Below are 115,343 nucleotides of genomic sequence, written 5' to 3'. Positions count from 1 at the left end.
CAGTCCCAACAACCAGAGGGGAGAGCTTGCGCCACCACCGCCACCACTGCTGGGCGCAGGCGTGGGCGTGGGCGTGGGCGTGGGCGTGGGCGTAGGCGTAGGCGTAGGCGTAGGCGTAGGCGTAGGCGTAGGTGTAGGCGTAGGCGTCGGCGTCGGCGGCTTGGTGCCCTGAATCACGCCGCAGCTGTCCAATGCAGCGCTGCTGAGTTGGACAGCTGCCCGGACAGGGGCCTGATAGGTCGCAGGGGCCGTCGCGTAACGCACAGCCTCCTCAGCGTCCAGCAAGCCCGTGCCACAGGTCTCGGTGGTGCAGCTGCAACGGCTGAAATTGCTGCTGCTGCATTCTCCCAATGCGGCCGCGATGACATGGGGTCGGGCGCTGATCTTCAAGCCAGCCTCCACTTGAGCCAGTGTCAGTGCTGGATTGCTCGCCCACATCAGGGAGGCCGTGCCTGCCACCTGCGGCGCGGCAAAACTGGTGCCGCTGGTGGCTGCGTAGCCCCAGGCCGAGCTCGTCTCGTCCGGCCGCAGCTTGCCCTTGTTGCTGGTTGAGGTCATGCCGCTGTCGGCCAGCAAGTTGTCGCATGTACGCCCGTAGTCGCCATCACCACCAGGGGCAGACAGCGCGATCTCTCGACCGTAGTTGGAGTAAATCGATTTGAAACCCTGACGATTCACAGCCGCCACACCGAACACGCCGGCGCAATTGGCAGGACGACCAACCGCCGTGCGCAGATTGCCGGCAGCCGCCACGATCATGACATTGCGCGCGCGCAATTCAGCGATGGTGTCGTTGTACAAGCGCGCTGCCGCGGCCACCTCGGGATTGCTGTCCTTGATGTCACAAGACTTCACGCCTGCAAAGCCGATCACCAGCACCTTGGCTGGATTGGCATTGAGCGGAACACCGTTGACCGCCAAGCCGGCGGCCCAACGCATGCCATCGATCATGTCGGCGACGGCTGCACCGCATTTACCTGACACGCGCACCGGCAAGATGCGGGCATTCCAGTTGATGCCGGCCACACCGGCCGCGTTGTTGGTCACCGCGCCCAGCTGACCCGCCACCAAAGTGCCGTGCCAACTGCTGGTTTCGTTGACCGTACAGCCATCCCACAAAGGCAGGTTGGCATCATGTTCCGTCTTGGACAGGGCATCGCCCGTGTCATCGGCAGTGTTGCTGCGGCCCACGCCGTTGTTGTTGGCGTACTCGGGTTTGCTGACGAAGTTGTAGCCGGGCAGGATGTTGGCCTGCAAATCGGGGTGAGCCGTGATGCCGGAATCCAAGACGGCAATCACGGGCGACGTACTTCCCTTTTGGAGATCCCAAGCCTTGGGAAAGTTGGCCACGCCGGCACTGCTGCTGTCATTCCTGTCGCCCAACCACCATTGTTGGCTGGCGTACAGGCTGTCGTTGGGGACGGCCGCACGCTGCTCGCGGCTGTTCAGCAGCACGGACGCAACCGTGCTGTCCTGACGCAGCTGCGCGGCCAGACGCTGCGCCTGATCCACGCCCAAAAGCTTGGGCGCCTCAAGCAGTTGCCAGCCCGAGCCCAGAGGACGGCTGACACGCAAGGCCAGCTGGTGACGCTGCAACAGGCTCTGAAGTGCCTGCGCCTCGCTCTTGCCCGCCTGCGGGTGGAGCTGAATGATCAGGCCTTGGACATTGCCGCCGGACCTTTCTGGCTCATCAAGGCGTGTCTGGCGCGCGAGAGAAGGAGAAGCCCAGGCAGCGGCCAGCAGCAAGGCAAGCGCCGCTGCAATGAAGGACGGCTTGGCGGATGGGTGAGCGGAGTGGGTGTCGGTGTGCATGGCGACACCCTATTGCGCCTCCGTGAAGCGGCCGTGACAAGCGCCGCCGGCACGTTCGCACACCAGCGCGCTCGCTCCGGCCGCCGACACCAGCCGCCTGCCGCCATGAGCCATTCAACCCATGATGGACACAAAGCTGTCATTCACACCGTGGTCATGCGAGCCACCTAGCATGGGTCGGTATTGAGAACCAGCGTGCCCAACACGCACCGCCCATGAGTGCTTCCCTGCTGAGGGCCCTGGTGGCCGGGCTGTTCTTTTGGGGCGGCTTGGTCCTCGGCGCACAAGCCTTGCCGGCTGGCATGGCCGCCCCTGAACCTGCCACGCTTCCCGCACTCGACTTTCGCGATGCCAGCTTGCTGGCGGTCTTTGAGTCGCTGAGCCAGAGCAGCGGCATCAATTTCGTGTTCGACAAAGACATGCCGCGTGCTGCGCGGGTGTCCTTGCGCCTGCGTGGAAGCACCCTGGACGAAGCGCTGGCGGTGATCATGCGCATTCATCAGCTGGACTACAAGCCGCTCGGTGAGCGCACGCTCTTGATCTACCCGAGTTCGACCGCCAAACAGCGTGAGCATCAGGACCTGGAGGTGCGCACCTTCTACCTGAACCATGTCGATGCCAAGACCGCTTTTGCGCTGGTGCGCACGATGGTCAAGACGCGCGATCTGTTCGTCGACGAACGCCTCAATCTGCTGCTTGTGCGCGACACGGCCGAGGCCGTGGCAATCGCCGAACGCCTGCTGGCCCAGCTGGATCAGCCCGAGACCGAGTTGGTGCTGAATATTGAGTTGCTGGAAATCAACCGTGATCAAAGTTCCGAGCTGGGTCTGAACTGGCCGCGGCAGCTGAACCGTGGCCCGGCCGGGGCTGCGCTGCAAGCACCGCTGAACCCGACGGGGAATTGGTTCACCAGCGCGCTGAATCCGCTGCTGCTGGCGCAACTGCGCGGCTCTGTCGGCAAGAGTCAGCTGCTGGCCCAGCAAGTGCTGCGGGCACGCAACCATGAAAAAGCGCGACTCAAAGTGGGCGAGCGCCTGCCCGTCTTCAACAGCACCGCCACCAATGGGAGCACGCTGTCCACCACGGTGGCGTATCTGGATGTCGGGCTCAATCTGGAGATTCAGCCCGATCTCAAGATCGACGGCGACATCGGCCTGCAACTCAATTTGGAGATCAACAGCGTCGTGGCCCGTGAAGAGTCGGGGGGGCCTGTTCCAGCCATCGCCTATCGAACCGACACACGCCACATCAGCAGCACATTGAACCTCAGCCATGGGCAGACCCAGCTGATTGCCGGCTTGTTCAACAAGGAGGACCGCCGGGCACTTGCCGGTCTGCCCGGTCTGTCGGCGCTGCCGCTGCTGGGGCGTCTGTTCGGCATTCAGGCTGATACGCAGACGCACAGCGAAGTCGTGTTGCTGCTGACCCCACACATCCTGCGGCAGCCCTCCTGGTCCGAGGCGGGGCGTCGCGCTCTGCCCTCCGGTCTTGCTGCGCAAGCAGATGCTCGCAGCGTGCGCCTGCGCCCATCGGCCGCTGTGTCGGTCTCGCTGAACGGAGCGCCGGTCATGGAGATGGACGATGAGGCGGGCGAGCCGAGCCAAGAGACTGACGCGACGGGCGATGGCCGCGCCCTGCTGCGCCTGTCCAGCGCAGGCGTGGTGACGGCAGGCGAAACCCTGTCCATCACCTTGCAGAATGCGTCGGCTGCCGCAGTGCAGGGGCAACTTGGTTACGACACCCATCTGTTCCAAGCGACTCAAGCCAGCCAGGGCGGCTCAGACCACGCGGGCCTGCTGCGTTTCGAGCTGCCGCCGCGGGGCCAAGCGGTCTTCGTCTTGCGCGCCTTGCCCGACAGCGCGGGCGCGGCCGAGCTGCGTCTGCAAAGTCTGTCGGCCCGCGCGCGCGACGGCAGCAGCATCGACGTACGCGTCGAAGGCAACGTCCAGGTCGAGATTGCCGAGCCCTGATCCCCTGCGAACGCGAAGGATCCACGGAGCTCAGAGCGCGCCTCCAATGCCCGCCTTCGGCGAGGAAGGGCACCAACAACAGTCACGGCAAAGCCCAAGGGATTCGGCTTGCGAAACTTTTCCAGGCTCAAAAAGGCGCTTTCGCTGCAGCCGAAGGCAAGCACAGGGTGTCTACGTAGTCCGTTTGGGCGAAAAAGCGTGATGTGCAGCACGACTCCATGTCATCACCGGCTGCCAAAGTCCAGCCTGTCGCAAGACGACATCGTTCTTTGTCCTTGCGGTCGCGCATCCCACGGTACCCAGAGCACCGCCCATAGCGGCAATGCAAGCCACGCGTTCAGCGAGGCCAACTCAGGTACCGGCCGGCCCCGCCGGAACGAAATGAATTGCAAGACCCATCTCGTCCTTCTCGTCCCTCTCGTTTATCCATCGGAGTGAACCACATGAAACTCAAGCACATCGCCGCAGCAGCCCTGGCCGTCGCCTCTGTTGTCCCCGCCGTCGCCAGCATCGACACACGCAACATCAACACCGCTGAAATGTTCCTCGTCGTCGGTGATGAGAACGGCTCCTTCCTGTTCGACACCGGCCTGAAGATCTCGGACTTCCTGTCCGGTGTGACCACCCCTGGCTACGCACGCCAGTGGAATGTCAGCGGCGCCGCCTGGACTTCGTACAAGGCAGCCGACACCAACCTGCTGGACGGCACGGCCACCAAGGGCACACGCTGGGCCTTCATGGCCTCGGCTGGCAGCAGCCTGCCCTCGCCTGAGCACTTCTTGTTCTCGACGGTCAATCCGACCCAAGACATTACCCAGTTCATCAGCAACGGTGACTTTGACAGCAGCGAATACATCGGCATCTCCAATGTGGTCGGCAATGCGGGCCAGACCCAAAGCCACCTCGGCAGCTACGCCGTCAATGGCCAGAGCCACAACAAGAAGGGCGAAGGCATCACCCACTTCCTGGGCGGTTTCACGCTCGAGACCAGCAATTTCCTGCTGGGCAACAAGGTCGGCGACGTCGCCAGCATGATCAGCATCGCCGGCTCCTCGGAAGAGCCTTTCGAAGCCACGCTGAACACCAACCTGACCGCCCTCTACGGCATGCAGGTCAGCTTTGACGGCACCACCCTGTCGGTGACCACGCCGGTGCCGGAACCCGAAACCTACGCCCTGATGCTGGCCGGCCTGGTTGGCGTCTGCATGATGACGCGCCGCCGCCGCGCCGACTGAAACCCTCGGCCGAGGGTTCCCGGCATTCGCTCCAAGCCCCGGCCGATTTGATCCCGTTTTGCCTGCACCACACTGGCCTCAAGGCCGGTGGGTCAGGTCTCGTCTCCTCTTTTTCCTTTCGAGGTCATTCCATCATGAAGAAATTCCAATTCATCGCCACCCTCGCCGCCGCTCTGCTGGCCAACGGCGCCGCCAACGCGGCCGTCATCGGCCCCGACGATCTGGCCGGCGCCAAGGTCGTCTACATCTCCGGTGCCTCGGCCCTGCGCCTGTCGCTCGCCGCTGCGGTCCAGGAAGTGTGCAACAACGACTTCACCGTCTACTTCAGCAAGAACACCGGCGGCACGACCAAGGACGGCGACAACCACCGCGCCTATGCCTGCACCCTGGCCGCCAATGTCGGCAACTACACGGCCGGCACCAAGTTGCTGGTCTTCAAGCGCGATGCTGGCGGTTCTGCTCAAGGCGTGAACCCGGTCGCCCTGGGCACCGCCATCAAGCACATGAAGATCGACGCCGCCACCTGCGTGGCCGGCTCCGTGGTTTCGGGCGGCTCCACCAGCGTGGCCAACTTCGTCTGCTCGACCGAAGAAGACAAGGTCTCCGACGCTGGCATCTCGGACGTTGAGCCCGTGATGCTGAACCAACCCGTCAACCTCGCCGCCGGCCAGGTGCCCGTGGATCTGTCGACCCTGAGTGTCGGCCCCCTGGTGCAAAACATCTTCGGCGTTGCCGTCAACAAGAAGGCCTACCGCGCCCTGCAAGAAGCCCAAGGTCTGATCAGCGCCGGTGGCGCACTGGACGAGAGCGACGCCAAGATCCCCTCGCTGCCCAGCACTTTCGTCAAGGGCGCCCTGACCGGCGGCCTGAACGGTTCGGCCAGCTCGCAGCGCGGCTGGAACCTGCTGATCCCCAAGTCGGTGGACGCCAGTGTTGACGGCAAGACGGTCAATGTCTGCCGCCGCGCGGCTGGTTCGGGCACCCAAGCGGCCTCCAACATCCACTTTGCCAACAACCCTTGCAGCGCAGGCGGCTCTAGCATCTCCGGCGCCTCCGGCACCGTGGGCGTGCGCGGCAGCGCCGTGGCCGTGGTCGAGAACTCGAGCGCCGGCAACGTCGAAACCTGCCTGGGCACCACGGTTGAGAACGCCACCTCGGCCGATGCCAACCCGAACGCCTACGGCCTGGCCGTGCTGGGCATGGAAGTGAACCCGCTGCGCGACGCTGGCGACCGCGGCTACCGCTTCGTCAAGCTCGACGGCAAGCTGCCCAAGCGCACGGCAGCCCTGACCGGTGACTACGACTTCGTGTTTGAGTCCACCATGCAGTGGAACACCAATGTGGTGCCGGCCGGTTCCGACAAGGCCGCCTTCCTGACCGCCCTGCGCACCAACACGGGCAAGCCGGCTTCCCTGCTGGCCACCGATGTCAACACGCAAAACGGCGTGATGTCGCCCCCGCTGAGCTATGGCACCCGCGCCAGCCTGCCGGCTGACCAACTGGCCTTCGCCTCGCGCGTCTCGCGCTCGGCCGGCAACAGCTGCACCGCCTTGAAGCTGTTCAAGTAAGCCAACCAGCCAGCAAAAAGCAAGTCAAGCCGAGCCCTGCTGCAGTCGTCGCAGCAGGGCTCGGCGATCCAAGCGGCCAGGCCCCATGTTTTGCGGGGCTCTGGCCGGCTTCGTTCTTCATTGATTCACTCACTCACTCACTCGTTCATTCTTTCTTTCGGCCGCCAGACCAGCTGAGTTTGCAGGCGCCCGCAAGAGCCCCTAGTCCGTTCGATCCATACGGCCCGCATCGCGGTCACGATGCTGTTAAGTGCCCGACCGACACTCCAATCTTTAGCCCGAGCCATCACCATGAACCGCCCCATCCATAACTTCGTTTTCGCGCTCACCAGCCTTGCCCTGGCAATGCCGGCTGCGGCTGAAGTCAAGACCGATGCCGACGGCGAGCTGGTTTTCATCCTCTTTGATCACACCAGCAATGTGTCGTATGCCAAGGACCTGGGGCTGGTGGCCCGGAACTTCTGGGTGAGCGCTCAGCAAGACGCCGGCTATTCCTTGTTCATTGAAATCGACAAGAGCGCCGACCCCTATTTCAGCAAGTTCCTGGCCAGTTCCACCGATGTCAGCAAGCAGCGCTGGGGCATCGTCGGTGTGTCCAAGGTCTTGACCGGCGATGAAGTCAGCTTTGAGGCCTACACCACCCTGACCAGCGGTACGGCCAATGGCGTGATCAACCCCAATTGGTCGAAGTTCACGACACTCTCCAACCCTTCTGTCAGTGATGCTGCATCAGCATTTGGAGCATCTGGTCTGGGCAAGAAGCTTCAGCTGCAAAGCGTGGACAGCTCCCACATTGGCCCCTCGGCCATCGCCAACGGATCCAGCTTTTCATCGAAAGAGCGCGGCGATTTGGCCTATATCGGAATCGATAACGGCTTCACAGCGGACGGCAATGCCTTGGCCGACGGCGGCTGCTGGAGTCTGGGCAATATCTGCGTCGGCAACGCGGTGGGCAAGTCCTCCTGGTTCTACAAGAGCGCCGCTTCCAGCTTGGAACCTTTTGAAACCATCGCTTACGACGAATTCGACAACCTCGGTGGCGATGGCTACTGGGGCCTGGCCGTCAAGCCCTCGAACGGCAACTACATCCTCAGCTACACGCTGGTGGCACACACACCGCAGGCCAAGGTCAGCACGGACGCAGGCCAGACACGCCTGAACTTCACCGACTACAGCGCCAATTACGGCAGCACCCGTCTGGTGGCCGGTCTGGACGGCGAGTTCGCCGGCTGGCAAGCCGCATCGGTCACCGCAGTGCCGGAGCCGCAGAGCTGGCTGCTGATGGGCCTGGGCCTGGCAGGCGTGGCTGCATGGGCTCGCCGCCGTCGCGCGGCTCTGGCCGCTTCCTGATGATGAAACAGGGGCTGACCATGATGAAGAAAGCAAGCAAGACGCTGCTCCCCGCCCTGGCACTGCTCGCAGCAGGCAGCAGCGCACAGGCGTCCATCGCCACCGACAACCAGCCCGAGCTGCTCTTGGTGCTGTGGGACCCGGTGGCCAAGCTGTCCTACACCAAGGACCTGGGAATGGACGCCAGCAGTTTCTGGGTGCTGGCCCAGCAAGATGCCGGCTACCAAAAGCTGATCAATCTCGACCCCACCGACAAGGCACTCCTTGAGTTCAAGAAGGGCTCGACCGTGGTGGCCAATCAGCGTTGGGCCGTGTTTGCGGTCGATGCTGGACCCAGCCTCAAGCCGGGTGACACGCGGCTCTACACGACCGTGCAGCAAGGCCCGGCTGAGGGCGTGGTCAACCCGCACTGGCAAGACCTGAACGCGATGGCCGCCGGCGATCTGCTGTTCACGGCGCGTGAGATGCCTAACCAGTTCATCGGCTCGCTGAACTTCTCCAAGCCGTCCGACCGCGCCTTCAACACGCATGGCGCCAGCGAAGGCTTCGACCGCAACGTCAATGGCAGCAGCTTCGACACGGCCAGCAGCGGCGGCTACTTTGCCGGCCGCAGCGGCTTTTCTGCGCGGGCCAATTTGCTGGCCGACGGCGACAGCTTCGGCGGCGCCTTTTCGGTCAGCAATGCGGTGGGCAAATCGTCCTGGTTCTATTACGTGACCAACAGCGCCAACGGCAGCTTGGCCGTCGACGAGTTCGACAACCTCAGCTACAACGGCTATTGGGGATTGGCGCAAAACAGCTCGGGCAATTACGTACTGAGTTTCACCCAGCAAGCGGCCAATTCACCCGCAGCCAATGCAGTGACCGGGGCGGGCCTGCAGCGCGTCAACCAGACGGACTACGCGGCGGGATTCGAATCGCGCTGGATCGATTCGCCGACCGGTGAATTCGCTGATTTCCAGGCGAACACGGTGTCTGCGGTACCGGAGCCGCAGTCCTGGGTTCTGCTGGGCCTGGGTCTGGCCTCTTTGTGGGCCGGGCGACGCCAAGGCGGGCGGGCTCAGAAGCGCTGAAGCGCAGCGGTTGTCACGTCTCCAAACGCCGCCCTTGCGCGGCGTTTGATCCATATGGACTACAGCGATTCATCACCAGATCACCGGTGGTGGCCACACTCTTCGTCATGAACATTCATTTGGCCCGCCTTCGCCAAAAGGCCTGGCCTTGCGCGCTCACTGCTCTCGCCATTTCGACCCTGTCGCTGCTGCCCGATGGCGCCGCGAGGGCGCAGGTCGCTGCGCCTGTCGCAGCCGCGGTCGAAGCCCCCAGCTTCGACATCCTCGAGTTCGAAGTGGAGGGCAATACCGTGCTTGCGCCCGAAGTTATCGAGTTGGCCGTGATGCCGTTTCTGGGTCCACAGCGCAAGCTGGGCGATGCAGAGGCGGCCCGCGCTGCCCTCGAAAAGGCCTACCAAAGCGCCGGCTTCCTGACGGTGTTCGTGGATCTGCCCGAGCAACGCATCGACGGCGGCGTGCTGCGCCTCAAGGTGCTGGAGGGCCGCGTCGAGCGACTCAGCGTGACCGGCGCGCGCTATTACGACCAAGGTCATATACGCACTGTGGTCCGTGACCTGGCCGTCGGCCAGGTGCCCAATTTCAATGCGGTTCAAACGCAGCTCGGCGCACTCAACCAACGCGAGGAGCGCCGCATACAGCCGGTGCTGCGCCCAGGGCGCCTGCCTGGCACGGTGGAGGCCGAGTTGCAGGTCAATGACCGGTTGCCGTTGAGCGGCACGGTGGAACTGAACAATGCGGCAGCAGCCGGCACCGAAGACCTGCGCATGAGTGCCAATCTGCGCTATGACAACCTGCTGCAACGCGAACACAGCATTTCGCTGACCGCGATCACCACGCCGCGGCGCCCCGAACAAACCCAGGTTCTGGTGCTCAGTTATGGCGTCCCCCTGGCCGAGGGCGACAACCTGAACCTCTACGCGGTGTCCTCCAACAGCGATGTCGACAGCTTGGGTGGCACCAAGGTGCTGGGCAAGGGCAACACCTGGGGTCTGCGCTACACCCTGAACCTCGCCGCCGGCGAGGGCAATTCGCACAATGTCAGCCTCGGCCTCGACTACAAAGACCTGCAAGAACGCCTGCAGCAGGGCGAGGCGGCGATTGCCAAGCCCTTGCGCTATGCGCCCATGCAAGTGGCCTACAGCGGCAATTGGTTGCAAGAACGTGCGCAGACTCAGTTCAATGCCAGCCTGGTGTTTGCGCTGCGGCCGGTCCTGCAGCGCCTGGTGGACGGCTGCCAGCGCGAGGATGGCAGCATCGGCTTGCAAGATCAGTTCCGCTGCAAGCGCAAAGGCGCCGATGGCGGATTCGCCATCTGGCGCGCCGAGCTTCGCCACAGCCAGGCTCTGGGCCGCTGGTGGGCCGAACACTTGGGCCTGGACCAACTCAGTGGGCGCCTCAGTGGGCAATTTGCCAGCCAGCAACTCAGCAGCGGCGAGCAGTTCTCCCTGGGGGGCGCTGAGACGGTACGTGGCTACCACGAAGGCGCAGCCTCCGGCGACCACGGCCTGCTCGGTTCACTGGAACTGCGCAGCGTCAATCTGGCCCCGCGCCTGCAGCGCGCCTTCAAGAGCGCCGCTCTGGGCGAACTGATCGAACTCGGCCTGCTGGCCTACATCGATGTCGGCAGTACCTTTGTGATCGAGCCGGACGCAGGCCAGAACCTCCGCCAGCCCCTCTTGGGCAGCGGCCTGGGCCTGCGCCTGAGCTTGCGCAATGGCTTGAGCCTGTCGCTGGACAGCGCACGCGCCCACAAGCGCCTGAGCACAGGCGTCACCCCATCAAGCAGCCGCCTGCACCTGCGTGCCGCCCTGCGCTTCTAAGACCTCTGGAACCCGACACATCATGGCTTCGCACGCAACGTCCGCCCCCCGCCCGCATCGCCACAGCTTGCGCGGCGCCCGGCCCTGGACCTTGCGGCCACTGGTCGCCGCCCTGGCTTTGGCCATGCCTTTGCAAGCGCTGTCCCAGAACAGCAAGGTGCCGGTACCCGCCCCCTCGGGCTGGCGTGTCTATGGCAACGGCCCCAGCACCCTGCCTACGCTAACCGCGAACCCAAACGGCATCGACATGCGCGTCGAGCAGAGCGATCCGCGGGCCATCTATCACTGGCAGAGCTTCAATATCGCGGAAGGAAGCAGCGTCACTTTTGCCATGCCGGCGGGCGGCGGCAGCGCCCTGAACCGCGTCGTCGGCAGCCAGCAGCCGAGCTTGATTCTGGGCCGTCTGTCCGCCACCAATGGCGGCGAGGTGCTGCTCTACAACCCCAGCGGCATCTTGTTTGGCAGCAGCGCCCGCGTGGTTGTGGGCAGCCTGCTGGCGACCACCTTGAACCCGCGCGATGCCGATTTCAAGGCGGCCTTCACCACCAACATCACCGGCGGTGCTGCGGCCTTCAGCTATGACGGCGCGGCCGCCGACTTTGTCGACGGCAAGAACTACGTTCGTGTCGACGCGGGCGCCGAGATTCGCAGCGCCGAGGGCGGCCGGGTGGCCCTGTTCGCCCGCCGGGTCGTGAACGCCGGCAACATCCAGACGCCCGGCGGCCAGACCGTGCTGGCCGGTGGCGCCGAGGTCTATTACAAGCTGCCGACGGCCGAGAAGATTTACGCCGCCGAGCTCAATGCCGATGTGCCCGCATTGCGCGGTTTGCTCGTCGAAGTGGGCAGCGCCGGCTTGGGCGCACAGGGCGCAGGCTCCGTCGAGAACAGCGCGAATGCGGTGATCAGCACGCCACGCGGCAACACCACCTTGGTCGGCATGGCGGTGAACCAGTCAGGGCGCATCTCGGCGACCACCAGCGTGTCACAGAATGGCTCCATCTTGCTGCTGGCCCAGGGCCAGGCGCCTGACGCCTTGCGTGACAGCATCACCACGAGTGACCCACGCTACAAGCGCGCCGGGCAGAGTGGGCAGTTGGTGCTGGATGCCAACAGCATCACCGAGATCAAACCCGACAATTTCGGTGCCGACGGCAAGGCCCTGGCATCGGACGACAACGCCGGCTTCACCACCTCGCGCATCGATCTGGCCGGCGCCGACATCAGCCTGCGCGAGCGTGCCCGCATCACAGCCCCAGGTGCACAGGTCAGCCTGCGTGCCAGCGACAAGCCCGACTACCGCGTCGGCGTGGGTCAGCAAGAGTCGGAGTTCAATGCCAAGACCGGGCGCATCGAGTTGCGGGCAGGCGCCAGCATCGATGTGGCGGGCAGCAGCGACGCCAGCCTGAGCGTGGCGCGCAACTTCATCACCACCGAATTGCTGGGCAGCAATGATCTGAAGGACGCACCACTGCAGAAGGACGGCCTGCTGTTTCGCAACAAGGTCACCCTGGATCTGCGCAGCGAGTCGCCGATATTGGGCGACCTGAGCAGCTACCGCAAAGGCCTGCTGCGCAACGCGAGCGAGCGCTTGGCCGATGGCGGATCGGTCAGCCTGATGGCCGGCGGCTCGGTGCTGACCGACCCCAGCTCGCGCATCGACGTGTCTGCCGGCCAGCTCAACTACAGCGAAGCGCAGGTGCGCCCAACTCAGCTGGTGGCGCAAAGTGGTCAGCGCTACACGCTCAACACGGCGCCCAAGGACATCGTCTACACCGGCATCAGCGACGCCAGCAGCAACAGCAATGCCTGGGTGCGACAAGGTGCTGTGGTCGGCTTCGGCAGCAGCAGTGAGTCGCGCCTGGAGGCGGGCTACATCGAAGGTCGCCAAGCGGGCAGTCTGCGCATCTTGGCCCCCCTGGTGCGCCTGGATGCCGACCTGGCGTCCCGGACCACCCTCGGCCGGCGCCAGCTGGCCGGGCTGGATGCCCGCCCTCAGCTGGGGCAGCTGACGCTCGGCACCCGCGTGCATCTGGGCGATTTCGGCAGCGACAGCTATCGCGGCGCGGTGCTGCGCGACTTCGTGCTCACGGCCCAACGCGGGGCAGGCTCGGAGACTGCATCGCGACTGTCCGCCGAGCAGTTGCAGGCCAGTGGCTTCGGCCGCATCGAAATCAGCTCGGTGCAGGACCTGACTTTGGAGGCCGGCGCCGGCCTGCAGCTGCCGCAACTGGGCAGCTTGCAGCTGTCGAGCGAACGCGGCCAGCTGCTGCTGCAGTCAGACCTGCGCCTGGCCGGCGGCAGCCTGCAGGCGCGCGCGCTGGACGGCGATGTCAAGGTTGCGGCCGGGGTCAAACTGGACCTCTCCGGCGCCTGGACCAATGCCTTGCTCGACGGCGTGGGCACCAGTTTCGCGACCGCGGGCGGCAACTTGCTGCTGAACTCCCGCAGAGCAGTCACAACAGGTACGGGCTCAGTGCTGGATGTGTCGGGCGGCGCCTGGGTCGGTAGCAATGGCAACATCAATGGCGGTGCCGGTGGCAGCCTCAGCTTGAGCAGCGGCACCTCTGCCTTCAGTGCCGATGCGGCGAGCCGGCGCCTGGTGCTGGCGGGCGAATTGCGCGGCTACTCGATGACGCGCGGCGCCTCATTGAGCCTGACGACGCAATCGCTGCGCATCGGTCAAGCGCCGAGCGGCGCGCCAGCAGCGGATCTGAACCTGGGCACCGAGTTCTTCAGCCAAGGTGGTTTCGCAAGTTTCAGCCTCGATGGCCGCCAGTTCCTGAACGTCGAAGCGGGCGCCCAGATCCAGCCTCAGGCGCAGCGCTGGTTGGCCAAAAGCACGGCCAGCCAGGCGCCCACGGGCAAGCTGGCGCGCGACTTCATGGACATCGGCCAGAACCCGAACGCCCTGCCCCCGACGATGCAGCTGGACTTGAAGTCCAGCGGTCTCGGTGCCAACCGCTCCGAGGGCCATCTTGTGATGGCCAGAGGCAGCAGCATCGAACTGACCCCGCTGGGGCGAGTCAACCTCAGCGGCGGTACGGACTTGATGGTGGATGGCCGCATCGCCTCGGCCGGCGGCCAGGTGAGTCTGCGCATCGGCCGGGCGGCCGGCGCGGAAGATCTGAACACGGCTCAGTACCTCTGGTTGGGCTCGAACAGCGTGATCGATGTGTCGGGAGAGGCACTGATCAACCCCAGCAGCAATGGCTTGCAGCAGGGCCGCGTCTTGGCCGGCGGCAGCGTCGAGCTGAACAGCTCGGCCAGCGGTTTCGCCAGCAGCTTGATCTGGCAACGCGGCAGCAAGATCGACATCAGCGGTGCCGCCGCATCGCTCGACGTCAGCCTGCTCAGCAGCGGTGGCGTACAGACCCAGCGCCAGACCGTCAGCAGCAATGGCGGCAGCCTCAATATCAGCGGCAACCAAGACCTGCTGTTGGAAGGCGGCCTGAGCGCGGCCAGCGGTGGCAGCAGCAGTGCAGGCGGTCGCCTGACACTGGGCTTGCAGAGCGGCAAGATCGACGCCAGTGACAACCTCCCTCCGGCGCGCCTGCTGCTGCTGGAGCAAAGCCAGGGCAAGCTTGGCGACAGCTTGCGTCCGACCGATCTGGCGGCGCCCAAGGCCTTGACGGGCCGCGCGGCCATTTCGGCCGAGCTGATTGCAGGATCCGGCGTGTCGGATCTCATGCTGAGCGCCCAAGATGGCCTGCGCATTGCCGATGGCGTGAAGCTGAATCTGCAGCGCGAACTCAATCTCGATGTGCCGCTGCTCCAGATGAGCAACGGCAGTGCCCAGCTGCAAGCCGCCCAGCTGCGGCTGGGCAATACCCAGCTGCTCGCGCAGACCAACACCCAGACACGCGCGCCGGCCCAGGCCAGCGCCGGCCAAGCCCAGCTGCAGTTGCAGGGCAGCCAGATCGTGATCGACGGCCGGCTCGCCACCCAGGGCCTGGGCCAGCTCAGCCTCCTCAGCAGCGGCGATATGCGCCTGCAAAGCCGCAGCATGCAGAACGGCCTGCTGCAGGGCAGCCTGCTCACACAGGCCGATCTGAACCTGTCGGCACGGCAAATCTTTCCGGCCACCGACACCTTGTTCACCGTCGATGCCAGCGGCCATCGCGTGCGCATCAACGGCGGCGACACGGGTGCCGGCGCGCCGCTGAGCGCGGGCGGCTCCCTGGTGATCGCGGCGCGCGAGATCGAGCAAGGCGGTGTGCTGCGCGCACCCGCCGGCCGCATCGAACTCAAGAGCAGTGAAGCGCTGCACTTGCTGGCCGGCAGCGAGACCTCGGTCAGCTCCGTGGGTCAGCAGCTCTTGTTGGGCCAATGGTCCGGCAACAGCTGGACCGCACCGAGTGGTGACCTCAATACACCGATGGGCGAGCCCCTGGCCAAGACCGTGCTGCTGCAATCGCAGGGCAGCGTCGACCTGCGCGATGGCGCGACCCTGGACCTGCGTGGCGGCGGCGACTTGTTGGCCTGGCAGTTCGTGCCGGGCCCGGGAGGATCGAAAGACATCTTCACCGGCAGTGACGGCGCCTTCGCACTGCTGCCGACGGCCGCCGGCCTCAGCGGCACCTGGGACCCGGCCATGGTGGCCGCTCATGCCGGCCAAGGCCGGCAGTTGACGATCGGTGACGGTGGCCCGGTGCCTGCGGGCAGCTACACCTTGCTGCCCGCGCGCTACGCCTTGTTGAACGGTGCCTACCTGGTCAAGCCGGTGACCAGCTCAGGAGCCCCGCTGGCATTGGGCTCTCAGCTGCTCAACAGCGACGGCAGCCGCGTGGTCGGGGCCTGGCTCAGCGATGCCAACAGCGGCTTGCACGAAGCCCTGCCCAGCAACTGGTTGATCATGACCTCGGCGCAGGCACGCAAGTACTCTGAGATCCGCCTCGCCTCGGCCGACAGCTTCTTCACCGCTCAGGCCGAGAAAGCCGGCCGTTACGTGCCCCGCCTCGCAGCCGATGCCGGCGCGCTGGTTCTGGCCGCGCAGTCGGCCCAGCTGCAATCTCAGCTGCGCTTTGACGTCCCCACAAGCAGCGGCAAGGATGGCGGACTTCAATCATTGGGTCGCGGCGGGCAGGTCTTCATCGCGGCCGAGCAGATGCAGGTCGGCAACGCCACGCCGGCGGACGCAGGCGCACTCGTCTTGGATGTGCAGCAGCTGAACAAGCTGGGCGCCCAGAGCCTGGTGCTGGGCGCCGTGCCCAAGGCCGCGGGCCTCAGCGCCAGCGAGCCACTGCGCACAACGCAGAATCTGGATGTACGGGCGCAATCGCTGACCCTGGCCACGGGCGCACAAGGCTTGCAGCTCAATGACGTCGTGCTCGCTGCGCAGCAGCGGCTGCAGGTGCAGGCGGGGAGCAGCGTGCAAGCGCAGGGCCGCAGCGACCGGCCGACTGAAGCGGCCGTGGCCGACTTCGGCGTGGCCGGTGATGGCGCCGCGCTGCGTGTGAGCGCCGACCCCAAAGCCAGCCTGATCCGCAGCGAGGCCCGGCGCGATGCGGGCGATCTGCTGCTGGGCAGCGGCGTGCGACTGCAAGCCGGAACCGCTGCGGGTTCGACAGCGGGCGGCGCTGTGACCCTGGATGCCAGCCGCAACACCGGCATCGCCGCCGACCTGCGACTTGAGGCGGCCGAGGTGCTCCTGGGCGCCGGACGGATTGCCGTCGGCGAAAAAACAGACGACGCACAAACCCTGCTGATTTCGAAGCCGCTCAGCGAGCAGCTGGCCAGCAGCCAGGGCCTGAGCTTGCGCAGCTACTCATCGATTGCCTTCGATGCCAACGCCGGCCTGGGTTCGCTGAGCCAACAGCGGCTGACCTTGGACACCCCGGAGCTGCGCGTCGCTCAAGGCCAGGCCGCAGCGACGGCCGCCACCATCACCTTGTCGAACAGCACAGGACTGGCGGCCAAGGCCGACAGCTCGCCGGGTTCGGGCGCTTTCGCACTGAATGCGGGCTTGCTGCAGCTGGAAGGCGGCGCTCTGCACGTCAGTGCTGCCACGAGCAATTGGCAGGCCGCCCAAGGGGTTCTGTTGGCCTCGGCTCAGCAGCTCAGCGTGAGCGGCGATCTGGAACTGAAGACCGCGGGCATCGGCAATGCCGGCTTGAGCGACAGCAGCATCGATGTGCGTGGCCGCTTCAGCAATCAGGCGATGGGCAGCACGGCGGTCAAGAGCTTGCCCGGCGGCCGACTGAGCGTCAGCGCTGCGGAGATCCGTCAGGCGGGCTTGATGGACTTCCAAGGTGGCCAGCTGGAGCTGCTGGCACGCAGCGGCGACATCGAGTTCACCGAGGGTTCGCTGACCCGCGTCCAGGGGCTCATCCAGGTTCTGGACGGCACGCGCTTCGATCTCTCGGCAGGCAGTCTGCGTGCCAGCAGTGCGCTCGGTAATATCCGGCTGAACACCGGATCCAGGCTCGATGTATCGGGAGCAGGCAAGGGCGACGGAGGCCAGCTCAGCCTCCAGGCACCCACCGGCCGATTGCAGCTTCAGGGCGAGCTGCTTGGCACGAGCGACAAGGCTGCCAGCCACGGCGCCTCGCTGGTGCTCGACAGCATGAGCCCGCTGGACCTCGGGGATCTGGCTGCTCGTCTCAACAACAAAGCCGCGGACAGCCAGGCCTTCGGTGCCAGCATCAGCGTGCGCAACCGCAGCGGTGACCAGACACTGGCAGCGGGCGTGAAGCTCGCCGCAGCGGAAATCCGTCTGATCAGCGATGCCGGAGCACTCAATATCGCCGGCAGGCTGGACGCTTCGGGTGCGCATGCAGGCGAGATCACCCTGGCTGCCGGCCAGGACTTGAAGCTCTTGCCCGGCTCCGAACTGCTGGCGCGCGCCAGTCAGTCCGGTGCGCCAGGCGGTTATGCCGCCTTGCACAGCGAGCGCGGCGATATCAAGCTGCAAGAAGGCGCTCGAATCGAACTCAATGGGGGACTCGGTCAGAACGACAGCGGCCAATTGCAGCTGCGCGCCGCACGGACCGGCCTGGGCGCCAACAACCAAGGGTCCGGCTTGGACGTGCGCATCGCGCAGATCGATGCGACCCTGCGAGGCATCGCGCGCATCGACATCGAGGCCGTGAAGGTCCACGAAGGGATCGATGAGATCGTCATGGGCGTGGTGCCATCGCCTGCGCCTACGCCTACGCCGACACCTCCGACACCGACACCGACACCGACTCCGACTCCGCCCGCGCCTACCCCGCCGACGCCCACGCCGACCCCGCCGACGCCGACACCCACGCCGACACCCACGCCTACACCGCCGACGCCGACACCACCCACACCACCGGCGCCCACCCCGAGCAACCCGTCGGCCGGCAATGGCAATGACACCAGCAAGGACCGGCTGCCGCCTGCGCCGCCGCTGGTCCCGCCGACGCCCATCCCGAACATTCCTTCGGCCGGCAATGGCAATGACACGAGCAAAGACAGGCTGCCGCCTGCGCCGCCGCTGTCGCCAACGCCAACGCCAACGCCAACGCCGACGCCGACGCCGACGCCGACGCCGACGCCGACGCCTCCGACGCCTCCGACACCTCCGACGCCGACGCCAACGCCAACGCCGACCCCAGCGCCAACTCCACCGACCGTCCCTTCGACCGGCAATGGCGCTGACACCGGAACCCAGCTGCCACCGGTGCCGCCTTTGACACCCACGCCGGCGCCGACGCCGACACCTCCTGCGCCCACACCGCAGCCCACGCCCACGCCGCCGCCGCTCCCTTCGGCAGGCAACGGCACCGACACCGGCGACAAGTTGCCGCCCTCACCCGGTGGCGAGACGCCCACACCTGGCCCGACACCGACACCAACGCCCGGCAACCCGTCAGCGGGCAACGGCAACAACACCACGAAGGATCGGCTGCCCCCGGTGCCGCCGCTGCTTCCTCCTGCGCCCAGCCAACCATCGGCAGGCAATGGCAACAGCAGCACCAAGGACAAACTGCCCCCGCAAAGCCCACTCAGCGCGGCTCAGCCCTTGAACGGAGCTTCGTCGGCACCGAGCCGGACGCTGTTGGTCGGCACCGTCGCCCAGGAACAGCCCTCGGTCGGCAATGGCAATGACACGACCAAGGACCGCTTGCCCCCAAGCGCGGGAGGCACGCCGACGCCTACGCCCACGCCTACGCCTACGCCGACACCGACCCCAGGCCCAAAGCCGGGGCAACTGTTCATTGCCGCTGTTCAGGCCGAGAACCAGGATTTTGTTGAAGGCAAGCAGGGCGGCGGAGCCGAATGGATCGCATCTCGCCTGGGCGCTACGCAGCCTGACATCCAAGCGCGGATCCGCGTCCATGCTGGCACCGAAGTTCGGTCCAGCGGTGATCTGAAGTTGGCCGCCGATTGGAACCTGCCGGTGCTGAATCTTGCGCAACGCGAGCGCAGTCCGCATGCAGGCGAAAGCAGTCTGAGCCTGCGTGCCACCGGCAAGCTCTTGCTGGAGCATGGGGTGAGCAGCGGCTTCCGCAGCCCTGGCAGCGAGTCCGACGCAGATTCCTCTCGCTGGGTGGCCACCAGTGATCGAGCAGGCGACCTCAGATTGGTGGCCGGGGCTGACCTCAGCTCCGCCGACCTGCTGGCAACCCGCACGAGCGACAGTGCGGCCGGCTCCAAAGGCGATCTGGTCCTGGGCCGCACGCCGTCAGCACCCGGATCTGCGGTGCCTTGGGTGGGCGTGCGCAGCACGACAGGCCGCTTGCAAATGGCGGCCGCCCAAGACATCGTATTCGTCAATTCAGGCGCCCAGGTCTACACCACGGGTGCCCCCGTGTTGGCCCTTGATCTGACACCAACACCAACTCCGACTCCGACTCCGACACCGACACCGACACCGACACCGACTCCCACGCCCACGCCCACGCCCACGCCGACCCCAACGCTGCCCTCCGCCGGCAATGGCAGCGACACCGGCAGCAAGCTCCCGCCTGCGCCACCCGGTTCGCCGACGCCGACGCCGACGCCCACGCCCACGCCCACGCCCACGCCCACGCCAACGCCAACGCCAACGCCGACACCGACACCGACACCGACACCGACACCGACCACGCCTTCGGCTGGCAATGGCAATGACACGAGCAAAGACAAGCTCCCCCCTGCACCGCCGCTGACACCGCCGACTCCGACTCCGACTCCGACTCCGACGCCCACGCCCACGCCCACGCCCACGCCTACGCCTACGCCTACGCCTACGCCAACTCCAACTCCAACTCCAACTCCAACTCCAACTCCAACTCCGACGCCGACGCCGACGCCGACGCCGACTCAACCATCCGCAGGCAATGGCGCCGACACCGGCAACACGCTGCCGCCGGTTCCACCACTGACTCCGACGCCGACGCAACCTCCTGCGCCGACGCCAACGCCAACGCCTACCCCGGTGCCACCAGGCCCGACCGTCCCTTCGACAGGCAACGGGACCGACACCGGCGACCAATTGCCTCCAGCGCCTGGCGGCGGCACACCCGCACCCAGCCCGACTCCCACGCCAGGCACACCTTCTGCGGGCAACGGAAACGACACAAGCAAGGATCGCGTGCCGCCCGCACCACCCTTGGCGCCTACGCCTACGCCTACGCCTACGCCTACGCCTACGCCTACGCCCACGCCCACGCCCACGCCCACGCCCACTCCTACCCCGACTCCTACTCCTACTCCTACTCCTACTCCTACTCCTACTCCGACTCCGACTCCGACTCCGACTCCGACTCCGACCCCCACTCCCACTCCCACTCCCACTCCTACACCCACACCGACACCGACGCCGACGCCGACGCCGACGCCAACACCGCCCGCTCCAGCACCCTTGCCGTCCGCGGGCAACGGCAACGACACCAGCAAAGATCGCCTGCCTCTGTAGCCGCCATTGGCGCCCGTGCCTACGCCAGCCCCGGCGCCTACGCCTACGCCAACGCCAACGCCGCCCTCTCCAGCACCCTCACCCTCCGCGGGCACCGGCAACGACACCAGCAAAGATCGCCTGCCTCCCGAGCCGCCATTGGCGCCCGTGCCTACGCCAGCCCCGGNGCCGACGCCGACGCCAACACCGCCCGCTCCAGCACCCTTGCCGTCCGCGGGCAACGGCAACGACACCAGCAAAGATCGCCTGCCTCCCGAGCCGCCATTGGCGCCCGTGCCTACGCCAGCCCCGGCGCCTACGCCTACGCCTACGCCTACGCCTACACCAACACCAACACCAACACCAACACCAACACCAACACCACCAGCTCCAGCACCCTTGCCCTCCATGGGCAACGGCAATGACACCAGCAGAGATCGCCTGCCTCCCGAGCCGCCATTGGCACCCGTGCCTACGCCAACGCCAGCGCCAACGCCAACGCCAACGCCAACGCCGGTACCGACGCCAACAGCGCCCTCTCTGGGCAATGGCAACGAGACCACCAAGGATCAATTGCCGCCAGCGCTGACCACCGCCGGTTCGTCTACAGGGACTCAAGCGGCTGCACCGGGCCAGGCGCTGACGGACCAACCCTCAGCCGGCAATGGCAATGACTCCACCAAAGACAAGTTGCCACCGCCCGACCAGGTCAAGCCGGGTGAGCCCGTGCCGACACCGCCCCCTGCGCCCTCACCGGCGCCGACGCCGGTGCCCGCTCCCACCCCGGCACCGGCACCGGCACCGACACCAGCGCCAACGCCAGATGCACTGCCTGAAGCGCGGCTGGGATTCGACCTGGCCCTGCTGGACTCGAATCTGGCCGTGCGTGGCTTGAGCCCCTTCCTGAGCGGAGGCGGTACCGTCAAGCTCAAAGCCGGTCGGGACATCCGGGCGGCAGCGCCGAACCGCGAACAGCGCTACATCACCGACTGGTGGTGGCGCAGCGGCGGCGAAGAGCTGCCCGATGCGACCTGGTCTCGCTATGACCTGTTCAACCAATCCGTCGGCAGCTTTGGTGGCGGCGACGTCAAGGTACAAGCGGGTCGCGATGCACTGCAGCTTCGCGCCTCCGCGGCTGGCAGCGGCTGGCAACAAGCCGCCGATCCGACCAGCGGCCGTGCGGCGACCCAGGCTCGTTTCGACGGTGGTAGCCTCAGCGTGGCGGCGGGACGCGATGTCGTCAGCGGCATGTTGTTCGCTGCCGGGCAACATCTGGACGTCATGGCGGGCCGCAAAGTTCGGGCCGATGAGCAACTGCCCGTCACGCTGGACCCTGGCCTGCAACTGATCCATCAGGGCACCGAGCTGCGCGTGCAGGCAGCCGGAAGTTTGGATGTGGCCAGCGTGCGCAGCGCCGGATACGCGCATGCAGACTCGGCCAACAGCCTGGGCGAGGGCAAAGCCATAACAGGCCTCGACCGCGGTGCCAGCCTGCTTCTGCAGAGTTCGGCAGCTTCCATCACGTACGCGGGAGCGCAGCAAAAGCTGGCGGTCGGTACGCCCGATGCGCTCGGCTCGGTGCTGCCAGAACAGCTGCGCGTGTTCGCTCCGCAAGGATCGATCACGCTGACGGGCAGCAATGTTCAACAAGCCAGCGAACAGGCCAAGACCCAGCTGCTGGCCGGCAAAGACCTGAGCATCGACCGACTGGAAGTGTTGGCCGCCGGCCCGGCAGAAGTGCTGGCCACACGCGACCGAGCCAATTTGATCGACCAGCTCAGCTTGGGCCGGCGCGCCAATCGTGAGTCGCAGCTGGACACCAGCAACCGCGACCCGGTTCAGCTGCTGGCGCAAAGCGGAGATTTGCAGATCAACAACCTGCTGGCCTCGGCACGGCCCCTGCGTGCACAAGCCGGGCGGGACCTCGTCTTCGGCAACAACGGTGTGATCGAGGTGCAGCATCAGCACGCGCTGTTCCAGCCCGGCACCAACTTGCAACTGGCCCAGCTGCACGAGTTCAGTTTGCTGAAGGCCGGCCGTGACATTGCGCTGCCAAGCGGCTCCGCCGGTGCCCATATCGAAATTGCCGGCCCCGGCGATCTCGTCCTGCTCGCAGGAAGAGACATTGACCTCGGCGGTGGTGCCGGCGTGGTCTCGAGCGGCGCCATCAACAACAGCGTGCTGCTGCCAGCAGGCGGCGCCAACATCACCGTGGTGGCAGGCCTGCGGGCCGACGAACGCGACTACCGCACAGCGGTGGCGCAAGGCTTCCATGTGCTGGGCGTGACCGGCCTGCAAAACCAAGCTGCTGCCCTGTACCGATTGCTGGGCGGCGCGCCAGGATCGTCCTTCGAGAAGCTGGGGCCCGCCGAGCAATTGGCAGCGGTTCGAGCCTTGCTCGGCCAGTCCGCCGCCGATGTCTCACTGGCGAGCTATGTGCAAAGCCTGCCCTCACGTGCGGATGCGGGTGAGCAAGCCCTTCGCGTTGCCGCATTGCTGGGCAAGCCGGTGGACGATGCGGCCGTGCGAAGCTATATCGCCAGCACGCCCCAGCTCACACGACCGAGCTGGAGTGAACTGTCGATGCCCCAGGCACTTGAAGCCTTGCAAAGCTTGAGCAGCACCCAGCAGCGCGGCGCCGCCTTGCAGGCACTGGCCGGCTCTCTGGCGGCCTTGCCCCAAGCTCAGCGCCTCTCGGCATTGGCAAGCTTGAGCACGCCACAGCAACTCAAGGCCATGGCGGACTATGTGCGCACCGTCAGCGGCGAGGCCATCAGCGACGCCCAGGCCTTGACTCGCTTTGAAAGCCTGCCACTGGAGCGCCAGCTGCCCTGGTTGAACAAGATCTTGATGAGCGAGCTGCGCAGCGCGGGCCGCGCAGCCGCAATCACGGAAGACGCAGCACGCTGGGCTGCCTACGCGCCGGCCTATCAAGCCATCAACACCCTGTTCCCCTTGGAGCGACCGGCCGGCGAGCTGCGCATGCCGACCAGCCAGGTGAAAACCTTGCAGGCCGGGGACATCACGCTGGTCGTGCCGGGCGGGGGCGCGAACGCCGGAGAGATCGCCTCCAGTGGCACGGCCAAGCGTGCCACCGAGTTGGGCATCGTCACCGTCAACGGTGGCGACATCTCCGCCTTGGTGAGGGATAACTTCGAAGTCAACCAGTCTCGTGTCTTCACCCTCGCCCAGGGCAATGTGCTGCTGTGGGCCTCGCAGGGCAATATCGATGCAGGCCGAGGCGCCAAAACCGTCACGGGTGCCCCAGCCCCGGTCCTGCGCTTGGACGCTCAGGGCAGGCTGGTGTTCGACACCTCGGGCTCCTTCAGCGGCAGCGGCATCGCCGTGCTCAACGCCGCCAGCGATCTGGATCTGTACGCACCCTCCGGCGAGATCAATGCCGGCGAGGCAGGCATCCGCTCGCGTGGCAATGCCTTCCTCGCAGCAGACCGACTGGTCAACGCGGTGGAGATCCAGGTTGGTGGCGTGAGCCGCGGCGGCGGCAAGGTCGAGGCGGCAGCACCGCAAATCACAGCGCCCATTTCAAACGCACTGAGCACCACCTCCGCTGGCCCCGTCTCCAGCGACAAGGAAGACGAGGACCGCCGCAAACGCCGCGCGCGCCGCAATCTGCTGCTGGAGTTCCTCGGCTTTGGCGAGAACTGAAACTTTTCTTGAACACGGACCCTAGACTATGCGCAAACTACTGATCGCCCTGGCCCTCGCCGGCCTCTTGCCTGCAGCCGCCCAAGCCTGGTGGAACTCGGACTGGCAGCAAAGAACCCGCATCACCCTGAACACGTCCTCACTGGGCAGCGAGACCAAGGAGGCCGCCAGCAATGTCGCCGTGGCCGTGCGCCTGCATTCCGGCAACTTCGACTTCGTTTCGGCCAAGGAAGACGGCTCTGACCTGCGCGTGATTGCGGCCGATGACAAGACGCCGCTGAAGTTCAGCGTCGAGCGCTTCGACGGGGTCAACGAACTGGCCGTGCTCTGGGTTCAAGTGCCCAGCGTGCTGCCGGGCAGCGACAAGAACCAGTTCTTCGTCTATGCCGGCAACGCCAAGGCGGCGGCCGAACCGAGTGACCCGGCCACCGCAGGTTTCGACGGCGCCATGCTGGCGGCCTTTCATTTCAGCGACAAGATCGCACCGGGCTCCGACCATCAAGCGCGTGTCAAGCCGGAGGCCCCCCTCACGATTGAAGCCAACGGCCTTTTGGCCGCGAGTGCCAGACTGACGGGCGCCGCCATCAGCTATCCGCTGAGCGACAAGATGATTGTGGAAGGCGGCCAACAGCTGACGGTCAGCCTCTGGGTCAAGTTGGATGACGTGGCACGCGCCGGCCTCCTGAACTGGGGCGGGCTGAGTCTCGCCGTCAAGGGCGGCCGCTTGGTCGCTACGGCCGGCAAGACGGAGCTGGCCGGCGGAGAAATCGCCGCGGCGAAATGGACGCATCTGGCCCTGCGGCTGGGGTCCGGCAAAGCCACCTTGTTTGTCGCCGGCGCCCAGGTGGCGCAGGCCGACGCGGCCACGCCCGCGCTGGGACAAGGCCTGAAGGTCGGTGAAGGCGCGATCGGCTTGCTCGATGAATTGCAGATCTCGAGCACGCTGCGCAGTGCGGACTGGTTGACCGTGAGCGCAGGCGCTCAGGGCGCCGAAAGCAAGCTCGTCGCGTCCCAACGCGAAAGCGCTGACGACGCCGGCGGCGAAGAGCATGCCGGCCATATGGCCATCTTGGTCAAGAACCTGACCACCGATGCCTGGGTGGTGATCATCATCCTGGCCATCATGTTTGTGATCTCGGCCTGGGTGACCATCAGCAAGGGCATCTTGGTCAGCCGAGCCGCGAAGGACAACCTCAGCTTCCTGCGGCGCTTCCGCGACGCAGACAAAAATCTGCTGAAACTCGGCGAAGGGGCTGTGCACAAGCATTCGCCCTTGTTCCGCCTCTACCTGTCCGGTGTCAGAGAGCTGGACAAACGCCAGATCGGCAGCTCCGGCGGCCCCGTTCTGAGCGGCCCGGCCATGAATGCGGTCAAGGCCTCGGTCGACGCCGACTTCGTGCGCGAGAACGCACAACTGAACAGCCAGATGGTGCTGCTGACGATCGCCATCGCCGGCGGCCCCTTCCTGGGCCTGCTGGGCACGGTGGTGGGCGTGATGATCACCTTTGCGGCCATCGCCGCCGCCGGCGACGTCAATGTGAATGCCATCGCACCCGGCATTGCCTCGGCCCTTTTGGCCACCGTGGCCGGTCTGGCGGTGGCAATTCCGGCCCTGTTTGCCTACAACTACCTGGCCGCCAAGATCAAGAACGTGTCCGCCGACATGCAGATCTTTATCGATGAGTTCATCACTCGCGTGGCCGAAGTACACGGCGCGCAGTGAGATCAGCGCTTCCATCCCGTCTGAAGAAGAGAGCACACCATGTCGGCCGACGTCAAAAGTGACAACCAACCGTATGACGAGATCAACGTCACGCCGATGCTGGATCTGGCCTACGTTCTCTTGGTGGTCTTCATCATCCTGACCACCGCATCCGTGCAAGGCGTGAAGGTGAAATCGCCCACCACGCATGCCACCCACAACCTCGCCAAGCCGCAGATCCGCGCCATCACCATCACCGCCGAGGGCGCGGTGTACCTGGATGCCTATCCGGTGACCATGGATCAGATGCGTGACACATTGGCGCAGTACAAAGCAGCCAATCCAGCGCTGCCCTTGGTTCTCAAGGCCGATGCCGCGGCGCAATACGAGAAGGTGATGGAGGTCCTGGAAGTGGCCAAGAAGCTGGACATCACGGAGATCGGCCTGGTCACCAAGCGCTCGGCGCCTGAGCTGTAAACAAAGGATGTGGCATGCAAGTCATCAATGAAGTCAAACCGATCGACACCATCAATGTCACGCCCATGCTGGACTTGGCCTATGTGCTGCTGGTCGTGTTCATCTTGATGACCACGGCTTCGGTACAAGGCCTGCCCATCAGCATGCCCAAGCCCAGCAACAAGCCCAGCACCGAGAAACACGAGTTGAAGATCGTGCAGGTGATGGCAGACGGCGGCGTGCTGATCAACGGCGTTGGCGTCAGCCTGGCCGAACTGGAGCAACAGCTGCTGGCGGCGAAAGCACAGGACTCGCAAATGTCGGTCGCCATCAAGGGTGATGCACGCACCCAATATGCCAGCGTGGTGGCGGTGATCGATCTGTGCAACCGCCTGCAGGTCAATATGGGCCTGGTCACGGCCAAGATCGGTACTTGAGGAAGACGAACGTGAAAACCGGTTTAGCCGAAGACCATCTCGACGATTCGACTCAGCGCGTCTGGTGGATTCGCCTGGGTCTCGCCCTGGCCTTTCTGGCCGTGATCGCGGCCGGCCTCTGGGCCGTCAAGAGCATGAAGAGCCCCCAAGGCCCGACCCAGAAGGTCGCCAAGATCAGCATCCTGCCGGACACGCCACCGCCTCCTCCGCCACCCAAGATCGAACCCAAGAAGCCGGAGCCGCCCAAGGACGATCCCAAGCAAGTGGTTCGAGAGGATCAGATCAAACAGGCTGAGGCGCCCAAGCCGGCCAATGAACCCATCAAGATGGAAGGCGCGGCCGGAGACCAGCCCAGCGCATTTGCGGCCGGAGGCGTCAGCAGGGAGTACAGCGGCGGTGCGCCGAGCACCGGCGCCTCGGCCGCCGGGTTCAGTGGCGCAGATCGCGCGCAAGAGCGTTTCTATGCCAACAGCGCGCGCCAATTGCTGCGCGATGAACTCGAGCGCCGACTGAAGAGTGAGGCCGAGCAGCTGACGGCCACCTTCGCCATCTGGCTGGAGCGTGACGGCAGCATCCAGCGCTTCGAACTGAGCCCCAGTGGGGACGCCAGTGCCGATGCCGCCATGCAGGCCGCTTTGGGAGAGGCTTCGCGCTCGTTCAAATTGCCGCCGCCTCCGCCCATGCGCCAACCCATGCGCTTTCGCCTGAGTGTCAGGCCCCAAGCCTGACACCCCAACACATTCCCTTCTTGCATCCCGTCATGAAACCCAATGCCCGCATTGCTGCCCACCTGACTGTCCTTGCCCTGGCAGCGTCGCTTGCCAGTGCCCCCGTTCAAGCACAGAGTTCCGATGAACAGCTGCAGCAACTGCAGCAATTGCGCGCGACCACCTTGGCCTTGATTGACGCCATGGTGAACCAAGGTCTGTTGTCACGCGAGCGCGCCGACACCATCTTGCGCCAAGCCAACCAAGCCTCAGCGCCCCCAAGCACGGCAGCCAGCGCTGCGGCGGCGACGCCGAAGATTCAGCGCATTCCCTATGTGCCAGAGACCGTGCGCCAGCAGATCCGCGATGAAATCAAGACCGAGGTGCTGGCACAGGCACGGGGCGAACGCTGGGGCGAACCCGGCAGCCTGCCCGAATGGTTGGGCCGCACCACCATCGAAGGCGATGTGCGTGTGCGCAGCCAGAGCGAGATGTTCTCCGAGACCAACCTCCCGGCCGAAATCTTCCGCGCGCAGACCAGTTCACCGGCCTGGGCGCCGGACCTGACGAACACGACGGTGGACCGGCAACGCCTCACCTTGCGCGCGCGACTGGGCATTCTCTCGAAGTTGTCGGACCAGGTCAGCACCGGGCTGCGCCTGTCCACCGGCACCACCAGCGGCCCGACATCCAGTTCGCAAACCCTGGGCACCCAGCTGAACAAGGCCAGCGTCGTGCTCGACCGCGCCTGGCTGCGCTGGCAGCGACCGGCCGGTGCAACGGCGATGAGCGCTGACTTCGGCCGCATGCCCAACCCGTTCTACAGCAGCGATCTGAGCTGGCCCGATGACCTGTCCTTTGACGGCGTGGCTGCGAGCGTTCGGCACAGCCTCTCAACACGCCAGCAATTCTTTGCCACCGCCGGTGTATTCCCGCTCGAGGAGCTGAACCTTTCGGCGCGTGACAAGTGGTTGATCGGTGCTCAAGTGGGCGCCGAGCTGCCGGTGGTGGACGGTGCAAGCTTGAAGGTAGGCCTGGCCGCCTACGAGTTCCGCCATGTCGCCGGGACACGCGAGAGCAACCCGCCACCGAGCGGGCCGCGCAGCGGCACGCAGAACTACTTCGCCAGCCAGTACCCGAGTTCGCTGCGCTTGAAGGGCAACACCCTGATCAACCTCAACGACCCGAGCAGCACGGCCGCGCCCACCTGGGGCCTGGCGTCGCGCTTCCGGCCGATCAACCTGAACACCACCCTGAACCTGAGCTACTTCGCGCCGGTGATGGTCAACCTGAGTCTCGACTGGATCAAGAACACGGGCTTTGATCTGGCCGACATCCGCGCCCGCTCGGGCGCGGCACTGCCAAACCTCGAGGCCAAGACCAATGCCCTGCAAGGCCGCCTCGGCGTGGGCATGCAAAGCCTGGCGCGGCGGGGCGACTGGCAAGCCTTTGCAAGCTACCGCCACATGGAACGAGATGCCTGGATCGACGGTTTCACCGACACCACCTGGCATTTGGGTGGCACCAACTACAAGGGCTGGTCCCTGGGCGGCAGCTACGCACTCGATCGCAACTTCTGGATGGGCCTGCGCTGGGCCAGCACCCGCAATCTCGACGACGGCGTGCGCTTCCTGGCGGTACCCGGTGATGCGAGCAGCTTGAGCGGCAACCTGAGCAGCGCGCCGCTGCGCATCGACGTGTTTCAGCTCGATCTGAACGCACGCTTCTGAACGGGAGAGCCTGATGATCAAGACGACCTCGATCATGCTGCTCTTGGCGGTTTTCCTGAGCAGCGGCGCTTCGGCGCAGGATGGCAAAGCCTCAAAGGAACGTGAGGCACTCCGCCGCGCACAGGGTGCGCTGCGAGAAGCGCAGACGCAGATCGGCAGCCTACAGGCTGAAAAAGCAGCGCTGGAGGCCGAGCGCGCTCGCCTGGCCGCAGTGGCCGACGGGGCCAAAGCACAGGCCCGCGGCGGCGAGGCCAAGCTCAAGAGAAGCCAGCAACAGCAGCAAGAACAGGCGCAGGCCGAAATGGCGGCGCTGCGACGTGAAATGCAGCAAAACCTGGACGCCTCCGCAGCCCGCGAGCAAGCGCTGCAACAGCGGGTGTTGACCCAGGGGCAAGAATTGCTCGAACGGACCCAAACCACCTTGAGCTTGCGCACCCTGCTCGAACGAAGCACCGAAGCCCTGGCCGAAGCAGAAGCTAAAAACCGCAAGCTTTTCGCCATTGGGCAAGATCTGGTGCAGCTCTATCTGAACCGCACGCCGGCCGACCTCGATGCGCTGAATGACCCCTTGCTGGGCCTGGGTGCCGTGCGAATGGAAAGTCATGCCGAAAGCCTGCGAAGCCAGCTGGCCCAGCAGCGTACGGCTCGCTAAGGGTGAAGAGCAAAGCGCTGAAATGAGTGCACTCCCAGCAGAATTGCGACAGTGGCTGGCCACCAACCTGCTGCGCGGTTGTACCCCACAGAGTATCGAGGCCGGTCTGATCGCTGCGGGCATCGAAGCCGAACAAGCCGCGCGCGAGATCCAACAAGCCACCCATCACCCCTACCTGCTGGCGGCTGCCGGCTTGCAAAACAAGCTGGCTCGCCGCGAATCCCTGCTGAAGACGCTGGATTGGCAGCTGCGCCGCACACCCGCCTACGCGCCTTTGCAGCGCCAGCCGCTACCGCCCTACTCGCAGTTCCTGCAGGACTTCTACTACACCAACAGACCGGGGCTGTTCAGCGGGGCGGTAGACCATTGGCCTGCCCTGCAATGGACACCGCGCAGCTTGGCTGAGAAGGCGGGGCTGGACACGCGGGTGCAAGTGCAATGGGGGCGCGAGAGCGATCCAGACTACGAACTTCGCAGTCCCTCGCATCGCCAAGAAATGGACTTGGGTGCGCTGGTGGACTTGATCGAAACGGCCGGCAGCAGCAACGACTTCTACCTGACTGCCGGCAATCGGGCGCTTGCTCGGGAAGGCATGGCGCGACTGCTTGAAGACATCGGCAGCCTCGGGGATGGCTATCTCCACCCGGAGCGCCCCAAGCAGGAGATGCATTTGTGGCTGGGGCCAAGCGGCGTGCGCACGCCGCTGCACCACGACCTGACCAACAACCTGTTTGTGCAGCTGCACGGTGAAAAGCGCTTCTTGATGGTTCCCGCCTTGCAGGCACCCTATCTATGCAATGAGGTGCATGTCTTTTCGCCCGTCGATCTGAGCGCACTCACGAGCGAACACCGTGCTCAACTGAGTGTGCTGGATGTGCGAATCGAGCCGGGCGATCTGCTGTTCATTCCGGCCGGTTGGTGGCATCAAGTCGAGGGCCTGAGTGCCAGCATCAGCCTGTCTTTCACTCAGATCAATCTACCGTTCAACGGCTTCATCGATTTCCCTTGAACGCCCCTTTTTGCTCACTCGGCCTGCAGCGCGTACCTCGTGTAGAAACGCCGCCCCTGCATGTCCTGAGCGCCCAGCCAGATTTCGGCCGACAGGGTCAGGGGATTGGGCAAGCTCAGGCCGGGCAGCGCCACGGCGGTCTTGGGGGGCAAGGGTGGCGCGTTGTCGACCAACAAGGGCACAAAGCCGCCCGTCAACAAGGTGCGCACGCTGATCAAGCGCATGTCCGGGTTGGCGGCCGCCCAAGTGGCGTAGTTGATGGTGAAGCCGTCACGCAAGGCGGCGGCCTTGAGCGGCGCTGTGGCCGTGACCGCGTCCAGGCTGGGGAAGCGGCTGCGCGCCGTGTCGGCGGGCACATCGGCCGGCAGGAAGACTGAGCGAGTTTCAGCCGCGCCGCCCGAGGTGTAGGCGGCCACGAACTTGGCGCCGCGCTGGCTTTCCGCGCTGCCCAGCCAGCCTATGGCGGACTGCTGCAGGGCACTGTCGGCGATGCTGCCGATCGGGGTCACCCGGGTCGCCCCGGGGGTGTAGGAAATACACAGCAAGGGCCGGCTGCAGTAGGCAAAGGGAATGCTGTAGCCACTGGGCATCTGCACGGTGGCGGTGTCCAGCAGCTTGACCGGTGTGGCAGCGCTGGTCTGCGCCTGCATCTCGACCTGGATACCAACCCAGGGATTGGGCTTGGTCGCGCTGTTGACCGCACCATCTGCCGCCAGATCGAGCACGCTGACCGGATAGACATTGATGTCCAGCTTGCGGGCATTGCCGATCAGACTCCACTTGCCACCGGTGGTGGCCGGCGCGGCGGCCTTGGTGAAGGTGGCGGCGTCACTGAAATATTCGAGCACGGCACCGCTGGAATCGCTGACGGTTGCGGCCACCATCACGCGCTTGCACAAGCCGGCCGTCAAGACGTCATCGGCACAACCGAGCACCATCAGCCGGCCCAGCTGGCGCTTGTTGGCGGCATAGGCGGCCAGGCGAGCGGCCAGATCGGCCTTGCTGCCGGCGTTGTGGCTTTCGTAGGTACCCAGCAGGGCCGAGGCGCTGAAATCGGCGGCCAGTTTGCCCTGGGCGATCAGGTTGTTGAGGCCGGCGCTCAGCTCATCCAGGCTGGCCAGATTGTCCAGCGTGGCCTTGGACGTGGAGGCGAGTTTGAGGCTTGAGCTGATGGCATTGGCGGGCAAGCCGCCGGTGGTCTTGACCAGCTCAGTCTGGGCCGCAGCCAGACCGACCACCACCTCGGGCACGGCCGTGGGCTGCAGCTTGTTGCTGATCAGGAGCTGATCCACGCCCTTGTTGCTGCGGGCCACCTGAACACGCAGAACCTCCAGCAGCAGGTCTTGCACGCTCTTGTTGGCCGCAAAGCTGGCATCTGACAGCAGATTCAAGGTGGCCGTATTGGTGATCTTGAGGTCGGTCAGCTGGGTCTTGATCAAGGTCTTGACGAACTCGCCGGCTGCACTGGCCGCGGAGGCGGCCGGAGCGATCAGTGCGGCACTTGCCGCGGCTGAGGCAAACACAGCCTGCGGTTCGCTGCCCAGGGACAGGGCGACGATGGCCTGGCTCAGCGGTGTGACATGGGCCACCATGGCCGGCTTGGTCGCATCCAGAATGGGCACGATGGAGTGCAGGACCTGTGGACTGCCACTGGAATCCAGGCCGGAGGTTTGGATCAGCAGCGGGCCCTTCAGGCTCTTGCTGCTCAGGCTCAGGCTGTAGCTGCCGTCGCTGGGCTGAGTCGTGGCAGAGCCCACGGCCGCGCCGGCGGCGTCGATCACCTTGATCTGGGCATTGCTGAGCGGCGCCCCGACCGCAGCCACACCGCTGAGCGTGGGCGTCATGGCAAAGGTGGTGACCCCAGCCGCTGATTCCCCGGTGCCGCCGGAATCCGTGCTGCTGCTGCCACCCCCGCCGCCTCCGCAAGCGCTGAGCACCAGGCCCAGAGTCAGACTGGACAGCAGGATCAGGCCGGCCTTCAGACCAGGCAATGCCGCGGCGGAATGGGAGTGGGGATGCATGAAGTTGAGGCTCGTTCGGGCTGCTATTCCCTTCATCTTAGGCCTCAAGCTGCGCCGGCAAGCGCCGAAGAAGCACGCGCTTTCGGCGCGTTATTCATCCCCTGCCCGGCTACTTCCCCAGCGTCACCCAGGACACCTCGAACCAGTTGTCGGCCCGGTGCACCACCGAGACATTGCTGCGCGCGGCCCAGGGAATCATCTGGCGGTGCAGGGGCAACACCTGGAACTGGTCCTTGAGCTCGGTCAGAGCAGACTTGATCAATTGCTCGCGCTTCTTGGGGTCGACCTCGACGCTGGAAAGCGCGGCCAGGCTGTCGAACTTGTCGTTGCGCCAGTTGCCGTAGTTGTAGGCGCCGATGCCGCGCTCGCCACGGTTGCGGAACACTGGGCCAAAGATGGACTCTGCATCGGTGATGGCACCGCCCCATCCGTACAGGTAAAGGCTGGTGTCGAGCTTTTCCACCTTGGGAAAGAACAGCACCCGCGGCATGGCCGAGACGCGCACCTTGATCTTGAGCTGTGCCCACATGGCGGCCAAAGCCTGGCAGATCTCCTCGTCATTGACGTAGCGGTTGTTCGGGCAGTCCAGGGTGACCTCAAAGCCATCGGCATAACCGGCCTCGGCCATCAACTTGCGCGCGGCTGCCATGTCGAAGGGATAGCGCGCCTCGATCTTGGGGTCGTCGTAAGCCGCCACCGAAGCCGGCGTGAGCCCGCCCGTAGGCACGCTCAGGCCGTTCATCAGCTTGACCCGCAGGGTCTCGATGTCGACGGCCTGATAGAGCGCGCGGCGCACACGCAGGTCCTTGAAGGGGTTCTTGTCGCCCGGCACATTGCCGTAGAGCAGCTTGTCCCGGCCCTGGTCCATGCCGATGAAGATGATGCGATTCTCGGGGCCATCGATGACCTTGACGCCCTGGGTGTTGCGCAGGCGAAGGACATCGCGGGGCGCCGGGTCGAGCACAAAATCCAGCTCACCCGAGACCAGGGCCGCCAGACGCGTGGCGTCATTGGCAATCGGGGTCATGACAATGTCCTGCACATTGCCCTCGAACTTGCCCCACCAGTTCGGGTTGCGTTTGTAGACGGTCTTGATGCCCGGTTGGCGGCTGACCAGCATATAGGGGCCGGTACCGTTGGCATTCATGCTGGTGAAGCCCTCTTCCTTGTTCTTGAAGTCCAGCGGCCGGGTGGAACGGTGGGCCTCGGACCAGGGCTTGCTCATGATCCACAGCGTATCCAGGTGCTGCAGAAAGATCGGGTTGAAGGCGGGCAGCACGAACTCCACGGTCTGCTCATCGACCTTGCGCGCCACACCGACGGCATTGGCATAGATGGACAGCTGAGAGGTGCTCTCCTTGGCGCGCTGGATGGAATAGACGACATCGTCGGCCGTGAAGGGCTGGCCGTCGTGGAACTTGACGCCCTGGCGCAGCTTCATGCGCCACAGCAGCGGACCGACCTGGCTCCATTCGGTGGCCAAACCGGGCACGATATTGAGATTGCGATCGCGCCGGGTCAGGCGCTCATAGACCTGGCCATTGACCATATTGGTCATGCTCTCGTTCTGCGAGTGCGGGTCCATGGTCTGGGGGTCACCCTGACTGGCCCATTTCAGAGTCTGCGCCTGGGCCGCAACCATGGGCAAACAAGCTCCGAGCGCAAGGCCCATCACCAGAGAAGACAGAGTTTTCATCGCCACACCCTCAAGCCGTATCGACGGCCGAGTGTAGGGAGCGGGCACAGCCCGGCCGCATGGGGTAAACCTTCAGGGCAAGTCACGTGAGGCGGCGCGGCGACGCACACCGCGGGGGTCAGGTCTTGCGCCAGATGTCGTCGAGGTGGGTAAAGCCCCAATCCTGCGGCGACTCGCGCCCCACCACACGGTCACCGACCGCCGGGTTGGAGAGGTCCAGTTGCTGAACCGGGATCGGAAGTTTGGACTTGGTGGAATAGAACACCCGCACATGGGGCGCAGCCAGATTCTGCGGATTCAGATCGATGACCACCGCCAGGCGGCCCGAGTCCAGGCGAACCAGGCTGCCCACGGGGTAAATGCCCACGCTCTTTACGAAAGCCTTGAAGACCACCGGGTCGAACTGCCCGGTCCACTGCGCCATGCGCTGTATGGAGCCAGCCGGATCCCAAGCCGCCTTGTAGGGTCGGGTCGAGGTGATGGCGTCATAGACATCGCAGACCGCGCCCATGCGGGCCAGCAGGCTGATCTCCTCGCCCTTGAGCCGGTGCGGATAGCCGCTGCCGTCCATCTTCTCGTGATGGTGGAGGCAGACATCCAGCGCAGCCTCAGGTACGGCACCACCTTCCTTGAGCATCATGTAGCCACGCATCGGGTGCGCCCGCATGATGTCGAATTCCGCCTCGGTCAGCTGCCCCGGCTTGTTCAACACATCGAGCGGCATCATCATCTTGCCGATGTCGTGCAAGAGGCCGGCCATGCCAGCTTCGCGGGTCTGCGTATCGTCCAGGCCGAGTTGGCGACTCAGCGACACCATCAGCGCGCACACCGCCACCGAATGCATATAGGTGTAATCGTCCTTGGTCTTGAGCCGGGCCAGGCTGATCAGGGCCGATGGGTTGCGCGAGACCGACTCGGCCACTTCCTCGACCAGGGGCATGCACATCTCGGCATCGACCGCCTTGCCCATGCGGGCTTCACCGAACAAGGCGGTGACGGCTTGACGCGAGCGGTTGATGGTCTGCACCGCGCGCCCCATCTCGGAACCCATGCTGACACGCTCCGGACGGGCGAGCGCAGCCGTCGGTGCCGGAGCGGGCGCAGGTGCCGGAGGCAGTGGAGCGGGCTGAGGCTCATCCATCAAGTCCTGGACCAAACTGTCCGGCGCCGGCACTGACTGCACATCAACGCCCTTGCTGATGTCGATCCACACCGCCGGCACACCGCTGGTCAGCAAAGCCTCCAGATCGGCCGCTTCACGAAGGACGAACTTGGTCTTCCAAAATGGATGCGACAGCCATGAACCCTCCATGGACTGGAGATACATGCCCAACTGAACCTGTTGGATGGGAATCTTCTTGAGCATGAGCCTGTACAAAAACTCGGGAATGCAAGCGTCTCAGTATGGGGCCGGCAGGGCCAAGGGCAGCCTGGGATCAGGCACAAAAAAGCCGCCCTTTAGGCGGCTTTTTGTGAACTGCTTGGCGCTTGCCGCGCCCGGCGCATTCAACGGAACTTGCTCTGAGGCACGGTGCGCAGCTCGCCCGGCAACGAAGCCAGGTACTTGGCGATGGCCTTGAGTTCGGCGTGGCTGAATTGCTTGACCTGGCCGGCCATGATGGCGTTGCCACGGCCGACCACAGCATTGCCTTCAGTCTGGTAAGACTTCAGGGCCACATTCAGGTAATCCGCGTGTTGACCGGCCAACTTGGGGTAGCTGCCGTCGATGGGCTTGCTGAAGTTGGCGCCGTGGCAAGAAGCGCAAGCGCCCTTGGTCAGCAGTTCGGCCACTTGAGCCGAGGGAGCCGCCGCGGTTTCAGGCAGCGTCTGGGCCGGAGCCTGCTTCTCGTAGAAGGCCGAGATGTCGGCGATGTCCTGCTCGCTCAGAGACTGAGCAATGCCGCGCATGGTCGGGTGCTTGCGCTCGCCCTTGGCATAGGCCGTCAAGGCCGCGGCAATGTACTTGGCGTTCTGGCCGGCGATCATGGGCACTTTGTGCACTTCAGGAAAGCTGGCTTGGTAGCCCGGGATGCCATGGCAGCCAATGCACATGGCGATCTTGTCCTGACCGATGGTGGCCGCGGGAGCGGCGTCCTTGGCGAGAACGGAGGCGCTGGCGCCGAACAGCGTGGCCAGAGCGAGCGAGATCTGCAGCAGTTTTTTCATGGTCCCGGGGTGTCTAGATCTTGTACCGACGGGCATTATAGGGGGCCACTTATACTGAATCGTCACCTTCAGGACTTTGATCCACACCATGAAATTTGCAGGTTCCGAGCACTACATCGCCACCGATGACTTGAAGCTGGCCGTCAACGCCGCCGCCACCCTGCAGCGGCCCCTGCTGCTCAAGGGCGAGCCCGGCACCGGCAAGACCATGCTGGCCGAAGAAGTGGCGCGCAGCTTGGGGCTGCCACTGTTGCAGTGGCACATCAAGTCCACCACCAAGGCCCAGCAAGGCCTGTACGAGTACGACGCGGTCAGCCGCCTGCGCGACAGCCAGCTCTCCGGCATCGAAGGCGTGGACAAGGTCAGCAAGATCGAGAACTACATCATCAAGGGCGTGCTCTGGCAGGCCTTCGAGGCCGATCAGCCCGTCGCCCTGCTGATCGACGAGATTGACAAGGCCGACATCGAGTTCCCGAACGACCTGCTGCGTGAAATCGACCGCATGGAGTTCTACTGCTACGAGACTCGCCAGCTGATCAAGGCCAAACACCGCCCCCTGGTCTTCATCACCTCGAACAACGAGAAGGAGCTGCCCGACGCTTTCCTGCGCCGCTGCTTCTTCCACTACATCAAGTTCCCAGACCCGGTGACCATGCAGGCCATCGTCGATGTGCATTTCCCCGGCCTCAAGAAAGAGCTGCTGGCCGCCGCCCTCAAGACCTTCTTCGATGTGCGCAATCTGCCCGGCCTAAAGAAGAAGCCCAGCACCTCGGAACTGCTGGACTGGCTCAAGTTGCTGGTGGCCGAAGACATGCCGCCCGAGACCCTGAGCCAGCCGGGTGCCGAGCACCTGATCCCGCCCCTGGTGGGCGCCTTGCTGAAGAACGAGCAAGACCTGACCCTGTTCGAAAAGCTGGTCTTCATGCAGCGCCAGCATCGCTGAAGCCGCTATGGACAAGAACCTGAAACAAGGCCTGAAGCAAGGCCTGGCCGACGCCTGCGGCTTTGTGCTGGGCGCCCTGGCCGGCTGGGAGCTGGGCCGCGCGCTGGGCTTCGATTTCATCGGCAGCACCGAGTGGCAGCTGCCCCAGCTGCTGGGCCTTGGCTTCATCCTGGGCGGCTGTGGTGTCGGGCGCTGGGCAGCACGGGCCCTGCTGGCCCAGCTCGACGGCCTGAACCGCAAGTAGTTCCTCCTCTCTTCCCCCTCCCTCTTTCGAGAACCGACCATGGCGGCATCCCCACGCGCAGCAAAGCACACAAATTTTGATGTGGAGGCCCTCTGGGACCTGGCGCGCATCGGCGCGCCCAGCCTCTCGCCCGATGGCGCCCAGGCCGTGGCCAGCGTCAGCCGCTGCGACATGGCGAGCAACAAGACCGAGTCCCACCTCTACCTGCTGTCCACCCTGGGCGGCGAGCCGCGCCAGCTGACCCAGGCCGGCAGCCCCGACAGCAAGGACGGCGCGCCGCAGTGGAGCCCGCGCGGCGACCGCATCGCCTTCATCGCCCGGCGCGAGCAGGAAGGCGCCAAGGACAGCGAGCCGCAGCTCTATGTCATCGCCGCTGACGGCGGCGAGGCCCGCCGCGTCGGCCTGCCCGGCGTCGGCGTCGCCACCGGCGTGCAAGCCTTCAAGTGGTTCCCCGATGGCCGGCGCATCGCCTTCATCTCCTGGGTCTGGCCCGAGCTGAAAGGTCAGTCCGCTCAGGCGCAGGCGCTCAAGGACTTCAAGGACCGCAAGGAAAGCGGCTACGTCACGGCAGACGCCGTCTACCGCTACTGGGATCACCACGTGCCCATGGGCCGGGTGCCGCATCTGCTGGTCGTCGATGTGGACAGCGGCAAGGTGCGCGATCTCTTCGAGGGCACGGACCTGGCCCTGAGCCTGGCCGACCCCGACGAGCACAGCTTCGACATCTCGCCCGATGGCCGCCGCATCGTCTACGCCTTCGACCCAGCGGCTGAAAAACGCCTGGACCACTGCTTCGCCCTCGGCGAGGTGGAGGTCAAGAGCGCCCAGCACCGCGTGCTCTTGCAGGTGGACGGCTGGGATTTCCGCGCGCCGCGCCACAGCCATGCCGGCCAGCATCTGGCCTTCATTGCCAGCCACCAGGGCCTCAAGCACACCATGCCAGGCCAACTGGCCGTGCTGGACACGGCCGGCCACTGGGCCGTGATGTCGGCCGACTGGGACCATGAAGTCAGCGCGCCCCTGGTCTGGGAGGAAGACGACCTTTCCATCCTGCTGGCCGCCGAACAGGCCGGCCGCCGCCACCTCTGGCGCTTCGAGCTGAAGCGCTGCCTGGCCGAGATCGTGTTCGAAGGCGGCCATTTGGGCAGCTTCGCGCTGGCCGCCGGCACCGTGGTGCTGAACCATGACAGCGTGCAGTTCCCGCCGCGACTCTCGCGCCTCCTGGAGGACGGCAGCAGCGCGCGCATCGAGCGCTTCAACACCGAGCATTTGAAGCGTCATGAATTCGGCCAGCACCAGGAAGTGATGCTCAAGGGCGGCCAGGGCGATGAGGTCCAGATGTGGCTGATCTACCCGCCCGGCTTCAACCCGAAGAAAAAAAAGGCCTACCCGGTCATGCATGTCATCCACGGCGGCCCGCACACCGCCTTCGGCGACAGCTGGCACTGGCGCTGGAACCACCAGGTTTTTGCCGCCCAAGGCTATGTGGTGGCCTGCGTGAACTACCACGGCTCGTCCAGCTTCGGCCACGCCTTCCTGGACTCCATCACCCACCGCTGGGGCGAGCTGGAGCTGCAGGACATCGAGGCCGGCACCGACTGGCTGCTGGCCCAGCCCTGGGCCGATGCGAAACGCGTGTTCGCCACCGGCGGCAGCTACGGCGGATACATGGTCGCCTGGATGAATGGCCATGTGCCAGCCGGCCGCTACCAGGCCTATGTCTGCCACGCGGGCTGCTTCGACTGGCAGGCCATGTTTGCCGATGACGCCTACACCTGGCATGCCAAGGAGCTGGGCAGCTGGTACTGGGACGACCCGGCCAAGATCGCCTCGCAAAGCCCGCACAGCTTTGCCCAGCACATGAGCACGCCAACCCTGGTGATCCACGGTGCCATGGACTACCGCGTGCCCGACGCCCAGGGCCTGGCCTACTACAACACCCTCAAGGCCCGCGGCGTGGACAGCCGACTGCTCTGGTTCCCTGACGAGAACCACTGGATCCTCAAGCCCCGCAACAGCCGCCAGTGGTATGGCGAGTTCTTTGCCTGGCTGGCTCGCCATGACCCGGGCGCCAAGGCGGCCAAGGCCTCCAAAAAGCGCTGAGCAGGGCGCTGATAATCGACCCACCCCGCGCCGCGCGTGCCGACTCATTTCTTGCACCCATGCTGATCAAATTCTTCTACACCCTGCGGGCGGCCAAGCTGCCGGTGTCGGTGCGGGAATTCCTCAGCCTGCTCGAAGGTCTGGAGAAAGGCGTGATCGGCAGCGAGGGCGCCGCCTCCCTCGACGACTTCTACTTCCTCGCCCGCACCACCCTGATCAAGGACGAGACGCAGTTCGACAAATTCGACCGCGCCTTTGCCGCCTATTTCAAGGGCGTGGAGCTGCTCAGCGATTTCAGCCAGGAGCTGCCGCTGGAATGGCTGCGCCAGCATCTGCAGCTGGAGCTGAGCGACGAGCAAAAAGCCGCCATCGAGAAGATGGGCTGGAACGAGCTGATGGAGACCCTCAAAAAGCGCTTCGAGGAACAAAAAGAGCGCCACGAGGGCGGCAACAAATGGATCGGCACCGGCGGCACCAGCCCCTTCGGCCACAGCGGCTACAACCCGCAAGGCATACGCATCGGCGGCGCCGGCAAGAACAAAAGCGCCGTCAAGGTCTGGGAGCAGCGGGCCTACAAGGACTACGACGACCAGCTCGAGCTGGGCACGCGCAATATCAAGGTCGCACTGCGCCGCCTGCGCCGCTTTGCCCGCGAGGGCTCGGACCTGGAGCTGGACCTGGGCGACACCATCAGCAAGACCGCCGCCAACGCCGGCATGCTGGACATCCGCATGGTGCCCGAGCGCCACAACAAGGTGAAAGTGCTGCTGCTGATGGATGTGGGCGGCACCATGGACGAGCATGTGCACCGCGTCGAAGAGCTGTTCTCGGCCGCCAAGACGGAGTTCAAGCACCTGGAGTTCTTCTACTTCCACAACTGCGTCTACGACTTTGTCTGGAAGAACAACCGCCGCCGCTTCGCCGAGAAGACCCCCACCTGGGACCTGATCCGCAAATACAACCGTGACTACAAGCTGATCTTTGTCGGCGATGCCACGATGAGCCCCTACGAGATCCTGCAGCCCGGCGGCAGTGTCGAATACAACAACGAAGAGCCCGGCGCCGAATGGTTGCAACGCCTGACCCACGCCTTCCCCAAGTACGCCTGGATCAACCCGGAGCCGCAAGGCGTCTGGCAGTACCGTCAAAGTGTGTCCCTGATCCAGAACCTGATGCAGCAACGCATGTTCCCCCTGTCCCTGCAAGGCCTGGAAGGCGCGATGCGTTTGCTCAGCCAATGAGCCACACCTTGCCCCGGCTGCTGCGCGGCGCCCTGCTGTTCGCGGCGGCGGGCCTGTCCGGCTGCGCCACGATCAGCAGCCTCTGGAAGAACGAGCCACCGCCGGCCAGCGCCACGCCCGGCGCCGATGCCGCGCCGGTGCGCCTGGTGGCCGAGTACGACATGGTGGTCGAGGCGCCCGGTGATCTGCGCGATCTGCTGCAGGAACATCTGGACCTGGCCCGCTTCCGCAGCGCCCCCGAAGACCAGCGCCTGAGCCGCCAGGAGCTGGGCCGCCTGATCCAGGCTGCGCCCCAGCAGGCCCAGGCCTTGCTGGAGACCGAAGGCTTCTTCAGCGCCCAGGTGCAGGTCAGCCGCAACGAAGGCAGCCCGGTGGTGGTGACGGTGAAGGTCGAGCCCGGCCCGCAGACCCGGGTCAAGGCGCTGCAGATCGAGTTCGCCGGAGTCCTGGCCCCGGACCAGCCCCCGGTGGCGGGTGCCGATATGGCCGCCCTGCGCGAGCGCCTGCAGGGCCAATGGTCGCTGGGCCTGGGCCAGGGCTTCTCGCAGCCGCGCTGGTCACAAGCCAAGAACGAGCTGCTGGCCACGGCCCGCGCGCGCGGCTTTCCGCTGGCCACGCTGGACACCCACAGCGCCCGCATCGATGCCGAAAGCCAGAGCGCCGAACTGGAATTGAAGCTGGACAGCGGCCCGCTGTTCCGCCTCGGCGAGCTGCAGATCGAAGGCCTCAAATACCAGCCGCGCAGCAGCGTCGAGCGCCTGGCCGGCTTCAGCGTGGGCCAGCCCTACACCGAGCAGTTGCTGCTGGACTTCCAGGAGCGCTTGGTCCGCACCACCTTGTTCGACAGCGTCAATGTCGACATCCAGCCACTCAGCGATCCGCCCGAGGCCGCGCCCGTGCACATCAAGCTGCGCGAGGCTCCGCGCCAGCAGCTGACCGCCAGCATCGGCTACGACACCGGCAGTGGCCCGCGCCTGGGCGCCGACTACATCCACCGCCGCCCCTTCGGCCTGGACCTGCGTGCGCGCAGCAAGCTCAAGCTCAGCCGCAAGAACAGCTCCTATGACCTGGAGCTGAGCTCGCACCCCCAGCCCGATATGCAGCGCAATGTCGGCGCCCTGTTCCTGGAGCGCAAGGTCGACGACAACAAGACCACGGTCAATCTGCGCGCCCGCGTCGGCCGCACCCGCGAGACCGAGCGGCAGGACCGCACCTACTACCTGGAGCTGCTGCGCGCCCGCGAGACCGACCCGCAAGGCACCATCAGCGCTGGCGCTGCCTCGGCCAATGTGCAGTGGATCCACCGCCGGCTCGACAGCCCGCTCACGCCCACCCGGGGCTACAGCGCCAGCCTGCTGCTTGGCGTGGGCCGGGCCGACAGCACCGAGGCCCGTAACGGCGGATTCCTGCGCAGCCATCTGCGACTGCAGGCCTACCAGCCCCTGCCCGGCGGCTGGTTCGGCAGCGCCCGCAGTGAGTGGGGTCAGGTCTTCGCTTCGCAGGAGGTCGGCCTGCCCGAGAAGCTGCGCTTCCGCACTGGCGGCGACGACACCGTGCGCGGCTACGGCCTCGATGACCTGGGCCCGCGCGATGCCGATGGCAATGCCACCGGCGGCCGCATCCTGTGGAACGGCAGCGTCGAGCTGGCCCATGGCCTGACCGCCAGCATGCCGGCCCTGCTCGGTGCCGTGTTCGTGGACGCCGGCCAGGCGGCCCAGCACTGGCGTGACCTGAAGCCCAGCATCGGCTACGGCTTCGGCATGCGCTACCGCAGCCCCCTGGGCACCTTGCGCCTGGACCTGGCCCGCGGCCAGGAGGCCCAAAAATGGCGCCTGCATTTCAGCGTTGGCATCGCGCTTTGATGATGATGAGCGCCAACGCCGCGAACCCCGACCCGGCCCCATGAGCGAACCCGAATCCACACCTGGCACCCCTACCGCCCCCGCTGGCGACAGCAGCCCTGTGCCCAAGCCCGCCCCAGCCCGCCGCGGCCGCGGCCTGCTGCTGGGCCTGATGACCCTGCCGGTGCTGGCCGGCAGCGCCGGCCTGGGCCTCTGGTGGGGCCTGGGCAGCGAGGCGGGCAGCCGCTGGCTGCTGCAGCAAGTGCCCGGCCTGCAGGTCGAGGCGCCGCAGGGCAGCTTGATCGGCGACTTCTCGGCCCAGAGCCTGAGCCTCACCATACCCGGCGGCCAGGACCGCATCGAAATCGAAGATCTGCGCTGGACTGGCCTGAGCCTGGCCTGGAACCGCTCGCCCCTGCTCTGGGCTGACCTGATGGTCGAGCGCCTGAGTGCCCGCCAAGTGACGGTGCATCTGGCACCCAGCGCCGAGCCCAGCCCGGTGCCCGAGGAGCTGCCCATCCCGCTGGGCGTGCACATCGCGCAGTTGCATGTGGACCGCCTGTCCCTACCCACGCTGAGCCAGCTGCCGGTGCGCGGGCTGCTGGCCCGGGTGGACTTGAGCAGCGTGACCGACAACAGCCCCGGCGCCGAGCACCGGCTGCAGATCCAACAGCTGGCCTGGGACCAATTGCAGCTCAGTGGCAGCGCCACGCTGGGCGCCGGCAGCGGCCTGCTCCTGCAGGCCAGCCTGGGCCTGAAGTCAGCCGCCCAGGCCGATCTGCCGGCCTGGGGCGCGCAGCTGGAGCTGCACGGCCCCTTGGCCCAGCTGCAGCTCAAGGCCGCGCTGAGCGCCCAGAACCAGCAGCTGCAAGCCCAGGCTCAGCTGCGCCCCTTCGCCGCTTGGCCCCTGCCCCAGCTGCAGCTGGACACGCAGCAGCTGGACCTCTCGGCCCTGCTGTCGGGCCTGCCCAAAACTGCGCTGAGCGGACAGGTGAGCCTGCAAGTTGACAGCATCGCTGCAGGCAAGAAAAGCTCGAAGCCACCCGCCCTGCTGATCAAGGCCCATCTCGCCAACCACGCGGCCGGCCTCTGGAACGAACAGCGCCTGCCCGTGCGCCAGCTGAGTCTGGACGCCGAGGCCTCGGCCCAGGACCAGAGCCAGATCCAGCTGCGCGCCTTCGATGTGCTGCTGGGCAGCAGCGCCCTGCCCGCCGGCCGCCTGCGCGGCAGCGGCAAAAGCAGCAGCGCCGGCGGCAGCCAGCTCACGCTGAGCCTGGAGAACCTGCGCAGCGAGGGCCTGGATGCGCGCGCCGCCGGCCTGCTGGCCGCGGGCACGGTGGAGCTCAGCACCTCGCAAGGGCTGATCGCAGCCGGCCATGAGGCCTCAAGCCAACAAGACAAGAAATCAGCCGCCAGCTCGCCGCCGCTCCAACTGCATATCAAGACCGATCTGCAGGGCCGCTGGCTGCCGCCAGGCCCGGTCACGCCGGCTGCGGCGCAGGCCCAGCTGGCCGCGCCGGCGGCCACCAGCCCGCAAAACGCCCCGCTCAATGCCCACAGCCCCGTGCGCCTGCAAGCCAGCGCCATCGCCTCGATGCAAGGCCTGGATTTGCAAGAGCTGCTGATGCAGGCCGGCGAAGCCCAGCTCAAGGGCAGCGCCAAGCTGGACTTAAGCCGCCCCGGCAGCCTGGCTGGCGGCTGGCAGCTGCAGGCCCAGGCCCGCGGCATGGTGCCCGAGCTGCGCCGCATGTGGCCGCAAGCGCCGGGCCCCAGCGCGCGCCTGGACCTGGACCTCAGCGCCGACCTGCAGGCCCCGGCCCAGCAGAGCAAGGCCGGCCTTCTGGCCCAGGCCCCACGCGGCCAGGCCCGGCTGCGCCTGCTGCCCGGCAGCCAGGCAGGCATGGGGCTGGCCGCCGACCTTAGCTATGAGCGTGCCAACGATCAGCAAGTGCCGACCCTGCGCGCCGATCTGCAGGCCGGCGGCAACCAGCTGCAAGGCCGCGCCCAGCTGCTGGCAGATCACAGCGTGGAAGGCCAGCTGCAGCTGCAAGCGCCACAGCTGCAAGCCTTGCTGCCGCTCTGGCAAGCCTTGGCCCCGGCCCTGGCCAAGGGCGAACCGGCCCGTCAGCTGGCCGGCGGTTTGAGCGGACAGCTGGCCTGGCAGGGCCGAGCCGAAGTGGACAAAACCAGTGGCAAGAACGCCAGCAGCAGCACGCCACGCTGGAGCTGGCAAAGCCAGACCGAGCTGCAAGGCCAGGCGCTCAAGCTCGACCAGCTGAGCCTGGACAAGGCCCGGCTGAACGCCAAGCTCGCCAGTGCCCTGAGCGCGCCGCTGGCACTGCAGCTCGATCTGGAGCAGCTCAAGAGCCCCGAGGCCCAGCTGCCGCAAGCTCAGCTGCAAATCAGCGGCAGCTGGGCCCAGCATCAGCTGCAGCTCAGCGGCCTGGGCTCGGCCCTCTTGCCTGCCGCACTGCGCCCTGCGCAGCAGCCGGCCGACCAGCCCTCGCGCAGCCAGTTCCAGATCGGCCTCAAGGGCAGCCTGGGCACGGCCGGAACCGCCAACCCTACAGCGAGCGAACTGGCCCAGCTTTGGGCCCAGGGCGGCCAGTGGCGCGCCACCGGCCTCAGGCTCGACGCGCGCGTGCCCGCCGCCACAGCAGCCAGCAAAACGGCCAAACCGACCGACAAAGCACCCGCCCCCTGGCTGCAGGCGCAAGACCTGGCCCTGCGCGTGGACAGCGGCCCGCAAGGCCTGCTCAGCAGCGCGCAGTTCGAGCCCGGGAGGCTGGAATTGCTTGGCGCCGGCCTGCGCTGGCAGCAGCTGGCCTGGAAGGCCGTCGAGGGGCCCGATCAGCTGCAGCTCGACCTGGCCCTGGAACCCCTGGCCGTGGCGCCCCTGATGGCACGCTGGCAGCCCGATTTCGGCTGGGGCGGCGATCTGGTGGTGGACGGCAGCGCCCGCATCCACACCCTGCCCCAGCTGGGCGTGGAGCTGTCCCTTCAGCGCCGCAGCGGCGACCTCAAGGTCACCGACGACGGCGGCACCCAGACCCTGGGCCTGAGTGAACTGCGCCTGGGCGTGATCGGCGCGCCCGGCCGCTGGCACCTGACCCAGGCTTTTGCCGGCAGCAATATTGGCGTGCTGGCCGGTGCCGTAACCGCACGCAACGAAGCGGGCGACGCCAGCCCCTGGCCCTCGGCCCAGTCGCGCCTGGAGGGCGTGCTGGAAGCGCGGGTGGACAACCTCAGCACCTGGGGCGCCTGGGTGCCCTCGGGCTGGCGCGTGGCCGGCGGCCTGGCCGCCAGCGCCAGCTTTGCCGGCAAGCTCAACGACCCTCAGGTGGTGGGCCAGATCCAGGGCAGCAAGCTGGGCCTGCGCAACCCGCTGTTGGGCATCGATGTGCAAGACGGCAGCTTTGCCCTGCAACTCAAGGGCAGCCATGCCGAGCTGCAGCAGCTGCGCCTGCGCGCCGGCGACGGCGAGCTCAATGCCAAGGGCCAGCTGCAGCTGGGCGCCAAGCCGCAGGCCGACATCCAGGCCCAAGCCAGCAAGTTCGCCCTGCTGCGCCGGGTCGACCGCCGCCTGGCCGTTAATGGCCAGCTGCGCCTGCACATGGACGCTCAGGCCCTGGATCTGCAGGGCAAGCTCGATGTGGAAGACGGCCTGTTTGATTTCTCGCGCGGCAACGCGCCCGAACTGGACGACGACGTTGAGGTGAGGCGCGTGGCGCAGGCGCCAGCTGCACCGGTGGAATCAGCCGCAGCCCGGCGACAGATCAAGCTCAAACTGGACATCGACCTGGGCCAGAAGTTACGTGTACGCGGCCATGGCGTGGACACTTTGCTGGCCGGCGAGCTGCAGATGACCCAAGCCCAGGGCCGGCCGCAACTGCACGGCAGCATCCGCACCGTCAATGGCAGTGTCGATGCCTACGGCCAAAAGCTCACCATCGAAAAAGGCCAGGTTACCTTCAGCGGGGTGATTGACAACCCACGCCTGGACATCCTGGCCATCCGCCCTGGCGAAGAGGAGGTGCGTGTGGGCGTGACCATCGGCGGCAGTGCTCAGTCGCCCCGAATCAAGCTCTTTTCCGACCCCGATATGGCCGACACGGCCAAGCTCTCCTGGCTGCTGCTGGGCCGCGCGCCCGACAACCTCGAACGCAGCGACACCGCCCTGCTGCAAAAGGCTGCCATGGCCTTGCTCAACGGCGGTGGCGAAAGCCGCACCGGCAAAGTGATCAAGTCCATCGGCCTGGACGAACTCTCGGTCAGCGAAGGCAATGGCGAAGTGCGTGGCACTGTGGTGCGCGTGGGCAAGCAGCTGTCCAAGCGCTGGTATGTGGCCTTCGAGCGCGGCCTCAACGCCACGCAAGGCAGCTGGCAGCTGATCTACCGCATCGCCCAACGCTTCACCCTGCGCGGCCAGGCCGGCGACGAAAACGCGCTTGACCTGATCTGGCAGTGGAAGTGGGAATGAGTCGGCTGGATGGCTGAACCTCGAACATCGGCGCGGCCGAACATAACTAGTTATCGCTATGGATCTTTGGGGCCCTAGGCCGCGGCCGACCCGGGCCTTGCAATCTTTCGTGCGAGAATTCGCGCCGCCCGGCTCCACGGGTGAAACTCTCCGTAGTTCAATGGATAGAACGGCCGCCTCCTAAGCGGCAAATACAGGTTCGATTCCTGTCGGAGGGACCAAGCGCGACGCGGGGCAAGCCTCGCGATTCAAGCGCGGCAGCGCTGGAGCCGTCACTCCTCAAGTATCCGCCGCCACGCACAGTAGGCCTGCGGCCTTTGCCAGCCGCACGCGGCAATCCAAGCCCAAGAGGCACACGCAAAAAACCGCGCCCATGGCGCGGTTCTTCGATCTCAATAACCGGGTTCAGGCTGCCAAGGATTTGCGGCGCTTGACAGCAGCCGGCACGAAAGCTGCGAACAGACTCAGCCCCAGCAAGGCGTAGCTCGAGGGCTCCGGAACCTGGCGGCAGTCGTTGTTGCCGCCTGTCGGACTGTTGACAGCCACACAAGCGCTCTGGAACTGCACACCACTCAGAAAAGCGTCGCTCCGGCCCACAAGATCGCGCTCGTTAGGCCCCGTCCCGAACCAGACTTGTGAAACTCCAGCGCCCACCGCCTCGAAGTTCAAGGTCATCATGACAAAGCTGTCGTCATCCTGCGCGGCGGCGAGCAAATCGTCGGTGCCGGGGTCACCGGGCACCACCAGATTCGAATAGGCGAAGAGATCCAAGTAGTTGGTCGGTGAACCTGGGGCCGCCGGATCCAGCCCCAGATCCGTCCAAGCCCCACCCAAGCCTGAGCCCAGGCTGTAGCTGACGGCCTTCAGCTGTGCCGGGTTGAAGTAGATATTCAAATCGAAGACCGAGACGATCTCCGAGCCGAGGCCCGAAATCTTGACATCCAAAGAGAAAGTTCCGCCGATCAGCTGCGACGAATTGCTGGGACTGAGGCTGACGACTGGGGCCGCATGTGCCGAGGACATGGCCAGCGCCAGTGCACTGGCGGCTGTGGCAAGTAGCTTCATTTTCATTTTGAACTCCTGGGGGTTACTACGAGCAAATCCGGATTGGAGGGTTGTGTCAGAGAGACTTCAGTTCGTCGCGCAGTTGCTGCGTGTGCACTTCAAAGTGCAGGCGCGCACATCGCGGGCATCAATGACGCCATCGCCATTGCCATCGCGCGGATCACCGGCAGCTGGCACCTGGCCAATGCCTGCACGGATCAGCGCCATATCTGCCGTGTCCACATCGCCATCCAAGTCCACATCACAGGCTGTCACCTTGGTGTTGATGGTCAGGTCAAACAGCACAGGCGAGGCATTGGTGGTGCTGGCATTCAAGCGAGTCAACACCTGGATGTACTTGCCGCTGGCCGTGAAAGGTACGTTCTTGCTGATGGTCTGATACGCCTGGGCGGCCAGATTCGCCGCCACATCGGCGGTACGGTACTGCACGACGACGGCCGCACCTGCGGGTACAGAATCCGTCCAGTTGATGCGGTCCCAGGCTGTTCCGGCAGCGCCGCTGTCGTAGGTGACAGTCCAGGTGCCCGTCGGCGTGGTTGAATTGCGCGCGGCAAAACCAGCAGCATCGCTGTAGGTGTAAGGCACGCTGCCTACCGGGAAGGTACCCAAGGGCGCACCGTCGGTGCCGCGGTACTTGTGCACCCGGTTGGAGCCATAGCCGATCTGGAAGATGTCGTTGTTGGCATCCACCTGAATGCCCACCGAATAGGCGCCACCAGCCTGCAAAGGCGCCGTCCACAGCGTCACCCCCGAAGGCGAGACCTTCTGGACCGTGTTGGTGCCGGCGATGATGTTGCCCGAGCCATCTACCACAATGCCCGCAGAACTCACGCCCAGGCCAGCAATGGCAGCTGATGTGTTGGTGGCGGGATCAAAGACCCGGTTGTTGCTGCCGGTGTAGACCTTGTCATTACCCAAGGCAATGCCATACATGCCGCCGGGGAAGGAGGCCACGGTATAAGGACCGGTGTTGCTGGCGGTGTTGGTGATCTTGCCGAGAGGGCCACCCAGTGAGGCGCTCCACAGCACGCCGTTCTTGTCGATCAAGCAGCCGTAGGGCTGCCAAGCGCCGGAATTCGGCTGACCTGCCGTCGGCGTGGTGGCCACCGGGCCGGCCAGCAAGCTGCCATCACTCGAGCTGTATTTGTAGTATTGGCGGGTGTTGAACATACCCACCCAGAGATTGCCGTCAGTGCCAATGCACAGAGCTCGCCCCAGCCCGTTCTGATCGCCGACCTGCACGGCCCAAGCCACGCGTTCATCCGTGATCTCGTTGTCGTCAATCTGCCCGTTGCCATTGGTGTCGGCCATGGGCAAGGGAGTCGAACCGCTCGATGTGTCCATGACCCCATTGCCATTGCGATCAATGAAACCCTCGGTGAGCAGCTTCAAGAGCACGGGCTTGCGATTGGCGAACCAGCGATTCAACACATAGGCATTGCCGTTGATGTCCACCGCCGTGCGCGATGGCGCCGGGCCACTGTAGGCATCACCCAAATGGCTAACGTGCCCGGCCTGACCGGCCGGGCCAAACCAAGTGCGGTAGCGGGCGAGTTCGACGTTGGCATTGGTGTCAAATTTGCTAACTGTGTCTTCACCAGCATTGGCAATCCACATCACTGGGAAAGTCGTGCCCACCGCATTCAGCTGAAGTTGATTGCTATTGGGCGCCGAATGGTTGACGCCTGACAGCAAGCCCAGGTCGAAATCGGCATCGAAGGTGTAGGTCTTGGAGCCTGCAAGCGCTCCCCCCGCCAGCGTCAAGGCGGCGACGAGGCTCAAAGCGCTGCGGGCTGAGCTTGCTGCACGGCGCAGCGGCTTGAATTGGGTGTTCATGGTGACATCCTTGATTGGCTTGGGGCCGCACACCGGCGACGCCCGATCTTGGTTGATGAGGGCTCAGCGAGCCAGCATGGCCACAGGCCGTACCGAGTGATCCATGTCGTGCGAAGCATGCTGGGCGAGCACTTCGGTCTTGCCGCTCTGCACGTTCACCTGATAGAGCAATGAAGTGCCACTGCGCAGGCTGACAAAAATCACATGGCGGCCGTCGCTGCTCCATTTGGGATCGAAGTCCTCGGACGGATGCTGGCTGAGATTGCGCAGCTCGCTGCCATCAGATTTCATGCTGAAGACATCGGTACGAGCACCGCCTGGGTCATCGCGAGTGCTGGAGAAGGCGATGTACTGGCTGTCGGCCGACCAACGGGGTGACTCATGCGACGCCAACACATCCGCGGTCAGGTCCACCGACTTGCCGCTCTCCACCTCGGTGATGATCAGGTGCGAACGCTTCTCGCGAAGGTCAGCCACCCACACCACTTTCGTGCCATCGGGAGAAAGCTCCGCCCAAGCCGCACCGCGAGATGCGAACTGGCTGCTCAATTCCTTCAAACCGCTGCCATCCTGCTGCACGACAAAAGCTTGGTTGCGCCCCTTCTCGTCTTGGGCCAAAAAGCAAAGTCGCTTCCCGTCAGCTGACCAACTTGCCGCAGCAGGCCCCATGGACTTGCCTGGCACCTTGATCGTTGTCACTGCACGGCTTTGCACATCGACGATGCGAAGCACCGTCGTACCACTGCTCAGGTCCATGGCATAGAACGCCAGAGTGCGGCCGTCAGGCGCCCAGCTTGGCGCCATTTCGGCATCTGCCCCAGTCGACACCCGCTGAGGTCCGGAGCCATCGGCGCTCATGACCTGAACCACAGGGCGCCCGGCCTCGCGCGCCACAAAAGCGATTCGACCATCAGCCGACAACGCTGGCTGGGCGTAGACACCCCGCCCGCTGGTCAAGGCTTGCTCATGGCCCTGGCTGTCACGAACCCATATCTGAGGATCGCCGCTGCGCAAAGACACATAGGCCAAGCTGGCCAAGGACGGCGTGGCAGCCATACCGGCCGTTGGGCCTGCCGCGCGGACCATGGGTGCCGCGAAGGGCAGCATCGTGGCAGCCAAAGCGCAGGCCAAACGATTCCAAGCCAGTTTTTTTGCTTGCTGATGACTCATCATCAGCCTCACTGGACAACCATGAAATTGGTACTGGCCAGTGCCTTGCCCGAACTGTCCAAGACGCTGAGCTTGTACTGCCCTGCGGCGCCACCGGGCAAGCGGTAGCTGACATTTCCTTCAGCGTTGACCATCACCGTCAGCTGCGTTTCAACGCCATTGGGCGCCACCAAGGCAATCGAAACCGAGGTATTTGGCTTGTAGCCTCGCCCCTCAAAGACGGCGCCTTTGCTGGCTTGCACCAAGGAAGGACCGGCCAAGCTGGGCGCAGCGGCCTTGGCGGTGGCCTGCGCTGCGCTCAGCAGCGGCAAGCAGACCAGCGTCAGCAGCATTGCCTCACGGGCGCGCCGACTCAGCGTTCGGACGAGGTGAAATTCCATTGCGAACTCCTGCGTTTCTCGAAGCACAGCCGCGACCGCGACTGCTGTGAACGCATAGTCCGCCTACAAAAATGCTCTGGCAATCGCACAAAGTTCACGAGCGCCCTCAACACCCCCCTCAGTCACGGGGGTACGCGCAAGCCTCCCCCTAACTCAAACCGCTGAAATGCTAGACGTTCGCATTCAACCTTTGGCGGCCAGACGGAAACCTGCCGCTTTGGAGCAAGTTGAAACGGGCATTCGTCGCCAGCGTGCACCTTCAGCGCTGACGCATCGCCCTCGACAACATCAGCACCGGCACCAAGCCCACCAACACAATGGCCAGCGAGGGCAGCGCCGCTTCGCCGAGCCGCTCGTCTCGGGCCATTTGATAGGCCACCACGGCCAGGGTGTCGCTGTTGAAGGGGCGCAGCACCAAAGTGGCAGGCAGCTCCTTCATCACATCCACAAACACCAGCAAGGCCGCTGCTAGGCTGGAGCGGGCCAGCAGTGGGGCATGCAGCTCCCAAAACACCCGAGAGCGACTGGCGCCCAGCAGGCGAGCCGTTTCATCCACATTGGGCGAAATGCGGGCATAGCCCGCCTCGACCGACTGCAGGGCCACGCCCGAAAAGCGCACCAGATAGGCGTAAATCAGGCCGCTGATGGTGCCGGTCACAAGGCCTGTCAGGCCCAGCTGTGGCGCATGTTCCTGCAGCCAGCCCAAGGGCAACAGGATGCCCACGGCGATCACCGCGCCAGGTACGGCATAGCCGAGCGACACCACGCGGGTGGACAGGCGCAACAAGCCGGCGCCGGGTCCGCGCGCCGCGCCGGCGCCGTGCCCCATACGGCCTGCATAAGCCAGCACCAAGGCCATTGCGACGGCCAGTGCGGCGGACAAGCCAGCCAATTGCAAGCTCGTCCACGCCCACTGAGCAAAGCGGGCAAGTGGAAGGCCGAATTCGCCGTAGCGCGCTTCCAGCCACATCAGCTTGAGCAAGGCCAGAACCGGCAATACAAAGCCCAGCAGGATGGGCACGGCGCAAAGCGCGAGCGCCAGGAATGCCGACAGGCCGTGCAGCCGCAGGGGGCGGGCTTCGGCGGCATGCTGAGCCCCTGATCGACTGCTGGAAAAGCGCAGCCGAGCCTGCGCCCGCCGCTCCAACCAAAGCAGGCCGGCCACGGCCAGCAAAAGCACCGAGGCCAATTGAGCGGCAGCCATGCGATCGTTCATCACCAGCCAGGCCTTGTAGATGCCGGTGGTCAGGGTGTTGAGGCCGAAGTAGGCCCCGACCCCGTAATCGGCCAGGGTCTCCATCAAGGCCAGCGCCACACCGGCTGCCAGGGCCGGTCGAGCCAGGGGCAGTGCCACTTCGCGAACACGGCGCAAGGTGCCCGCACCGAGGATGCGAGCGGTTTCCATCAAGGTGACACCGCGCTCGCTGAGCGCCGTGCGGGTCAGCAGATAAACATACGGGTAGAGACAGAGCACGAAGAGCAGCACCGCACCTGGCAAGCTGCGTACATCGGACCAGAGTGGCCGGCTTGTGCCCAGCAAACCGCGCAGCCAGGTCTGCAAAGCGCCGCTGTACTGCAGCGCATCGGTGTAGGCATATGCAGCCACGTAGGCGGGCATGGCCATGGGCAGCAACAAGCCCCATTCGAACCAGCGCCGACCGGGGAAATCAAAGAGGCTGACCGCCGCAGCCGTCGCGCCACCCAGCAGAGCCACGCCAAGCGCCACCGCCACCGACAACACCAGCGATGAAGCGGCATAGGCCGGCAGCACCGTTTCCAGTTGGTGACGCAGCAGCGCCAAGCTCTGTGCGTCCAGACTCAGCCAGGAGCCCAGCACGCCGAACACGGGCACGGCCAGCAAGAGGCAAACAACAGTGATCAGACGCAGCATGCAGGCGACAAACAACAAGGAAGGGCCAAGGAGGCGTCAGTAGCTCAAATGTGGCGCAAAAGCTGACCACGGCGCGCCACTGCCAGCTTGGTGCCAACGACACCGGACAGCCAGCTCTTGACCTGAATCAAGCAAATGCGAACGATCCGCATTCGAAGCACGCGAGGCGGCCCGCTATCATAAAGGCCATGTTTCTTGCACTCGACCAGATCGGCCTGCGCTACCCCGGCGCCAACCTGGGCCCGGCACAGCCTTCCCTGCAGCACCCACCCACGGCAGCCAGCAACAAGGCCCGACCCGGCGCCGTGGATGGAGTCACCCTGGGTCTGGCACGAGGGCAGATCGGCGTGCTGATCGGCCCCTCGGGTTGCGGCAAGACCTCCTTGCTGCGCTGCATCGCTGGCCTGGAGCGCCTGAACAGCGGCCGCATTCTGATCGAAGGAGAAGCGCTGGCCGACGCCAGCCTCGGCCTGCACCTGGCGCCCGAGGCGCGTCGCATCGGCATGGTCTTCCAGGACTACGCCCTGTTCCCGCATCTGTCCGTGGCCGAGAACATCGCCTTCGGTCTGCGCCACCTGAGCCGCAGCGACCGCGACCGACGCATTGGCGAGATGCTCGACCTGGTCGGCCTGGCCCATGCGGCCAAGCGTGCGCCGCACCAGCTTTCCGGCGGCCAGCAGCAGCGTGTCGCCCTGGCTCGGGCCTTGGCACCGGCACCGCGCCTGCTCTTGCTGGACGAGCCCTTCTCCAGCCTCGACGTCGACCTGCGCGAGCACCTGTCCCAAGAGTTGCGCGCCATCCTGCATGCCAGTGCCACCACCGCACTGTTCGTGACCCATGACCAGTCCGAAGCCTTTGCCATCGGCGATGTCGTCGGCGTCATGAACAAGGGCCGGTTGGAGCAATGGGATGCGCCTTACACCGTCTACCACCGGCCCGCCACGCGCTTTGTGGCTGACTTCATCGGCCACAGCGTCTTCGCACCGGGCCGCATCGTCGCCGGGGCGGACGGCCCCGAGGTGCTGACGCCCGTGGGTGCCCTGGTGGATGCCGAAGCCTGCGCCATGGCCAGCGCCTACCCAGACGGCGCCTGCGATGTACTGCTGCGGGCCGATGACATCATTCATGACGACGCGGCGCCGGTGAAAGCGCAAATCGAACGCAAGATCTTTCGCGGCGCGGACTTTCTCTACACCTTGCGTCTGGCCACCGGCGACCGCCTCAAGGCCCATGTGCCTTCGCACCACGACCACCATCTGGGTGAATGGATCGGCATACGCGCCCATGTCGACCACGTTGTGACATTCCCCCCGCTGAATGGCGACGCGCCCCGTACGGAGAGCCCGAACTGACCGGGTGCCGAAAGTCACCGAAAACGTAAAGCTGGCGTAAAGCCCTGCGTTTCGTCTGTTTGTGCACTTGAATCCAGCGATTTGGAGGGGCAAATGCAGCTGTCTGCCCGCCAAGCGAAAGCCCTGCGGGCATATACTGAAGGCGTGGTTTTCCTGCGACTGCTACGCTTCGCCCACCACGACATTGCTGTATTTCACCGACAGGACAGGCTCGCATCATGAGTGCCAAATTGAAAGTTGCCGGCTGGCTCGCTCTGGGCGCCGTTGCAGGTGCATTGACCACGATGCAATTGCAGGCCAACGCCCGCAGCAGCCTCTCGCCGCTGCCACTGGAAGAGCTGCAACAGCTGGCTGCCGTGTTCGGCATGGTCAAGTCCGATTACGTCGAACCCGTCGATGAGAAAAAACTGATCAATGACGCGATCGCCGGCATGGTCTCGGGCCTGGACCCGCACTCTCAGTTCTTCGACAAGAAGAACTTCAAGGAGTTCCGCGAAGGCACGACCGGCAAGTTCGTCGGTGTCGGCATCGAAATCGGCATGGAAGACGGACTGGTCAAGATCGTCTCCCCGATCGAGGGCTCGCCCGCCTTCCGCGCCGGCCTCAAGAGCGGCGACCTGATCAGCAAAATCGACGACACCTTGGTGCGCGGCCTCGGCCTCGACCAGGCTGTCAAGCGCATGCGCGGCGAGCTGAACACCAAGGTTCAGCTGACCATCTACCGCAAGAGTGAGAACCGCAGCTTCCCCGTCACCATCGTGCGCGAAGAAATCCGCGCCCAGAGCGTGCGCGGCAAGGTGGTCGAGCCCGGCTACGCCTGGCTGCGTGTGAGCCAGTTCCAAGACCGCACGGTGGAAGACTTCGCCAAGAAGCTGGAAGAAATCTACAAGCAGGAGCCCAATCTCAAAGGCTTGGTGCTCGACCTGCGCAATGACCCGGGCGGTCTGCTTGAAGCCTCGGTGGCCATCTCATCCGCCTTCCTGAGCCGCGATGTCGAGGTGGTCAGCACCAACGGCCAGATCGCCGACTCCAAGGCCAGCTTCAAGGCCAGCCCCGACTACTACCTGCGCCGCGGCGGCAACGACCCGCTCAAGAAGCTGCCGGCAGCGCTCAAAAAAGTGCCGATGATCGTGCTGGTCAACGAAGGCTCGGCCTCGGCCAGCGAGATCGTTGCCGGCGCCCTGCAGGACCACAAGCGTGCGCTGATCATGGGCGCCCAGACCTTCGGCAAGGGCTCGGTGCAGACCGTGCGCCAGCTGAGCCCGGACACCGCACTCAAGATCACCACCGCGCGCTACTACACGCCGAGCGGCCGCTCCATCCAGGCCACCGGCATCGTGCCCGACATCCAGTTGGACGAAACCGCCGAAGGCAATGTCTTCGCAGCCTTGCGCACCCGCGAAGCCGATCTGGAAAAGCATCTGGGTGGCAAGGATGAGGTCAAGGACGAAGCCCGCGAGAAGGCCCGCGAAGAAGCGCGCCAGAAGCTCGAAGCCGAGTACGCCAAGAAGAATGAGCCGCCCAAGCCTCTGCCCGAGTTCGGCAGTGCCGAGGACTTCCAGCTGATCCAGGCCTTGAACCAGCTCAAGGGTCAACCGGTGCTGGTGTCCAAGACCGCGGTGGAACGCAAGGCCGAAGCCAAGACTGGCGAGTAAGCCTGGGATTCCCGATGACAAGGCCCGCTTCTCAGCGGGCCTTTTTCATGGGCGCTGCAGGCTATGCTGGCGCCATGAATGACGAACAGTTGCTGCGCTACTCGCGCCACATCCTGCTGGACGAAATCGGCATCGAGGGCCAACAGCACCTGCTGCAATCGCGGGCCCTGATCATCGGCGCAGGCGGCCTGGGTTCACCGGCCGCGCTCTACCTCGGCTCGGCCGGAGTCGGTCACATCACCCTGGTAGACGATGACGCCGTGGAACTGACCAATCTGCAACGCCAGATCGCCCACACCCAGGCGCGCATCGGCAGCCCTAAGGTCGAATCGGCTGCCCAGGCCATGTCAGCCATCAACCCCGACCCGACGCTGCGCACGGTGCAAGCGCGCGCCGATGCGGCGATGCTGGATGAGCTCGTGCGCGAAGTCGATGTGGTGCTGGACTGCTGCGACAACTTCGCCACCCGCCAGGCGGTCAACCGGGCCTGCGTCAAATACGCCAAGCCCCTGATCTCCGGCGCCGCCACCGGCTGGCATGGACAGATCAGCGTCTATGACAGCCGTCAGGCTCAGGCGCCCTGCTATGCCTGCCTGTTCCCGCCGGACAGCCGCTTCGAGGAGGCCCATTGCGCCCTGATGGGCGTGCTGGCGCCCCTGGTGGGCATCATCGGCAGCGTGCAGGCTGCCGAAGCACTGAAAGCCTTGCTGGGCGCCGGTGAAACCTTGGCCGGGCGCCTGCTGATGCTGGACGGCAAACGCATGGAGTGGAGCGAAATACTCGTGCAGAAAGACCCGAGCTGCAGCGTTTGCAAGCAAACAATCTGAGCCATGCACACACCAAACCTCTGTTTTTCCGTTTTTTACGAAACAAAATTCTCCGCAGCTTCTCGTAAGCTGCGCCCAGCGGCTGACTCCGCAACTGAAACGACCGACGGCCCGCTGGCCTGAGGTCAGGACCCTGACATGAGCCACAAGCGCAAACCCCTGATCGCCCGCAATTTCCCCAGCGCCAAGGAAGAGGTGCAAGAAGCGCGGCGCGGCATTCCGCAGCCCAATTACGACCAGCCCGGCAGCGCCTACCGCTTGGCTTTCGACGACAGCGAATTCCTGCTGCGTGAGGAGCTTCGGCCGGTGCGTATGCAATTGGAGCTGCTCAAGCCCGAGCTGGTACAGCAAGAGCTGGGCATCAAGTCCACGATCGTCATGTTCGGCAGCGCCCGCATCCTGCCGCGCGAGGTGGCCGAGCAAAAGGTCGAACAAGCCCGGCAGAGCGGCGACGCCGAGGCGATCAAGCGCGCCGAGATGCAGCTTTCCATGAGCCATTACTACGAGGAAGCGCGGCGCTTTGCGGCACTGGTCACCACCGTATCCACGCAGCGCCACAACCCCATCTATGTGGTCACCGGCGGCGGCCCCGGCATCATGGAAGCGGGCAACCGCGGCGCTTACGAGGTGGGCGGCAAGAGCATAGGCCTGAACATCGTGCTGCCACATGAGCAGCACCCCAACCCCTACATCACGCCGGAGTTGTGCTTCCGCTTTCACTACTTCGCCCTGCGCAAGATGCATTTCCTCATGCGCTCTGTGGCCTTGGTCTGCTTCCCCGGAGGCTTCGGCACCCTGGACGAGTTGTTCGAGACCATGACGCTGATCCAGACGGGCAAGAGCCGGCGCCGCCCCATCCTGATGTTCGGCCGCGAGTTCTGGACCCGCCTGATCAACTTCGACTGGCTGGTCGAAACCGGCATGATCAGCCCAGGCGACGAAAAGCTCTTCCATTTCGTCGAGAGCGCCGAGGAAGCCTGGGCCCTGCTCGAATCGGAATATGACATGAACCCAGGCGCGTTGGACTGCGACGCCGCCGATTGAATTCCCCCTCCCGCCCTGCCTCAACCCATAACAACACAGGACCACTGACATGACCACACTTCGATCCGTCTCCCTGATCGGCGCGCCCACCGACATCGGTGCCGGTGCCCGCGGCGCCAGCATGGGCCCGGAAGCCCTGCGCGTGGCCGACCTGGCCGCGGCGCTGCAGAGCCACGGCGTCGATGTGCTGGACCGTGGCAACCTCAGCGGCCCGTCCAACCCCTGGCTGCCGCCGGTCGATGGCTACCGCCATCTGAACGAAGTAACGGCCTGGAACCAGACCGTGCACGACGCGGTCTACGCGGAACTCAAGACCGGCCGCATGCCCATCCTGCTCGGCGGTGACCACTGCCTGGGCTTGGGCTCGATCAGTGCCGTGGCCCGCCACTGCCGCGATGTCGGCAAGAAGCTGCGCGTGCTCTGGCTGGACGCCCATGCCGACTTCAACACCAGCGCCCTCACGCCCTCCGGCAATATCCACGGCATGCCCGTGGCCTGCCTGTGCGGCTTCGGCCCGCAGCAGCTGATTGAGATCGGTGGCAAGGTGCCGGCCATCAGCCCGAAATGGGTGCGCCAGATCGGCATCCGCAGCGTCGACGCGGGCGAAAAGCGCTTCGTCAACGAGCAGGAGCTGGAAGTCTTCGACATGCGCTACATCGACGAGATGGGCATGCGCCACACCATGGAGCTGGCCCTGGCCACGCTGGACGCCAACACCCACTTGCACGTCAGCTTCGACGTCGACTTCCTCGACCCCGACATCGCCCCCGGCGTGGGCACCACCGTGCCCGGCGGCCCGACCTACCGCGAAGCCCAGCTCTGCATGGAAATGATCGCCGACACCGGCTTCATGGCCTCGCTGGATGTCATGGAGCTGAACCCGGCTCTGGATCTGCAGAACAAGACGGCCAAGGTGGCGGTGGACCTGATCGAGTCTTTGTTTGGCAAATCGACCTTGATGAGGAAATAAGTTTGCCCTGCCTGCGGCAGAAGGGAAATCCACACTGATGCGCAAGTAAGTAGCGCCCAGCCTCAGGCGCTGACGATCCAGCCTTCCAACGGGTCAAAACTAGCCGGCAAACCGTAGCCCGGCTGGGTCTGCGCCCAGCCGGCCTGCATCAGGCATAACACGGAATCCAGACGGTCGCCGCTGCCATCGTCAATCAAAGCCTCGCGCTGACTGTGGCTGAGCTTGAGGCGCAGGCCGAGGCGGCTGCGGCCCTGCTCCAGGGCATCGAGCAAGTCCTTGCGGGCGATCAAGCGCTCCGGCGTCTGCTTGGCGCGATCGTCACTCTTGTAGCTGCGTCGACCCAGAAATTCGCGTGCCAGCAAACCCGGATAGGCCTCCAGCGCCACGCGCTGGCGGTCGCCCTCGTGCAGTCCCGGCAGGTGCACGCCAGCCTGCAAGAGCAAGGGCACGCCTGCGTGGAGCATATAGGCCACCGGCGGGTTCACCCACTTCATGCTCGGCGATGAACCGGCTGGCAGGTCGCAGGCCCGGTGGGCGAACTTTCCACCGGCAGGCCGGGCATCGCAGAAGGCCGCAAAGGTGGCGCGGATCTCGGCACGGCTCAAGCCGCAGTAGTGCGCCATCAGCGCCGCCCAATCTTGCGGCCAGCCGAGAGCCTGCACCAGCTCCCGCGGCAGGCCGAAGGGAAAGTCAAAGCCACCCAGCCAGGGCTCAGGCCGGCTCAGAAACTCGGCCAGCTGTGCCAGGCTTTCAAAAGCCAGCAAACCATCCAGGCGCAAGACCTGACCCTGTCGGCGGCCCCGGGCCACGGTGATCGGTTTGCGGCGCGTCGGCGCGCTGCTGAAATCAAGCCCCAGCAAGGGGGAGTCGGCGGAGGATGTGGACAGGCTAGAGTGCATGCATCGCACTCTAGAGCAGATCACGCAAAGGAATAGCCATGCCTTCGGCCGAACAACTCACCCCTTCCGCTGCCAGCGAAAGCACCCACAAGCCCCTGGTCGAGAATCTGGTGGTCACCGAACACAAGCTGGTGCTAGGCAAGCGCACGCTGGAATACACCGCCACCTGCGGCACGCTCTTGCTGCAAGAGGTGCACAGCGAAGCCGAAGGTGCCCAGAAAGGCCAGTACAAGGGGCACAAGACACGCGCCAGCGTGTTCTTCATCGCCTACACGCTGAAGCGCGAAGGCAAGAAGGCCGCCTTGGCCTCAGAACGCCCCCTGACCTTCAGTTTCAACGGTGGCCCGGGTTCGTCGAGCGTCTGGCTGCATCTGGGCCTGCTTGGGCCCCAGCGCGTGCCCACCGATGAGATGGGCCAATGCGGCGCCCCGCCCTACACCCTCACCGACAACGAGTTCAGCCTGCTGAGCGATTCCGACCTGGTCTTCATCGACCCGGTGGGCACCGGCCACTCGCGCGTGGCCGAGGGCGAGAAGCTGGCCGAGTACCACGAGTACCAGCGCGACCTCGACGCCGTGGGCGAGTTCATCCGCCTCTACCTGAACCGCTACGGTCGCTGGGCCAGCCCCAAATACCTGATCGGCGAAAGCTATGGCACCACCCGCGCGGCGGGACTCTCGCGCCACCTCCAGGACAAGCACAACATCCACCTCAATGGCCTGATGCTGGTGTCCATGGCCGTGGACTTCCAGACCCTGGGTTTCGACCACGGCAATGAGCTGCCCTTCCCGCTCTTCTTGCCCACGTATGCGGCCACAGCCTGGTACCACAAGGCCTTGAAGCCGGCGCAGCTGAAGAAGCCGCTGAAGCAAGTCGTCAGCGAAGCTGAAGAATTCGCCAACGGCGAGTACTGGCTGGCCCTGATGCAGGGTTCACGGCTGAGCCCCGAGCGCCACCAGAAGGTGGCCGAAACGCTGTCCAGCTACAGCGGCCTGAGCGTGGCCTACCTGCTGCGCTGCGACCTGCGGCCGACCGAGTTTCGCTTCTTCAAGGAGCTGCTGCGCGAGCGCGGCCAGACCGTGGGCCGCCTCGACAGCCGCTTCCTGGGCCTGGACCGCGACGACGCAGGCGAACACCCAGAAGACGACGCCGGCATGAACAACCTGGTCGGCGCCTATGCCGTGGGCATCAACCGCGTGCTGCGCGAGAAGCTGAAGTACGAGAGCGACGCGCCCTATCTGGTGATCGCGCCCCTCTGGAACACCTGGGCCTGGAAGGGCTTCGAGGGCAAGTACGTCAATGTCGGCGACAGCCTGCGCCGCGCCATGCATGCCAACCCGGACATGCGCATCTATGTGGCCAGCGGCTATTACGACCTGGCCACGCCCCACGCCGCCGGCGACTACACGCTCAGCCATTTGGGTCTGCACGGCAGCTTGCAGAACAATGTGCAGGTCAGCTATTTCGAGGCCGGGCACATGATGTACATCCACCGGCCTTCGCTGGAACGCATGGCGGCCGAGCTGCGCGAATTCGTGCGCAGTGTCGGTACGGTCAGAGACTGACGCTCGTCCGTCAGAGCGGAATCAATCGCTAAGCCGTCAAGCCCTAGTTCGGCTTGGACGGATCAGAGACGGAACACCGCCACCGATTTGGCCAGTTCGTCGGCCTGGGCCTGCAGGCTCTGCGCTGCCGCGGCCGACTGCTCGACCAGGGCGGCGTTCTGCTGCGTCATGGTGTCAAGCTGGTTGATCGCCTGACCGATTTGACCAATGCCCGTGCTTTGCTCAGCGGTGGCGCTGCTGATCTCGGCCACGATGCTCCCGACCCGGCCAATCGCTGAAATCACTTCCTGCATCGTGCCGCCCGCGCGCTCGACCAGGGCAGCGCCCGCTTCCACACTCTCGCTGCTGGCGGTGATCAGACCCTTGATCTCCTTGGCGGCCTCGGCCGAACGCTGCGCCAAGGAGCGCACCTCGCTGGCGACGACCGCAAAGCCGCGGCCCTGCTCGCCGGCACGGGCCGCTTCCACGGCGGCGTTCAAGGCCAGGATATTGGTCTGGAAGGCAATGCCGTCGATGGTGGAAATGATGTCGCTGATCTTGTTGGAGGAGGCGCTGATGCGGCTCATGGTGCTGACCACCTCGCCCACCACCGCGCCGCCGCGCTCCGCAACACCTGCCGCTTCGCTGGCCAACAGATTGGCCTGTCGCGCGGAGTCCGCGTTGTGCTTCACGCTCGCTGTCAGCTGCTCCATGGCTGAGGCGGTTTGTTCCAGATTGGATGCCGCCTGCTCGGTGCGGTGGCTCAAATCATGCCCGCCAGCGGCCACTTCCGCTGAGGCCGTTGCGATGCTGTCCGTGGCGTTGCGAACATTGCTGACCACATCGCGCAGCGACTCCTGCATGGCCTTCACACCGCGCATGAGATCGCCTGTCTCGGACCTTCCCATGGGCACGATGTTCTCACTCAAATCATGCTCAGCAATCCGCTCTGCGGACTGTTGAACCTCGCTCAGAGGCTGCAGGATCGAGCGAATATTGAACAGCGTGTAAAACGCAATCAAAGCCAAGCTGCCTGCCATGATGATCATCAAGCTGCTGCGCACACGCGTTTGATGGCCAGAAACCTCCAGCACCGCAGTCTGCGAATCTTTCTCGATGGCAGCCACCAACAGAGCCAGCTTTTCTTCCAAAGGACGGATGGCCTTTTTTGCGCTGCCTAGGGCCTTGTTGGCCTCCGCTGGATCGGCAAAACCCTTCTCGCCGACCTTGCTCATGAAGGGAACCATCTCTGCCTTGTATTGCTTGAGCCCGTCCTCCACGAGCTTGATCAGCTCACGCGCTTCCCGGTCCAACTCCAGCTGTCCCAGAGCCTCTTCCGCTTTGAAGAACCTGTCGTGCGCTTTGACCCAGTCAGCCCGGTACTTTTCAACCGCAGCTGAATCTTCGAGGTTGATGACCATGTCCTTCTCGTACCGGCGCAGATTGCCGACTTCGGCTCTCAGTACGGACACATGGATCAAGGACTGGTTGTGATTGTCGACAAAGTGTCCGAACTTGATCGCCGACTGGCTCAGGCTGTACAAACCCACTCCGCCGACGACCAAGAGCATCAACATCGCCACGGCGGCCAAAGCATACAAACGCGCGCGCACCGTGAAATTCTGGAGGTTCAACATCGTCAACTCCCAAAGGTGAATGAGCCTTCAGGCGCAAAGCATATGCGAAACGCCCCTCACACACCCAAGAAAAGCAGGCGGCAAATCTGCCAATTTGCAACATGGGCAGAGCGGCCTGAACCGCCTGGACACGGCCGCGCGCGCGAGCTCAGGCCAGCGATTTCATGGTGGACGCATACCGGTGTTTGATGTCAATGTCATCCATATGCCGGCCCTGGTGCAGGCGCCGCTGGCCGGCTACATAGACTGACAGCAAGACCTGACCCTGGGACGCAAAGACCAGGCCGTCCAAGACCGAATCGGCCGGCAAACCGGCGACGCCGCTGGCCAAAGGGTCCAAGACCAAAAAGTCAGCCCGGGCCCCCTTCTCCAGGCCCCATTGCTTGAATCCGGCCGGTGCCGCGCTGCCCTTGCGCACCGCCTCGAACAGACGTGCCGCCGTGCTGGCCTCGAGGCCAGGGGCCGCCGCCACATTGCGCTGCTGCAGGCCCAGGCGTTGGCCGTACTCCAGCCAACGCAGCTCTTCCACCCAGTTGCGGGTGACATGGCTGTCCGAGCCAATGCTGATGGGCACGCCGGCCTCCAGCCAGCCCGAAAGATCGCAGAGGCCATCGCCGAGATTGCCCTCGGTGCCGGGGCAGATCACCACCGACGCACCCGAGGCCGCCACCTGAGCGATCTCCTCGGGCGTGCTGTGCGTGGCATGGACCAGGTGCCAACGCCGGTCGGGCAGGAAGTCATTGCAGAGCAGCTGCATCGGCCGCTGGCCGGTGGCGGCAAGACAGTCGCGCACCTCCTGCTGCTGCTCTGAAATGTGGATGTGAATCGGGATGTCGGCATCGCCAACCATGGCCTGCAGCTCCTGGATGTCGCCGGCATGGGCGGCACGCAGGGAATGCAGGGCCACGCCGGCATGGAGCAGCGGCCGACCGGCGGCGCGGATGCGCTCGCTGGCGCGCCAGACCCAGGCCGCATCGGTGGCGAAGCGGCGCTGGTCGCGGCGCAGAGCCGGCTCGGCAAAGCCGGCATGGGCGTACAGCACCGGCAGCAAGGTCAGGCCCAGGCCCACCTCGGCGGCCGCATCGGCCAAGGCCCAGCTCATGGCCAGCTCGTCTGGGTAGGGGCTGCCGTCTTCCTGATGCTGCAGGTAGTGGAACTCGCAGACCTGGGTGTAGCCGCCCTGCAGCAGCTCCAGGTAGAGCTGGGCGCCAATATCGCGCAGCTGCTCGGGCGTCACGCGCAAGGCCAGGCCATACATGCGGTCGCGCCAGGACCAGAAATCGTCGTCGCCCGCCTCGCGCCGTTCGGCCAGGCCGGCAAACGCGCGCTGGAAGGCATGGCTGTGGGTGTCGACCAGGCTGGGGATAACCGGCCCATCCAAGCGCGTGACGCCTTCCGCGCAGGGCTGGCCAGCCTGCACGTGCAGCCAGTGGCCATCGGGGCCGACTTCCAGCAGCACATCGCGCTGCCAGCGACCTTCGACCCAGGCTTGTGCCGCCCAGAACTTCTGCTTCTTGTGCTCGTTCATGTTCAAGCCTGGGGATTTTTGGGCTGCCACTGCAGCAAGCTGCTCAGCAGCTGGCCGATCAAGGGCTGCACCTGGGCGGCCAGCTCGGCGTCGTAGGCGTAGGGCGGCTGTTCGCTCATATAGCAGCGCTGGCACATCTCCAGCTGCACGGCATGGACCTGCTCGGCGGGCTGGCCGTAGTGGCGGGTGATGTAGCCGCCCTTGAAGCGGCCATTGACCACCTGGGTGTACGCGCTCTGGCTGGCTTGCACCTGGCCCAGGGCGGCGGTGATTTCGGGCGCGCAGGACTGGCCCTCGACCGTGCCCAGGTTCAGATCGGGCAAGCGGCCCTCGAACAGCCAAGGCAGCTCGGAGCGGATGCTGTGCGCGTCGAACAGCAAGGCATAGCCGAACAGGTTCTTGAGCCGCTGCAGCTCGGCGTTGAGCGCGCGGTGATACGGCAGCCAGTAGAGCTGGCGGCGGCGCAGCTTCTCGGCCTCATCGGGCTCTTGGCCGGCCAAGTAGAGCGGCTCGCCGGTGAAGAAGCGGGTCGGGCAGAGCTCGGTGTTGGAGGCGCCCGGGTACATGGGCGTGTCCTCGGGCGGGCGGTTCAGGTCGATCAAATAGCGCGAGTAGCTCGGCACGATCAGGCTGGCGCCCAGCTCCTCGGCGATGCCGCCGTAGAGCCGCTCCAAATGCCAATCGGTGTCCTCGCTGGCCAGCGCACGGGGCTGGTAGCGCGCGCGCTGGTCATCAGGAATCAGATGGCCCACATGGGGCATGCTGATCAGCAAAGGCGTGCGGCCCTGCCGCAGCTGGAAAACAGGACTCATGATCGTGCAAACAGTCTCGGGTTCAATCAAGCGCGCAACTTGGCACCGCGCACCACCTGGCGCAGCGGGTTGCGGCCGAAGTAATAGGCCAGCTCATTGGGATGTTCCACATCCCAGAGGCAGAAATCAGCGCGCTGGCCCGGGGCCAGCTGGCCGCGGTCCGCCAGGCCCAGTGCCCGGGCCGCATTGACGGTCACACCGCGCAGCGCCTCTTCCGGCGTCAGGCGGAACAGGGTGCAAGCCATGTTCAGCATCAGCAGCAGGGACAGAGTGGGCGAGGTGCCGGGGTTGTGATCGGTGGAAATGGCGATGGGCACGCCGGCCTCACGCAGGGCCTGCACGGGAGGCAGCTTGGTTTCGCGCAGGAAGTAGTAGGCGCCCGGCAGCAACACGGCCACGGTGCCGGCTGCGGCCATGGCAGCCACACCCTCGGCGCTCAGGTGCTCCAGGTGGTCGCAGGACAAGGCCTTGAACTCGGCCGCCAACTGGCTGCCGCCCTGGTCGCTGAGCTGCTCGGCATGGAGCTTGACCGGCAGGCCGGCGGCACGCGCGGCCTCGAAGATCTTGCGCGTCTGCGCCGGCGAGAAACCGATGCCCTCGCAGAAGGCATCGACGGCATCGACCAGGCCCTCGCGTTGCAGCAGGGGCAGCCAGTCGCAGACGGCTTGCACGTAATCGTCAGACCGGCCGTCGAACTCAGCCGGTACGGCATGGGCGCCCAGGTAGGTGGTGCGCACATCGACGCCGAGGCCGCCAAGGCGCCGCGCCACGCGCAGCATCTTGGCTTCCGAAGCCTGGCTCAGGCCGTAGCCCGATTTCACTTCGATGGTCGTGACGCCTTCTTTCATCAGGTTCAGCAAGCGGTAAGCTGCTTGCGCGTACAGCTGATGCTCGGTCGCCTGCCGCGTGGCGCTCACGCTGGAGCGGATACCGCCTCCCGCCTTGGCGATCTCTTCATAACTGGCACCCTGCAGGCGCTGCTCGAATTCGCGCGCACGTTGGCCGCCATAGACCAGATGGGTGTGGCAATCGATCAGGCCCGGCGTCACGACCGCGCCGCCGAGATCATGCGTCTGGGCCACATCGGCGCGCAGCTCGGGCGTCAGGTCGGCGGCCGCGCCGGCCCAGACGATGTGCTCGCCCTGGGTCAGCAAAGCGCCCTGCTCCACCCAGCCCCAGGCGGTATCGCCACTGAGTGTGGCCAAACGGCCACCGGTCCACAGCTGTGTCTTCATGCGCGTCAAGCTCCTTCGTGTCAGTCGCCCAAACTTTCGGCCTCGCTCCAGGCCATCCACCAGGCGGCGCCTTCGCCGTCAAAAATGCAGCTCTGCCGCGCCGGACTTTCGCACCAGGCCAGGCTCAAGGGGCGCAGCGGCATGGCGCGTGCACCGTGGCTGAGCAGGCCGCCGCCGGCGGTGAATAAACCGAGCCAGCGGCTGTTGCCGGCTTCGGGCAGAAAAGGATGGTCGGCCGGCTGAACGATCAAGCGGCCGCGGCTGCGCCGGTGCATCAAATTGAAATCGCGGGTGGCGCCGCCGATCAGCTCGCAATCAGGCGCCAAGGCGCCGTCAAAGCTCAACAGTTCATCACCGACGCGCAGCTCGTATTCATACAAGCGCACACCGTCGCCGCGCAGCACCGCGAACCAGCGCTGAATGCCCTCGAAGGCCGAGAAGGGCCCGTCGCGCTCGATGTCGGCCACGCTCAGGCGCACGATCCAGTCGCTGGGATTGGGCCAGGCCAGCAGCTCGCGCGTCTGCCCGCCGCCGTTTTTCCATGCCTGCGGTGCCAAATCTTCCGCGCTGATCACACTCCAACTCATGCCTGAAAACTCCCCTGCAACAGATAACGCGAGCCGGGGTGGGTCAAACGGACGGTGGTGACGATGCGCCCGCGGCTCAGGGTGCTGCGCTTGACCACCAAACAGGGGTCGCGCCGCGAAATGCCCAGAAGCTTAGCCTCGGATTCGCTCGGCAGTGTCGATTCGATGGTGTAGCGGGCCTCGCTGAGGGGGGCAACTTGTAACAAGTAGTGGGTCGGCGTGGTCTGACTGAAGTCCAGGCCCATGTAGTCAGGCGCGCTGGCCGGGTTGACCAAGCGGTCCTCGCACTGAATCGCCACGCCGTTTTCCAGGTGGACGATGACGCTGTGGAAGAGCTCAGTTCCAGCTGGCAGCTCGAACTCGGCCGCCTGCTCGGCCGTGGCCTGCAGCGTCTCCAGACGATGCAGCATGGCCTCGTGGCGGTGGCCGCGCTCGGCAATCTCGTCATGGACATCGCGCACGGTCAGGGTCGAAGAGATGCGGTGCAGCTGGGCCACAAAGGTGCCCACGCCTTGCACCCGCTCGATCAGGCCCTCCTGATGCAATTCGCGCAGGGCACGGTTCACCGTCATGCGGCTGACGCCAAAGGTCTGCACCAGTTCGGCCTCGGAGGGGAGCAGATCACCGGCCACCCAGTGGCCCGAGGCGATGCGTTCGCGCAGATGGTTCTGCACCTTGATGTACTGCGGTTCCGGGCTCGCTGGCGATTTTCTGACCATGACCGGATCGTAGTTGACTTTACTTGTATAGACAACTAGAGTTCGGCAAATTCCGGAATGCAACCACAGAGGCACGGAGCCACAGAGGAATACAAAACAGCCAGGTCCGCTCTGTCTGTTTTTCTTTGTCGCCGTGCTTGCTTTTTCCACCCCCAGGAGCCCGTCATGTCCTCACCGTCGACCACGCCCAAGACTTCTGCTCAGCCGCGCGTCGTGCGCGCCCCCACCGGCACCCAGCTCAGCTGCAAGAGCTGGCTGACCGAGGCCGCCTTCCGCATGATCCAGAACAATCTGGACCCGGTGGTTGCAGAGAACCCCGACGCCCTGGTTGTCTACGGCGGCATCGGCAAGGCCGCCCGCAACTGGGACTGCTTCGAAGCCATCCTGAGCTCGCTCAAAGAACTGGAAGCTGAAGAGACCCTGCTGGTGCAGTCGGGCAAGCCGGTCGGCGTGTTCAAGACGCACCCGGACGCTCCGCGCGTGTTGATCGCCAACTCCAATCTGGTGCCGCACTGGGCCAACTGGGAGCACTTCAACGAGCTCGACCGCAAGGGCCTGATGATGTACGGCCAAATGACGGCCGGCAGCTGGATCTATATCGGCACGCAAGGCATCGTGCAGGGCACGTATGAAACCTTCGCCGAAGCCGGCCGCCAGCACTACGGCGGCTCACTGACCGGCCGCTGGGTGCTAACCGCCGGCCTGGGCGGCATGGGCGGCGCCCAGCCCCTGGCCGCCACCTTTGCCGGCGCCTGCTCGCTGAACATCGAGTGCCAGCAGTCGCGCATCGACTTCCGCTTGAAGACCCGCTATGTCGACGAGCAAGCGACCGACCTCGACGACGCCCTGGCCCGCATCGCCAAGTACACGGCCGAAGGCAAAGCCATCTCCATCGCCCTGCTGGGCAATGCGGCCGAAGTGCTGCCCGAGCTGGTCAAGCGCGCCAAGGCCGGCACCGCCATCAAGCCCGATCTGGTAACCGATCAAACCTCCGCCCACGACCTGATCAACGGCTATCTGCCGGCCGGCTGGACCGTGGAGCAATGGAAGGCTGCGGCCGCCGACCCGACCCAGCATGCCGACCTGAAGGCCGCCGCCGCGCGCGGCTGCGCCGTCCACGTGCAAGCCATGCTGGACTTCCAGGCCATGGGCATCCCGACCGTGGACTACGGCAACAACATCCGCCAAGTGGCGCTGGAGCAAGGCGTCAAGAACGCCTTTGACTTCCCCGGCTTTGTGCCGGCCTATGTGCGCCCGCAGTTCTGCGAAGGCCGCGGCCCCTTCCGTTGGGTGGCGCTGTCCGGCGACCCGGAAGACATCTACAAGACCGATGCCAAGATCAAGGAACTTTTCCCCCACCACGCCCAGGTGCACCGCTGGCTGGACATGGCCAAGGAACGCATCGCCTTCCAGGGCCTGCCGGCACGCATCTGCTGGCTGGGCCTGGGCGAGCGTCACATCGCCGGCCTGGCCTTCAATGAGATGGTCAAGAACGGCGAGCTCAAGGCCCCGATCGTCATCGGCCGCGACCACCTGGACAGCGGCTCGGTCGCCAGCCCCAACCGCGAGACCGAGAGCATGGCCGACGGCTCGGACGCCGTGTCCGACTGGCCTTTGCTGAACGCGCTGCTGAACACCGCCGGCGGCGCCACCTGGGTCTCGCTGCACCACGGCGGCGGCGTGGGCATGGGCTTCAGCCAGCACAGCGGCGTGGTCATCGTGGCCGACGGCACGGATGCCGCCGCCCAGCGCCTCTCGCGGGTGCTCTACAACGACCCAGGCACCGGCGTCATGCGCCACGCCGATGCCGGCTATGAAATCGCCAAGACCACGGCGCGTGAGCGTGGTCTGAACATGCCCATGCTGGATCAATAAGTACAAAGACAGACCACAGAGACACAGAGACACAGAGACACAGAGGCAAGCCAGAGCATTTCTTTCTGAATTTCTGTGTGCCTCCGTGCCTCTGTGGTTGCATTTCAATTTGCGAGCCCGAGCCCCAACATGAACATCGAAATCACCCCTGGCCAGCTGACCCTGGCCCAGCTGCGCCAGATCCGCAGCGGCGGCATCACCCTGAGCCTGCACACCAGTGCCGATGCCATCATCCGCCGCAGCGCTGCCGTGGTGCAGGCCGCAGCGGCCGGCGACGCGCCCGTCTACGGCGTCAACACCGGCTTCGGCAAGCTGGCCTCCAAGCGCATCAGCAAGGAAGAGCTGGCCACGCTGCAGTTCAACCTCATCCGTTCGCACTGCGTTGGCGTCGGCGCACCGCTGCAGCCCGAAGTCGTGCGCCTGATGCTGGCCACCAAGGCCGCCTCGCTCGCCCGTGGTCACTCGGGCGTGCGCCCGGAGGTGGTGCAAAGCCTGCTCGACGTCTTCAATGCCGGCCTCGTGCCTTATGTGCCGGCGCAGGGCTCGGTCGGCGCCTCGGGCGATCTGGCCCCGCTCTCGCACATGACCCTGGCCCTGCTGGGCGAAGGCGAAATGCTGGTCGATGGCAAGCGTGCCCCCGCCCTGCCCGAGCTGCAAAAGCACGGCATCGCCCCCCTGGTGCTGCAAGCCAAGGAAGGCCTGGCCCTGATCAACGGCACCCAGACCAGCACCGCCCTGGCCCTGGAAGGCCTGATCCGCTTCGAGCAGGTGTATGCCTCGGCCCTGGTCTCGGGCGCGCTGAGCCTGGACGCCGCTCGCGGCAGCGACGGCCCGTTTGACCCGCGCATCCATGAGGTGCGCGGCCAGCCCGGCCAGATCGAAGCCGCCCGCGCCTACCGCCAGATCCTGGCCGGCAGCGCCATCCGCGAGTCGCACAAGGAAGGCGACGAGCGCGTGCAAGACCCGTACTGCCTGCGCTGCCAGCCGCAAGTCATGGGTGCATGCCTGGACCAAGCGCGTTATGTCCGCGATGTGCTGATCCGCGAAGCCAATGCCGTGACCGACAACCCGCTGGTGTTTGCCGGCGAGGACGGCAGCAGCTATATGGTCTCGGGCGGCAACTTCCACGCCGAGCCGGTGGCCCTGGCCGCTGACGCGCTGGCCTGTGCAATTGCCGAAGTCGGCGCCATTGCTGAGCGCCGCATCGCCATGCTGATCGACGCCAGCGTCTCGCGCCTGCCGCCCTTCCTGACCGAGAACGCCGGCCTGAACTCGGGCTTCATGATCGCCCACGTCACCGCCGCCGCCCTGGCCAGCGAGAACAAGAGCCTGGCCCACCCGGCCAGCGTGGACAGCCTGCCCACCAGCGCCAACCAGGAAGACCATGTCTCCATGGCCACTTTCGGCGCGCGCCGTCTGGGCAATATGCTGGACAACACCGCCCACATCATCGGCATCGAGCTGCTGGCCGCCGCCCAGGGCATCGAGTTCCTGCGCCCGCTGAAGAGTTCGGCCGCGCTGGAAGAGGTGCATGCCCTGGTGCGCAAGACCAGCCCGGCCATGCCCACCGACCACTACCTGGCCCCCAGCATCGAAGCCGCGACCGCCCTGGTGTCCTCGGGCGAACTGGCGGCCCTGGTGGAACGGGATGGCGGCATCGTGGTGCTGCCGTGATGGTGCTTTGAGAACAGCAAAGCCGGCCTGAGGCCGGCTTTTTTCTTGGGCAACGGGGAGTGCCGCGCTAAGGGCGACTGGCCGGCGCTGAGCTCGCGCTCACAAACCCAAATCCAGCGCGCGCGAGGCCCCCTCCAGCGCCGGTGACACCGCCGCGTCGATGACATGGCAGGGAATCGGCGCGAGGAAGCCGGACAGCCGGCCCTTGCCCTCAAAGCGGCTGCGGAAGGTAGAGCTGCGCAGCTCTTTCAAGAGGCGCGGCGCGATACCGCCGCCGATGTAGACGCCGCCGCGGGCGCCCAGGGTCAGGGTGACGTTGCCGGCCATGCTGCCGAGGAAGCCGCAGAACAGGGCGATGGCCTGGGCGGCGGTGGCGTCGCCGGCCTCGGAACGGCCGAGCACCTCGGCGGGCTCCAGGCTGACGGCCGGCTGGCCGTTCAGCTCGGTGCAGGCTTGGTACAGATTGACCAAGCCCGGGCCCGAGAGCGCGCGCTCGGCGGAGACATGGCCGAAGCGGCGACGCAGGCGCGCGATCACGGCGTCTTCGAAATCATCGAGGCCGGCCAGGGTGGCATGACCGCCCTCGCCCGACACCGGCCACCAGCCGCCACCGGGCAGCGGCATCAGGCCGGCCACGCCGAGGCCGGTGCCGGCGCCGATCACGGCCAGCGGCGCGCCGGCCACGGCCTCGCCAGGGCCCAGCGCATGCAGCTGGGCCGCCTTCAGATCTGGGATGCCCAAGGCCAAGGCCGCAAAGTCGTTGATGACCGTCAGGCGCTTGAGGCCCAGCTCGCGCTGCAGGCCGCTGATCGAAAACGACCAGGCGCCATTGGTCATGCGCACCTCGTCACCGCTGATGGGATACGCAATGCCGATGGCCAGGGCTTGCGGGCGCGGCAGGGCCTGGCTTTCCAGATAGGCCTCGACGGCCGCGGCCAGCGATGCATGCTCGGCGCCGCGGTAGTTGGCGCAGGCGCGCAGCGGGGCGCACGGTGCATCGACCCAGGCAAAGCGGGCATTGGTGCCGCCGATATCGGCCAGCAAGCGAGGGAAGGTGTCCGGGCTCGGAACGGGAGTCAACATGGCAGGTGCTCAGTCAGCAAAAAGCAAAAGAAACCGCTCGGCGCTCAGGCCGCCGCGCGATACGGCGCGCACAGGCGCTCGACATAGGCTTGATGGGGCGGCAGGCCGGCCAGCTGGCGGCTGACCTGCGTTCGGATGCTGGCGAGGAAGTGCGAGAGCTCGTCGTCCCCCATCAGATCGGCCACCGGGTGGTGGTGCTGGGGAGTGATGCCCTGACCCATCATGACCTGGATCCAGGAGTTTTCGGCAAACAGCTCGTCCAGCGGGCGGAACACGCGCGCGGTCTCACGGAACAACTCGATGCGGTGGCGCAGGGTCTCGGGCACGGCCATCGTGCGCACATGGCGCCACAGGGCCGAGTCGTCGCGCTCGGTCACGTGGTAGTGCAGGATGATGAAGTCACGGATGTGCTGCAGGTCCTGCGTGGTCTGCTGGTTGAACTCGCGCACATCCACCTCGCGGATGCCGCCGGCGGGGAACAGGCGCATCAGCCGGATGGCCGCGCGCTGCACCAGATGGATGCTGGTGGATTCCAGCGGCTCGATGAAGCCACTGGCCAGGCCCATGGCCACGCAGTTGCGGTGCCAGACCTCGTGACGCTGGCCCGGCTGGAAGCGCAGCAGACGCGGTTCGGTGATCAGCTCGCCCTCGACATGGCGGCGCAGCATATCGGGCGCCTCGGCGTCCGACAGCTCGCGGCTGCTGTAGACCAGGCCGTTGCCCACGCGGTGCTGCAGGGGAATACGCCACTGCCAGCCGAAGGGGTGCGCAATCGAGCGGGTGTAGGGCGGCGCCTCGCGCACCGCCGCGGTCTGCACCGCCACGGCGCGGTCGCAGGGCAGCCAATGGCTCCAGTCCTCATAGCCGACGCCCAGGGCCTGGCCCAGCAGCAAAGCGCGGAAGCCGGTGCAATCGACGAAGAGATCGCCCTCGATGCGGCTGCCGTCCTCCATTTGCAAGGCCGTCAGATCGCCCTCACCCGGCTGCTCACGCAGCACGGCGGCGATCTTGCCCTCGATGCGGCGCACGCCATGGGCCTCGGCCAGGCCACGCAGGAAGCGGGCATAACGCGTGGCATCCAGGTGGTAGGCGTAGTTCATGCCGTTGTTCGGCAGGTGGGCAAAGCGCTGTTCTTCGGCGGCGCGCAGCTCCAGGCAGTACTCGCCGTAGGGCGCCGCCAGACCGCGCTCGCGGCCCTTGAGCCAGAAATGCTGGAAGCCGGCGCTCCAGTGGTCTTTGCCTGTCAGGCCGAAAGAGTGGATGTAGTCCTCACCCGGCACCTTCCAGCCTTCAAACTTGATGCCGAGCTTGAAGGTCGCCTGCGTGGAGGCCATGAACTCCGCCTCGTTCAGGCCCAGCAGCTCGTGGTAGGTGTGCAGGGCCGGGATGGTGGCTTCGCCGACGCCGACGGTGCCGATCTCCTCGGATTCGACCAGGCGGATGTCGAGTAGCTTGCCCATCAGTTTGCCCATCAGGGCGGCCACCATCCAGCCGGCGGTGCCGCCGCCAGCGATGACGACGCGGCGCACCGGCTTGGTGGATGGGGGGGTCTCGGGGTGAATCGCTTGGACCTTCATGGTGAGGACCTTTCCTTCTTGTCTCGACGTTCGTTTCTTGTTGGTCTTTTTCTTGTTTTCATCCGCTGAGAATCGCTGTCCTCAGCGGTTCAGCTTCTTCAGCAGCCAGGCCCTCATGCGGCGCATGCCGGCCTCGTTGAAGGGCGCCAGCAGGCTGCGCGCTGGCGCCGGAATGTGGTCGGCCGTGTGCTCATCGGCCTCGAAAACATAATGGTCAAACAGCGCGCGCCAGGCGGCCCGCTCGGCGGGCGGCAGATCACGGACCGTGGCCAGAGCCAACCAGAGCGCGGTGTTGGGGGAGTCAGACCATGCCGGGCTGCGCCGCCACCAGTAGTTCACCAACACATTGAGGGCGTCGAGCCCCTCGACCTGGTGCCACCAGAGGCTGGGGATGTAGATCGCGTCGCCGGGCTCCAACTCGACCACCTGGGCGCGCGCCAAGGCATTCGCAAAGCGCGGAAAGCGCTGCAAGTCGGGCGCCGAGGGGTTGGCCAGGCTGATGGGCTGGCCGGCAGGCGTGAGGTCCAGTGGGCCGACATAAAGATCACCGACCGCATCGGGCGGAAACAGGGTGAAGCGCCGGCGGCCGGCGGCACAGCAGGCGATGTTGGACGGCCAGTCCTGGTGGGTGGGCACGGTGATGCGATTGCCCATCCAGAGGCTGGCCAAAGGCGCCTCGGGCGTATCCAAAGCCAGACTGTGCTCGGCTGCGAAACCGGGCAGGCAGGTCTCGACCGTGGTCGAGCCCATGTAGAGATAAGGGCTGGGGGCCAGGTCTTGCCAAGCCAGCAGCTGGGCCAGCACCTGGTCAAAAGGCAGGATCTGGCGGCTGAAGTTGAAGCCGCTGAAATCCTCGGTGTAGGCGATCCGACCGGCGCTCTCGGGAGCCATCTGGAACACACCCACGGTGGCGCCCTGCCATTTGCTTTGCAGGCAGGCGGCCACAGCCCCCGCGCCCTGGGCTGCCGCCCGGACGACCGGCCAGTGCGCCGCCAGGCCGCGCAGCACGCAAGGCACATCCAGCGACAAGACCTCGGGCGGAACGTGCCCGGGGCGCTGGACCTTCAGTTCAAGCATGGCGCTCGCGTTGCTGTTCACGAGCAATCAGTTCCGGCAGGTGCGACAAGGAAGCCAGTGCCATGGCAATCGGCAGCCAATGTCCCTGCTCGTGCAGCTGCGCGACCGCCGTGCCCGGCAAAGCCGCCAGGCGGTCTTCATCAATCACGAAATAACCGGCCAGGCGCCGCACCTGGCCGGAGGCTTGCTCCACATCCAAGCTCATCGGCTCCAGCAGCTGGTGCTGCAAGAGCGCATCGATGAACTCGGGCAGCGCCAGCATGCCCAGATGCAGTGCCTGCAAGACGGACAGGCGATGCTCGAGCACAGCCGACTGACCACCTTGCGGCAGGAACAGCGGCTCACCCTCGCTGCGGCTCAGGCGTGGGCTGTCCAGGTCGACATGGACCACCCACTCTTCCCCATCGCGCCCGACCAGAAAGGGCTGGCGCTCCAAGGCCCAGGGCAGATGCCCGGCCTGCCAGCCCTGCGGGCCGAGGAACTGGTTGTGCGACTCGAACAAGCCCAGCAAAGCGACGGGCTGGAAGCGGGCCGCGCCACCGGCGCTCTCCTGGAACACGATGGGGAAATGCGCCTGCATCTGCCTGAACTCCGCAGGCACCGTGGGTACGGCGCTGGCGGCATCACCCCAGCTGGCATCGAGCCGCGTTTGCAGACGCAGATCGGCATGGTTGACGTTATCAAGCAGAACGGGGCGCATCAGAACAGCTCCAAGGGTCAGAAGGCGTAGCGGGCGCTCAGCATGTAGCGGCGACCGGTCTGGGTGAAGTACAGCGTTTCCTCCTTGGCCCGGCCGTGAACGCGCTGGATGCCGTCGTTCAGGTTCAGAGCCTCGAAGTTCACGCTGAGCTTCTTGCTGAACTTATAGCCCAAGCTGAGGTCCCATTGACCGTAAGCCTCGGTATAAGCCGGACCGGCACTGCCGAACACGTCGGCGCTGGTGCTGCTCAGGAACTCATCGCGCCAGTTGTAGGCCACGCGGGCGCTGTACTTGTCATCCTCGTAGAAACCCACCAAGTTGGACGAGTTGCTCATGCCCAGCAAGGCGTTCTGCTCGGTCAGGTTCAGGTTGTCGTACTTCAGCCCGGACTTGACCCAGGTGTAGTTGGCAGCCACACCGAAGCCTGTCTTGCCGAAGGCATGCTGCAAGTTCAGCTCCATGCCCTTGATGGAGTCGCTGCGCTGGTTGGTCGGCGCCGTGATGGTGAAGGCGGCCACCGGGTCACCCGTCTGACCGGAGATGGTGCCCAGCGGATTGCCGTTGCCATCGAAACCGGTGCGCACCACACCCTTGGTCCCGTTGTAGGTGTTGAGGATGTAGGTGCGGATGCAGGAGGCGTCCTTGGTCGGGCAGCTCTTGGTGACGGCTTCGTTGTAAAGCGCGCCGCCAATCGGCGAGGTCAAACCGGCCGGTGTCGACTGCAAGGTGCTGCTGCCGATGAAGTTGCTGATGTTCTTGCGGAACAGGCCCAGCGCGGCATAGCTCGACTTGGCGTAGTAGTACTCGGCCGAGAGGTCGAAGTTCTTGGACAGCAGGGGCTTCAGGCCCGGGTTGCCCTGGCTGCCGGAGCCGCCGTTGACGCGGAAGTCCGACAGCGTCACGCCACCCTGAATCGCACCCCAGCCAGGCCGGCCGATGGTTTCGCCGTAGCTGGCGCGCACCTTGACCTTGTCGCTGAGCTCAGCTTCCCAGTCGATGCTGGGCAGCAGGTACTTGTAGCTGCCCGACAGCGCAGTGAAGTCCGAGGCGCCACGAACCAGGGCGAACTCATTGGCGGACACCCAGTTGATGCCGGTGACGATGGGCACCAGGGCTTGGGAGTCGACCTTGGTGCGCTCGTAGCGCAGGCCGATATTGGCGCTCATGGGCACGCCCCAGACCCAGTCCTTGCCGTATTGCAGGTAGGCGCTGCTGGACTTCTCTTGGGTGCGGCGGTCGTCGGTGAAGTTGGACGAAGGCACGAACCACTTGTCGCTGCCGTCGGCCTTGATCGCCGCCGCGCGCACAGCCTGGAAGTCCCACAGATAGAAGTTGTTGAACAGATTGCCGCCATTGCTGCCCATGGAATGGGCAAAGTAGTTCTGCAGCTGGCCGGCCTGGAACAGGTTGTCGGGGTAGTCGCTCGGCTTGTTGTGGCCGCCCCAATCGTCTTGCTGGACATTGGCGAAGGCGGTGCGGTTTTTGACCTTGCTCATGCCGATGCCGAAGTCCAGACCCGAGCTCTCGTTCAGCACGTACTTGCCCTTGAACTGCGCCTGGTCGATCTGGTTGCGCATATAGCTGTTGCGGAAGGACGAACCCGTCACTTGCAGCAGGCTGGGGCTGGCCGCCGGGTCACCGGCCAGGCCAATGCTCAAGACCGGGAACTTCTGAGAGAAGTCGGCCGAGGCGCTGGCACGGTTGTACATGGACACGCCGAGCGTGGAGTTGCTGCCAAAGGGGCTGTCGGCGCCCGAGGTGGCGGTCGAGTGGTGGGCGTCAAGCTCCAGGGTCAGCGCATTCGAGGCCTTCCAGGCCACGTTCATGCCGGTCGACTGGTTCTTGTTCTTGGTGCCGTAGATGCTGCCGGCCATGGCCACGTCGGCCGGAGCCTTGGGGTCATAGGTCTCGGTGTAGGTAAGCGGTGCGGCGATCGGGCCATTGGTCCAGCTGGACGAAGACGGGCCGAAGTTGAACCAAGCCGAGAGCTCGCTGCGCTTGGAATGGATCTTGTTTTCCGAGTAGGTGTGATCGAAGGTCGTGGTCACGTCCTGCACCGGGCGGAACTGCAAGACCAGCTGGCCGTTGGTGCGGGTGCGCTCGAAGGAGTTCAGGCTGTAGCGCATCTCCTGCGGCACGACATAGAGGTCGGTGGGCTTGGGACGGTTGGTGATCTTGTCGGCACCCGCCTGGCCCGGCAGCGGGATGGTGCCCCAGTTCTGTTCGTCGCCCTTGAAAGTGCGCCAGCCGGCGTCCACCGCGGCTTGGTTGTAGCCGCCGTTGCGCTTCTGGATGCTGCCGATCAGGGCGATGCCGAAGCGACCATCGGCCGAAACATCGCTGTAGATGCCGGACACCTCGGGCGTCATCTGGCTGCCGTTCAGGCTGTCGGGCAGGCGCTTGTTGGACTCGTCGCTGACCATCTTGACGCCAACGCTGGCCACGCGCTGCTTGTTGTCCAGCGGGCGGGCGGTCTTGATGTTGATGGTGGCGCCGATGCCACCGGTGGGTGAATCGGCCCGGCTGGTCTTGTAGACCTCCAGGGCGGCCACGCCTTCCGAGGCCAGATTGGCGAAATCGAAGGAGCGCGAGTTCGAGGCAAAGGTCGCGCCGAGGCTGGAGGCGGGCATCTGCCGGCCGTTCAACAGCACCAGATTGAAGTCGGGGCCGACCCCGCGCACGGTGATCTTGGAGCCCTCACCGAGTGAGCGGTCGATGGACACACCGGCGATGCGCTGCATCGATTCGGCCAGGTTGGTGTCCGGGAACTTGCCGATGTCTTCGGCCACGATGCCATCCACCAGGCCGCGTGCGTTGCGTTTGAGGTTGAGGGAGGACTCCAGGCTCTGGCGAATGCCGGTCACGACGACGGCGTCGAGCTGGGCCTTGTTGGCGTCTGCGGGAGGGTTGCTCGCTTGCTGCGCATGCGCGGCGAGACTGGCCACCAGCAGGCCCACCGCGCTTGCCGAACGGGACAAACGAGTGACGGGTCGAGGATTTCTCATGAACTTGTCTCCGGGTATTTTTTGAAGGTCTGCCCAATGAAACGCTTGAAAGCGCTTTCATTACCAACAAGAATCGCGCATTTGCAAGCGCTTTCAAATTAGGCAACACCCTAGGTTGCTTGCTCCTCGCAACGCCAATCCCTACTTTGATCTTGCAAGCGCGCATCAAAGCTTGAGAGTTTTCGTAGCGAGCGGCCGTCAGGCTAGGCGGACGGAGCACAGGAACCGGAACGTACTTCCTGTACGTGAGGATTCCGAGCACCGGACCAACGACGCATGGCGGTCGCGCAGTAGAAAACTCTCAAGCGCTCAGCGAATGGCGCGCCGCACTGATTCGCGCAACACCAATTCCGGCGCCGCCAACTGCACCGCAGGCGCTTCGCCGCGCAGCAGGCTGAGCATGGCACCGGCCGCCTGCGCGCCCGTCTCATAGACGGAATGGCGCACCGTGCTCAACGGCGGCATGGTGTAGCGCGACATGATCAGGTCGTCGAAGCCGACGATGGAAACATCGTCCGGCACACGCAGATTGCGCCGCGCCAGACCCAGGATGGCGCCGTAAGCCATCTGGTCGTTGGAGCTGAAGATGGCACTGAAGGCGACGTCACGCTCCATCAGGCGGCTGATCGACAACATGCCACCGGCTTCGGTGTAATCGCTCGGCACGATCAACTCAGGCTCGACCGGAATGCCGGCGGCCGCCAGGGCGTCGAAGTAGCCGTGCTGGCGATCGATGGCGTCGTCATGGATCAAATCGCCAAGCAAGAGGGCGATACGCCGGTGGCCCAGCGAGATCAGATGTTCGGTGGCCAGGCGGGCGCCGGCGCGGTTGTCAAAGCTGAAGCTGAACAGGCGCTCGCCTGTCACCTGCCGCCCCACCACCACCATGGGCACGCTGTCGGACAGGGCCTCCAGCTCCTGGTTGTCCAGGCGGCCGGCCAGCACGATGACGCCGTCCACACGGCGCGACAACAGGGTCTCAATGGCCTTGCGCTCATCGGCCTCGTTCCAGTTGCCACTGACGAACAGCGGCACATAGCCGGCCGCTTCCAGCTCCACCTCGATGCCACTGAGTGCCTCGCCATAAAACGGGCTGCTGATGCGCTGGGTGACCACGCCGATGCTCATGGTGCGGCCGCCCGCCAGGCCGCGCGCCACCGGGTTGGGGCGGAAGCCGAGGCTGCTGATGGCTTCGTCCACCGCCGCCCGCTTGAGCGCGCTGACCGTGGCCGTGCCATTGAGGATGCGCGACACGGTGCTGGGCGAAACGCCGGCCCGGGCCGCCACCTGCTCGAGCGTGACGACGCCCTCGGCACGGCTTGACGGCGCTTTCTTGGCTGCGGGTTTGGCTTGCACTGAGGGTCCTTGACACGGGGGCCGGCCAGTGTAGGCGGCCCCAAGCGCGGCCCAACGCCGGCTCCGCGCTTGCCCCACTAGGGTTTACGCGGCTTGGTGCGCCGGGTCGGCCAGCACAGAATCGTGAAAGCGCTTTCAAAGCGTCAACAAACAAAAAACAATGACACGAGACAAGTCCCCCGACACGCGTCGGCGCCAGTTGCTGGCTGCAGCGGCGCTCGCACCTCTCGCCAGCAGCGCGCCGGCTCAGAGCGAACCACCGCGCCTGGTGGTGGCGGCCTTTCCGCTGCTGGACCAGGTCATCAAGCAGGCCCTGCCCGCCTGGAGCCAGGCGCATGGCGGTGTGCAGGTCGAGGTGATCAGCCGCCAGTACGACGATCACCACACGGCCATGACCACGGCCCTGTCTTCGGCCAGCGCCAGCCATCTGCCCGATGTGATCGCGCTGGAAACCATGTATATGGGCCGCTTCTCGCTGGGCGCCGGCCTGCAGGATTTATCCGTTCCGCCCTATCTGGCCGAAGGCCTGCGCGAGCGTTTCGTGCCCTTCGCCTTCGAGCAAGCGCGCAACCGCGAAGGCGCGGTGGTGGCGATTCCCGCCGACATCGGCCCGGGCTCGATGTTCTACCGCGCCGATGTGCTGGAGCGCGCTGGCCTGGGCCTGAAGGACCTGAGCGAAAGCTGGGAGGCCTACGTGCAAGCCGGCGTGCAGATCAAGGCCCGTACCGGTGCCTACCTGCTGGCACATGCACGCTATCTGAAGGACATCGTGCTGTTCTCCAGCACCCCGGCCGGCCAGAGCATTTACTTCGACGCCCAAGGGCGGCCCAGCATCAGCAGCCCGCTGTTCCAGCGCGCCTTCGAGCTGGCACAGAAGGTGCGGCGCCTGGGTCTGGACGCCATCGTCGACACCTGGCGCAATGACTGGAGCGAGCACCTGCGCCGCGGCAAGCTGGCGACCGAGCTCTCGGGCGCCTGGATGGCCAGCCAGATGGCCAAATCGGTGGCGCCCAACACCCATGGCCTGTGGCGCGCGGCCCAGTTGCCCGGCGGCAGCTTCGGCGGCTGGGGCGGCAGCTACTACGCCATACCGCGCCGCTCCGACGCCGGCCGCAAAGCCCTGGCCTGGTCGCTGATCCAGCACCTGACCCTGAGCCGCGAGCTGCAGCTCAGCGCTTTCAAGAACCAGGACGCCTTCCCCGCCCTGCTCAGCGCCCAGGATGACCCCTTCTTCGACGAACCGGTCGATTTCCTCGGCGGCCAACGCGCCCGCCAGTTGTGGCGCGAGGCGGCCCGCCGCATCCCCGCACGGCCCCTGCACCGGCAGAACAAGTTTGCCGAGGAGGTGGTCAATGGCGAGCTCGACAACGTGCTGATCTACGGCAAGTCCATTCCCAAGGCCCTGGCCGATGCCCAGGCCTTGCTGGTTCACAGGGCCACACGATGATGATGATGAACAAGACGAGTCCGTCATTTCGCCTGCCCCGCGCATGGGTGCCCTATCTGCTGCTCAGCCCCTTCCTGAGCCTGTTCGCAGTCTTCGGCCTGTTTCCCCTGCTGTTCTCGCTGTGGATGGCCTTCCAGAGCTGGGAACCCACGGCCGGGCTGGAAGCCATGCGCTTCACCGGCCTGGAGAACTTCATCTTTGTGCTGGGTGATGCCTGGTTCTGGAAAGCCCTGGGCAACACGCTCTGGCTGGCCGTGTTCTCGGGCCTGCCCCAGCATCTGGTGGCCCTGCCGCTGGCGGTCTTCATCAACCGCGCTTTCGGGCGCCACGGCCACAGCGTCGCGGCCGCCTACTTCCTGCCCTACATCACCTCGACGGTGGCCATCGCCATGATGTTCACCTCCCTGCTGTCCACCGACTACGGCCTGATCAACGCCATGCTCAAGTGGGCCTTCGGCATGGAGGCGATCAACTGGCTGTGGCAGCCGCAGACCCTCAAGCCAGCCGTGTCCATGGTGGTGTTCTGGCGCTATGTGGGTTTCAACCTGGTGCTCTACCTGGCCGCCCTGCAGACCATTCCGCGCGAGCTGTATCAAGCCGCCAAGCTGGACGGCGCGGGCTCCTGGTCCTGCTTCCGCTACATCACCCTGCCGGCGCTCAAGCCCATGATGCTGTTTGGAATAACCCTCAGCATCATCGGTGGCATGCAGCTGTTCGAGGAGCCCTTCATCCTCACCAACGGCCGCGGCGGCCCGGACCAGGCCGCCATGACGGTGGCCATCTACGTCTATCGCCTGGCCTTTGACTTCAGCGACTTCGGCGCCGCCAACGCCATCTCCTGGCTGCTGTTCGCCCTGCTGGCCACCATGACCTGGCTGACCAACAAAGCCTTCAAGGACCGCAAGCCATGAGCCGCCTGACGACAAAAACTCTCTCACGCGGGGCCGCCTATCTGCTGGTCGGTGGTGGGGCCCTGCTGATGCTGGCGCCCTTCTACTTCATGTTTGTGTTCGCCACCCAGTCGAACGCGGCCATCTTCAATGTGCCGCCGCCGCTGTGGTTCGACGGTGAACTGGGCCGCAATCTGCAGACCCTGACCACCCGCCTGCCCTTCTGGCGCAATCTGGGCTGGAGCCTCTATGTGGCGCTGATGTCCACGGCTCTCACCCTGCTGTTCTGCTCCATGGCCGGCTATGCCTTTGCCATGCTGGAGTTCCGCTTCAAGCAGCCGCTGTTCCTGCTCGTCATGGGCACCCTGCTGGTGCCCCCCTTCATGACCATGATTCCCAACTTCATGGTCATGGATGCCCTGGGCTGGCTGGACACCCACCGCGCGCTCTACATCCCCGGCGCCGCCGGCGCCTTCGGCATCTACCTGGTGCGGCAGTTCGCGGCCGCCTCGGTGCCGATGGAGCTGCTCAAGGCCGCGCGCATGGATGGCTGCAGCGAGTTTGGCATCTACTGGCGCATCGCCCTGCCACTGCTGCGCCCGGCCCTGGGCACCCTGGGCCTGATCACCTTCATCGCCTCCTGGAACAACTTCATGGCCCCGCTGGTGGTGCTGCGCCAGGCTGAGAGCTACACCCTGCCCCTGGCACTGCGCAGCCTGCAGGCCACCGTCAACACCGAGTGGGGCGCCATCATGGCCGGTTCGGCCATTGCGACCCTGCCGCTGATCGTCCTCTTCGTCATTTCATCCCGCCAACTGATCGCCGGTCTGACCGCTGGCGCCGTCAAATAATGTCCGCTGCAACTCACACCCCCACCTCCTCGGCTGACGTTCCCGCCAGCTTCCCGGCCGACTTCCTGTTCGGCGTGGCCACCAGCAGCTTTCAAATCGAGGGCGCGACCCATGTCGACGGCCGCGGCGAGTCGATCTGGGACCGCTTCTGCCGCCAGCCCGGCGCCATCTCCGATGGCAGCAATGGCGACATCGCCTGCGAGCATTTCGATCGCCTGGAACAGGACCTGGACCTGATCGCCTCGCTGGGCGTCAACTGCTACCGCTTCTCGCTGGCATGGCCACGCATCCAGCCCACGGGCCGGGGTGAGTGGAATGCCGCCGGCCTGGGCTTTTACGAGCGCCTGGTCGATGGCCTGCTGGCGCGCGGCATCAAGCCGGTGGCCACGCTCTACCACTGGGACCTGCCGCAAGCCCTGCAAGACCAGCAAGGCGGCTGGGCTGCGCGCGACACGGTGCACCGCTTTGTCGACTACGCCCGCCATGTGCAAAAGCATCTGGGCGACCGGCTCTACGCCCTGTCCACCCACAACGAACCCTGGTGCACCGCCACCCTGGGCCATGATCAAGGCGTGCACGCGCCGGGCCTGCGCGACCGCGCGTTGGCGGCTCAGGTTTCGCACCACCTGCTGCTCAGCCACGGCCTGGCCATGCAAGCCATGCGCGCCGAAGGCGGCTGCAAGAACCTCGGCATCGTCCTGAACATGGGCCCCAGCGTGCCCGCCACTGCCCACCCGGCCGACATCGCCGCCGCCCGCCTGGCCGACGCAAAGAGCCGCCGCTGGTACAGCGACCCGCTGTTCAAGGGCGAGTACCCGGCCGAAGCCCTGGCCGACCTTGGCGCCGATGCCCCCAAGATCGAAGCCGGCGACATGGCCGCCATGCGCGCGCCCATGGACCACCTGGGCATCAACTACTACACCCGCTATGTGGTCAACGCCGACGGCAAGCCCTGGGTCGCGCGCGAGCACGGCCTGCCCGCTTCGGACATGGACTGGGAGGTCTACCCCGAAGGCCTGACCGACATCCTCTGCCGCATGCACGCGGATTACCCCGACATGCCGCCGCTCTACATCACCGAGAACGGCGGCGCCTTCCCCGACCAGACCGTGGTCGACGGCCATGTGCACGACCTGGACCGCCTCGACTACCTACGCACCCACATCGCCGCCACCGCCGAGGCCCGCCGCCGTGGCGTGCGGGTGGACGGTTATATGGTGTGGAGCCTGATGGACAACTTCGAATGGGGCTTTGGCTACTCCAAGCGCTTCGGCATCGTCCATGTCGACTACGACACCCAGGCGCGCACGCTCAAGGCCAGCGCGCTCTGGTACCAAGACCTGCTGCGCCAGTGGCGCGCTCAAGGTTGACGCCGGGGGATGCCATCATGATGCACAAGACCCTGCACCCCAGCCGGCCACTGATGGCGGCCCTGGCCTCTTTGCTGGTCGCCTGCGGTGGCGGAGGTGCGACGGCCTCGCCGTCCCCAGCGCCCGCGCCCGCGCCCGCGCCCGCGCCTGCACCCGCACCGTCGCCAGCCCCCGCCCCCGCCCCCGCTCCAACACCAGCGCCGTCAAACCGCTGGACCCTGGTCTGGTCCGATGAATTCGAAGGGGCCGCCGGCACCCTGCCCAATGCCAAGCATTGGAACTACGACCTCGGCAACAAGGAAAGCAATGGCTGGGGCAACCACGAGCTGCAGTACTACACCGCTGCCGCCCGCAATGCCGCACTCGACGGCCAGGGCCATCTGCTGCTGCGGGCCGAGAAGCAAGCCAACGCCGGCCCGTGTTGGAACGACAAACCCTGCGAGTACAGCTCGGGCCGCCTGCGCAGCGACGGCAAGGTCAGCTTCAGCTACGGCAAGCTGGAAGCGCGCATCAAGATTCCCGGCGGCCCCGGCATCTGGCCGGCCTTCTGGACCCTGGGCGAAGACAAGCTGCCCTGGCCCGCAGCCGGCGAAATCGACGTGCTGGAGAACATCGGCAAGGAGCCCAACAACGTCTACGGCACCGTCCATGGTCCCGGCTACTCCGGCGCCCAGGGCATTGGCAAGAAGTACAGCGCCTCCCAGCCGATTTCCCAGGATTTCCATGTTTTCACCCTGATCAAGCGCCCGCAAGAGTTGGTCTGGCTGATTGACGGCGTCGAGTACCACCGCCTCACACCGGCCGGCCTGCCCGCGGGTGCACCTTGGGTGTTCGAGCGTGCCTTCTTCGTCATCCTCAATCTCGCCGTCGGCGGCGACTGGCCCGGCAACCCCGACGCCAGCACGCCCTTCCCGGCAGAGATGCAGGTCGACTGGGTACGCATCTACAAAGAGGACTGAAGCGTGAACGTTTTTCTACTGCGCGGCCGCCATGCGTCGTTGGCCCTCGCTCCGGAATCCTCACGTACATCACAGTACGTTCCGGTTCCTGCGCTCCGTCCGCCTAGCCTGACGGCCGCTCGCGACGAAAAACAAACACCGAACAGATCATGCTGCGCACGCTGAGCCACGACTTCACGCCGGTACTCCCGCGCGCCGGCGTGTCCGCGCGCGCTGCCGGCCAGGGCCCAGAGCCGGAAGGCACAGCCCGAAATTTCGCCATCGACTGGTCACGCATCTTCCCCAAGGGCGTGGGTGCCCGCGCCGATGCCGCAAGCTTGGGCGAGGTCTCGCGCGAGATCGACCGCATGTTGGCGCAAGGCCTTCAGCCCTGGGCCACCCTGCATCAGGGTCAGCTGCCGCCCGCCCTGCTGGAGCAAGGCGGCTGGTTGAAGCGCTCGACCATCGGCGCCTTTGCCGACTTCGCCCGCCTGATGGGCGAACAGCTGGGCGACCGGGTGCGGCACTGGATCACTCACGACGACCCGGGCCACGCAGCCCTGGACTTGAACGCCGAGTCGAGTGACGGCTCACGAGCACTGCACCGCGCCTTGCAGATCAGCCACCATCGCCTGATCAGCCATGGTGAAGCACTGCGTGCCCTGCGCAGCGCGGCCCCGGGCGCGCAGGTCGGCCTCATCCTGAGCCTGCAGGCGATTCGGCCGGCCAGCCACCGAGCCGCCGACCTGGCCACGGCCGTGCGCCAAGATGGCCTGCGCAACCGCTGGTGGCTGGACCCGCTATTCGGCCGCGGCTACCCCAGCGATGTGCTGCAAGCCCTGGGCGTGGATGCGCCCACCGTGCTGCCCGGCGATCTGCGCAGCATGGCCAGCCCCTGCGACTTTCTCGCCATCCGGCCCCAGCGCCACGAACAGCATGCCTCCTTCGGGCCTGAATCCGAAGTCGACGCGGCCCGCATCCTCGAGCTGCTGGAACGCGTGCACCACGGTTACACGCCGCCAGCGCTCTATCTGATCAGCCCCGAGGCCTCGGCCCAAGCCCCAGCGCGGACCTCGGCCCGCCTCATGCCCAGCGGCCCCTCGCCGCGCTCCTTCCCTCGCACCGAAAGGGTCTCGTTTTGAGCCGCGTCTGCATCCAAGGCCTCAACATCCGCTTCGGCGGACACGAGGTCATCCGCCACCTCGACCTCGACGTCCAGTCCGGCGAGTTCCTGGTTCTGCTGGGCCCCTCGGGCTGCGGCAAATCGACCCTGCTGCACAGCATTGCCGGCCTCAACCCCATCAGCGGTGGCCGCATTCTGATCGGCGACAAGGACATGAGCCAGGCCGAGCCCAGCGCCCGCGGCGTGGGCATGGTGTTTCAGAGTTATGCGCTCTACCCGCATATGAGCGTGCATGACAACCTGGCCTTTCCGCTCAAGATGGCCGGCCTGCCCAAACCCGAAATCGAAGCCCGGGTGGCGCGCGCCGCCGCCATGCTGCAGCTGGACGCCCTGCTGCAGCGCCGCCCGGCCCAGCTCTCCGGCGGCCAGCGCCAGCGCGTGGCCATCGGCCGCGCCGTGGTGCGCGAGGCCAGCGTGCTGCTGCTGGACGAACCGCTGTCCAACCTCGACGCCAAGCTGCGCACCGAGCTGCGCCGCGAGCTCAAGCAGCTGCATGCACGCCTGGGCAACACCATGATTTACGTGACCCACGACCAGGTGGAGGCCATGACCCTGGCCACCCGCATCGTCGTGATGCACGAGGGTGCGATCCAGCAGATCGGCACGCCGGCCGAGGTCTACGAGCGGCCGCGCACCTTGCGCGTGGCCAGCTTCGTCGGCTCGCCGACGATCAACCGCCTCGCCGGTCAGCTCAGCGGTGGCCAGTTCCAGACCGGTGCGCTGCAGCTGGCCGGGCCGACCGCAGCCAGCGCCGGCCCCCTGACCCTGGGCGTGCGGCCCGAGGACGTGGTGCTGGGCACGAGCCAGCCCTTCGAGGGTCAGGTCGAGCTGATCGAGCCACTGGGCAGCCAGCACCTGCTCTGGTTGCGCAGTGGCGAGCACCTGATCTGCGCCGTGCTGCCGGGCCAGCCTGCGCTGCAAGCCGGCGATCGCCAGCACTTTGGTTTCGACGCGCGCCGCCTGCATTGGTTCGACGCCCAGGGCCTGCGCGTGGAATAAAGCCGGTCGAAACAGGCGGCGAAGGTCACGGCGGCCGGCTGGCCGCAAAGGGACAGACAATCAGGGCGTCCAAGCTTCCGCGCCACCCAGCCCGGCCCCGCCATGACCTGCCTCTTGCGAACCGCCCTGCTGGCCTGCTGCATCGCTGTGAGCGGTCTCGTGGCGGCGTCCGCGCAAGCTCAGACCGTCAGCTTCATCAACCCGGGTCATGCGGACGAGGCCTACTGGCGCAGCGCCAGCCAAGCCATGGAAGCCGCCGCACGCAGCCTGGGCATGAAGCTGGAGGTGCTGTACGCCGAGCGCCAGCCTGAACGCGCCCTGGCCCTGAGCCGCGAGCTGGCGGCGCGGCCGCGCGAGCAACGCCCTGACTATGTGATCCTCAGCAACGACAAAGGCGTGCTGGTGGAGTGCGCCCAAAATCTCGCAGCCGCCCGCATCAAGAGCTTTGCGGCGTTCTCGGGCCTCCTGCCCCAGGAGCTGAAACGCTGGAGCCCGCGCAGCGGCTTGCCTTTGCTGATGGGCAGTCTGGAACCTCGGGCCCAGGACGCCGGCTACCTCAGTGCAAAAGCTCTGATCGAGCAAGGCCTGGCGCGTCAGATGCACGGCAGCGACGGCCGCCTGCATCTGCTCGCCATCGCAGGGGACCGCTCCACGCCGAGTTCCATCCAGCGCAATCAGGGCCTGCGCCAGGCTCTGGCCGAGCATCCCAAAGTGGAGCTGGACGCTCAGGCCTTCGCCGACTGGCGCCGCGACTTGGCGCGCGAACGCATGCAAGGCCTGCTGCAACGCGGCCATGCGCCCCAGTTGGTCTGGGCGGGCAGCGACCTGATGGCCTTCGGTGCCATGGAAGCCGCCGAAGCGCGCGGCCTGACGCCGGGCCGGGAGCTGCTGTTCTCGGCGATCAATACCTCCGACGAGGCCATGCAGTCGGTGATCGCCGGCCGCCTCAGCTCCCTGGCTGGCGGCCACTTTCTGACCGGCGCCTTTGCCATGGTGCTGTTGCACGACCTGTACCGCGGCCGCGATTTCGCTGACGAAGGCCTGGTGCTCGAGCGCCCCATGTTCATGCGCTTTGACAGCGCCGCGGCCCAGCGCTTTCTGGCCCGGCCCAGCTTGACCGAGCTCGACTTCCGCCGCTTCAGCAAGCTGCACAACCCGCGGCTGCGCCGCTACAACTTCGGCCCGCAAGGCTTGCTGGATGGCAGCGCTGCGGCGCCATGAGATCACCCGGGGACTTTGGTATCGCCCCGGCAGCGCGATTCGTGCCGTGTTCGACGCCAGTCGACATTTGAGAAAACCGATGAATTTGTCGTCATGGCTAGGCGCAAACCACAGCGATGCCGAGTGGCATGGCGAGGATTTGCAACAACGCCAGGGCGGCAAAGGCGCGGTTTTGCATGCTGACTGGCGTCGAACACGGCACTAGTATCGCCCTGCCGCTCCGGCCACGCGCAGATAGACATAGGCGGCCCAGGCCACCAGGGCCCGCCGCAGCACCGCACGCAGACCCTGACCGACCCGGTGCTCGCGGTCCACCTGATGCGAGCACTGCAAAGCCTGCTCAAACTCGGCCGCCACCGCACGTGAGAAATCAGCATCACGGACGATCACATTGGCTTCCAGATTGAGCAGCAGGGACAGGGGGTCGATGTTGGAACTGCCCACGGTCGCCCAGCTCTCGTCCACCACGGCCACCTTGGCGTGCAAAAAAGCCGGCGTGTACTCGTAGATTTCCACGCCGTGGCCCAGCAGCTCGGTGTAGAGCGCCTGGGCCGCCATGCCAGCGAGCAGATAGTCCACCTTGCCCTGCAGCAGCAGGCGCACCCGCACGCCACGCCGGGCGGCGTCACGCAGGGCGCGGCGGAAAGCGTGGCCGGGGTAGAAGTAGGGCGTGATCAGGTCCACCCGTGTCGAGGCCGAACGGATGGCATCGATGTAGGCGCGCTCGATGGTGCGGCGCTGACGCAGGTTGTCGCGGAGCACAAAGGCCGCGCACACGGGGGGCAGGTCTTGCCCTCGCAAGGCCTCGTCGGCGCCGGCGCGCTGACGCCTGCGCAACCAGTGGGCACGCGGCATGCGCAGGCCCTGCACCAAGCGGCGCAGGCGCGAGAGCGGCTCGCGGCTGCGCACCAGAGCGCGCAGCTCCTCGCCGAAATCGCGGCCCAGCCAAGCGCGCGTCCAAACGGCGCGTGCCGCCTGCTCCATGGGCAGCACGGCCGGGCCGGTCAGCGCCACGGCAAAATCCAGGCGCGGCTGTTCGGTGGCGCCGTGGTTGAGATCCATGCGGTCGCCGATGACATTGATGCCGCCCACAAAGCCCTGCTCACCATCAACCACGCAGAGCTTCTGGTGCAAGCGCCGCAGCTGCCCGGGTTGCAGCCAGCTGTACCAGCGATCGATGGGCCGAAACACGGCCAGGGCCACACCGCTGCCCTCGAACTGCGCGTTCAGCCAGTCCAGCGAGGCCTTGCTGCCGAATCCGTCGACCACCACCCGCACCCGCACCTGACGCGCGGCCGCCGCACGCAAGGCCGCGGCCAACTCGTGCCCGGCCTCGTCGTGATGAAAGATGTACGTGGCCAACCAGACCTCACGCCGGGCCGCGGCAATGGCCTCAGCCTGCAGGGGGAACAAGGCATCGCCGCCGCGCAGCAGCTGGAGCTGGTTGCCGCCGCTGAACTCCGGGCTGGGCTGGGCGTGCCAGGACAGCAAGGATTCATGCTCGGTGCCGACATCGTCGGCCTGGGCCGCCCCGCTCACACCTTCTCCAGCTCCAGCTCAGCCAACAAGGGCAGGTGGTCGGACATGCGCGCCCATACCGGGCCCTTGGGCACCTGCATGTTCACGCAGCGCAGGCCGCGCGTGTAGATGCGGTCGAGCGAAAAGAAGGGCAGGCGCGAGGGAAAGGTGGCATAGCGCGAGCGCCCATGGGGCGCCACGGCCCGCTGCAGGCCACGCTCGCGCATGGGTGCGTCCAGACGCTCACCCCAGTCGTTGAAATCACCGGCCACCAGCAGCACTGCATCGGCCGGCACATGGTGTTGGATGAACTCCGCCAGACGCTGCACTTGGCGCACGCGGCCGCTGTGCATCAGGCCCAGATGCGCCACCACAGTGTGGATCTCCTGGCCCTGCCACTGCACCGGCACATGGAGCAGACCGCGCTGCTCGAAGCGGTGGTCGGAGACATCGTGATGGCCGATGTCACCGAGCGGAAAACGCGAGAGCAAGGCATTGCCATGCTCGCCATGCTTGGTCACGGCATTGGTGCGGTAAGCGACCTCATAGCCATCGGGCGCCAGGAACTCGGCCTGCCCTTGATCGGGCCAGCCGAACCAGGTGCGCTGGAACTCCTTGGCTTCCTGGTGGTGGAAATGGCGTACCTCTTGCAGGAACACCAGGTCGGCATCGAGAGCGGCCACACCCAGGCCCAGGTTGTGGATCTCCAGGCGCTTCTGCGGGCCCATGCCGCGCACACCTTTGTGGATGTTGTAGGTGGCCACGCGCAAGCGCGGCGGTGCACTGGCGGCCGCGCTGTCGTGCTGCACCGAATTGCTGAAGGCATTGCCCGTCATGCCGGCATCACCACGAAGTTCGGCAGTTGCAGCACCGCCTCGGCATTGGAGGGCGAAAAGCACAGATCGGCTGCCTCGCGCAGCGGCAGCCAGCGGTACTGCAGATGCTCGCGCGGGGCCAGGCGCACGGCCGTGCCGGCCGGCACGGTCAGACCGAAGACATGCTCGGTGTTGCGTGTCACGCCGGGCGCATAACGGTGGCGCCAGACGGGATAGATTTCGTACTCATTGGCCAAACCCCAGTCGCGCAACAGGCCCTGGCTGGCCTCGATGCCGGTTTCTTCCTGCACTTCGCGGCGAGCAGTCTCGGCAATCGGCTCGTCCAGTGCGTCCTTAGAGCCGGTCACGCATTGCCAGAAACCGGGCCGGTCGGCCCGCTCCAGCATCAGCACCTGCAGATCGGGCGTGTGAATGACCACCAGCACCGATTCAGGGATCTTGTAAGGCCGCGTCGCAAAGGGTTCAGCTGGGGTCATCGCAGTCATGGCCGAAGCATAGCCCAGGGCCACTCCTCTGCAGATGACGAGGGCCATGCCTGGCATGACCCCACGGCCAGGTGCTCAGAGCTTGAAAATTTCTGTAGCGAGCGGCTGTCAGGCTAGGCGGACGGAGCACAGGAACCGGAACGTACTTCCTGTACGTGAGGATTCCGAGCACCGGACCAACGACGCATGGCAGTCGCGCAGTAAAAAACTTACGAGCTCTCAGCCCTTGCCGGACTTGGTCGCCACCGGCGGCGGCAGGTCCTTGGCCGCCAGCTCGCGCACCTGCACGACCAGCTTGTTGTGTGCGTCGAGGAAGGCCGCGGCGATCACTTTGCCTTCGTTACTATTGGCCCACACAGCGCCACCGGCGCCGCCCAACTTGCCAACCACCAGGCCGCCCATGCCGAGGTCGGTGACGCGCACCGAGCCGGTGGCGGCGGCGATCTGCTCGGTGGTTTCGTTGTCAGTCAGCAGCAGAGCCACCTGAGCTTCCTTGAGCTTGACCTGCTCGGCCGCGGCGACGAACTTGTTCAGCACCGGAATCTGCGCCATCAGGCCGCCGACCTCGCGGCCGGCGTTTTGCTCGCTGAAGCTGAGGCTGGGCGTCAGGCTGTACTGGGCCTCATAGCCCTTGCCCTTGTGCACCGTGCTGCCCTGTTGGCGCAGGATGCCGGCGTCCTTCAGCTCTTGCTCCTTGATGGTGGCCTTGAGGCCAGCGGCGCGGTCCACCACGCGGAAGCAGCCGCTTTGCTGGGCCAGCAGGCGGATCAGCGGCACGGGTGAGCTGGGCAAGTTGTAGCTGCTGGCGACGGTGTAGCCGCTGGGGTTCTCGACCAGGGCCAGCGTGGCCACAGGCGCCTCGCACTTCATCAGCTCGCGGCTGGCCTTGTGGGCGCCGGCCGCGCCGGCCGAGCCGGTGATCTCCGAGCTGCCCTCACCCAAGGTGGCGCCCTGCTTGCCGCAGGCGGCCAGGGTGAGAGTCAGCGCCAGCACGGACAGGGCGGCGGGGCTTCGACGTGTCTTCGACAGGAACATCCGGTAGCACTCCCTACGTTTGGTAACAGGCCAAAAAAAAAGGGCAGCCGAAGCTGCCCTGGTGTGATGCAGATGCTTTGCGCATCAAGTGCCGCTGGTGCCAGACACCGCCGCGGCATTGCGCAGGCGGATGTGCAGCTCGCGCAGCTGCTTGTCGTCGACATTGCTCGGTGCGCCGGTCAGCAGGCACTGGGCGCGCTGGGTCTTGGGGAAGGCGATCACGTCGCGGATGGACTCGGCCTTGGTCATCATGGTGACGATGCGGTCCAGGCCAAAGGCCAAGCCACCGTGCGGCGGGGCGCCGTACTGCAGCGCGTCCAGCAGGAAGCCGAACTTGACCTGCGCGTCTTCCTTGCTGATCTTGAGCGCGTCGAAGACCTTGCTCTGCACCTCGGCACGGTGGATACGGATGGAGCCGCCGCCGAGCTCCCAGCCGTTCAGCACCATGTCATAGGCCTTGGCGATGCAAGCCGCCGGGTCGGTGACCATCAGGTCCTCATGGCCGTCCTTGGGCGCGGTGAAGGGGTGGTGCACGGCCGCCCAGCGGTCGTTCTCTTCGTCGTGCTCGAACATCGGGAAGTCGACCACCCACAGCGGTGCCCAGACATCGTTGAACAAGCCATTGGCCTTGCCGAACTCGCTGTGGCCCACCTTCAGGCGCAGGGCACCGATGGCATCGTTGACCACCTTGGCCTTGTCGGCGCCGAAGAAAATCAGGTCGCCGTCTTGCGCGCCGGTGCGCGCCAAGATGTCGGCCACGGCTTGATCGTGCAGGTTCTTGACGATGGGCGACTGCAGACCTTCGCGGCCCTTGGCCACTTCATTGACCTTGATCCAGGCCAGGCCCTTGGCGCCGTAGATCTTGACGAACTCGGTGTAGCTGTCGATCTCGCCGCGGCTGATCGAAGCGCCACCGGGCACGCGCAGGGCCACGACACGTCCACCCTTGGTGGTGGCAGGGGTCGAGAAGACCTTGAAGTCGACATCGCCCATGACATCGGTCAGCTCGGTGAACTGCAGCTTGACGCGCAGATCAGGCTTGTCCGAGCCGTAGAGGTGCATGGCGTCCGCATACTTCATGACCGGGTACTCGCCCAGGTCCACGTTCAGCGCCTTCTGGAAGACGTGGCGGATCATGCCTTCGAACATAGCCCGAATCTCTTCCTCGCTGAGGAAGGAGGTCTCGATATCGATCTGGGTGAACTCAGGCTGGCGGTCGGCGCGCAGGTCTTCGTCGCGGAAGCACTTGGTGATCTGGTAGTAGCGGTCGAAACCGGCCACCATCAGCAGCTGCTTGAACAGCTGAGGGCTTTGCGGCAGCGCGAAGAACATGCCGTCGTGCACGCGGCTGGGCACCAGGTAGTCACGCGCACCTTCGGGCGTGCTCTTGGTCAACATCGGGGTTTCAATGTCGACAAAACCGCGCTCGTCGAGGAATTTGCGCACTTCCATGGCCACGCGGTAGCGCAGCATCAGGTTGTTCTGCATATAGGGGCGACGCAGGTCCAGCACGCGATGGGTCAGGCGCGTGGTCTCGGACAGGTTCTCGTCGTCCATCTGGAACGGGGGCGTCACCGAGGGGTTCAGCACTTCCAGGCTGTGGCACAGCACTTCGATCTTGCCGCTGGTCAGGTTGGCGTTCTCGGTGCCGGCCGGGCGCAGGCGCACCAGGCCAACAATCTTCAGGCAGAACTCATTGCGCACATCGGAGGCGATAGCGAACATCTCGGGGCGGTCCGGATCGCAGACGACTTGCACCAGGCCTTCGCGGTCGCGCAGGTCGATGAAGATCACGCCACCATGGTCGCGGCGGCGGTGGGCCCAGCCCATCAGGGTGACGGTCTGACCCTGCAGGGTCTCGGTGACTTGGCCGGCGTAACAGGTTCTCATTGCAGATTCACTCCAGTATTTCTTTGATTCGGGTTGGCGGCGCCAGCGAAAGGGGCGCGGCCATGTATGTGTGTGTTCAGTTCGAGGCAGAGCGGCGCTGAGGGGCTGCATCCAAAGCCCTCAGGGTTGAGCGCGTGCCGAGGCGCTCAACCCGGCTGATTTCGGGCCGAGGGGTCGTCGCCGTTGCCGTTGCTCTCGCCTTCCGGCGCCACCACCCCCATGGAGATGATGTGCTTGAGCGCCGCATCGACGCTCATCTTCAGTGGTCGCACGCTGGCGCGCGGCATCATCAGGAAAAAGCCCGATGTCGGGTTGGGTGTGGTCGGCACATAGAGGCTGACATGCTCCTCGCCCAGGGCCTCGGCCACCTCGCCGCCCGGCTTGCCGGTGACGAATGCGATGGTCCAGCTGCCCTGATGCGGGTATTGCACCAGCACGGCTTCGCGGAAGGCGTTGCCGCTGCTGGAGAACAAGGTGTCGGAGACCTGCTTGACCGAGCTGTAGATGCTCTTGACGATGGGGATGTTGGACAGCAGGCGGTCCCACTGGCGCAACCACCACTGGCCGAAGATATTGGCCACAAACACACCGGTCAGCAGCATGCCGCCGACCAGGATCACCAGGCCCAGACCCGGCACATGGCGCAGGCCGTCGATGCTGTCGTGCAAAGAGGCCGGTGCCACCGCCAGCAAGGCCGCCAGCATGGAGGCAAACACGCTGTTGATCAGCCCCAGCACCCACAGCAGCACCCAGATGGTGATGGCCAAAGGCAGCCAGACCAGCAGGCCGGTGACGATGTACTTTTTCACGGAGGTCCTATTCGGGGGCGCGGGGGGCGTGGGCTGTGGCTTGCGCTGAGACGACGGCTTCAAGCGCAGCTCAGTGACAGGCGCAGGAACCGCCGCAGGCGGCCGGAGCCGAAGCACTGCTGCTGCCGCTCTCGCCGGAACTGCTGCCACCGCCGCTTTCGCTGGCGGAGTTGGCAGACGGAGCGCCCGCAACCACACCGCCGGTCGCACCGGTGGCTGCAGCAACGCTGCCGCCACCCTTGAAATCGGTGGCGTACCAGCCCGAGCCCTTGAGCTGGAAGCCCGCGGCCGTGACTTGTTTCTGGAAGGCCTCGGCACCGCAATGCGGGCAGGTGCTCAGCGGAGCATCAGACATCTTTTGCAGCACGTCTTTGGCGTGACCGCATTCGGCGCAGCGGTAAGCGTAGATCGGCATGGTCTAAACCGTTGATTCAAAACCGCAAATTATAGTGGCCCGAGGTGTCGCCGGCCTCAGGCGCCTTGACCCGACTCCAGACCCGCGTGTTTGTGGTGTGATGCGTGCACGTTTTTGATCGTCTGCGGGCCCAATGAGCCAATCAGCATGCCCAGCACCGCCGCGAGCACGCCTGCCAGCTGCGCCGGCACCTGCTCGCCCGCCGGCGTGGCTTCAAACAGCAACCAGCTCAGCACGCCCAGGACGATGGCGAAGATGGCGCCCTGCGTCGTCGCACGCTTCCAGTACAGGCCGAACACCAGGGGCACAAAAGCGCCCACCAGGGTGACCTTGTAGGCCGCCGTCACCAGCTCGAAGATCGGCGTGCCCTGCAGCATGATGGCGTAGATGCAGACGCAGACGCTGAAGATCAGAGTGGCGATCCGCATGGTGCGCAGCTCCTGCTTGTCAGAAACGCGCGGGAAAAACTGGCGCCAGATGTTCTCGACAAAGGTCACTGAAGGCGCCAGCAGCGTGGCCGAGGCGGTGGACTTGAGGGCGGAGAGCAGCGCGCCGAAAAACACCACTTGCATCACGAAGGGCATCTTGTCCATGACCAGGGTCGGGATGACTTTTTGCGAGTCTTCCTTGATCAGCAGCCCGGCCTGCTCCGGCATGATGATCAACGCGCTGACCACGATGAACATGGGCACAAAGGCGAACACGATGTAGCTGGCGCCGCCGATGATGGAGCCGCGCACGGCGGACTTTTCGTCCTTGGCCGACATCACGCGCTGGAACACGTCCTGCTGCGGAATCGAGCCCAACATCATGGTGATGGCGCTGCCGATGAAGAACAGCCAGTCGTGCAGGCTGGGCGGGGGCAGGAAACGGAACAGGTCCTTGCTGACCGCCAGATCCACCACCTTGCCGGCGCCGCCGGCCATGTCGGCTGCGAACCATGCGATCAGGCTCAGACCCAGCACCAGGATGATCATCTGGATGAAATCGGTCACCGCCACCGACCACATGCCACCAAACAAGGTGTAGGCCAGGATGGACGCGGTACCCAGGGCCATGCCCATGGCCACACTGATCGCACCGCCCGACAGCAAATTGAACACCAGGCCGAGCGCTGTGACCTGGGCGGCAACCCAGCCCAGGTAGGACAGGATGATGATGAAGGAACACACGACCTCGACCACGCGGCCGTAGCGCTCGCGGTAGTAGTCGCTGATGGTCAGCAAGGTCATTTTGTAGAGCTTGCTGGCGAAGAACACCCCGACCAAAATCAGGCAGGAGCCGGCGCCGAAGGGGTCTTCCACCACGCCGTTGAGACCGCCCTCCACGAATTTGGCCGGAATGCCGAGCACCGTCTCGGCGCCGAACCAGGTGGCAAACGTGGTCGTGATGACCATGGCCAGGGGAAGGTGGCGGCCGGCAATGGCGAAGTCCGCGGTGTTCTTGACCCGTCTGGCAGCCCACAGACCAATGGCGATGGTGACCAAGAGATAAGCAAAGACCAGAGTCAAGAGCATGGTGGCGGGTGGCTAGGGGTGGACAAAACGGGCCGGATTATCTCTGCAATGCCGGTCCTGCCAACAGGCCGGGTTTTCACCGCCGCAGCCCAAGGCTCCGCCACTGCAGAAGGGCGGCTCCGCCTTGCTTGCCATTGAACACGGGGCGTGACACTCGGTCATCAGGGCTGCAGCCGCATGCTGTACCTTTCGGGCCATGAAATCTGCCTATCGAAGCCACTACGGCCATGCCGAAGTCTTGTCGCTGCGCGAGCTCGAACGACCCAGCCCCAAGGCCGATGAGCTGCTGATTCGTGTGCGCGCCGCGACGGTCAGCCGGACCGATGGCGCCATTCTTCAGGGCCGGCCCTGGTTGATGCGCTGCTTCTGCGGCCTCCTCCGACCGCGCTCAACGACGCCGGGCTGCGACTTTGCCGGCGAGGTGATGGCGGTGGGCGAACGCGTCACGCGCTTCAAGGTGGGCGAACGCCTGTTTGGCTTTGACGACCTAGGGCTGGGCTCGCACAGCCAATACCTGTGCCTTGCCGAAAGCAAGGCGCTGGCCCGGATACCCGAGGGCGTGAGCTTCGAGCATGCCGCAGCCAGCGCCGAAGGTGCGCACTACGCCATCAACTTTCTCAACAAGGTCGGGCTGGAGTCTGGGCAGACCGTGCTCTTGAACGGAGCCACCGGGGCCATTGGCTCGGCGCTCTTGCAACTCCTCAAACAGCGCGGCGCCCGGGTGACGGCCACCTGCCCGGGCGCGCAGGCTGAATGGGCGCTGGGCAGCGGGGCCGAGCGTGTGATCGACTTTCAGAAACAAGACTTCACCCACGATCCGACCCGCTATGACTTCGTGTTTGATGCAGTGGGCAAAAGCAGCTTCGGGCGCTGCCGCCCCCTGCTCAAGCCAGGCGCTGTATACATCTCCTCGGAGCTAGGGCCCTACGCCCAGAACCTAGGCCTGGCCTTGTGCACGCCTTGGTTGGGCGGCCGCAAGGTGGTGTTTCCCGTGCCCTTGCGCACGCAAGCCAGCCTTGACTTGATGCAGGGACTCTTGGCACAGGGCGCTTTCAAACCGCTGATCGATCGCCGCTTTCCGCTCGCCGAGATCCAGGCGGCTTACCGACTGACCTTGAGCGGGGCCAAGATCGGCAATGTGCTGGTGACCATGGACTGAAGGCGGCGGCACTTCAAGGCTGAGCGGACAAAGAAGAGTCAAGAATCCCGGTCGGCCTGTGCAGGGGCCGCCTGCGGCGCCACACGCGGCAGCAGCAGCTCGAACACGGCGCCCTGCCCCGGCTCGCTGCGGACCGAAATCTCGCCGCCCAGCATGGAGCGCACGAGCGTGTAGCAAAGGTGCAAGCCCAAGCCGCTGCCGCCACTGCCCAGCTTGGTGGTGAAGAAGGGATCGAAGACCCGCGACAGATGCTCGGCCGCGATGCCGCGACCGTCATCGCTGAAGCGCAGGCGCACGCGCTCGGCACCGGCTGCCTCGGCCTCGATGCGCATCTGGCCGTTCTGGCGCCCCTCGAAGCCATGGATGATGGCGTTCAGCACCAGATTGCTGAGCACTTGGCCTAGCGGCCCCGGATAGCTGTCCAGGCTCAGGCCAGGCTCAAGCTCAATCTGCAAATGATGGCCATCTTTGCGCAAACGGTTGATCAGGCTCAGCTGTACCTCTTCGCAGAGCTGGGCCAGGTCAAACTCGCGGCGGCGTTCCGAAGTCTGGTCGACTGCCAACTGTTTGAAGCTCGATACCAGACCGGCGGCGCTGGCCAGGCCACGTACCAACAGGCCGGCACTGGCCTCGGCGGTGTCGCAGAAGGCCTGCAGCTCGGAGCGACGCAGTTGCCCCTCGGCCAGCAAGCGCTTGAACTCGCGTGTGCCGTCCTGCAAAGTGCTGGCCGCCAAGAGGCTGTTGCCCAACGGCGTGTTCAGCTCATGGGCCACACCGGCCACAAGCGAACCCAGCGATGCCAGCTTCTCCTGCTCGAAAAGCTGGTTCTGGGTGCGCTTGAGCTGCGTGTAGGCGTCGGCGTTGTCGAGCGCCACGGCGGCAAAAGCAGCCAGTGCCTGGAGCAAATCCAGGTCGGTCTGGCGGTAGGCATCGGCGTGCTCGCTGAGCACGCTGATGACACCGATCACCTGACCTTTGACGCGCAGCGGCACATACAGACCCGACGCCGCCAGCGTGGGCTCGGCACCACTCTGCAGCTCCAGAGAAGCGTCGCTGAGTCCGTCGCACGCTCGCACGGCACTGTCATGCAAGCGGTTGTCGTGGCCGAACTGGCGCAACCACTGCGCTTCGCCGCTGAGCACGCAGCGGGCGGCCGGCTGCTCGGCGGCGCCGAGGCTGCGCCGGTAGGGTTTCAAGGCATGACCATGGTCGATCACAAAGTCGAACGCAATCGTCTGTTCCTCGGCACGCAAGAAGCCGACGCCGAACACCGTCGCCGGCATCAGCGACTCGACATGGCGGTAAAGAGCATGTTGAATGGCGGCCAGATCCAGTGAGGCCGTCAGCTCGCGACCGATCTCGCTGACCGTGGCAATTTGCTGGCGCTGAGCTCGCACTTGAGCGGTGCGCAGCTCGACCTGACTCTCCAGCTGCAACTGCACGCGGCGCAAGCGATGCAGGCGCAGTTGCCAAGCAGCGACCAGTCCGAGCAGGCAGGCAGACAGGGCCAGCGTGCGGAACCACCAACTGTTCCACCAGGGCGGCTGCACCGATATGGCCAGCAATTGGCGCGCATCAGCCCAGACGCCGTCCGGGTTGGCGGCCCGCACCCACAAGCGGTATTGGCCGGGATCCAGATTGGTGTAGGTGGCCAAACCTTCGCCAGGCGCGCCGAATATCCAGTCGCGGTCAAAACCCTCAAGCTTCCAGGCGTATTGCAGGCGACTGGCACTGTAGAAATGCTGGGCACGCAGCTCAAAGCTCACCATGGCTTCACGATGGGTCAAGCGCAGCTGTTCGGCCAAGGGCAGCGGCCCTGTCACACCGAGTGCCGCCAAACTGCTGGCCGCGTCATGAGCCACATGAACGGCCTGAGCTGGATCCAGCAGCGAGCGATTGAAGATGCGGATATCGGCCAGCACCACCGGCGGCGCCACCGGGTTGTCACGCAGCTCGGACGGATTGAAGCTCAGCAGGCCATCACCGCCATAGAGCAGGTGGCCGGCCGCGCCTCGAGCACTGCCGCCCTGAGCAAAGTTGCCGCGGAACTGCCCGGATCGTGCCGGATATTGGCGCAGGTCCTGGCGGGTCGGATCGATGCGACTCAAGCCCTCGGGGCTGGCGAACCACAGCGCGTCGTCCTCGGCCAGCTCCAGGCTGTGCACCCAGCCCTTGGGCATGCCGGCCAAGCCACGCCAGGACTTGAGTTGCCAGGCGCCGGGCTGATCCTGCCGCAACTCATACAGACCCAGCTGCGTGCCTGCCCAAATGCGCCCCTGCCCGTCCTGGCGCAAGGCGTAAATGGCCAGTTCAGCGGGCTGAGGCATGTCGACACTGGGCTGCACCGGCTGGCTGAAACTCTGGCTGCGAGGATCCCAGAGCTGCAAGCCTCCTTTGCTGCCCAGCCAGACTCGACCATCACGCGCGGGCAGCACGCAGTCGATCACCTCGTTGCTGAGACTGCCCGCCTGCCCGGCCTGACGGCGGTAGCGGTTGAGCTGTCCATCGGGCGCGATGCGGTAGGCCCCGGCAGCGCTGCCGGCCCAGAGCTGGCCTTGATCGTCCAGGGCCAGGGAGCTGATGGACATGCCGCCACCAAGGCGCTCGCCGAGCGCAAAACGTTGCGCCCGCCGGCTTTTGAAATCCAGCACAAACAGGCCGTCGTCGCCGCCCACCCACAGACCCCGGCCAGGCTGCAGCAACAGGGCCTTGAGGTAGCGCATAGGCAGCTGGTCCGGGCCGATGCGCTCGGCCTCGCCACTGGGCAGATGCAGGCGATTGAGCCCGCCGCCGTAGCTGGCCACCCAGGCATGGTCAGGCCCGTCAGCCGCCACCGCCATCACGCTGTCGCTGGACAGGCTGCTGGCATCGCCAAGCACCGAGCGGTAGCTGCGAAAACCACCACCGCGCAGATCAGCCAGGGACACTCCCCAACTCCAGGTGCCGACCCAGAGCACGCCACTCCGGTCCTGGAACAGGGACGAGATTGAATTGCTGCGGACACTTTCGGGCAAGGCCGGGTGGTGGACATGGGACTCGAACTGCGTGCGGCCCGGCCGCCAATGCCAAAGCCCGGCACCACCAGTACCGACCCAGATGCCATCGTCCTGGTCGCGGAACAGGCTGTGCACCAGGATGGGCGGCAGGCCCCAGTGGGCCGGCAGCTCAAGATGCGCGCCGTTGCGGGTGTCCAGCATCTGCACGCCCGAGTTGGTGCCGATCCAGGCCCGCTGCTCGGCGTCGATCACGAGGCTGCGCACGCCCGGCTCGGCCTTGCCAAAGCCGGCCAAGGGCCAGCGCTGCAGCAGCTGACCCTCGGCATCGAGATGCAGCAGATCTCGCCCGGCGACCAGCCAGACACCATCTCGGCCATCGCTGAGCAAGCCCATCAGAACAGGACGACGGCCCGGGACCAGAGACTCCAGGGCCGGCAGAGCCACCGGCTTGAACTCGCGCCGGACAGGGTCGAACATCAGGAGGTCCACGCCGGTCTGAACCCAAACCCGCTCGCGGGACGCTGGCTGCAGGCCCAGAACATGGCGTTCACGCATATGACGCTCACCCGGCAGACCATGGCGGCGCAGGGTTTCGCTGCGCAAATCCATCTCATCCAGGCCACGCTCGGTGCCCACCATCAGTCGCTCGCCCGGCAGCAGCAAGAGGCTGCGCACACTCGGATGGCTCAGGGTGGCGGGATCGGCCGGCTCCGACGCAAACAAGCGTCCGCCGCGCCCATCAAAGCGGTAAAGGCCGGCACTGCTGCCCAGCCACATCAGGCCACGCGAATCTTGCTGGGCCGCCGAGATCACGGCCTGCAGCCCGGAGCGTTCGCCGCCCAGCAGCTCGAAACGCAGGCTTTGCAGGCCATTGCCGGCCAGCGCCGCGGCAGGCAGCCAGCAGGCCGCAAAGATCAAGCGCAGCAGACAGCATCGGAGCGTCAGACTCAGGGCCATGGGCATGGGCATGGGCCGCAGCCTAACTGAATCAGGCCCCCTCTCCTACCGGTCTGTCCCTAGGGCCTTCGCTTTCAGAACAAATGCCAGCGCAGAAACAGCTGGGTGGCCAGCAGGCCCAGAGTGAAACCGACGGCACCATACAGCAGGGCTTGCAGGAGGCGGTTGGTGCGGCGCTGCTCGCGCAGCAAGGCTTCGAGCGCACGCGAATCGGGCGCTGTGGCCTGGCGCTTGAGCGCGTCATGGAGCAGGCGCGGCAATTCGGGGAAAAGCTGGGCGTAGCGCGGCGCCTCCTTCTTGACCTGGTTGATCAGGGCGCGCCAGCCGACCTGCTCGTTCATCCAACGCTCCAGGAAGGGCTTGGCCGTGGCCCAGAGATCGAGCTCTGGGTCGAGCTGGCGACCCAGTCCCTCGACATTGAGCAAGGTCTTCTGCAGAAGCACCAGCTGAGGCTGGATCTCGACATTGAAGCGACGTGAAGTCTGGAACAGGCGCATCAGAACCTGCCCCAGAGAGATGTCCTTGAGCGGCCGGTCGAAATGCGGTTCGCAAACAGCGCGCACCGCGCCTTCGAGCTCATCCACACGGGTGTCGGCCGGCACCCAGCCGGAGGCGATGTGCAGCTCGGCCACGCGCTTGTAATCACGTTGGAAAAAGGCAATGAAGTTCTGCGCCAGGTACTCTTTATCGACCTCGGTCAGAGTGCCGATGATGCCGAAGTCAAGCGCCACATAACGGCCGAACGTGGCAGGCTCCAGACTGACCTGGATATTGCCCGGGTGCATATCGGCGTGGAAGAAACCATCGCGGAAGACCTGGGTGAAAAAGATGGTGACGCCGTCGCGTGCCAGCTTGGGGATGTCGATGCCGGCCGCCTTGAGTCGATCGAGCTGCGAGATCGGCACGCCCTTCATGCGCTCCATCACGATGACCTCAGTGCTGCACATATCCCAGTGCATCTCCGGCACCATGATCAAGTCCAGGCCGACCATATTGCGACGCAGCTGTGCGGCATTGGCAGCCTCGCGCACCAGGTCCAGCTCGTCATGCAGATAGGTGTCGAACTCGGCCACCACCTCGCGTGGCTTGAGCCGTCGGCCGTCGGCCGAGAGGCGTTCGATCCAGCCTGCCAGGGTGCGCAGCAGGGCCATATCGTCGTCGATGGTATCGAGCATGCCCGGCCGCAGCACCTTGACCGCGACCTCACGGCCATCCTTCAAGGTGGCGAAATGGACTTGGGCGATCGACGCACTGGCCACAGGCTCGGCATCGAAGCTGCCGAACAGTTGTTCCACCGATTTGCCGAAGGCCTTCTCGACCAGTGCGCGCGATTCGGCGGCCGGAAATGGCGGCACATCATCCTGCAGCTTGGACAGCTCCAGCACGATGTCCTCGGGCACCAGATCACGTCGGGTGGAAAGAACCTGGCCAAACTTGACGAAGATCGGCCCCAGATGCTCCAGTGCGAGACGCAGACGCACGCCGCGCGGTTGCTGCCAGCTACGGCCCAAGGAGATGGTGCGACGCAGCAACTGAAAACGTCGGCGACGCAGGCCCGACAGGGCCAGGTCATCCAGGCCGAAGCGAAGAATCGTCCAGACGATGACGAACAGCCGGGCGAAGTACCTCATGCGCCGCCGCGACCCGCCGCAGCCATCGCGCCACGCGCACCGGCAGCCAAGCCGCCCAAGGCCGTGGCAATGGCACGGCCCCAGCGCGCGAGCTGGTGGGCCGCCACTGGCCCGAGCAAAGCCGCCAGATCATCCTCGATATCCCAGCGCAGGTTCTCGATCAACCAGTTCATGGCGCCGGCAAAGGCAGCATCACCCTGCACCGAGACCTGGGGCTTCTGCCCCGTGAAGGAGGCCAGGGCCAGCAGCGCGGGGTTGCTGGCGTCGATGTCGATGCGCAGTGCGCCCCCGGGCGCTTGCTCCAGACGCTCGAACAAGCCCGCCGGTGTGACGCCCAAAGCCAGATCTGGAGCCTGGGGTAGGAGGGTCGGCCAGTTCTGCAAGTGCAGGAGCACGGATTGCCCCGCAAATGGCTGCAAGCGCGCCATCGCCAGCGCTTCGCGGCTGATGACATGATTGAGCAACAAGATCATGCGATCCTGTGCGGCCGGTGCAAACATGGAGGTCCATTCTTGAAGCATGGCGCGGATTGTAGGGAGTGTGGCCGTGGCCCTGGTTTCTAGGGGGAAGCGGGGAGAAGACGCCCCATAGAACTGAGAGAGAATGCGCCAGATTTTTTCCTCTCAGAGAGGGGCGCTCGGGCATGTCGAGAGTCAGCAAGACCCAAGAAACAAAAACAATGCCGCCCGGCACCAAGGAGTTCAGGAACGATGTTCGAGGATAGAAGTTACAAAAGAACGTTTTACAGCGCGCCCCAGTCCATCGAGTCCTTCATCGCCGCTTTTCTGGAGCCCGGCCTGGTGGTGTTGTGCTACCTGGCAGTGAACTTCCACTTCGGCGAACCGGTGGTGCGTTCAGACCTGACCCTGTGCCTGCTGGTCTTTGCCCTGACCTTTCCCGGACGCAACCGCTTCGCCGACACCACCATCAGCGCCGCCATTGACGTGATCGGCTCCTGGCTGGCCCTGCTCTTCATCCTCGGCCTGTGCGGCTATGCGACCAATAGCATGGGCTATTTCGAAGACGCCGTGCTGCTGTGGTGGGTGGTCCTGACCCCGCTGCTGCAGATCCTAGCCATCAAGTGCGGCGAGCTTATGCGCCGCCGGCGGGTGCGCGCCAGCAGGCGTGGGGCGGTCATCGTCGGCGCCGGCCCTCTGGGCGCCAAAGTGGCCCGCGCCCTGCGCGTAGGTCCCGACAAGGGCATCGATTTCCTCGGTTTCTTCGACGACCGCCATGACGAGCGCCTTCACCCCGAGGCCAATACTCAAATGCTGGGCATGCTCAGCGAACTCAGCGACTATGTGCGCCAGCACGGCGTACGCGAGGTCTATATCACCCTGCCCCTGGGCTCGCAGCCGCGCATCGTGCAGTTGCTGGAACAGATCCAGGGCACGACGGCCAGCCTGTTCTTCGTACCCGATGTTTTCGGTATCAGCATCATTCAGGGGCGCTTGCAGGACATGAACGGCGTGCCCGTTGTGGGCATTTGCGAAACCCCCTTCACTGGCACCAATGAACTGATCAAACGTGTCAGCGACATCGTGCTGGCCTGCCTGATTCTGGTGCTGATCTCGCCCATCCTGCTTGCCGTGGCCCTGGGTGTGAAGCTGAGCTCGCCCGGCCCGGTCATCTTCAAGCAGCGCCGCAATGGCCTCGACGGGGAAGAGATCCTGGTCTACAAGTTCCGCTCCATGCGTGTCATGGACAACGGCGCGGTGGTCAAACAGGCCACCAAGGACGACCCGCGCGTCACCAAATTCGGCGCCTTCATTCGTCGCACCTCGCTCGACGAGCTGCCGCAATTCGTCAATGTCCTGCAGGGGCAGATGAGCATCGTCGGTCCACGTCCCCATGCTGTGGCCCACAACGAGGAGTATCGGCAGCTGATCAAGGCCTATATGGTCCGCCACAAGGTCAAACCCGGCATCACCGGCTGGGCCCAGGTCAACGGTCTGCGTGGCGAAACCGACACGATCGACAAGATGAAAGCACGGGTCGAATACGATCTGGAGTACTTGCGCAATTGGTCGCTGGCCCTGGACCTGCAGATCATTCTGCGCACCGCCCGCCTGATGCTCTTCGACCGCCACGCCTTTTGAGGCGCCTGGACGCTACGCAGAAACACCGCCGCACCGGCGCCTGCCCTCAATTCGAGACAGCGCCGGTGGCGACCACCCAAGGATTCTTTCTCATGCTTCCGCTCAGGCCACGTGCTCCCGCCCCCTTCGCCCTGATCGCCCTGTTCAGTTCCGCCATGATTGCCGGCACTTGCAGCACGGCGGCACGCGCTGATGCGAACCCTTACTACATCGGCGCCGCGCTGAACCTCAGCCGAGTCTCCAATATCTACCGGCAGAACAGCAATGCCAACAACGACACGGTGAGCACCGCCAGCCTGCTGGCCGGACTGGACCAGAGCTTCGGCCGCCAACGCCTGTTCGCGGATGCCTCCCTGCAAGCCAACCGCTACCAAAGCAACAGCGGCCTGAACAATCGCGGCTACACCTTGAAAGCCGGACTGGACTGGTCTACGGTGGAGCGCCTGTCCGGCAGCCTCAGCGTCAACAACAGCCGCTCTCTGGCCAACTACAACATCGGTAGCGGCGTCCAGCCCATCTTCAAGAAAAACATCGAAGACAACAAGCAACTGGACTTCATCACTCGCCTGGGCTTGGCCACCAAGATTTCGATGGAAGCACAGGGTGGCCTGCGCAGCCGACGCTTCACCGCGCAGGAGTACGCGCGCCTGGAGTTCGACCAAAAGCGAGTCGCCCTGGGTTTGTACTACCGCCCCAGCAGTGACCTATCGGTCGGATTGGCCGGTCGACTGACGCGCGATGAATACCCGCGCTACACCCTCGTCAACCCCATCACGGGCAACTACACCGCCAGCATTTTCGAGCGCAAGGACCTGGACCTGACCAGCCGGGTCGTCCTGAGCGGCGCCAGCACGGTGGAGGGGCGTCTCAGCAACGGACGATCCAAACTCAAATCGGGTCAAGGCCGCGACTTCTCCGGCATAACCGGTCAAGTGAGCTGGCTTTGGAAGCCCACGGCGCGCTGGAACTTGAGCAGTTCCTTCAGCCGCGACACCGGCCTGGAAACTTCCTTCTTCAATTTCGCAGGCACCAGCCTGAGTTCGGACCAGAACCGCATCATCACCGGCGCGCAGTTCTCGGCCAATTACGAACTCAGCGCCAAGCTCGCGCTGAGCGCCGGCTTCAGCAGCAGCAAGACCGACCGCCGTGACGAATTCCTCAACCAGCAGAGCAGCAGCCACGACCGCGACAAGAGCTTCAATCTGGGCGCTCGCTGGGCCTACTCGCGCGGCATTCAGCTGGGCTGCCAGTACAGCAAGAGTACGCGCGACAGCAGCATTGCCGTTTATGTTTTCGAGGCTGACAGCTACGGCTGCTACGGACAGATCATCTTGAATTGAGCGGTATACCCATGGCCGACACCATCCTTCTGACCGGCGCCGCCGGCTATATCGCCTCCCACACCTGGCTGGCCCTGCAAGCGGCCGGCTACCGGGTCGTTGGCGTGGACAACTTCTGCAACAGCTCGCCCGAGGTCTTGAGTCGACTGGCCACGCTCAGCGGCCAGCCCCCCGTGTTCGAGCGGGCCGATGTCTGCGACCCGGTAGCCATGGCCGCGGTATTCGCTCGCCACCGTCCCCAGGCGGTGGTCCACTTTGCCGCCTTCAAGGCGGTGGGTGAGTCGACCCAGCAGCCCCTGGCCTATTACCGCAACAACCTGGGCGGCCTGGTCAACACCTGCGAGCAGATGCGAGCACATGGCTGCTCGCGCCTCGTGTTCAGCAGCAGCGCTACGGTTTACGGCGTGCCCGAGCGCTTACCCCTGCGCGAGGATGCAGCGGTTTCGGCGGTCAACCCCTATGGCGCGACCAAGCTGATGGGTGAAACGATCCTGCGCGACCTGGGCGCAGCCGACGCAAGCTGGCAGACCGCCTGCCTGCGCTATTTCAACCCGGTCGGCGCCCACGAGAGCGGACTGATTGGCGAGGACCCACGAGGCACACCGAACAATCTGATGCCTTATGTGGCCCAGGTCGCGATCGGCCGCCGGCCACGCCTGCAGGTGTTCGGCGACGACTACGACACGCCGGACGGCACCGGAGTGCGAGACTATATTCATGTCCTGGACTTGGCCGAGGGCCATGTCGCCGCTCTGCGCTTCCTGTTGGCCGGCCGTGAGTCCATCACCGTCAACCTCGGCACCGGTCAGGGCTATAGCGTGTTGGACCTCGTCAAGGCCTACGAAACAGCCAGCGGCCGTCCGGTACCCTATGACATCGTGCCGCGCCGCGCCGGCGATGTCGCCGCCTGCTATGCCGATCCGGCGCTGGCGCGTGATCGCCTGGGCTGGCAGGCTCGCCATGACCTGGCCCGCATGTGCGAGGACAGCTGGCGTTGGCAGCACCTGAACCCCCATGGCTTCCAGCCATCCTGAGAACTGCATTGACTATGACACGCATACCCGTTCAACCCGTCATCATGGCCGGTGGCAGTGGCACCCGGCTCTGGCCGCTGTCGCGCGCCGGTTACCCCAAGCAATTCCTGGTGCTGGCCGGCAATACCAGCTTGTTTCAGCAAGCGGCGGCCCGTTTGGGCGCGCTGGCCGCGGCCGACCTGGAGATGCAAGCCCCCCTGATCGTCGGCAATGAAGAGCACCGCTTCCTGATCCTGGACCAACTGCGGGAAACCGAGCAAGAACCCGGAGCCGTGCTGCTCGAGCCCATGGGCCGCAACACTGCACCGGCCCTGACACTGGCGGCCCTGCAGGCCTTGCAGAATGGTAAGGATCCGGTGCTGGTGGTGACTCCGGCCGACCAGACCGTGACCGAGGCACAGGCCTTCACCCGCTCCCTGCAGGACGCCGTTCGCCAGGCAGCCGATGGCGCCATCGTCATCCTTGGCATCACCCCCGACCGCGCTGAAACTGGCTACGGCTACATCCGGGCCGAGGCCGATGCCACCGGCTTGGCGGTGGCCCAGTTTGTGGAGAAACCCGATGCGGCCACCGCCGAGCGCTATCTGGCCGACGGGAATTTCTACTGGAACAGCGGCATGTTCGTCTTGCGCGCCAGTGTCTGGCTGCAAGCCTTGGGTCGTTTCCGGCCCGATATCGCCGCGGCCACGCAGACCGCCTGGGAGGCGCGCAAGAGCGACGCCAAGTTCGTTCGCCCCGGCAAGTCCGAGTTTGCCGCCGTGCCCAGCGAGTCGGTGGACTATGCGGTGATGGAGCGCTGCCCCGGCAGCGACATCCCTTTGCGCATGCTGGCCCTGGACGCCGGCTGGAACGACCTCGGCGCTTGGGAGGCGGTCTGGCAGGTGGCCGACAAGGACGCCCAAGGCAATGCCTGGCAGGGTGACGCCATCATCAGCGACAGCCACAACACCCTGGTCCACGCCACCAGCCGCTTGGTCAGCGTGGTTGGCTTGAGCGATATCGTGGTGGTGGAAACGCCGGACGCGGTTCTGGTCAGCGACCGTGCGCGCAGCCAGGAAGTGAAGAAAATCGTGGCCCGCCTGGACGCCGAGAAACGCGGCGAACAGACCCTGCACCGCAAGGTGCACCGCCCCTGGGGCTGGTACGACAGCATCGATTCCGGCGAGCGCTTCCAGGTCAAACGCATCATGGTCAAGCCCGGCGCTTCGCTGAGCCTGCAGATGCACCACCATCGCGCCGAACACTGGATCGTGGTCTCCGGCACGGCGGAAATCACCAATGGCGACAAGGTCTTGCTGCTCAGCGAGAACCAGAGCACCTACATCCCGCTGGGTCAGACGCACCGCCTGGCCAACCCCGGCCGGGTGCCGCTGGAAATCATTGAGGTACAGTCCGGCGCCTATTTGGGCGAGGATGACATCGTCCGCTTTGAAGACACCTACGGCCGTCAGTGACTGACCGTCCGCTGCAATTGCAATATTTCATCCATTTTTCCAAGCAATCATCATGAGCATCATTGCCGTCGTCGGGTTGGGCTATGTGGGCTTGCCCCTGGTCGTGGAATTCGGCAAGCACAGCCGCACCATCGGTTTCGACATTGCCAAAGACAAGGTCGCCAAATGTCAGGCCGGCACCGACCCCTCGCGTGAGTTGGAGGACGCCGACATGGCCCTCGCCATACACGCCGAGTACAGCCACGACCCGGCCTGTCTGGCCGAAGCCGATGTCATCATCGTCGCCGTGCCCACACCCGTGGACGAGGCCCACATCCCTGACTTCAAGCCCCTGATCGGCTCCAGCACCAGCGTCGGCCGCCACATGAAGAAAGGCGCCATCGTCGTGTACGAGAGCACGGTCTACCCGGGCGCCACCGAAGAAGTCTGCATCCCTGTGCTGGAGCGCGAGTCGGGTTTGAAGTGGAAGCAGGACTTCTTTGTCGGCTACAGCCCCGAGCGCATCAACCCAGGTGACAAAGAGCACACGCTGACCAAGATTCTGAAGATCGTCTCCGGCGACACCCCCGCCACCCTGGACACCGTGGCCAAGGTCTATGAGCGCATCATCAAGCCGGGCGTGCACCGCGCCGCCAGCATCAAGGTGGCCGAGGCGGCCAAAGTAATCGAGAACACCCAGCGCGACCTGAACATCGCACTGATGAACGAGTTGTCCATCATCTTCGACAAGATCGGCATCGACACCTCCGAGGTGCTGGAAGCCGCGGGCACCAAGTGGAACTTCCTGAAGTTCAAGCCGGGCCTGGTCGGTGGCCACTGCATCGGCGTCGACCCCTACTATCTGACCCACAAGGCCGATATGCTGGGCTACCACCCGCAGGTCATCCTGGCCGGCCGCCGCATCAATGACGGCATGGGCAAGTTCATTGCTGAGCAGACCATCAAGCAGATGATCGCCAGCGGCAGCGCCATCAAGGGCGCCCGCGTCAATGTGCTCGGTCTGACCTTCAAGGAAGACTGCGCCGACCTGCGCAACTCCAAGGTCATCGACATCATCCGCGAACTGCAAAGCTACGGCGTGGACGTGATCGTCACCGACCCAGATGCTGACGTCGAAGAGGCGGTGCATGAGTACGGCGTACGCCCGGTCAGCTGGGCCGAGTTGCCGCGTGCCGATGCCATCGTCGCAGCCGTGGCGCACAAAAGCTACAAGCAGCTGAGTGTGGCCGACCTGACGGCCAAGCTGATTCCAGGCGGCGCCTTCATCGACGTCAAGGCTTCGTTCGACCAAGCCTCGTTGGAAGCGGCTGGATTGCGCGTCTGGCGCCTGTGAAACTCTCACAGCAGACCCAGAGAAGGAACAAGCAATGACCATACTCGTCACCGGCGGTGCCGGTTTCATCGGCAGCAATTTCGTGCTCGACTGGCTGGCCCAGAGCGAAGAGACCGTCGTCAACCTCGATCTGCTGAGCTACGCCGGCAATCTGGAAAACCTGGCCAGCCTGCAGGGTGACACGCGCCATGTCTTTGTGCAGGGCGACATCTGTGACCGCGCCCTGGTCGATCGCTTGCTGAGCGAACACCGGCCGCGCGCGCTGGTCCATTTCGCGGCCGAAAGCCATGTCGACCGCTCGATCAGCGGCCCCGGCGCCTTCATGCGCACCAATATCGAGGGCACCTACACCTTGCTGGAGGCCAGCCGCCAGTATTGGTCCGGCCTCGATGACGCGGCCAAAGCGGCGTTCCGCTTTCACCATGTCTCGACCGATGAGGTCTATGGTTCGCTGGCGCCCCAGGACCCGGCTTTCGCCGAGACCAAGACCTACGAACCCAACAGTCCTTACTCGGCCAGCAAGGCCGCCAGCGACCATCTGGTGCGCGCCTGGCACCACACCTACGGCCTGCCGGTGCTGACCACCAACTGCAGCAATAACTACGGCCCCTATCACTTCCCCGAGAAGCTGATCCCGCTGATGATCGTCAACGCCCTGGCCGGCAAGCCGCTGCCGGTGTACGGCGACGGTCAGCAGATCCGCGACTGGCTCTATGTCACCGACCATGCTGCGGCCATTCGCGCCGTGCTGGCCGGCGGCCGACTGGGCGAGACCTACAACATCGGCGGTTGGAACGAGATGGCGAATATCGACATCGTCAAGACCGTCTGTGCCCTGCTGGACGAGCTGCGCCCGGATTCGGCCGGCCCATACAGCCGCCTGATCACCTACGTCAAGGACCGCCCCGGCCACGATCGGCGTTATGCCATTGACGCTCGCAAGATCGAGCGTGAACTGGGCTGGCGTCCGGCGGAGACCTTTGCCAGCGGCATTCGCAAGACGGTTCAGTGGTATCTCGACCACCCCGAATGGATCGCGCGAGTGCAAAGCGGCGCCTATCGAGACTGGGTCTCGCAGCAGTACGGAGCTTGAGTTGACACGCATTCTCCTGTTGGGCAAGAACGGCCAAGTCGGCTGGGAGTTGCAACGCGCGCTCAGCCCCTTGGGCGAGCTGATTGCCCTGGATCGCCATGACGGCGGCGACCTGGCGGACAGCGCGGCTCTGAGCGCCACCGTGCGGCGCATCGCACCACAGCTGATCGTCAATGCGGCTGCCTACACGGCCGTGGACAAGGCCGAGAGCGACAGCAGCACAGCGCAGCAAATCAATGCCACAGCGCCCGGACTGCTGGCCGAGGAAGCCGCGCGCCTTGGCGCGCTGCTCGTGCACTACAGCACCGATTACGTCTTCGATGGCAGCGGCGAACAGGCCCGTGACGAAACGGCTGCGACGGCGCCGCTGAGCGTCTATGGCGCCAGCAAGTTGGCCGGTGAAGAGGCCATCCGCGCCAGCGGCTGCCAACACCTGATCCTGCGCACCAGCTGGGTCTATGCGGCACGGGGCGGCAACTTTGCCAAGACCATGTTGCGCCTGGCCGCCGAACGTGAGCAGCTGAGCGTGATCTCTGACCAGATCGGCGCACCCACCGGGGCCGACCTGCTGGCCGACTTGTGCGCCCACATGGCCCGCGCGACCTTGAGCGATCCAAGCTTGGCAGGCACCTATCACGCGGTCGCCGCCGGTGCGACCAGCTGGCACGCCTATGCCTGCCACGTGATCGAGTTCGCGCGCGCCCGAGGCACAAGCCTAAGGGTCGCCGCCGAACAGGTGCTGGCCATTCCGACCTCGGCCTACCCGACGCCGGCACGCCGCCCCTTGAATTCGCGTCTGGCCACAGACAAACTCCAGCAAGCCTTCGGTCTTCGCCTGCCCCACTGGCAGCAGGGCGTCGACCGCATGCTGGCCGAGATCCTCTAAACCCTCAGTGGCCGGGCCGCCCAAGCGCGCCAGGGCCCAAGGAGCCGCAATGAGCAAGACCCGCAAAGGCATCATCCTCGCCGGAGGCTCCGGCACACGCCTGCATCCCGCCACCCTGGCCATGAGCAAGCAGCTGCTGCCGGTCTACGACAAGCCCATGGTGTACTACCCGCTGAGCACCTTGATGCTGGCGGGCATCCGCGACATCCTGTTGATCAGCACGCCGCAGGACATTCCGCGCTTCGAGGCCTTGCTGGGTGACGGCAGGCGCTGGGGCCTGAACATCAGCTACTGCGTGCAACCCAGCCCGGACGGCTTGGCCCAAGCCTTCATCCTCGGCCGCGACTTCATCGACGGCGCACCCAGCGCCCTGGTGCTCGGCGACAACATCTTCTACGGCCACGACTTCCAGGGCCTGCTGAACCACGCCAATCACACCAACACCGGCGCGACGGTGTTCGCTTACCACGTGACCGACCCGGAGCGCTACGGCGTGGTCGAGTTCGACGGGCAGCAAAAGGCCTTGTCGATCGAAGAAAAGCCCAAGGCGCCGAAAAGCAATTACGCGGTGACCGGTTTGTACTTCTATGACGAGCAGGTCTGCGACATCGCCGCAGCCATCAAACCCAGCCCCCGCGGCGAGCTTGAAATCACCGATGTCAACGCCCAGTACCTGCGCCAAAACCAGTTGCA

General features: G+C 65.3%; 80 protein-coding genes and 1 tRNA gene (2 of these 81 cut by a window edge). 47 read left to right on the top strand and 34 right to left on the bottom strand.

Going from position 1 to position 115,343, the window contains the following annotated elements; all coding sequences use genetic code 11:
- Positions 1-1,812, bottom strand: the 5' portion of a protein-coding gene (locus LNV23_RS17040; protein ID WP_263564078.1) for a S8 family serine peptidase. It extends 87 nt beyond the left edge of the window; the window shows 1,812 of its 1,899 coding nt (coding positions 1-1,812); it begins with the start codon at positions 1,810-1,812; its stop codon lies beyond the left edge, outside the window.
- 215 nt (positions 1,813-2,027) lie between these two features.
- Here LNV23_RS17040 and LNV23_RS17035 point away from each other — a divergent pair, with 215 nt between their 5' ends.
- From LNV23_RS17035 to LNV23_RS16965, 15 genes are all read left to right on the top strand, one after another.
- Positions 2,028-3,782: a secretin GspD/PilQ domain-containing protein gene (locus tag LNV23_RS17035; protein WP_263564077.1), complete on the top strand. Its 1,755-nt coding sequence runs from the start codon at positions 2,028-2,030 to the stop codon at positions 3,780-3,782.
- Between the two features lie 443 nt (positions 3,783-4,225).
- A complete protein-coding gene (locus tag LNV23_RS17030; RefSeq protein ID WP_263564076.1) occupies positions 4,226-5,017 on the top strand; it encodes a PEP-CTERM sorting domain-containing protein in 792 nt (263 codons plus the stop codon).
- Positions 5,018-5,151: 134 nt separating this feature from the next.
- A complete protein-coding gene (locus LNV23_RS17025) occupies positions 5,152-6,585 on the top strand; it encodes a hypothetical protein (RefSeq protein ID WP_263564075.1) in 1,434 nt (477 codons plus the stop codon).
- 291 nt (positions 6,586-6,876) lie between these two features.
- The gene (locus LNV23_RS17020) at positions 6,877-7,935 is read left to right on the top strand and encodes a PEP-CTERM sorting domain-containing protein (protein WP_263564074.1); all 1,059 of its coding nucleotides are present in this window, start codon (positions 6,877-6,879) and stop codon (positions 7,933-7,935) included.
- A gap of 20 nt (positions 7,936-7,955) precedes the next feature.
- Positions 7,956-9,008, top strand: coding sequence for a PEP-CTERM sorting domain-containing protein (locus tag LNV23_RS17015; protein WP_263564073.1), 1,053 nt, complete (start codon positions 7,956-7,958; stop codon positions 9,006-9,008).
- Positions 9,009-9,115: 107 nt separating this feature from the next.
- On the top strand, positions 9,116-10,828 hold the full coding sequence (locus tag LNV23_RS17010; protein WP_263564072.1) for a ShlB/FhaC/HecB family hemolysin secretion/activation protein: 1,713 nt from the start codon (positions 9,116-9,118) through the stop codon (positions 10,826-10,828).
- 22 nt (positions 10,829-10,850) lie between these two features.
- On the top strand, positions 10,851-20,693 hold the full coding sequence (locus LNV23_RS17005) for a two-partner secretion domain-containing protein (protein WP_263564071.1): 9,843 nt from the start codon (positions 10,851-10,853) through the stop codon (positions 20,691-20,693).
- 387 nt (positions 20,694-21,080) lie between these two features.
- Positions 21,081-24,338: a putative filamentous hemagglutinin family protein gene (locus LNV23_RS17000; protein WP_263564070.1), complete on the top strand. Its 3,258-nt coding sequence runs from the start codon at positions 21,081-21,083 to the stop codon at positions 24,336-24,338.
- Between the two features lie 28 nt (positions 24,339-24,366).
- Complete coding sequence (locus tag LNV23_RS16995) at positions 24,367-26,061, top strand: DUF2341 domain-containing protein (RefSeq protein ID WP_263564069.1); 1,695 nt, start codon at positions 24,367-24,369, stop codon at positions 26,059-26,061.
- Positions 26,062-26,100: 39 nt separating this feature from the next.
- Positions 26,101-26,517 (top strand): ExbD/TolR family protein, encoded by a 417-nt coding sequence (locus LNV23_RS16990; RefSeq protein WP_263564068.1) that lies wholly within the window; start codon positions 26,101-26,103, stop codon positions 26,515-26,517.
- A 14-nt stretch (positions 26,518-26,531) separates the two neighbouring features.
- Positions 26,532-26,933, top strand: coding sequence for an ExbD/TolR family protein (locus LNV23_RS16985; protein ID WP_263564067.1), 402 nt, complete (start codon positions 26,532-26,534; stop codon positions 26,931-26,933).
- 11 nt (positions 26,934-26,944) lie between these two features.
- Positions 26,945-27,661 (top strand): TonB C-terminal domain-containing protein, encoded by a 717-nt coding sequence (locus tag LNV23_RS16980; protein WP_263564066.1) that lies wholly within the window; start codon positions 26,945-26,947, stop codon positions 27,659-27,661.
- 32 nt (positions 27,662-27,693) lie between these two features.
- A complete protein-coding gene (locus LNV23_RS16975) occupies positions 27,694-29,370 on the top strand; it encodes a putative porin (protein WP_263564065.1) in 1,677 nt (558 codons plus the stop codon).
- Positions 29,371-29,383: 13 nt separating this feature from the next.
- Positions 29,384-30,022 carry a hypothetical protein gene (locus LNV23_RS16970; protein WP_263564064.1) on the top strand — a complete coding sequence of 213 codons (639 nt, stop codon included), beginning with the start codon at positions 29,384-29,386 and terminating at the stop codon, positions 30,020-30,022.
- A gap of 22 nt (positions 30,023-30,044) precedes the next feature.
- Positions 30,045-31,031, top strand: a complete 987-nt coding sequence (locus LNV23_RS16965; RefSeq protein ID WP_263564063.1) for a cupin-like domain-containing protein — start codon at positions 30,045-30,047, stop codon at positions 31,029-31,031.
- A gap of 14 nt (positions 31,032-31,045) precedes the next feature.
- Here the strand turns inward: LNV23_RS16965 and LNV23_RS16960 are convergent, their stop codons facing one another.
- From LNV23_RS16960 to LNV23_RS16945, 4 genes are all read right to left on the bottom strand, one after another.
- The gene (locus LNV23_RS16960) at positions 31,046-33,052 is read right to left on the bottom strand and encodes a hypothetical protein (RefSeq protein ID WP_263564062.1); all 2,007 of its coding nucleotides are present in this window, start codon (positions 33,050-33,052) and stop codon (positions 31,046-31,048) included.
- A gap of 109 nt (positions 33,053-33,161) precedes the next feature.
- A complete protein-coding gene (locus LNV23_RS16955) occupies positions 33,162-34,748 on the bottom strand; it encodes an ABC transporter substrate-binding protein (RefSeq protein ID WP_263564061.1) in 1,587 nt (528 codons plus the stop codon).
- A gap of 118 nt (positions 34,749-34,866) precedes the next feature.
- Positions 34,867-36,114: a cyclic di-GMP phosphodiesterase gene (locus LNV23_RS16950; protein ID WP_263564060.1), complete on the bottom strand. Its 1,248-nt coding sequence runs from the start codon at positions 36,112-36,114 to the stop codon at positions 34,867-34,869.
- A gap of 140 nt (positions 36,115-36,254) precedes the next feature.
- Positions 36,255-36,914 carry a c-type cytochrome gene (locus LNV23_RS16945; protein ID WP_263564059.1) on the bottom strand — a complete coding sequence of 220 codons (660 nt, stop codon included), beginning with the start codon at positions 36,912-36,914 and terminating at the stop codon, positions 36,255-36,257.
- Between the two features lie 88 nt (positions 36,915-37,002).
- On the opposite strand from LNV23_RS16945, the gene LNV23_RS16940 reads away from it, so the two are divergent.
- From LNV23_RS16940 to LNV23_RS16910, 7 genes are all read left to right on the top strand, one after another.
- Positions 37,003-37,857, top strand: a complete 855-nt coding sequence (locus LNV23_RS16940) for an AAA family ATPase (protein WP_263564058.1) — start codon at positions 37,003-37,005, stop codon at positions 37,855-37,857.
- 7 nt (positions 37,858-37,864) lie between these two features.
- Entirely contained in the window at positions 37,865-38,101 is a 237-nt protein-coding gene (locus tag LNV23_RS16935) for a hypothetical protein (protein ID WP_263564057.1), read from the top strand.
- A gap of 39 nt (positions 38,102-38,140) precedes the next feature.
- On the top strand, positions 38,141-40,204 hold the full coding sequence (locus tag LNV23_RS16930; protein WP_263564056.1) for a S9 family peptidase: 2,064 nt from the start codon (positions 38,141-38,143) through the stop codon (positions 40,202-40,204).
- Between the two features lie 59 nt (positions 40,205-40,263).
- Positions 40,264-41,445 carry a vWA domain-containing protein gene (locus LNV23_RS16925; RefSeq protein ID WP_263564055.1) on the top strand — a complete coding sequence of 394 codons (1,182 nt, stop codon included), beginning with the start codon at positions 40,264-40,266 and terminating at the stop codon, positions 41,443-41,445.
- Entirely contained in the window at positions 41,442-43,307 is a 1,866-nt protein-coding gene (locus LNV23_RS16920) for an autotransporter assembly complex protein TamA (RefSeq protein ID WP_263564054.1), read from the top strand. Before LNV23_RS16925 ends, LNV23_RS16920 begins: the two co-directional genes overlap by 4 nt.
- A gap of 40 nt (positions 43,308-43,347) precedes the next feature.
- Complete coding sequence (locus tag LNV23_RS16915; RefSeq protein WP_263564053.1) at positions 43,348-47,766, top strand: translocation/assembly module TamB domain-containing protein; 4,419 nt, start codon at positions 43,348-43,350, stop codon at positions 47,764-47,766.
- Between the two features lie 146 nt (positions 47,767-47,912).
- Positions 47,913-47,987: transfer RNA gene (locus tag LNV23_RS16910), tRNA-Arg, on the top strand.
- Between the two features lie 184 nt (positions 47,988-48,171).
- Here LNV23_RS16910 and LNV23_RS16905 read toward each other — a convergent pair.
- From LNV23_RS16905 to LNV23_RS16885, 5 genes are all read right to left on the bottom strand, one after another.
- Positions 48,172-48,831 (bottom strand): cohesin domain-containing protein, encoded by a 660-nt coding sequence (locus LNV23_RS16905; protein ID WP_263564052.1) that lies wholly within the window; start codon positions 48,829-48,831, stop codon positions 48,172-48,174.
- Positions 48,832-48,897: 66 nt separating this feature from the next.
- Positions 48,898-50,667, bottom strand: a complete 1,770-nt coding sequence (locus LNV23_RS16900; RefSeq protein ID WP_263564051.1) for a hypothetical protein — start codon at positions 50,665-50,667, stop codon at positions 48,898-48,900.
- A 63-nt stretch (positions 50,668-50,730) separates the two neighbouring features.
- A complete protein-coding gene (locus LNV23_RS16895; protein ID WP_263564050.1) occupies positions 50,731-51,774 on the bottom strand; it encodes a TolB family protein in 1,044 nt (347 codons plus the stop codon).
- A gap of 71 nt (positions 51,775-51,845) precedes the next feature.
- Positions 51,846-52,217: a hypothetical protein gene (locus LNV23_RS16890; RefSeq protein WP_263519935.1), complete on the bottom strand. Its 372-nt coding sequence runs from the start codon at positions 52,215-52,217 to the stop codon at positions 51,846-51,848.
- Positions 52,218-52,476: 259 nt separating this feature from the next.
- The gene (locus tag LNV23_RS16885) at positions 52,477-54,108 is read right to left on the bottom strand and encodes an ABC transporter permease (RefSeq protein WP_263564108.1); all 1,632 of its coding nucleotides are present in this window, start codon (positions 54,106-54,108) and stop codon (positions 52,477-52,479) included.
- A 188-nt stretch (positions 54,109-54,296) separates the two neighbouring features.
- Here LNV23_RS16885 and LNV23_RS16880 point away from each other — a divergent pair, with 188 nt between their 5' ends.
- The 5 genes from LNV23_RS16880 to rocF all read left to right on the top strand — a co-directional run bounded on the left by LNV23_RS16880 (position 54,297) and on the right by rocF (position 59,956).
- Complete coding sequence (locus LNV23_RS16880) at positions 54,297-55,460, top strand: ABC transporter ATP-binding protein (RefSeq protein ID WP_263564049.1); 1,164 nt, start codon at positions 54,297-54,299, stop codon at positions 55,458-55,460.
- A 218-nt stretch (positions 55,461-55,678) separates the two neighbouring features.
- On the top strand, positions 55,679-57,115 hold the full coding sequence (locus LNV23_RS16875) for a S41 family peptidase (RefSeq protein ID WP_263564048.1): 1,437 nt from the start codon (positions 55,679-55,681) through the stop codon (positions 57,113-57,115).
- Between the two features lie 74 nt (positions 57,116-57,189).
- A complete protein-coding gene (locus tag LNV23_RS16870; protein ID WP_263564047.1) occupies positions 57,190-57,942 on the top strand; it encodes a HesA/MoeB/ThiF family protein in 753 nt (250 codons plus the stop codon).
- 138 nt (positions 57,943-58,080) lie between these two features.
- A complete protein-coding gene (locus LNV23_RS16865) occupies positions 58,081-58,986 on the top strand; it encodes an LOG family protein (protein WP_263564046.1) in 906 nt (301 codons plus the stop codon).
- Positions 58,987-59,035: 49 nt separating this feature from the next.
- Positions 59,036-59,956, top strand: coding sequence for an arginase (rocF, locus tag LNV23_RS16860; protein ID WP_263564045.1), 921 nt, complete (start codon positions 59,036-59,038; stop codon positions 59,954-59,956).
- A 62-nt stretch (positions 59,957-60,018) separates the two neighbouring features.
- Here the strand turns inward: rocF and LNV23_RS16855 are convergent, their stop codons facing one another.
- The gene (locus LNV23_RS16855; RefSeq protein ID WP_263564044.1) at positions 60,019-60,855 is read right to left on the bottom strand and encodes a DUF429 domain-containing protein; all 837 of its coding nucleotides are present in this window, start codon (positions 60,853-60,855) and stop codon (positions 60,019-60,021) included.
- A 38-nt stretch (positions 60,856-60,893) separates the two neighbouring features.
- On the opposite strand from LNV23_RS16855, the gene LNV23_RS16850 reads away from it, so the two are divergent.
- Positions 60,894-62,420, top strand: coding sequence for a S10 family peptidase (locus LNV23_RS16850; protein WP_263564043.1), 1,527 nt, complete (start codon positions 60,894-60,896; stop codon positions 62,418-62,420).
- A 62-nt stretch (positions 62,421-62,482) separates the two neighbouring features.
- Here the strand turns inward: LNV23_RS16850 and LNV23_RS24000 are convergent, their stop codons facing one another.
- The 6 genes from LNV23_RS24000 to hutC all read right to left on the bottom strand — a co-directional run bounded on the left by LNV23_RS24000 (position 62,483) and on the right by hutC (position 68,917).
- On the bottom strand, positions 62,483-64,036 hold the full coding sequence (locus tag LNV23_RS24000; RefSeq protein WP_318023250.1) for a methyl-accepting chemotaxis protein: 1,554 nt from the start codon (positions 64,034-64,036) through the stop codon (positions 62,483-62,485).
- 148 nt (positions 64,037-64,184) lie between these two features.
- Complete coding sequence (locus LNV23_RS16835) at positions 64,185-65,564, bottom strand: formimidoylglutamate deiminase (RefSeq protein WP_263564042.1); 1,380 nt, start codon at positions 65,562-65,564, stop codon at positions 64,185-64,187.
- A 2-nt stretch (positions 65,565-65,566) separates the two neighbouring features.
- Positions 65,567-66,376, bottom strand: a complete 810-nt coding sequence (hutG, locus tag LNV23_RS16830; RefSeq protein WP_263564041.1) for an N-formylglutamate deformylase — start codon at positions 66,374-66,376, stop codon at positions 65,567-65,569.
- Between the two features lie 26 nt (positions 66,377-66,402).
- Positions 66,403-67,611 carry an imidazolonepropionase gene (gene hutI, locus LNV23_RS16825; RefSeq protein WP_263564040.1) on the bottom strand — a complete coding sequence of 403 codons (1,209 nt, stop codon included), beginning with the start codon at positions 67,609-67,611 and terminating at the stop codon, positions 66,403-66,405.
- 20 nt (positions 67,612-67,631) lie between these two features.
- Complete coding sequence (locus LNV23_RS16820) at positions 67,632-68,198, bottom strand: HutD/Ves family protein (RefSeq protein ID WP_263564039.1); 567 nt, start codon at positions 68,196-68,198, stop codon at positions 67,632-67,634.
- Positions 68,195-68,917: a histidine utilization transcriptional repressor HutC gene (hutC, locus tag LNV23_RS16815; protein WP_263564038.1), complete on the bottom strand. Its 723-nt coding sequence runs from the start codon at positions 68,915-68,917 to the stop codon at positions 68,195-68,197. The genes LNV23_RS16820 and hutC overlap by 4 nt, the downstream gene beginning before the upstream one ends.
- 165 nt (positions 68,918-69,082) lie before the next feature.
- Between hutC and hutU the strand changes: the two genes are divergently transcribed.
- Together hutU and hutH are read left to right on the top strand one after the other, a co-directional pair.
- Positions 69,083-70,792 (top strand): urocanate hydratase, encoded by a 1,710-nt coding sequence (gene hutU / locus LNV23_RS16810; protein WP_263564037.1) that lies wholly within the window; start codon positions 69,083-69,085, stop codon positions 70,790-70,792.
- Between the two features lie 129 nt (positions 70,793-70,921).
- Positions 70,922-72,466: a histidine ammonia-lyase gene (gene hutH / locus LNV23_RS16805; RefSeq protein WP_263564036.1), complete on the top strand. Its 1,545-nt coding sequence runs from the start codon at positions 70,922-70,924 to the stop codon at positions 72,464-72,466.
- 99 nt (positions 72,467-72,565) lie between these two features.
- Here hutH and glk read toward each other — a convergent pair whose 3' ends face one another.
- From glk to LNV23_RS16775, 6 genes are all read right to left on the bottom strand, one after another.
- Positions 72,566-73,549, bottom strand: coding sequence for a glucokinase (glk, locus tag LNV23_RS16800; protein ID WP_263564035.1), 984 nt, complete (start codon positions 73,547-73,549; stop codon positions 72,566-72,568).
- Between the two features lie 44 nt (positions 73,550-73,593).
- Positions 73,594-75,126 (bottom strand): tryptophan halogenase family protein, encoded by a 1,533-nt coding sequence (locus tag LNV23_RS16795; protein ID WP_263564034.1) that lies wholly within the window; start codon positions 75,124-75,126, stop codon positions 73,594-73,596.
- Positions 75,127-75,207: 81 nt separating this feature from the next.
- Positions 75,208-76,203 carry a cupin-like domain-containing protein gene (locus tag LNV23_RS16790; protein WP_263564033.1) on the bottom strand — a complete coding sequence of 332 codons (996 nt, stop codon included), beginning with the start codon at positions 76,201-76,203 and terminating at the stop codon, positions 75,208-75,210.
- Complete coding sequence (locus LNV23_RS16785; protein ID WP_263564032.1) at positions 76,196-76,903, bottom strand: SapC family protein; 708 nt, start codon at positions 76,901-76,903, stop codon at positions 76,196-76,198. The genes LNV23_RS16790 and LNV23_RS16785 overlap by 8 nt, the downstream gene beginning before the upstream one ends.
- 17 nt (positions 76,904-76,920) lie before the next feature.
- Entirely contained in the window at positions 76,921-79,908 is a 2,988-nt protein-coding gene (locus LNV23_RS16780) for a TonB-dependent receptor (protein WP_263564031.1), read from the bottom strand.
- A gap of 309 nt (positions 79,909-80,217) precedes the next feature.
- The gene (locus tag LNV23_RS16775) at positions 80,218-81,264 is read right to left on the bottom strand and encodes a LacI family DNA-binding transcriptional regulator (RefSeq protein WP_263564030.1); all 1,047 of its coding nucleotides are present in this window, start codon (positions 81,262-81,264) and stop codon (positions 80,218-80,220) included.
- A 160-nt stretch (positions 81,265-81,424) separates the two neighbouring features.
- Here LNV23_RS16775 and LNV23_RS16770 point away from each other — a divergent pair, with 160 nt between their 5' ends.
- The 8 genes from LNV23_RS16770 to LNV23_RS16735 all read left to right on the top strand — a co-directional run bounded on the left by LNV23_RS16770 (position 81,425) and on the right by LNV23_RS16735 (position 90,163).
- A complete protein-coding gene (locus LNV23_RS16770) occupies positions 81,425-82,711 on the top strand; it encodes an extracellular solute-binding protein (RefSeq protein WP_263564029.1) in 1,287 nt (428 codons plus the stop codon).
- On the top strand, positions 82,708-83,622 hold the full coding sequence (locus LNV23_RS16765; RefSeq protein WP_263564028.1) for a carbohydrate ABC transporter permease: 915 nt from the start codon (positions 82,708-82,710) through the stop codon (positions 83,620-83,622). Before LNV23_RS16770 ends, LNV23_RS16765 begins: the two co-directional genes overlap by 4 nt.
- Positions 83,619-84,452: a carbohydrate ABC transporter permease gene (locus LNV23_RS16760; RefSeq protein ID WP_263519960.1), complete on the top strand. Its 834-nt coding sequence runs from the start codon at positions 83,619-83,621 to the stop codon at positions 84,450-84,452. Before LNV23_RS16765 ends, LNV23_RS16760 begins: the two co-directional genes overlap by 4 nt.
- Positions 84,452-85,822 carry a GH1 family beta-glucosidase gene (locus LNV23_RS16755; RefSeq protein WP_263564027.1) on the top strand — a complete coding sequence of 457 codons (1,371 nt, stop codon included), beginning with the start codon at positions 84,452-84,454 and terminating at the stop codon, positions 85,820-85,822. Before LNV23_RS16760 ends, LNV23_RS16755 begins: the two co-directional genes overlap by 1 nt.
- A 17-nt stretch (positions 85,823-85,839) precedes the next feature.
- On the top strand, positions 85,840-86,781 hold the full coding sequence (locus tag LNV23_RS16750) for a glycoside hydrolase family 16 protein (RefSeq protein ID WP_263564026.1): 942 nt from the start codon (positions 85,840-85,842) through the stop codon (positions 86,779-86,781).
- Between the two features lie 149 nt (positions 86,782-86,930).
- The gene (locus LNV23_RS16745) at positions 86,931-87,902 is read left to right on the top strand and encodes a family 1 glycosylhydrolase (protein WP_263564025.1); all 972 of its coding nucleotides are present in this window, start codon (positions 86,931-86,933) and stop codon (positions 87,900-87,902) included.
- Positions 87,899-88,942, top strand: coding sequence for an ABC transporter ATP-binding protein (locus tag LNV23_RS16740; RefSeq protein ID WP_263564024.1), 1,044 nt, complete (start codon positions 87,899-87,901; stop codon positions 88,940-88,942). The genes LNV23_RS16745 and LNV23_RS16740 overlap by 4 nt, the downstream gene beginning before the upstream one ends.
- 102 nt (positions 88,943-89,044) lie before the next feature.
- Entirely contained in the window at positions 89,045-90,163 is a 1,119-nt protein-coding gene (locus LNV23_RS16735) for an ABC transporter substrate-binding protein (RefSeq protein WP_263564023.1), read from the top strand.
- A gap of 201 nt (positions 90,164-90,364) precedes the next feature.
- On the opposite strand, the gene clsB is transcribed toward LNV23_RS16735, so the two are convergent.
- The 8 genes from clsB to LNV23_RS16695 form a co-directional block, all read right to left on the bottom strand.
- The gene (gene clsB / locus LNV23_RS16730) at positions 90,365-91,702 is read right to left on the bottom strand and encodes a cardiolipin synthase ClsB (RefSeq protein WP_263519966.1); all 1,338 of its coding nucleotides are present in this window, start codon (positions 91,700-91,702) and stop codon (positions 90,365-90,367) included.
- Positions 91,699-92,517, bottom strand: coding sequence for an endonuclease/exonuclease/phosphatase family protein (locus LNV23_RS16725; RefSeq protein ID WP_411910591.1), 819 nt, complete (start codon positions 92,515-92,517; stop codon positions 91,699-91,701). Before LNV23_RS16725 ends, clsB begins: the two co-directional genes overlap by 4 nt.
- Positions 92,514-93,002, bottom strand: a complete 489-nt coding sequence (nudB, locus tag LNV23_RS16720) for a dihydroneopterin triphosphate diphosphatase (protein WP_263564022.1) — start codon at positions 93,000-93,002, stop codon at positions 92,514-92,516. The genes LNV23_RS16725 and nudB overlap by 4 nt, the downstream gene beginning before the upstream one ends.
- A 219-nt stretch (positions 93,003-93,221) precedes the next feature.
- The gene (locus LNV23_RS16715) at positions 93,222-94,037 is read right to left on the bottom strand and encodes a CsgG/HfaB family protein (protein WP_263564021.1); all 816 of its coding nucleotides are present in this window, start codon (positions 94,035-94,037) and stop codon (positions 93,222-93,224) included.
- A gap of 84 nt (positions 94,038-94,121) precedes the next feature.
- A complete protein-coding gene (gene aspS / locus LNV23_RS16710; RefSeq protein WP_263564020.1) occupies positions 94,122-95,927 on the bottom strand; it encodes an aspartate--tRNA ligase in 1,806 nt (601 codons plus the stop codon).
- A 146-nt stretch (positions 95,928-96,073) separates the two neighbouring features.
- On the bottom strand, positions 96,074-96,736 hold the full coding sequence (locus LNV23_RS16705; RefSeq protein ID WP_263564019.1) for a DUF502 domain-containing protein: 663 nt from the start codon (positions 96,734-96,736) through the stop codon (positions 96,074-96,076).
- 70 nt (positions 96,737-96,806) lie between these two features.
- Positions 96,807-97,151: an FmdB family zinc ribbon protein gene (locus LNV23_RS16700; protein WP_263564018.1), complete on the bottom strand. Its 345-nt coding sequence runs from the start codon at positions 97,149-97,151 to the stop codon at positions 96,807-96,809.
- A 56-nt stretch (positions 97,152-97,207) separates the two neighbouring features.
- A complete protein-coding gene (locus tag LNV23_RS16695) occupies positions 97,208-98,668 on the bottom strand; it encodes a high affinity choline transporter 1 (RefSeq protein ID WP_263564017.1) in 1,461 nt (486 codons plus the stop codon).
- A 196-nt stretch (positions 98,669-98,864) separates the two neighbouring features.
- Between LNV23_RS16695 and LNV23_RS16690 the strand changes: the two genes are divergently transcribed.
- A complete protein-coding gene (locus tag LNV23_RS16690) occupies positions 98,865-99,827 on the top strand; it encodes an NAD(P)-dependent alcohol dehydrogenase (RefSeq protein WP_263564016.1) in 963 nt (320 codons plus the stop codon).
- Between the two features lie 38 nt (positions 99,828-99,865).
- Here the strand turns inward: LNV23_RS16690 and LNV23_RS16685 are convergent, their stop codons facing one another.
- From LNV23_RS16685 to LNV23_RS16675, 3 genes are all read right to left on the bottom strand, one after another.
- Positions 99,866-103,792 carry a sensor histidine kinase gene (locus LNV23_RS16685; RefSeq protein WP_263564015.1) on the bottom strand — a complete coding sequence of 1,309 codons (3,927 nt, stop codon included), beginning with the start codon at positions 103,790-103,792 and terminating at the stop codon, positions 99,866-99,868.
- 62 nt (positions 103,793-103,854) lie between these two features.
- A complete protein-coding gene (gene ubiB / locus LNV23_RS16680; protein ID WP_263564014.1) occupies positions 103,855-105,411 on the bottom strand; it encodes a ubiquinone biosynthesis regulatory protein kinase UbiB in 1,557 nt (518 codons plus the stop codon).
- Positions 105,408-105,932: a hypothetical protein gene (locus LNV23_RS16675; protein WP_263564013.1), complete on the bottom strand. Its 525-nt coding sequence runs from the start codon at positions 105,930-105,932 to the stop codon at positions 105,408-105,410. The genes ubiB and LNV23_RS16675 overlap by 4 nt, the downstream gene beginning before the upstream one ends.
- Before the next feature lie 189 nt (positions 105,933-106,121).
- On the opposite strand from LNV23_RS16675, the gene LNV23_RS16670 reads away from it, so the two are divergent.
- From LNV23_RS16670 to rfbA, 8 genes are all read left to right on the top strand, one after another.
- Entirely contained in the window at positions 106,122-107,510 is a 1,389-nt protein-coding gene (locus LNV23_RS16670; RefSeq protein WP_263564012.1) for an undecaprenyl-phosphate glucose phosphotransferase, read from the top strand.
- 92 nt (positions 107,511-107,602) lie between these two features.
- Positions 107,603-108,850: a porin family protein gene (locus LNV23_RS16665; protein ID WP_263564011.1), complete on the top strand. Its 1,248-nt coding sequence runs from the start codon at positions 107,603-107,605 to the stop codon at positions 108,848-108,850.
- Positions 108,851-108,861: 11 nt separating this feature from the next.
- The gene (galE, locus tag LNV23_RS16660) at positions 108,862-109,884 is read left to right on the top strand and encodes a UDP-glucose 4-epimerase GalE (RefSeq protein ID WP_263564010.1); all 1,023 of its coding nucleotides are present in this window, start codon (positions 108,862-108,864) and stop codon (positions 109,882-109,884) included.
- 14 nt (positions 109,885-109,898) lie between these two features.
- Positions 109,899-111,338 carry a mannose-1-phosphate guanylyltransferase/mannose-6-phosphate isomerase gene (locus LNV23_RS16655; RefSeq protein ID WP_263564009.1) on the top strand — a complete coding sequence of 480 codons (1,440 nt, stop codon included), beginning with the start codon at positions 109,899-109,901 and terminating at the stop codon, positions 111,336-111,338.
- A gap of 52 nt (positions 111,339-111,390) precedes the next feature.
- Positions 111,391-112,671, top strand: coding sequence for a nucleotide sugar dehydrogenase (locus tag LNV23_RS16650; RefSeq protein ID WP_263564008.1), 1,281 nt, complete (start codon positions 111,391-111,393; stop codon positions 112,669-112,671).
- A 34-nt stretch (positions 112,672-112,705) separates the two neighbouring features.
- Entirely contained in the window at positions 112,706-113,764 is a 1,059-nt protein-coding gene (gene rfbB, locus LNV23_RS16645; protein ID WP_263564007.1) for a dTDP-glucose 4,6-dehydratase, read from the top strand.
- A gap of 1 nt (position 113,765) precedes the next feature.
- Positions 113,766-114,650, top strand: coding sequence for a dTDP-4-dehydrorhamnose reductase (gene rfbD, locus LNV23_RS16640; protein WP_263564006.1), 885 nt, complete (start codon positions 113,766-113,768; stop codon positions 114,648-114,650).
- Between the two features lie 49 nt (positions 114,651-114,699).
- Positions 114,700-115,343: the 5' portion of a glucose-1-phosphate thymidylyltransferase RfbA gene (gene rfbA / locus LNV23_RS16635; RefSeq protein ID WP_263564005.1), read on the top strand. 244 nt of this gene lie beyond the right edge of the window; only the first 644 of its 888 coding nucleotides appear in the window; it begins with the start codon at positions 114,700-114,702; its stop codon lies off the right edge, out of view.

This window comes from Kinneretia sp. DJ1R-11 (genome assembly GCF_025717595.1).
Lineage (GTDB): Bacteria > Pseudomonadota > Gammaproteobacteria > Burkholderiales > Burkholderiaceae_C > Paucibacter_A.
The sequence above is the reverse complement of the archived record's forward strand: the minus strand, read 5'-3'. Positions and strand labels throughout refer to the sequence as shown.

What these genes read in the sequence shown, in the direction of transcription:
- LNV23_RS16960 (WP_263564062.1), bottom strand. Translation starts at nt 33,052, where the DNA reads ATGCATCCCCACTCCCATTCCGCCGCGGCATTGCCTGGTCTGAAGGCC.
- LNV23_RS16670 (WP_263564012.1), top strand. Translation starts at nt 106,122, where the DNA reads ATGTTCGAGGATAGAAGTTACAAAAGAACGTTTTACAGCGCGCCCCAG.
- LNV23_RS24000 (WP_318023250.1), bottom strand. Translation starts at nt 64,036, where the DNA reads ATGTTGAACCTCCAGAATTTCACGGTGCGCGCGCGTTTGTATGCTTTG.
- LNV23_RS16895 (WP_263564050.1), bottom strand. Translation starts at nt 51,774, where the DNA reads ATGCTGCCCTTCGCGGCACCCATGGTCCGCGCGGCAGGCCCAACGGCC.
- LNV23_RS16745 (WP_263564025.1), top strand. Translation starts at nt 86,931, where the DNA reads ATGCTGCGCACGCTGAGCCACGACTTCACGCCGGTACTCCCGCGCGCC.
- LNV23_RS16735 (WP_263564023.1), top strand. Translation starts at nt 89,045, where the DNA reads ATGACCTGCCTCTTGCGAACCGCCCTGCTGGCCTGCTGCATCGCTGTG.
- LNV23_RS16765 (WP_263564028.1), top strand. Translation starts at nt 82,708, where the DNA reads ATGATGATGATGAACAAGACGAGTCCGTCATTTCGCCTGCCCCGCGCA.
- LNV23_RS16770 (WP_263564029.1), top strand. Translation starts at nt 81,425, where the DNA reads ATGACACGAGACAAGTCCCCCGACACGCGTCGGCGCCAGTTGCTGGCT.
- LNV23_RS16725 (WP_411910591.1), bottom strand. Translation starts at nt 92,517, where the DNA reads ATGACGGGCAATGCCTTCAGCAATTCGGTGCAGCACGACAGCGCGGCC.
- ubiB (WP_263564014.1), bottom strand. Translation starts at nt 105,411, where the DNA reads ATGAGGTACTTCGCCCGGCTGTTCGTCATCGTCTGGACGATTCTTCGC.
- nudB (WP_263564022.1), bottom strand. Translation starts at nt 93,002, where the DNA reads ATGACTGCGATGACCCCAGCTGAACCCTTTGCGACGCGGCCTTACAAG.
- LNV23_RS16835 (WP_263564042.1), bottom strand. Translation starts at nt 65,564, where the DNA reads ATGAACGAGCACAAGAAGCAGAAGTTCTGGGCGGCACAAGCCTGGGTC.
- LNV23_RS16820 (WP_263564039.1), bottom strand. Translation starts at nt 68,198, where the DNA reads ATGAGTTGGAGTGTGATCAGCGCGGAAGATTTGGCACCGCAGGCATGG.
- LNV23_RS16690 (WP_263564016.1), top strand. Translation starts at nt 98,865, where the DNA reads ATGAAATCTGCCTATCGAAGCCACTACGGCCATGCCGAAGTCTTGTCG.
- LNV23_RS17025 (WP_263564075.1), top strand. Translation starts at nt 5,152, where the DNA reads ATGAAGAAATTCCAATTCATCGCCACCCTCGCCGCCGCTCTGCTGGCC.
- LNV23_RS16865 (WP_263564046.1), top strand. Translation starts at nt 58,081, where the DNA reads ATGAGCCACAAGCGCAAACCCCTGATCGCCCGCAATTTCCCCAGCGCC.
- LNV23_RS16940 (WP_263564058.1), top strand. Translation starts at nt 37,003, where the DNA reads ATGAAATTTGCAGGTTCCGAGCACTACATCGCCACCGATGACTTGAAG.
- LNV23_RS16885 (WP_263564108.1), bottom strand. Translation starts at nt 54,108, where the DNA reads ATGCTGCGTCTGATCACTGTTGTTTGCCTCTTGCTGGCCGTGCCCGTG.
- LNV23_RS16875 (WP_263564048.1), top strand. Translation starts at nt 55,679, where the DNA reads ATGAGTGCCAAATTGAAAGTTGCCGGCTGGCTCGCTCTGGGCGCCGTT.
- rfbB (WP_263564007.1), top strand. Translation starts at nt 112,706, where the DNA reads ATGACCATACTCGTCACCGGCGGTGCCGGTTTCATCGGCAGCAATTTC.
- LNV23_RS16950 (WP_263564060.1), bottom strand. Translation starts at nt 36,114, where the DNA reads ATGCTCAAGAAGATTCCCATCCAACAGGTTCAGTTGGGCATGTATCTC.
- LNV23_RS16880 (WP_263564049.1), top strand. Translation starts at nt 54,297, where the DNA reads ATGTTTCTTGCACTCGACCAGATCGGCCTGCGCTACCCCGGCGCCAAC.
- LNV23_RS16915 (WP_263564053.1), top strand. Translation starts at nt 43,348, where the DNA reads ATGAGCGAACCCGAATCCACACCTGGCACCCCTACCGCCCCCGCTGGC.
- LNV23_RS16890 (WP_263519935.1), bottom strand. Translation starts at nt 52,217, where the DNA reads ATGGAATTTCACCTCGTCCGAACGCTGAGTCGGCGCGCCCGTGAGGCA.
- aspS (WP_263564020.1), bottom strand. Translation starts at nt 95,927, where the DNA reads ATGAGAACCTGTTACGCCGGCCAAGTCACCGAGACCCTGCAGGGTCAG.
- LNV23_RS17030 (WP_263564076.1), top strand. Translation starts at nt 4,226, where the DNA reads ATGAAACTCAAGCACATCGCCGCAGCAGCCCTGGCCGTCGCCTCTGTT.
- LNV23_RS17005 (WP_263564071.1), top strand. Translation starts at nt 10,851, where the DNA reads ATGGCTTCGCACGCAACGTCCGCCCCCCGCCCGCATCGCCACAGCTTG.
- LNV23_RS16955 (WP_263564061.1), bottom strand. Translation starts at nt 34,748, where the DNA reads ATGAAAACTCTGTCTTCTCTGGTGATGGGCCTTGCGCTCGGAGCTTGT.
- LNV23_RS16715 (WP_263564021.1), bottom strand. Translation starts at nt 94,037, where the DNA reads ATGTTCCTGTCGAAGACACGTCGAAGCCCCGCCGCCCTGTCCGTGCTG.
- LNV23_RS16785 (WP_263564032.1), bottom strand. Translation starts at nt 76,903, where the DNA reads ATGCGCCCCGTTCTGCTTGATAACGTCAACCATGCCGATCTGCGTCTG.
- hutU (WP_263564037.1), top strand. Translation starts at nt 69,083, where the DNA reads ATGTCCTCACCGTCGACCACGCCCAAGACTTCTGCTCAGCCGCGCGTC.
- LNV23_RS16905 (WP_263564052.1), bottom strand. Translation starts at nt 48,831, where the DNA reads ATGAAGCTACTTGCCACAGCCGCCAGTGCACTGGCGCTGGCCATGTCC.
- hutG (WP_263564041.1), bottom strand. Translation starts at nt 66,376, where the DNA reads ATGAGTCCTGTTTTCCAGCTGCGGCAGGGCCGCACGCCTTTGCTGATC.
- hutI (WP_263564040.1), bottom strand. Translation starts at nt 67,611, where the DNA reads ATGAAGACACAGCTGTGGACCGGTGGCCGTTTGGCCACACTCAGTGGC.
- LNV23_RS16970 (WP_263564064.1), top strand. Translation starts at nt 29,384, where the DNA reads ATGATCAAGACGACCTCGATCATGCTGCTCTTGGCGGTTTTCCTGAGC.
- LNV23_RS16750 (WP_263564026.1), top strand. Translation starts at nt 85,840, where the DNA reads ATGATGCACAAGACCCTGCACCCCAGCCGGCCACTGATGGCGGCCCTG.
- galE (WP_263564010.1), top strand. Translation starts at nt 108,862, where the DNA reads ATGGCCGACACCATCCTTCTGACCGGCGCCGCCGGCTATATCGCCTCC.
- LNV23_RS16790 (WP_263564033.1), bottom strand. Translation starts at nt 76,203, where the DNA reads ATGCTTGAACTGAAGGTCCAGCGCCCCGGGCACGTTCCGCCCGAGGTC.
- LNV23_RS16650 (WP_263564008.1), top strand. Translation starts at nt 111,391, where the DNA reads ATGAGCATCATTGCCGTCGTCGGGTTGGGCTATGTGGGCTTGCCCCTG.
- LNV23_RS16760 (WP_263519960.1), top strand. Translation starts at nt 83,619, where the DNA reads ATGAGCCGCCTGACGACAAAAACTCTCTCACGCGGGGCCGCCTATCTG.
- LNV23_RS17020 (WP_263564074.1), top strand. Translation starts at nt 6,877, where the DNA reads ATGAACCGCCCCATCCATAACTTCGTTTTCGCGCTCACCAGCCTTGCC.
- LNV23_RS16780 (WP_263564031.1), bottom strand. Translation starts at nt 79,908, where the DNA reads ATGAGAAATCCTCGACCCGTCACTCGTTTGTCCCGTTCGGCAAGCGCG.
- LNV23_RS17010 (WP_263564072.1), top strand. Translation starts at nt 9,116, where the DNA reads ATGAACATTCATTTGGCCCGCCTTCGCCAAAAGGCCTGGCCTTGCGCG.
- LNV23_RS16930 (WP_263564056.1), top strand. Translation starts at nt 38,141, where the DNA reads ATGGCGGCATCCCCACGCGCAGCAAAGCACACAAATTTTGATGTGGAG.
- LNV23_RS16700 (WP_263564018.1), bottom strand. Translation starts at nt 97,151, where the DNA reads ATGCCGATCTACGCTTACCGCTGCGCCGAATGCGGTCACGCCAAAGAC.
- hutH (WP_263564036.1), top strand. Translation starts at nt 70,922, where the DNA reads ATGAACATCGAAATCACCCCTGGCCAGCTGACCCTGGCCCAGCTGCGC.
- hutC (WP_263564038.1), bottom strand. Translation starts at nt 68,917, where the DNA reads ATGGTCAGAAAATCGCCAGCGAGCCCGGAACCGCAGTACATCAAGGTG.
- LNV23_RS16655 (WP_263564009.1), top strand. Translation starts at nt 109,899, where the DNA reads ATGACACGCATACCCGTTCAACCCGTCATCATGGCCGGTGGCAGTGGC.
- LNV23_RS16685 (WP_263564015.1), bottom strand. Translation starts at nt 103,792, where the DNA reads ATGCCCATGCCCATGGCCCTGAGTCTGACGCTCCGATGCTGTCTGCTG.
- LNV23_RS16695 (WP_263564017.1), bottom strand. Translation starts at nt 98,668, where the DNA reads ATGCTCTTGACTCTGGTCTTTGCTTATCTCTTGGTCACCATCGCCATT.
- LNV23_RS16935 (WP_263564057.1), top strand. Translation starts at nt 37,865, where the DNA reads ATGGACAAGAACCTGAAACAAGGCCTGAAGCAAGGCCTGGCCGACGCC.
- glk (WP_263564035.1), bottom strand. Translation starts at nt 73,549, where the DNA reads ATGTTGACTCCCGTTCCGAGCCCGGACACCTTCCCTCGCTTGCTGGCC.
- LNV23_RS16850 (WP_263564043.1), top strand. Translation starts at nt 60,894, where the DNA reads ATGCCTTCGGCCGAACAACTCACCCCTTCCGCTGCCAGCGAAAGCACC.
- LNV23_RS16900 (WP_263564051.1), bottom strand. Translation starts at nt 50,667, where the DNA reads ATGAACACCCAATTCAAGCCGCTGCGCCGTGCAGCAAGCTCAGCCCGC.
- LNV23_RS16675 (WP_263564013.1), bottom strand. Translation starts at nt 105,932, where the DNA reads ATGCTTCAAGAATGGACCTCCATGTTTGCACCGGCCGCACAGGATCGC.
- LNV23_RS17000 (WP_263564070.1), top strand. Translation starts at nt 21,081, where the DNA reads ATGGGCAACGGCAATGACACCAGCAGAGATCGCCTGCCTCCCGAGCCG.
- LNV23_RS16965 (WP_263564063.1), top strand. Translation starts at nt 30,045, where the DNA reads ATGAGTGCACTCCCAGCAGAATTGCGACAGTGGCTGGCCACCAACCTG.
- LNV23_RS16990 (WP_263564068.1), top strand. Translation starts at nt 26,101, where the DNA reads ATGTCGGCCGACGTCAAAAGTGACAACCAACCGTATGACGAGATCAAC.
- LNV23_RS17035 (WP_263564077.1), top strand. Translation starts at nt 2,028, where the DNA reads ATGAGTGCTTCCCTGCTGAGGGCCCTGGTGGCCGGGCTGTTCTTTTGG.
- LNV23_RS16795 (WP_263564034.1), bottom strand. Translation starts at nt 75,126, where the DNA reads ATGAAGGTCCAAGCGATTCACCCCGAGACCCCCCCATCCACCAAGCCG.
- LNV23_RS16925 (WP_263564055.1), top strand. Translation starts at nt 40,264, where the DNA reads ATGCTGATCAAATTCTTCTACACCCTGCGGGCGGCCAAGCTGCCGGTG.
- LNV23_RS16870 (WP_263564047.1), top strand. Translation starts at nt 57,190, where the DNA reads ATGAATGACGAACAGTTGCTGCGCTACTCGCGCCACATCCTGCTGGAC.
- LNV23_RS16975 (WP_263564065.1), top strand. Translation starts at nt 27,694, where the DNA reads ATGAAACCCAATGCCCGCATTGCTGCCCACCTGACTGTCCTTGCCCTG.
- LNV23_RS16945 (WP_263564059.1), bottom strand. Translation starts at nt 36,914, where the DNA reads ATGAAAAAACTGCTGCAGATCTCGCTCGCTCTGGCCACGCTGTTCGGC.
- LNV23_RS16755 (WP_263564027.1), top strand. Translation starts at nt 84,452, where the DNA reads ATGTCCGCTGCAACTCACACCCCCACCTCCTCGGCTGACGTTCCCGCC.
- LNV23_RS16985 (WP_263564067.1), top strand. Translation starts at nt 26,532, where the DNA reads ATGCAAGTCATCAATGAAGTCAAACCGATCGACACCATCAATGTCACG.
- LNV23_RS16920 (WP_263564054.1), top strand. Translation starts at nt 41,442, where the DNA reads ATGAGCCACACCTTGCCCCGGCTGCTGCGCGGCGCCCTGCTGTTCGCG.
- LNV23_RS16995 (WP_263564069.1), top strand. Translation starts at nt 24,367, where the DNA reads ATGCGCAAACTACTGATCGCCCTGGCCCTCGCCGGCCTCTTGCCTGCA.
- rocF (WP_263564045.1), top strand. Translation starts at nt 59,036, where the DNA reads ATGACCACACTTCGATCCGTCTCCCTGATCGGCGCGCCCACCGACATC.
- LNV23_RS17015 (WP_263564073.1), top strand. Translation starts at nt 7,956, where the DNA reads ATGATGAAGAAAGCAAGCAAGACGCTGCTCCCCGCCCTGGCACTGCTC.
- LNV23_RS16665 (WP_263564011.1), top strand. Translation starts at nt 107,603, where the DNA reads ATGCTTCCGCTCAGGCCACGTGCTCCCGCCCCCTTCGCCCTGATCGCC.
- LNV23_RS16855 (WP_263564044.1), bottom strand. Translation starts at nt 60,855, where the DNA reads ATGCACTCTAGCCTGTCCACATCCTCCGCCGACTCCCCCTTGCTGGGG.